Genomic DNA, 115,343 nt, shown 5'->3' on the forward strand with positions numbered 1-115,343 from the left:
CATCTTTTGCTCCTCAAAAGGCATGTAGTCCGGCTTGCCCCAGTTCAGAAAGTCGGTTGGCGGCATGAAAACTCCCACTGCATTGACGGTGCAAGGTTCCTTATCGACCGGGTCCTTGGCGTTCGGGTCGCCCGCATCGCCAATTCCTCCGATCATCAGCGAAAGGTGACCACCAGCGCTACCACCCGAGATTCCAATTCGGTTCGGATCGATGCCAAAGCGAGTGGCGTTGGCGTGAACATAGCGCACGGCCCGCTTGATCATCGGAACGATGTCGTTTAGGTTGTACCGCGGCTGAGCGCCGTGCACCACCTCGACGACGGTCATGCCCTGGTCGTTAAAGGCTTTGGCCAGGATCGGATTGATGTCTTTATGGTCGGAAACCCAGCCACCACTGCAAAGCCAGATGACGCAGGGCGCATTCGGCTTGGCCACCTTGAAGACATCGAGCGTGAACGCGGCCCCGCCGCTCTTCATGTAAATCTGGTCGGTCAGACGTTCCTGGGCGTAGGAGACGATGCTTGCACATGCGAAAAGGATGGCGAGCGCCACGCGTTTCATGTTGCTAGCTTAGCATGTACCGTCTTTCGCACCAGCCAATGATGCTTGCCGATCTGTCGGATTCGTTCGAAGCCTTGGCGTTCGAAGGTGGAAAGGGAAGAGTTGTAGAGGAAGGCCCCCGCCGTCTTTCGTCCTTCGACGTTCTCGGGATAGCTCTCGACCACTCCTCCACCTGCCTCGGCAATGAGATCGAGGGCGCCCGCCAGGGCGACGGCGCTGACGCCTTTGCTTCGGTATTGTTTGTCGACAAAGAAGCAGGTGATGCGCCAGTTGGGAGCATCCATCGGCTCGCTTTCGATTTTCTTCCGGTGCTTGATACGGGGCAGGCTTGCGGCGGGTCCGAACTGGCACCATCCAATCGCAAGATCGCCATCGTACACAAGGGATGCGTGCGTTTTGCCCTCGCGAACCATCGTTTCCTTGATCGAGCGGTTGCCGTCGTAGCTCCCCGTACCTCTTTGATGAAAACCGATGCACCAGCATCCGCCCCACACGCCGTTATGTCGCTCGACCAGTGAGGCGAAGTCGGGCCAAGTAGAGGAATCCAAGGGTTTGACGGTGTATTCTGGCACTGGTGTGGCGACAGGCTACCACAAGGAATCGATGACTTTAGAGTTCGAAGCGGAGGCGATTTGGTGGCGCGGTCCCGCGCCGTTCGTCTTCCTGCCTATACCGGCCAAGGAGTCCGCCGAGATCAAGTCGATCTCCTCGCAGGTGACCTATGGCTGGGGGTGCATTCCTGTCACGGTGACCATCGGTGAGACCGAGTACACAACGTCGCTGTTTCCCAAAGACGGCATCTATCTGGTGCCCGTCAAGGTCGTCGTCCAGAAAGCCGAAGGCGTGAAAGTCGGCGATGTCGTCGTCGCCACTGTCGAGGTGTGAGGTGCTGGAACAGCGTACGCAGGCGGTGTGGCAGTTGGCCAAGGAACTGGTGGGATCGGTCCGAGAGGTGGTGCATCAGCCTTATGGTCACGCGGGTCTGACCTTCGAGGTTCGCGCTGATAGTGGCGACTTCATCCTGAAAACCCGCACGGAGGTTGGCGCTTTCGACCACACGGAGCACCACATCGACGTCCTTCGGGCCTCGGATATCCCGGTTCCGACGGTGCTGAAACGAGGGAGGACCGATGATTTCGACTACCTTCTGCTCGCCAAGATTCCTGGTCGTGATCTGGGGCATGTCTTGGGCGAGATGTCGTCAGAGCAGATGTCGGGGCTTGCCGCTCAGATCGTCGACATCGAAAGGAAAGCGACCTCGTTACCGAACGGTGAAGGATTCGGCTGGACCCCGATGAAGATTCCGGGACTCTTCGCGAGTTGGACGGACGTGATCGAGCGCGACTCGAAGGGCTGTCCAGACTTCGTTCTTGCCGAAGTGGCGCGTTGGAAGCCCTATTTCGACGAAGTCCAGCCAACTTGCTTTCTGGACGACCTGACGGTTAAGAACGTGATCATCGAAGACGGTGAACTGCAAGGAATCGTGGACCTCGACGAGGTCTGCTACGGGGACGCGCTGTACTGGCTGAGCCTGGCCGAGACGACGGTGGTGCTGGACATCGGTCCGCAGGCATCGTTTTACGGGAGTGAACTGCGCCGTCTTTGGGGCTTGAGCGAAGACGAGCATGCCGTCTGCGACCTGTACTGCGTGATCCATTCCTGGAGCTTCATGAATAGGGGGCTTGGCGGTTTCGTACTTGAAGAGTGGGCTAAGGACCGATTTGCCTTGCTGAAGAATTAATACTATACATATGTCTGGTTATTTGTGATAGAATGCCCGCATGGCAAGTGTCGATTTATTGTGGAAAGCGCTGGACTCGGCGATCTGGGAAATGAGTGAAGCCTTCAAAGGGTTGAAGGACGAAGATGTATGGACCCGGCCCGATCCGAGGCTCTTGAGCGTCGGTGAGCTGGCGGCGCATACGGCTTATTGGGAGGCGATGTCCTTCATCGGTAAAGACTTTGAGAGCCCGCTTTCGGTGCAGGTTGCGCGCTACTACACCGCCAACGAACCGGAACCGTTTTCCCTACCGATGAGCGCGGAAGCGGTTTACGAGGAAGTGAAGCGGGTCCATGAGGCTTGCAAAGCGGCGTTTGCCGCCGAGCCACACGAGTTTGACGATCCAAGCCTGCACCGCGAGGGTTGGACTTACGGCTATGTGCTGATCTATCAGGGCTTCCACGTGGCGTACCACACCGGTCAGATGTACTCGGTCAGACACCTCATGGGGCACGAGACGGCGGACAACTAGCGACGGCGGCGAAGCTTTGCATAAAGGCCGATGACGCCGCAGGTGATGGTCACGATCGCACCGGGCTCGGGAACGGTTGTAACGCCCACGCTATAGTCGGCGCCCTGCTGAATCCAGTCGCCAAGCTCCGTGCCGGTGGCAAAAGCGCTACCATCCAAAATTGAATTCTGGGGTGCTGGATTTGGGTCGTTAGCGGGGCCGTTGTCCGCCCCCAGCGTCTTCGCGAGAAACGACGTCCATTGGGCGGGAGGATTGGCGCCTTCGTTGTTTTGGAGCCCCAACCAGTACGTGCCGGGAGCTAGGTCGAAGTCGACGGTGCCGCCGAGTTGGATTTCTCGATAGGCCGTGTTCTGGGTGGATCGGCCGGTGCCAATCTGCTGAAGGTTGGAGACGAATCCACTCTTCAGTAGCGTTCCTCCGTGTCCAGCCGAGACGCCGGTTCGGATTTCGTACCGTAAGCCAAGCGACGAACTGGTGTATTGCTGATAGATGAGGAAGTTGCCCCAAATCGAGGTCACATGTGAGCCTGTGACCTGAATGTCGTCGAAGACCATCATGTCGCTCAGGGTATCGGCTTGGGTAACGTTCGAATCTCCGCCGCGAAAGTCTCCGTTATACGAGACCTGGACTTGTGCGTTCGCGATACCCGTAGTGGAAATGAGAGCGAAGAGAAACAATGTGAGTTTTGGGCCAGTAAAGCGCATGATGGTTCCCCAATTGAAATCAGCGTGACTAGCTGGCATTATGCGCCCACCGCAGTTTATGTGCAAGGACTAAGGTCATATATTGGGACACGCTCTGATTTGTCGGACAGCAATGGGAGAAGCTAGAATGGGGCATGACCTCATCAAGCGGTTTTGACCCGGCCGCCTATAAAGCGACTACCCACAAACAATGGGACAGCGCCGCCGAAGCTTGGCATCGGTGGGGGCCGACGCTTGAGGAATGGCTGGGTGATGCGACTGAGATGATGCTTGACCTAGCGGCGGTCGGTATCGCTAGCCGGGTGCTGGACGTCGCCGCTGGGGCTGGCGGACAGACCATCGCTGCCGCGCAAAGGGTCGGATCGACGGGATCGGTTTTGGCCACCGACATTAGCCTGGAAATCTTGCACTACGCTCAGTCTTCGGCAAGAGAAGTGGGTCTCGATAACGTGGAAATATTCCAAGCGGACGGCGAAACGCTCTCATTTCCGCCAGATTTCGACGCCGCGATTTCGCGGGTTGGACTGATCTATTTTCCCGATCAAGTCAAAGCCCTCTTGGGTATTCGTAGTAGTCTGCGACCGGGAGGCAAGTTTGCCACTGTCACGTATTCGACCGCCGATATGAATGAGTTCTTCTCAGTACCGATTGGTATTGTCCGGCGTCGGGCCAACCTTCCCGCACCTTTGCCCGGCCAACCTGGCCCGTTTAGTCTGGGGCAGGACGGGACGTTGGCAGATGTTCTGAAACGGGCCGGATACTCGAATATCGAAGTGCGCAAAGTTAGTGCGCCGGTACGAATGGCGACGGCCGCCGACTACTTGCGGTTTGCGCGAGAGTCGTTTGGGGCTCTGCACCAGATGCTGGCATCGCTTTCGGAGGCGGAACAGGCTGACACCTGGCAAGAGATCGAGGATGCCATGGAGGTATACGAAGGTCCGGCGGGTTTCGTCGGACCTTGCGAACTGTTGGTGGGTGCGGGAATGAATCCGTAAGCGTTCTATTTACTACCGATCGCGCCGGTCTTCGCGCCGCCATCGCGTTGGTAGTTGGCCATGATTACGCCTTTCGTCGTGACTGTACTCTCGGTTAACACGAAGGAGGCGGGGACTGCACCGTCGGCGAATAGCTTCTTTCCGGACCCCAGGACTTGGGGGTAGAACTTGAGCCAAAGCTCGTCGACCAAGTCGTGGCTGAGGAGGAGCTGGACAAGTTGAGCGCTGCCCCAAACCTGGAGGTCTCTCCCCTCGGTCGCCTTGATTCGCTCGATCTCGGCCACGCTACCGATGAATTCGGTTTTGTTCCAGTCCGAGCTGTCGCGGGTCGAGGAGTAGACGTACTTCGTGCCTTCGTTGATCGCAGGCCAAAAGTCACCGGCGTTGGTCGGCCAGTAGGGCTCCCAAATTTCAAACGTCTTTCGGCCCAAAAGGTAGTCGGCAGGCTGAAGCTGTCGCTTGAGGGCTTCCAATCCGACCTTGTCGCCGAACGGCGCGGCCCATCCACCAAACTCAAAATTGCCAGATTGGTCTTCTTCCGGTCCGCCCGGGGCTTGCATCACCCCGTCCAGTGTGATCATTTCTGCGACGATTATCTTTCTCATTTTCAATTCGTTTCCTTTCAGTTTGCCGGGGTTGGGCTATCCATTCCCGTTCGTTACTTCCTCAACGAACGGGAAGTATGGGAACAGACAAGAAGGGCAATTATTTATGAGTGAATGAGTCTCCACTGGCCTTCGGAGATGACTTCTACCGAGCCATCGACCACCATGAACGCTGTATCGTCATCCACGGTATAGGCCGGACACGATAGCTTGGCGGCCCACTTTTCGGCGTTGGCCATGTGGTTATGTGGCAATCCTGGATTGTCGAGATGGGGGAAGATGGCAAAATCGACGATGCCGAGCGTCGTGTCGTCTTCGTCGCCAGAGGGCGGAGTCCAACCAACGAATTCCTCGCCAATTCTCGGCGCCATGATCATGCTTCCAGCGCTGAGCCCAACCCAAACCGTGTTTTCGAGCGTAGGTAGAAGGTCGGCCATGCCGGACTGCCGCATCCAGTAGTAGAGGTATAGCGGATCGCCGCCGTTGACGAGAATCACGTCGGTCTCGCGCACGGTTGGTACCCAAATGTCTTCTTTCAGACTCGGGAGCGCGGTCAATTCAAGTACTCCCATCGATTTCCAGCCAAGCTCACACATTGGGCATTGGGGTTCGTTGCCACTGATGAAATTCCAAGCCCGCCCGAGTCCGCCTGGGTTGGCATAGCCGGAGGTCGGAATGCAAAGAGCGCTACATTCATCGATGGGCTTTTCCAGCAGGTCCAACAAGGCTCGGTTGATGCTTGGGTTTTTGATACCCGCGGAGGTAAGGAGCATTTTCATGGCGGCTGGCTGGGAGTTTAACCGATCTTCGTCACCGAAGAACGAGCGTTCGTATTCGAACGTAAACGTCGAACGGACTCAATGTTTCGTTGCCGCTAGACTGGGTTGTCCCAAGCAAGCGTCGAGTTGCGGGCAAGATGGTGTATTGCCTGGATCTGTAGATGGCCTCGGTCATGGTGGCCAAGCGATCGGCTTCGTCGGATGAGAAAGCAATGCGAATGGCCGCCACCAGGACTGGAAGGATGCCTAGTTGAGTAGCAAGATTGCGTTCGGCCATGGCACCGTGAACCGCAGATAGAAGAGCCGCTCTTGCTTGGCGAATATCGCTGCTGGCCGAAATAAGGGCGAAGATGCCTTTGCCCATCGAATCGAAGCTGATCATGCCGTTGGCTCCGCAGAACTGAGACCAATCGTCGATGAGTTCCTTGGCTCGTCGATGGTCTCCTGTCATCCACGCAATGAGGGCGTGGTTAGACTTGGCAAAACCAAGACTAAGCAAAGCGTTTGGTTCACTCGCTTCAGTCAAGCCTGTGAGCGCCTCAGTCATTTCGGCGTCGGCTTTGTCTAGCTTCAATTGTCTCATGTGAAGCACGGCGAGATTGGCTTTGGAGACGGCCCCGAAGTAGGGTTGCTTTCCTTCGTCGGCCGCTGAAATGGCCTCTTGGAGATGAGACTCCGCCAGATCTGCGTTTCCCTGCATCTGCTCGGCGATCGCCAAGAAATTCAGTGCCGGAATCCGATCCGATGGTTCGGAATGGTCGAGCAGGTCCCTCGCCAAGTCGATAGAGAGCTGACACTCAAGGTCCTGTGCGTAAATCTGCAAAAGGCGCTTGGCCACTCCGCGACGATCTGGCGACCAACCGTTGGTTTCACGCATCACCCTTTCGATCAGCGTTCGTAGATCGGGTCCCGATGTGGCGATCGACCAATTCAACTTGGAAGTGGAGAGCAGCGGCAGGACTCGTTCGGCGTCCTCCTCGACCAGCATGTCCAGAATCTGCCAGACAAGGTCTTTCTGGGCGGTTGTCGCTTTGGTTCCACGGGCTTGATAGCGCCCGGAAACCACGGTGTCGGCTAACTGTCGCAATCCTGGCGACGGCTTCAATCCGAGCTCAGAAATCATCCGCTTGGAGTATCGGGCGTATTCAATTTGGGCCTCGGAAAGTCGCCCCAATGCACCGAATGCCTGTAACTTCAACCGAACGCCGTCTTCGTCGTAGGGGTCAGCTTCTGAGAGCCTCTGCGCGTGCTCCAGGGCCGAAGTCCAGTCGCCAAGCGTGGCACAGGTTTCGGCTAGCTGGCGCAAAGCCGCCGTCTGTCGTCGACCGTGATAATCGCGGTATCGATCGATCCACTCCGAATTCCACCCACGTAAGAGCGGGTCTCGTAAGGCGTCGTTGAGCGCGTAGAGGGCAATTAACTGGTGGTCCCGCCCCTCGGCGGACTGTGCGCGCCCCTCAAGCATGTCGATATCCTCCCAATCCGATTTCGCGTCGGAACTGAGCGAAATCATCTCGCCTTCCTGCAGGAGGATGTTTGCATCACCGATGGCTTGGCGAGCGTACGAAAGCGCGGGCCGAAGATTGGCAAGTCGCGAGGAACGGTCGGCGTCCGGCCAAATATCGAAAGCAAGTTCCTCGCGCAGCATTCGGCGCGACTCTCGCAGGACTAAAAGAGCGATGACTTCGCTGGCTCGATTGGTGCGAAAACGAGCGGGATCCCCGTCGGCCCGGAAAACGGAAAAGTCGCCTAGAACATTGATGCGGATTGGGCCGGACAATCTTCGACCAGTTTATCCCACACCTTGCTCTCATAGGGTGAAGCCCTGATAACGCGTTGATAACGGCAGGTGGTCACCATTGAGTTGCCCGGCTAACCGACGGGAAGGTACCGAAGAAGATGAAACACACCGCCTCTCGAAAAATGACACGCCGCGACTTCAATTTGAAAGCGATGACGCTCGTAGGCGGGTCGGGGCTCGTGCTGAGCGGTTGCGGCGGTTTCCTCTTTGGAAGCAGCGGATCGGCGAACAATATGGCGACGGTTGCTGGGCAAGTGGCCCTACCGTCGGGGGTCGATCTGACTAGTCTGCAAGTCGTGGGTGGTGGTGGCTTTGGTACCTTGACTGCTTCGTCTTTCTCGGTTAACGTCCAGACTCAGATTCCCAGTTTGACGATGATTTGGGATTCGGTCGGTCAGCGCATCCTGTTGATGGGCATCATCGATTCGGGTTCGGCCAACAAGCGTCTGGATGCGGCGAGCACGGCGGCGGCTTTGATGTTCCTTGGAGTGGGCGGAATTGAGTTGAATACGGACGACCGAAGGTCGCTAATGGAGCGGATACTAGCGAGCCCCGAACTCGCCACTCTTACGACGGTTCTGGAGAACGAACTGGCAAGCGACCCGTTTGCGGTTGCTAACGCTCCTCAAACCTTGAAGGATGCAATCAAGACTGCCGTTGACAGCTTTAGCGGTGGGGCATCCAACTCGGCGGTGCGGGCCGGCGAAAGGAGAGCAGGGAAGCTATCGCAGAGCACTCAGGCAGACACGACCTTGCTACTGCTCCAACCTGGAAGCGAAGTGGATGGGCTGACTTTCGTTCAAACTTCGAGCCCGCTTGGCTATCAAGTGCAGAACACGAAGCGGAGGTTTGGCCGAGTGCTGACCTACGTCACCGGTCACGTCGATGAGAACGACGTGGAGACGGCAGAAACTCCGCCGAGCATCGTGGGTTCGCCACTGGATATTCCACTAACGGTCGGGTTGCTGAATTCCTCCGGCCAGGGATGGTCACAAGTCACGTCGAGTTCCGTTCCGCTCAAGATCATTGGTCAGGACAAGCAGACTAAGTATGAGATGATTGCCCTCAGCCCGGTCTTTGGCGCATCGACGCCGCCGATTTACTCAGACACGAGGTATGCGGGCGAGATCGAGAAGTGGAAGGACGAATGCGGCCAATTGCGACAGTCGGTGATGCTGGGCGGCTTCATGGAGGTTGTGCTTGAGATTCTTGGCTTGGGCGGCGCGGCGATGTCGTATTCCGCCGTTCAAGGGGCGATCGCCGGATTGCTCACCTCCACCCAAGTCATTCGCAGTGCCATGTCTGCCGCCTACCTTGGCAACGTGTTCTATGGTCAGGTCATTGGAGAACTGGCGTCGAAAATGACCTTTGAAGAGATCTTTTACGCCGAGCTTCCGCTGTTGGAAACCTTGACCCTGAAAATCAAAGGCGACCTCGCCGCGAATGCCGTTCGCAACGCATTCTTGGGTCCACGGCTGGTTGTTGCTCGGGCGGCGTTGGTGGCGTTGGTTGCGCTTGGAATTATCGAACTAGCCGATATCCTCGCCATTGCCAAGGACACGACCAGCGGCAACGAAGCAAATCTTTGGACCGGGTTGGTGTTCAAGCCGACGGTGTCGATTTCGGCCACGAGCGACACTTACACGCCGGGTGGGCAGGTCGTTCTCTCGGCTCACGCTCCGTCGACGGGAGCGACTCTTCTCTACCATTGGAAAGGTTCTGGTAGCAATCTCATGGTCTTGGATGACGGAGTCGTTTACGACAAGCTGGAGTTTGATAGCGACAAGAGCGTGGTAACGCTCTCGACGACCCCCTCGACGGTTGGCGACCTGACCGTTCAGTGCGAAGTATTCGATGTGAGCGGCGGCGGACGAGTGTCGCTGGGCAAGGCATCGAAGGTTTTGCCTCTCGATCCAGGAAATCACAACTTCACGCTCGACGTTGTGGAGGCGACGCGAACCTTCGCATCCGGCTATGTCGTGACGTTCAAGTACATCGCCATCGGGATTACCGTGGACGAAACGGGCGCGACTGGCCTGAAGATTTCGCATCCCAACCAAGTTCCGTGGACATTCAAGGGGTCGGCTTTCACTGGCCACTCGGGTGTGCTGGACATTTACAATCCTCAAGTGGACATCAATGGCGATCTGCAGATCAACGGCGTCTACGATCGATTCTTTGGCGAACAGCAAGGGGCCAATCTGGTTCGCATCGGGGCCAATAAGGCTTACTTCCCGGGATACTGGACACCTTACAACTGGAGAGTCGACGGTCAGAGCCAAGCCGAAGTCGATTCCAAGCTGGCGGCTCTTCAGACAGACATCGATGCGCTCGTGGCTCAGTTGCGAAGCGAAATTCAGGTGCAGAACCTGCCTGGCTACTAAGGGTTTGGGTCAGGCACTGGGTGCATCAAGGCCGAATTGAATCGCTGCTTGGAGGACGTCGAGGTCGATGTCCTTGAGCGATTTGAACTTGATGCAGTACCCGGTGACCTTCGCCTTGCCCAAGGCTTCTCCGTAGGTGTTGGCAAGGTACGTCTTGTCTTCGAGACCAAGGATGTAGACCGAGATTCCGGCGGTGTTGGCGCTAAGGCCAATGCGATAGAACTCCTTGCTCGACCCGTCCGCGTACTTGATGGTGTAACAGCCGTATCCGATGTTGGGGTTGGCCACGACCTTTCCGTCGGCGTCCTTTCCGTCTGTAAACCAAAGCTGACGACCGGCGGACAATTTGAGAACCAATTCGTGGAGGGTTCGCAATTCCGTCTGTTTGGGCTCCGGCTGGCTACTGATGTAGCCTTCGATTTGTTCTTCTGTGCTCATTTTCGTGGCATCAGTCGAGTGACTTTGGCCAGGTTACCTTTGTGAGTCCAGGGGCAGAAACCAGGGGCCACATCAAAAGATTTGCAAATCCGTCTCTTATCGAGAAACCGTGGTCAAGGAGCTTGCTTAATCCATGCAGGTGGCCCGGCTTCCCATTTATTATCTGCGATTAGACGCTGGCCACTTCTGTCCGGACGAACCCGATAGACGTCGGCAGAGCATGTCCTTTCCGACGTGAAGGGGCCCCATCTACCTTCTTGAGGCAACAATGGCGAATAGTCGAGGGTAGTTTGGTCAGGTGAGGCCCCTGATACGTTCCATCTCCATTCGCCACAAACTACTGTGAGCGAGATGGACTAGCGTCGACGCTGAACCACATATCGTTCTTCAAGCTCCTGTTGTTCGGTGCCGAACGATGGGGTGCCGTTACTAAAACAGGCATCAAAATAAGCGTCATATTGGTGCGAATACTGCCAATTCGTACAACAGGAATGCGCTTATAATTTCTCGAATGCACTTGGTTCTGTGTGCTTCGGTGACTGATCGCTGTACCCACAAATCAGCATTCTCGATTGCCTTTAGGCCTGAAGTTAATGGACTTACGAATTCGGATATGTCGTCCAGCCTCTTCTTCTTCTGCGATACGAGAAGTGTGAGCCTGCAGTAAATCGCTTCTCGTGATAATGCCAATTACAATATCGGGATGTTGTTGGGAAACAACGGGCAATCTCCCTACGTTACACCTCACCATCAAGTCCGCCGCCTCTCGTAACGTATTGTCATCAAAAGCCCTTATCGGTAGTTGCTTGATAAGAGAGCCCGCAGTTGCCTCATTTGGCACTAAAGGGTCGAAAATCTCCTTTCGAGTGATTACACCGGCAAGCCTCCCCTCGGAGTTGATGACTGGGTAACCGTGGTGTCCTTTTGAACCGTGCGAAAACGATGTTTCCGTTCTTACTTTCCCAATTAAATCCGTGTCATTTATGCAAGTCACAGCCTTAACGCCGCACGAGGCAACAAGCTGTCGGGACAAATAGTCTGCCTCATAATCACTCGGGACGACAACACCCCGTCGAACGATCTTTTCAGTCATGATGGTATTGCGCATCATAGTCAGAGAGACCAGATATGCGATTGTGCAGCTACCGAGCAATGGGAAGATGCCAACGGGCTGTAGCGTAGCTTCAAATGCGAAAATTACAGACGTCAGCATGGCACGTGAAGCGCCTGTGAACATTGCCGCCATCCCTACTAGTGCGCAAAGCCGTATGTCGGTTCCAACGGCTGGAACGTATGTCTGAAACGTTAGCCCTAGCAATGCCCCAATTCCTCCACCAATTGTAAAGAGCGGCGCAAGCGTTCCTCCGGAAGTTCCACTCCCTAGGGCGATGAGCCATGATGCCAATTTGGTAAACGTCAGTAAAACCAGGGCTCCGCCCACGATCTTTCCGCCAAGTAGCGAAACAATGTTGTCATAACCGACGCCTAGGGTTGATGGAGAAGCTAGCCCTATAAGACCCACGGCGACTCCCCCAATTGCTGGCCACCACATCCAATGTATCGGAAGGCGCTCAAAGATATCCTCGATGGCATAGACGAGTTTCGTGACAACCACTGCCACAAGTCCGATAACTGCACCAATTACCAGATAAGCGATTAATGCTTCTTTGCTTGGCACTTGTACGTTCGGCATGGCAAATACTGGACCTGAATGGAAGAGGAGTGACCTTGCCCCAGCTGCAACTGCGCAGGCTAGGGCTATTGGCGCAAGCGACCGTGATCGAAACTCAAAGAGGAGAAGCTCTATAGCCAATACCACAGCCGAAATAGGCGTCCCGAAAATCGCCGTCATGCCGGAAGCAGCACCTGCAGCCAGCAATACTTTTCGTTCTGATCCGGTTGTTCTTAATATTTGGCCCAGTAGTGACCCAAGTGCTCCTCCCGTCGCAATAATCGGACCTTCTGCTCCAAACGGGCCTCCCGTTCCTATGGCGATGGCGGATGACAGGGGCTTGAGGATCGTGACCCGCGGAGGAATGCGACTACAGTTCGTAAGCACTTGCTCCATCGCCTCAGGAATACCATGACCACGGATGGCCGCCGACCCATATCGAGCCAAAAACCCCACGATGAGTCCTCCAAGCGGCGGGGCAAGGACAAACCATAGCGGACTTAGAGCCTGGGAAGGTGTTGCATCGGCAACTGAAAAATGGTGAAGAAATACAAGGTTCGTAACAAAGTTGATGAGGAGCACCAATAGCTTCGCCACAACCACCGTCAATAGGGAAATCAGAACGGCAATTGAACATAGAAAGACGACACGGTCCTGAGAGGTACGGGACTCTTCTTTGGTCACATTGGGTCGAGGATCTTTGTGATCGGGGCTCAGGTCTTTTTGAACGTCCACTCCTTCTAATATATCCTAATGGGATATATTAGAAGGAGTCCTATGCCCCTCGATAAGAATGGCTATGAAACTTTGCTTCAACTCCGGTCTGCAATCCGGAAGTACATCCGCTTCGTCGACGAAGGCGCTCATGCCGTTGGCATTACGCCTCAGCAACACCAACTATTGCTCGCCATCAAGGGGCAACAGAGGAGAGATTGGGCGACGGTATCGGAAATTGCGGACGAACTGCAACTGAAACACAATTCTGCTGTTGGCCTGGCGAATAGATGTCAGACTGCTGGGCTGATCCGAAAAGAAGCTTCAATGCAAGATCGCAGGTATGTCCGGCTATTTCTTACAGCGAGAGGCGAAAGCCTTCTAGAAGAACTGACTTTGCGAAACCTTGAACAACTTCATCTCCTGAAAAATGCCTTTACTTTCGTCATCAAATGAACCTCTCTAGGGCACAAACAACCTCTAGACTTCCGGCTCACAACGAAACCGTTCCAAGTGCTTGCTTAGTCAACCTGAAGACGGTGAGAAAGCTGTGCGACATGATGTACTATTGCATCTGGCTCGCTACGGCTTTGAACCTACGGAATATAGCCTTTTGAGCCAAGTAGGCATGTTGGCTGCTTCACTTTGTTTGCGCTACCTCGCTAGCGAACCCCAAGTACCGGTGCGATTGGCAAGTTCTCACCCAGCGGCTATGCAAAAATGCAAAAGACATCCTTAAGGGATGCCTTTCACATTTTGGTACTCCGGACGGGATTCGAATGCCGATACTCGGCACGTCGCAGGCTCCGCCCGCAGGCAGAGTTCTCACCAGCCCAATCTCCAAACCAAAAACCCCTACGCCAAAGAGCGTAAGGGTTTTCAGTTTGGTACTCCGGACGGGATTCGAACCCGCGATCTTCGCCGTGAGAGGGCGATGTCCTGAACCGCTAGACGACCGGAGCAAGCGAGACATAAAGATACCCGATTCGGTTAGAATTCGGAGATCAATGCTCTTTCGAAAAAGAACCGATCCAAATGTGGTCCTCAAATCTATTCAAGCCCTAAGTCCGCGCGATCAATTCGATCGCAAGGAGCTTTGCGAAAAAGCTCTCAAAGGCTTAGGATTTCAGGTGAACCCACGGCTTCCCGCTATCGAAAGCGAAGGTGAGGTTCGAATCCGATCTAGTGATGAACTCTACAAACGGATGATCGCCTTATTCTTGGTGACTGGAAGTGCCCACCATCCGGATGGGCCATTCTTCAGAGAGTATGTTGATGAACACAGAATTGTCGATTGGTTGTCCAAAAGGGAGCAAGAGTTTTTCTACAACGACGACCGCAAAGAAAGGGACATTGTCAACTTTACTTGGGGGACCGAAGCCTTCATCTTGCTATCGTGGTGTGGTGGACTGATCGACACCCTCACTTTTCCTCAACGGCAGTCCTCGATTGAACCGATTGCAGACCTATTACCGCAAGAGATTGAAGAAGAGGGCGAGTTACAGTCGGCGTTGCGCGTGCGGAGTACAACGGAACTGCTAAACGTGTCCGACTTCTTATACCGTCTTCACTGGGCACTGCGAAGCCCTCCCAAGAAGGGGCAGGCTTTTGCGGATTGGGAAATCGTGATGGAATGGCATAAAGCGATCAACTGGATGACTTGCTACGATAACGAAGACGATTGGGATCAAGTTTCCACCGACACCTAAAGCTTCGTCCGGTACGTAATCGAGATTCGGCGTTTTCGCATCCGCCGCCCGCCGCCCTGCACCACGTCGCTTTGACGTTTGTAAATCTCATGGGTCCATTCAGTTCGGCTTGGACCCGACATCACCGCCACACTTCTTGGCTCTAGCCATTGCTCGAACTTTGCACTCGACTCGATATGGGCAAACTCCATTGGATAGCAGTCGAGAAGAGAAATGGTGACCACCTGACTTTCAGGATCGGGCATCTCGTCTACATGCGCGGCGATGCCTTGCCCTGGCTTGTACTCGTTGATCAGCACGTGGTCGGGCACCACCAGCACCAAGCCGAGATCGAACAGGCGTTGAGCGAAAGCCTTGAGGATCGGCGGCACCTCGCAATAATGCGAAGGATCTCGATACGATTGGCCGTAGAACTGTCGACGCCGTGCATAGCCACGGTCCCATGGCTGAGAATCGATCCACTGAACGACCTCCAATTCCTCAGCCTCGGACATAAAATCTGGCAGATACACCAACCCCTCCGGCGGCGCAACGACTTTTTCGTCAAAAGTGAATAGAGTCATAATGTAGACACTAGTCTACATTATATTAACCCGAATGAGAAGGCTAATCGACCGAAGCGACCACGCCGTGGTAGGTCGTTCCGTCGTTGGTCAGGTCAATGGGCGTATCGGAACTCTTGTCGGGAATGCCGCCAAAGATTGTTACCAAGCCGCCGATCGACGTGCCGGGCGGCGGCGGAACAAAGACGGTGTAGTAGCCGGAAATCGTAAAGGTCCCCGCACCAACGTTTAGTTTGCCAGTCACGGTTGCCCGCGCGATGATGGCCGCTGATGTGGTGCTCACCATCGCGCAATGGCCGGTCACGGTGCCGTCAGCGGCGATTTGAAAGTCGACAATGGTCGAGTTAGTAGAGCTTTGGGCCACCGTTCCGCTGTAGTTGCCGGTCGCGTTCGAGGCGAGCGATCCGCCTCCCCCGCCGCACCCGGCGGTAATGATCAAAGCGCCGACAAGAATCGCAAACCGGGAGACCATGATTACACTTTACGGGAGAATCCTCATCGGTTTGTATCGAAAGTCCCGGGCAAACTCGACTTGGTCGAAAGAATGGGGCCCAGTTGTGGCCACGCCGGGCGTCACCACATTCTCGCCCACCGGCCTGTCGCCAAGTTGGATGATTTGGATATAGGTTCCGCGGTCGCGGTAGAGCACAGGGTCAAGACCCGAACCGGGAGGAACCGGAATCGTCGATGCCACAAAGCCCTTGCCGGGAATGGTGTCCTCGGCTTTTTGGATAGCCGCTTCGATGACCTGCTTGGCCGTTCGTCCATTCAGATAGTTGAACTTTGTTTCACCTCTCAGGGCGCGAGCCATCACGTCCGGCTGGGCCACCAACGCAAAGTTGTCATTGCCAGCGAAGTTTCCGGTTGTCGGCAAGAACAGTTCGTTTCGAAGCGCAGAGATAAAGGCGTTGTAGACCAGCGCATCTTTCGAGCCCGCCATCATCGCGCCGTGGAATGTGTCAAACGCCTTTTCGTCCTGCAGGAACGGGCCAAACGTGTTCCAGGTCGAGCTATGCGTCGCCAAACGGATGACGGCTTGCTCGAGGTCCTGCGTGGTCTTCTTGCCGGATGGGGTTAGGAAGTCGACGAGGACATTGTTGCGAAACGCCTCTCCCCACGCCGGGGTGTCGAGGTTTGGCCACCAGGAAACCGGCTTGTTGTTCCAGTTGCACACCCAGCCGCGCTTGGGGTTCCAAACGTGCGGCATGTCGTCGAACGAGATCATGCCTTGCCATTCGGCATCCTTGGTCGCGGGCAAAGGGAACCGAGGGTCGTAGCCGTCGGCCCGCTTGGGCACCCAGCCGAGGTAGCGCCACCCGATATCGCCCGACTTGAGAGCGATGAAGCAGTTGAAGTTCATCGTCGCCCGCTTGGTGGTTTTGTCGAAATCGCTCTTGGTTTTGGTGTTCCAAAGTCCGGCAACCGCCTCGTAGGACTGAAGCTCGTGACCTTCGTACGCTCGCTTGCGGGCAAAGGCCGTGAACTTGTTCTTGACCTCGTAAACGATCGGCCCGTAGTCGGTGTCTTGGCGCACTACCTTCGAATTCGCTTCGCCTTTGACGGGAAGGTCGTACTCCGTGTTCACGATCTTCTTGTTCTTCCCATCGACGGTGTAACCCTGGTCACTGGTGCGGAGGACGTAGATGTCCTCGGTGTCGGCCACGCCAGTCGTGAGGCCCCAGGCCGCGTCGGGCGTCGCACCGATCAACACTCCCGGAATGCCGGGTACGTCCATACCCACGACGTCGAGGCCCGGTGCATGGATCGAGGTTTCATGGACGATGGACGGGATGGTGAAGCCCATCTGCGGACCGCTCAGCAAAAGCGCATTGCCGGTCGCCGACATCGATTTGTTGACGACGGCGCAGTAGCTGCCGGTTTTGAAGGGTGTTGCCAGCCGCTCCCACTCGCGCTTATTCTCTTCAAGCGACACCACTCGCACGCCAGGCAGAAGCTCGAAAATGCCAAGGTCAGGGAGCTTGGTGAGGTGCTTCAGCGTCTCGACCGCGGTCGGATTCGGGAAGGTCGGCGGCTTCTTGACCGGGTCGTCTTCGGGGTAGCAGGTCGGGATCGCTTTGGGATCGTTCTGCCAGGCGAAATCGTCGAAGACATCGAGAGCTTTCTTGCCGATTTTGGGCTGAAGCTCGAGGTACTTGAACATCGCAAAGTTTCGTAGTTCACCGGCTCCGCCGCGGCCAAAAAGCTGGACGAGGTTGATGGTGATGGCGGCGGAGTCGAGGACCGTCCAAGGCTCAGGCTTCAGGCCATTTTGTGCGTACTCCGGCGGCAGATCACCCTCTTTCAGGTACTTGTTCACGCCGTCCGAGTACGACTGAAACCACTGCTTGATGTTCTTTGGCAGTCGGTCGAACTGCGCTTGAATCTCTTTCGGCGTGTAGAACTGTTGAAACTGCTTCTTATCGGCCTCGAGGTACTGCTTGCCAAATGCCTCGCTGAGGCGGCTCCGAGAGCTACGGCGGCTCATCTCCATCTGCCACATCCGGTCCTGGGCGGTCGCGTAACCGGCCCACATCATCGCCTCGTCGACGGTTTTCGCGTGGATGATGGGGACGCCGTACCGGTCGCGTTCGAGAGGGCTTTGCCAGAGGGTCAGGCACGCGGCGATGGATGCAAGCATGCTGGTAGTTTAACTCAACACCAGGCTTCTGGCTTCAGCTTTCAGGCTTCAGAAACAAGAGAAATTGCCCTAGCGAAGCGAGCCCTTGCCCTAAGACGTGGCGGCCCCTATTCAGCCAGCATCTCTTCGTAAATCTCGATCAGACGTTTGACGTGATTCTCCATCGTCGGAGGATTGGCCCAGAATCGATCGTATGCGGCTCGGCTCATTCGATCCGCCGTCTCATCATCCAGAAGCCGCTTCATTTTGTCAGCAAGGTCATCCACATTGTGAGCTTGAAAGGCGAAGCCAGTTTCTCCTTCGACGATCTCATACTTCGTCGATGTACAGTCCGAGGCGATGACGGGAATCCCCCGTCCAAGAGCCTCGATCGGAGCCAGTGGATTAACTTCATACCAAATCGATGTGATCGCCATGGCGCGGGCGTTTTTCATTTCGGCCAAAACCTGGTCGCCGCTGAGCCATCCAAGGAAAGTGGCCTTGTCGTAACCGATGTCCTTGACTGCCTGCATCAATGGTCCGTCGCCGAGAATCCGCACCTCGGCGCCGATTTTCTTCGCCGCCTCGACAAAAATCCTCGGATCCTTCTCGATGGAAAGCCGTCCAGAGAAGACGATGGCTCGATTCTTGGTTACATCGACGCGAGGCTCATGGACCGCCTGAATCGGATAGTGCATCATGTGCAGCTTCGCTCCCTGAGGCAGGTATTGGCCGAAGGCGTCGACGCTCTTTTGGCTGAACACTCCGAAGTGCCGAACCTTGCCCGGCATGCCCGCTTTGCCTCGCTGCACTCGCCAACGATACACTTCTGCCCACTTCGGTAGGATCGTGCGAGTGTCCGTGCAGTGGGTGCAAAGGCATTTCACACTTCCCGGCGTCAGGGTGCAAATGCGGTTGGTCTGCTTGTTGAAGAACTGCCCTTGCGGACAGGCGACATGGTAATCGTGGAAGGACGATAGGAGGTGGGCTCCGCTATCGAGCGCGGCATTGACGACACTCGGCGAGATACCGGTCTTCCATAGGTGGGTGTGAACGATGGTCTGCTTCGGGTCGCCAAGCTTGATGATCTCGGTCAGCTTGTCGTACGCCTTTTGCAGATACGACATCTCGATCAGTCGCGGAATGTCCATCCGCGTCTTCGTCTCGCCGCAGTTATGGAACTGAATGCCCGGGACACTCGCAAAATAGGGGTCCACCTCGGCAAAGCCGGAGAAGAAGTGGACTTCGTGCCCGAGTTTGGCGAGCCCTTCGGCCTGCAGAAGAGCGCATTTAGTTGCGCCTCCGCTGACCACCGCGTTATCGTTGGCGATAATGATCCGCACTCGTTAGACCCCCAACTCTGCGCGCTTGTTTTCCCAGGTCCACGCGGTGCGTAGGATCGTTTCGAGATCGCTGTACTTCGGCGTCCAATCGAGCAGGGAATTGGCGAGTTCAGGATTGGCGTACAGCGCAGGTGGGTCTCCCGCGCGGCGCTCTTGGTACTGGACGGGGACCTCGCGGCCCGTCACTTTTGCCGCCATATCGATGACTTCCTGAACCGAGTAGCCCTTACCGGAGCCGAGGTTGACCTTCGTGCTTTCGCCCCCGTTGATGAGATATTCCAGAGCTTTGACGTGTCCGCTAGCCAGGTCCTTTACGTGAACATAGTCTCGAATAGCGGTTCCGTCGGGAGTTTCGTAGTCGGTGCCAAAGACGCCGATGTGCGGACGTTTGCCGAGGATGGCTTGAAGAATGATCGGGATAAGGTGGGTCTCAGGATCATGGACCTCACCGATTTCTCCATCGGGGTCGGCACCACTGGCGTTAAAGTAGCGAAGCGCTACATAAGAGAGGTCGTACGCGCCCGAGTACCAGTGAAGGATTCGCTCGCCCATGTACTTCGTGTCGCCATAGGGGGAGATCGGTGCCTGCGGGTGCTTTTCGTCGAGCGGAACATACTGCGGAACGCCGTAGGTGGCGCAACTGCTGGAGAAAATGACCTTCTTGACGCCGCTGTCGATGCACGCACCGAGGAGTTGATCCATGGCCGTTACGTTGTTCTTGATGTACTTTCGGGGATTGGCGACCGACTCGCCGACATAGGCGTTGGCCGCAAAGTGCAGGATGCTTCCGATCGCGTGCTTCTTCAGGACCCCCGACACGAAATCGTAGTCGCCAGCGTCGCCTTGCTCGATGGGGCCGAACTTGACGGCCCAATCGTGGCCTTCGGAGAGGTTGTCGAGGACGACTGGGTTAAATCCCGAGAGTTTAAGTTCTTTGCAGGTGTGGCTTCCGATATATCCTGCGCCGCCAACGACTAAAACGTTCTTGAAATCCATAACCGAGACCACGGTTAAGGTACCGCACATTTCAAGCCAGTGGCTCGACAGTGCGGGAGAACAGTGCAAGAGCAAGTTAAGATTTGGCAATATGGCCTAGAGCAGTGCGAGAAGGATTAGTTTCTCGCACTGCTTTCTAGCACTTGCTCTAAATTACGGAAGCGTCTTTCGCCCACCCATTAGGGGTTTGCCGCCTGCCGCGCGGTAGATCACGTAGCCGATGCCGCCCAGTATTGCGACTGGGATCAGCAAGCTCAGGACCATGTGCGTTGCGATCAGCACAAGCTTGTAGCCGACGTAGATCAAAAGAATGACTCCGATCAGCTTGAGGATATTTCGAGTTCCTTCAGACATTTGGTTTTGTTGCCTCTGCTGTGTATACGGACGATTAAGACGATCCGTTGAGAGCAGGTCTGTGGTCCTAATTAAATGCTATCATTTTATGTTCCCGATGAGCTTGCGAGAAGGTGTGTCCCCATGCGAATAGGCATCGTTGGCACCGGTCTCATCGGTGCGTCCGTCGGCATGGCGCTCAAGACGCAAGGCCACCAGGTCTTCGGCCTCGACACCAATTCTGAGCACATCAGCACCGCGCTTCGCCGCAACGCGATCGACCAAGCGGCCGACCTTGCCGAGATTTCTCAGCTCGATGTGGTGTTTATGTGCATTTCCCCCAGCTTGCTCGTGCCGATCGCCGAGGAGGCATACGCGCAACGGGGCGAATTGACGATTTTCACCGATTGCGGTTCGACTAAAACCGAAGTGGCGGCCTGGGCGAAGGATAAGCCGATGTTCGTTCCCGGTCATCCGATGGCGGGCCACGAGAAAAGCGGTCCGGCCTACGCCACCAACTGGCTTTTCCGGGGGGCAAAGTGGATTCTCACGCCCAACGCTCAGACCGACAAGCACGCGGTCTCCGTCATCAAGGAGTTAGTTAAGGAAATGGAGGCGACTCCCGTCTGCATTCCGCCCGATACCCACGACCAGCAGGTCGGCATCCTCAGCCACCTTCCCCATGTGGTTGCGGCGTTGCTCATCGAGTCGCGCAACAGCGTTCCGAAGGCCGACGTCAGCGGCGGATCATGGAAGGACCTCACGAGAGTTGCCGGCGTCGATCCGGGTTTATGGACGGACATTCTGATGTCGAATCGGCAAGAGCTGGTCAAAGTTTTGGCTGACTTTTCGTCGAACCTGAGCGGCGTCCAAGAAATGCTTGAGCAGGGCGACCGAGAGGCTTTGAATTCCTGGCTGAAGGACATTGTGAAGTGGAAGGCGAAGCAGAATGAATCTTAGTTTCTCAAGGATAGCGGCCATGCAGGGCGAGTTTCGTCCGCCGAGCGATAAGTCGCTAACCCACCGATCCTACATGTTTGCCGCCTTCGCCGATGGTCCGAGCGTCGTGCGTAATCCGCTGAGAGGCGAGGACTGCGAAAACACCCGCAATTGCATGATCGAGTTGGGGCTCCGCCATGAACAGTTGAGCCCAACCGAGTTTCGTCTCATCCCGTGCCGCGAGTGGACCCAACCAAGTCGCCCTCTGGATTGCGGCAATAGTGGAACTACCATTCGCCTTCTTTCTGGTCTTGTCGCCTCCCGCCCGCTGGATGTGACGATGACGGGCGACGCCAGCCTGAATAAGCGCCCGATGAAGCGCATCGCAGAGCCGTTGCGACTGATGGGGGCCAACTTTGAGGGCGACACTCCACCGATCCGAATTCGAGGAGGCAACCTCAAGGCAATCGACTATGTCTCGCCGGTTGCCAGTGCGCAGGTGAAGAGTTGCACCCTTCTGGCTGGACTTCTTGCCGATGGAACGACAAGCGTGACCGAACCGAGCCTCAGCCGCGACCACACCGAGCGGATGCTGGCCGGGATGGGGGTTCAAGTGGTCCGAGATGGACTGAAGGTTTCGGTCAAAGGTGGACAAAATGCCTCCGCCTTTGAGTTCGACGTACCTGGTGACATCAGTAGCGCCGCGTTCTTCTTGGTTGCCGCCGCTCTGCTCAACGGCAGTCAGATCACGGCGACGAGCCTCGGCGTGAACCCGTCTCGCACCGGAATTCTCGACGTCCTCCGGCAAGCAGGCGTGCCGTTCGAGTTGACGAACGAAAGGGAAGAGCTTGGCGAGCCGGTCGCCGATGTGACGGTTGGCACCGCCCCAATTCTGCGACCGTTCAAGATCGAAGGCGACCTCGTCCCGAGGCTGATCGACGAGATTCCGGTCCTTGCCGTCCTGGCCACTCAGTGCGAGGGGACCACGGTCATTCGTGATGCAAAAGAGATGCGCGTGAAGGAAAGCGACCGTATCGAATTGGTCGCCGACAATCTGCGGCGAATGGGCGCGAAGGTCGAGACGTTTGAAGATGGAATGGCAATTTCGGGTCCGACTCCGCTCAAAGGTGTGACGGTCGATTCCAAGCTCGACCATCGAATCGCGATGTCATTCGCCATCGCCGGGTGCATCGCCGATGGCACCACCGAGATCGTCGGGGCCGACAGCATTCGCACCAGCTTCCCCAATTTCGTCGAAGAACTCAATAGGTTGGCAATCTCCTAATGGACACGAGCAAAGTCGTCATCGCCATTGACGGACCGGCCGGAGCCGGAAAATCGACCGTCAGCAAAATTCTCTCAAAGTCGCTGGGCATCCGTTACCTGGACACCGGTGCAATGTACCGCGCCATCGCCTGGAAGGCGCTGCGCAATGGCTTGACAACGGACCAGGGTGAAGCCGCGGCCAAACTGCTCGACGAAACCGACATCGACTTTGGCATCGGCGAGCCCCAGCCGGTCTTTGTGGACGGCACCGATGTCACCGCCGAAATCCGTACCGCCGAAATTGGAGAAGCCGCCAGCGCTATCAGCCAGCACACTCCGGTTCGCCAGCGCATGGTCGAACGTCAAAAGAAGCTGGTCGCCGAAGGTGGAGTGATCCTCGAAGGTCGAGATGTCACCACCGTCGTTGCCCCGAATGCGACTCTCAAGGTTTATTTGACCGCGAGCCTCGAAGAGCGCGCGAAACGACGCCTCGGCGAGTTCAAAGAGAAGGGCATGGATAGCTCGTTCATCGATGTCCGCACCCAGATTCTCATGCGCGACCACCGCGACATCAGTCGGGAAGACAGCCCGCTGACCGTCGCGCCCGACGCCTGCGTGGTGGAGTCGGCTGAACATACGCCGAATGAGGTCGCAGAGATCATCGCCGACCTCCTGAAAAAGAAGCTCTCCGGGTAACCTTTAGGTCGTTGTCTAACCAAGTTTTAGGCACACCCGAGAAACAAAATGGGAAGTTATTTTGCACCCCGAGACTGGGGCACTCTGCTCACCGCGATGATCACGCCTTACAATTCCGATGGGGCCGTGAACTTCAAAGAAGCGCGGCGAATCGCCGCCTTTTTGGTGGACGAGCAGAAAAACGATGGGATCGTTGTGAACGGCACGACCGGCGAGAGTCCAACAACCACCGAAGCAGAAAAACTGAAACTCATCGAAGAACTGCTGGACGAGGTCGGCGACCGAGCCGCCATCGTCGCCGGGTGCGGCACCTATAACACCGCCGAGTCGGTCCATATGACCAAAGAGGCGACGGCGCGCGGCGTTCACGGAATCATGATCGTGAGCCCCTATTACAACAAGCCGGGCCAGCGCGGTCTGTATGCGCACTACAAGGCGTGCGCCGAGGCGACCGAGCTTCCGGTGTTGTTGTACAACATCATTCCTCGAAGTTCGATCAACCTCGACACGCTGACCTTGCTGGAGCTTGCCAAGATTCCCAATATCGTGGCGGTGAAGGAGGCGAGCGGCAATATCTCCCAGATTTCCGATGTGTGCGGGAGCGCGCCGTCCGGTTTCCGAATCTATAGCGGCGACGACGGACTCACAGTCCCAATCCTGAGCGTTGGTGGTCATGGAGTGGTCAGCGTGGCGGGCCACGTGGTCGGCAAGCAGATCAAAGAGATGGTTTCGGCTTTCGCCTCGAATCCGGCGAAAGCGTCGGCGATCCATCACCAAATCATGCCAGTCGTCAAAGCCTGCTTCTGCGCCCCCAATCCGGGTCCGGTCAAGTACATGCTGACCAAGATGGGGTTTGACTGTGAGAGCATGCGGCTGCCGCTAGTCGAACTCGACGACAGCGAAAAGAAGACCTGCGATGCCGCACTAGCGATCATCAAATCGCTAGGTTAGGTTCATCAGTTACGCCGATGGACAATCGCCGTCGGCGTAACGACTCTCTCGGATCGCCATTACTGGCTTACCGGTCTCTCTCGCCAGAGAGACATCTGTTGTTGGTCGTGTATCTCGAACCGGGAGAGTAGACCTTTTAACGCGAACTCTAATTTCTCAGCGGCTTGCCGAATTCCAGCATATGCGTAATTCGCGCCTTCGTCTCTGGCCGCTGGCACAACTGAAGGAACCGCTCGACTTCGAGCCGAGGAAGGTCCTCGTACGACATGCTCTTTGCGAAGATGAAGCGAATATGGTTGCCGACGAAGTCGTCATAGGTTGTCAGCGTTCCATCTTTCAGCTTCTTATTGACTTCCTCCTCGATCATGCCGTTCACGAACGGAGCCAACGATTTGAAGGCGATCTCTTCGCGCGGGGCCGCGGTCATGGCTAGTTCTTTCGCCTTCGTGATGAGCAGGTCGGGATGGAAGCAGACGACGTCGTCTTCCGTCAGGTAGCCGTTTACTTTTGCCTCAACCGCGTTGGAGAAGGTGGTTCCCTCGATGAGATTCAGGGCCGCCTCCTTTGCGATTTGAGGAGAATGCTGACTTCGCAGACGCATCAGCGTGACGCCCCGACCGCCGGGCAGGAGTCCGACTTTTGCTTCGGGCAGACCGATGGTCGCATCCGACAAAGCCACAACGCGGCGGCAGTTCATTGCCAATTCGAAGCCGCCGCCGAGGGCGTAGCCATGAACAGCGGCCACCACTGGCGAGTGTGAAAGCTTTTCACCAAGCCCTTGTAAGCGCTTCAGAGAATTCTCGATGCCGCGCCAGTTGCCGGTTTCGATGGCCTCCAGGAAGAAGTGCAAATCAAAGCCGACGGAAAACGCGCGACCCGAGTTGGACAACACGAATGGTCCTGGTCGACCTTCATCGAGGAATCGGTGAAGATCCTCAACACCGTGCGTTGTCACCACGCCCATTTTGCTTGAGAATTCGATAGAGGACACGCCGTCGCCGAGGTCCCGAAGCAGGAGCGATCCATGCTCTTCTGTCACTGGGTACTCGGACAGGGATCGGTATTCAGGTTGCGACGGCACCGGCTCCAGACCCGACTCGTCCACTCGCAATTGCTCGGAACCAATGTAGAACTGCTTGGGTGCGGGCAGAACGAGGTCGCTTCCGATGGCATCGGTGAGACCAAACGGACCCAGTTCCCAACCGAACCCCCACTGCATCACGTGATCGAAATCGGCGACCGAATAGGAGATTTCCTTCTTCAGATAGTCCGCGTAGCGAAGAGTGGGCAAGAGGTAGAGGCGTAGGAATTCGCCAACCTCGTCTTTGGCGGCCAAGGCGGTGCGGATACGCTCGCCGATCGGCTTGCGGGCGTTCTCAGCCAGAGTTTTGTGCTCCTCCTTGAATTGCGGCCGGTAGGCGTTGGTTTGCAGGTCGAAAACCAATAGCTCCTGCCCAACACGCTGGTAGTAGCCCTTGCCAGCTTTGTTGCCCATGTGCCCCTCGCTGCGCAGGTATTGCATCGACTTCGGAGTCGCCAGGGTGCCGATGTAAGGATCGTTTGGACATCGAGCCATTTGGTTGGAGGCGATATCCTCCATGATGTCGAGGCCGACCATGTCATTGAGCCGAAAAGAGGCCGACTTGGGTCTTCCGAGAAATGGTCCAGTAATTTCGTCAACCAATTCGATGGAAAGCTGTAGCTTTTCGGCGATGTGAATCGCATGGAACATGCTCCACATTCCAAATCGGTTGGCGATGAAGCCCGGTGTATCCTTGGCCCGAACCACTCGCTTGCCCACCCGCTTTTCGAGGAATTCCGTTACGACGGGAAGAAGGGCGGGATCGGTGGCGGGAGTATCGATCAGTTCAAGAAGTTTGAGGTACCGCGGCGGATTGAAGAAATGGGTGCCGAAGAAGCGGCTTTTGAACGAATCCGAGCGGTCCTCGAGCAGGAGTCCAAGCTCTAGTCCGCTGGTGTTGGTTGAGATGAGGGCATCGGGTGCCAGCAAAGGATCGAGCCTGGCGAAGAGGGCCTTTTTAAGATCCAATTTTTCGACAATCGCTTCGCAAACCCAGTCGGCTTCGCTCACCCATTCGAGATTCTTCTCGATGGAGCCCAGGCGAATGTTTTCGGCTGTTTGACGGATAAAAAAGTGGGGCGGGCGAACATTTTTTGCTTTTGAAAAAGCCTCGCGAACAGCCTCATCGGAGACGTCGAGAAGGCTCACCTGAAATCCCAGATTCGCCAAGTGCGCCGCGATGCCGCTTCCCATCGTTCCGGCCCCGATCACGCACACTTTTTTCCCGTCGGTCAGACGTCGCGACATTCCCATTTCATTCATACTGACTCCGAAAAGGATACCTATGGTAAATCAACCCTCAAATGCTAGGTATAAATACCGAAAATAATGGAGCATCCGCTACAATAGAGAAGAATATGAGAGAGGTAAGCGCCCATAGCTGGCTTTAGAGGTCGTCGACCGGTTCGCCAGGAACCGAGTCCTGAAATCAACGGAAGACTGCTCAGATTTCCAGAGCTCCGAGTAATCGGCTCTGATGGCTCCCAATTAGGTGTCATCTCATCCCGAGATGCCCTTAATCAGGCTCGCGAAGAAGGGATGGACCTGATTCTTGTGGCCGCCCAAGCCGCCCCGCCCGTCGCAAAAATTGCGGACTACGGCAAGCACAAATACTTAGAAGGCAAACAAGGTCGCGACAAAAAGCCCAAAGGACAGGAAACAAAGGGTATAAAGATAAGTCCACGTATCGCAGAGCACGATATGGAGTTTCTGTCGCGTAACGCGCGGAAGTTCCTGGAACACGGAGACAAGGTCAAAGTGACGTGCATGTTCCGGCAACGTGAGTTGACTCACCCCGAAAACGGGAAGAAGCGACTTGACGCGTTTGCCGCCGGACTAGAAGACTGCGCCATCGTGGAACGACAACCGCAATTGGACGGGCGACAGATGATCATGATTCTGAACCCCAAACCAGGAGCAAGGGTTAAAGATGCCAAAAATTCGAACGTACAAGACGGCAGCGAAGAGGTTTAAGGTCACCGGTACCGGCAAGATCACTCGTCGACGCTCCCACAATAACCACCAGTTCCTCTGCAAGCGCAAGAGCACTCGCCGCGCTTTGGAAGCCGAACCGGTACTGTTCAAGGGCGAGAACAAGCGCATTAAGCGCCTTCTCGTGATGTAATTTTTTGGCGGTTCCATTCAGCGAGCCGCCCCCGACCCCTTTACCGCTACCGCTCGAAAGAAGCTGGGAACCGGTGGAAATTTAAGAACAAGGAAACAAAATGGCAAGAATTAAGCGTGGCTTGATGCGCCACAAGCGCCACAAGAAGATCATCGGAAAGGCCAAGGGCTATTTCGGACGTAAGAAGAACGTCTTTAAGCGAGCCCACGAGCAGGTCATGAAGTCGGGGCAGTATGCCTTCCGTGACCGACGAGCCAAGAAGCGAGACTTTCGACGCCTTTGGATCGCCCGTATCACCGCGGCGTGCAGCCAGAGCGACATCAAGTACAGCCAGCTCATCCACGGCCTCAACTCGCAAGGCATCCAAATCAATCGAAAGATGCTCAGCGAACTGGCGATCTCGGATATCAACGCCTTCAAGGCGGTTGTTGAAGAAGCCCGCAAGGGACTCTAAGCAAAGTCAGACATTGAAAAGGGTGTGATCCACGAGGGTTGCACCCTTTTGTCGTTTTCCTTACTATGACGTTCCTGTCCAGCCTATTAGCCGCCATTTCCGTTCGCGCTCAGCAACCCGCCAAGGCGCCCGTGCATGTGGGTTGGCACGACGAGTTTGATCGGCCATACGAATGGAAGCATCTTGGCGTCGCCAATAAGCCGAATTTAGATTGGTCGAAGCCAGGATTGCTCGGCTTAGCGCTCACCCGCGTCCCGTTTGATTGGCCCTACCAATATCAATGGTCGGGAGTGACGAAGACGTCCACCATCGAGGTCCTTCATCACCCGGTGCTTGTCGCGAACGTCACCAGGCTGAGTGGATACGCTCACCTCGATGTCGATGTGCTCGATGAGAAAGATAAGCTCCTCGTTCAATTGAGGTCGAATACTCTGCAAGCACCTGGAGTTTGTTCGATCAACTTAGGAGAGCACATGTTCTCCGGCACTTACACTTTCCGAATTCGATTGATTGTCGGCGGTCCGAACAGCGGCTGTAACGCAACCTACGACTGGATACGAGTGACTTCCGTCGAGGACCGAGATCGGCTAACGGCCGATCCCAACCTACCTTTCATAACTGAACCTTCGAGCCTGTAGTCGGCTAGGGCAAGACTCACAGACCCCAAATCTGTCAAAATCAGGGTTCTGCTTCCACCCAACGTTGCGTAGAAGCGATTAGTCACCGAGGATTAAATCAAGAATATGCTTTTCCAGCTCAGCCCCGAAGAAACCGCATTCATCGAGACCGTCAAGAAGTTCGTTGCCGATGAGGTTCTCCCCAACACTCGCGAGTGGGAGAAAAACACCGCATTCCCGGACGAAATCTGGCCGCGATTGGGTTCGCTTGGGCTCCTGAGTATGACGATGCCGAAAGAAAAGGGTGGCTCGGGCCTCAGTTGCTCGGCCTTCACGCAGGTCTGCAAAGAGATCGCCAAGGGCGATCCCGCTCTGGCGATGAACGTTTCTGCCATCAACGCGCTGTGCATCGCCCACTTTGACCGTTTCGCCACGCAAGGGCAGTGCGATAAGTACCTCGCGGGTGTAATGTCCGGCCAAATCAAGTTGGCTTGGGGTCTGACCGAGCCCGACGCAGGCTCCGACGCTCGCCGCGTCAAAACCAAGGCTGAGCCCTCCGACAAAGAAGGCTTTTACAAGATCAATGGTCGCAAAATGTTCATTACGAACGGCGGCAAAGCCGACCTGATCGTCCTCATCGCCCGCACATCGGATACCGAGCTTTCGGCCTTCTTCGTCGAAACGAATCAGCCTGGATTCAAACTCGAAAAGCGAATCCACACCGTTGGCGTTTCGGCGTCGAACACGGTTCAGTTTGCCCTCAACGACGCCATCGGATGGCACACACCTTGTACCTTCGAACAGGCTATCGGTCTGCTGTACCGTGGACGCCTTGCCATCGGCGCGATGGCGCTCGGTATTGCCGAAAAGGCATTCGAACTGACCGTCGAGTACAGCAAGCAGAGAGAGCAGTTCAACCGCCGCCTTGCCGACATGCAGTCCGTGCAGAACATGATCGCCGACAGCGCGATGGAAATCGAAGCCGCCACGCTTTTGCTTCAGAAAGGTGCCGCTGTATTCGATGCAGGACAGCCTGCGATCAAGGAGAGTTCTTACGCCAAACTCTATGCCAGCGAGACGGCTAATCGGGTCACCAACCGTGCGATTCAGATTCACGGCGGACGAGGCATGACCCACGAATTCTTGGTCGAAAAGCTTTGGCGCGATGCAAAACTGACGGAGATCGGCGAAGGATGCTCAGAAATTCAAAGATTAGTCATCGCCAAGCAGGTTCTGAAGTAATAATAAAATAATGTCGTCCATTTTGGCTCTCGCCGTTTTGTTGCACGGGCCTGCCGTGCAGGCACAGCCTGTCGAACTCACCCGCAAATTCAGCGAAGGTGAGAAGCTGAGTTATTTTGCCCGCGCCCAATTCACCGACGAACAGCGTCAGGGAATTCTGCAGACCTTCATCCCGCACGATCAAGAGATCAGCTACCACTATTCGATGTCGGTCCAAAAGGTGAAGGCGGGCATCGCTGAGATTCTGTATCAGCGACCCAACATGAGCATCACAATGGGCGATACGGCCGAGTCAGCGGCAAAGACCATGACCGAGAAGCTCGACATCAAAATGCTGTTGGGCATCAGTTCGATCAACAAGATCGTTTCGCAGAAGGATTTGAACCCGAAGAAGGACGACGATGACGATGGCGGCGGTCTGAACCGAAAGGTTGTCAGCAAGGTCATGCGTCAAGGTTCGCAAGCCGACCAGGTTGCTATTGGCCTTCTCATCAACTACCTTGGCGACATCGAGCGACTGGCGTTCTTCGTTGGCCCCGTCGATTCTGGCTTGGATATCGCCCCCGAATTGCCGATCGACGAAGTGAAGGTTGGCGACACTTGGAAGGCGACCGTTGGCTATTCGCCGCAAAAGCTGAAGGGCTCGGAAGGCAAGCTGGCTGTCCAGCGCATCGACTATACCTACACGTATCTCGGCCCGATGAAGGATAGCGAAGGCAAAGATATTCAGCGAGTCGAAGCCAAGGTGAAGCTCGACACGGACCTCACCGACTACGCTCAGCAGATCGTTGGGGGTTCGAAGGCCAGTTCGTACCTCAAGTCGGTCCCGCTCACCTTCGAAGGGACGATCCGTTTCGACCTCGACCCAAAAACTTTGCACATGATCAAGGCTTTTGCCGAATCGAAGGGAAGCTACTCGGTCAACGCAAAGGGTGCCGAGCAGGGCCTTCTCGAAGGTCGATTCCATGGCCGCACGACGGTCAAGATGGACGGCCACAGCATGGGCGGCGCGACCACGGTGCCAGAGAAGAAGGGAAAGGGCGGCAAAGGCGGGCGATAACCGCCAAGGGAGAATCCATTTTGGATTCTCTTGCGTCCTAAGTTAAGTGGGATTGCCTCCACAAACGAAGCCGCTTGCGCGCCACGAGGGGTTCTCCGAGAGAAGCCTCGAAGTCGCGTTGGCGATTACCCTGACGATCATCCTCATGACCGGGGCGAATCTCGCTACCGGAACGATTGCTTGGGTCGGCCTATCCGGCATTTTCTGCTTCGTTTGCTTCATGCAAGGGCGACTCCTGACACGGTCGTTTGTAGTTCAAATTCCGTTCCTGATCGTCTGCGCCGTTAAGCAGCCGTGGTTAGGCGTGGCTTACTTCGCCGTTTACAGCATCTTCACGGTCATTGCGGCGCATGTGAACGTCCGGCGTCTAGCCGTGATTCTCGCTTCGGAGCTTATCGCCTATTCGGTCGTGGCCCTGCTGTTGCCGCGTGTCACGCCCGACCTGTGGCTCCTTGCAGGTTTCGCCTACTTGTCGGTTCGCACCGCCTTCTCGATGCTTATTGCCGCCCGCACCGGCCTCCCGCTCGACACGGGCGCGATCTCGGGAACGTGGGCGTTCGTTTCGACCCTGGTGTTCGTCTCCACTGCAACTGCCGTTTTCTACTTCGAAAAGACTGAAGTGACCCAGATCCTGTGGCTGACCTTAAGCCTGGTTTCGATCTTCTGGACCTTTACGCTCTACCTGTACCAGCGCGCCCAGGACGAGTATGGCAAAGGCGTGGTCGCCCTCAGCAACCTCCTGAACTACTCGCATGTCTACACGGGCAGCCACTCGCGCAGAGTCGCCTACCTGGCCCGCGAAACTGGTCGTCGGCTCCGTATTCCCGAGTGGAAGCTCGACTATCTCGTTCATGCGGCGCTCTTGCACGACATCGGCAAGATCGCCATTAGCGAAAAAATTCTTGAGAAACCAGGGCGGCTGACGGACGACGAATTTGCCCAAATCAAGCGGCACCCAGCCACGGGGGAGAAAATAGTTTCAAACCTCACCGACCTAAAAGTCATCGGTGAATGGATTCGGCACCATCACGAGCGTTACGATGGAACCGGATACCCGGATCGCTTGGATCACAAGAAGATTCCTATCGAGAGCCACGTCATTAGCGTGATCGACGCGTACGACGCGATGACGGGCCATAGCGCCGACGGCCATCGCCGCCTCTATCGCGATCCAGTTAGCTCAGAAGAAGCCCTGGGCGAGTTGAAGCGCTGTAGCGGAACTCAGTTCGATCCTCGAATTGTGAAGCACTTTACGCGCGTGATCCGCGAGCGGAAGGAGAAATTGCGATGATCGCCCTCAGCATCAGTCTCGGCTTCTGCCTGCTGTGCGTCCTGTTTGCCATTTTCCATCTGCCGACCGTCCGCCGGTCAAGAATGGACCAGATCGGACGGGCCATCGCTTCCGCCGTCGAGTGTCGAAGTCCATTCCTCGAGGGCATGTTCGACGAGATCGGCGATCTGTCCGAACAGCTATCGCTCCAGATGGGCCTCGACCGGCAAACGGCCAGAAACGCCAAAGTCGCGGCCCTGCTCTGCGATATTGGCCTCTGCAGTGTTCCCAGCGCAATTCTTCAGAAAACCGAGGAGTGGACTCCAGAAGAACAGGCGCTTTTTGACCGCCACACAGAAATTGGCGCCTCGATCGTGCGACAATCTGCCATCCTTCGGAAATACTCAACGGTTGTGCAGCACCACCACACAAAGTTCGAGGTCGAACCCCGAACGCCGATCACGTCCCGTATCATCGGGGTAGCCGCCGACTACGTGCGCTATAAGCGGGTGTACGGCGACAGCCGCGCGCTGACTGTGATCGACCGGCAGTCGGGAATTCAGTACGACCCCAAAGTGGTGAACTCGCTTAAGGAGCTCGTTTCCCTTCAGTGAAAGAGAAGTTCTATAAGCTTCCGATCTTCTGGATCTTTGTCGGCGCGCTCCTGGTGCGGGTGCTCGGCGTTCGATGGGGCTTGCCGAACGAAATACGCAACTACAGCCTGCACCCAGACGAGCAGGTTAACCTGCTGTATGCGCGGCAGATCATCCCAACTCAGCTTCACTTCACGCCTGGCGCCTACAACTACGGAACGCTGTACCTCTCGCTCCTGCGCATTCTCTCCGATATCGTGCTGACCTACGCGGGTGGGATGGATCAGGCGGGGAATATCGCCCCGGCGGCAATGGGTCAGATTCACTTGGCGGGCCGCCTGGTCAACTGCCTATTCGGAGCGGGTTTGGCGTCTCTCACTTTTGCAATCGGCAGTCGGACCATCGGCAAGACCGGAGCATGGATTTCAGCCGGAATCGTTGGCATTGCTCCGGCCCTGCTGGTCCATTCGCGATTCCAGACTGTCGATATGCTGGCGACGCTTCTCGCCATTGCCGCCGTTTATGCGGCAGTGCGAATGATCGAACCTGAAGCGGCCGTGACCAAGTGGGCCATTTGGGGCGGCGCCTTTGCCGGTCTCAGTGCGGGCACCAAATATGTTGGCTTGGTGGCGGTCGGGGCAGTGGTGGTGGCGGCGTTCATTGTTAAACAGCCGAAGACGATCCTATTTGCCATCCTCGCCTCCGTAGCGGCCTTTGTCATTTCAACGCCAGGGTGCGTTCTCGATCGAGAAGCCTTCATGCGCGACTTTCTCTTCGAGTTGAACCACTCGAAAGAAGGGCATGGCGTCGTGTTCATGGCGACGCCGCCCGCGTTCCTCTATCACATCGGCAACCTCAGTTCGGGGGCCAGCATCCTCACCGTTCTGCTTGGCTTTGCTGGACTAGTTTGGGCCGTAGTCAAGAAGCAGCCGTGGGCGATGATCGTGGGAGCCTTCTTCCTGGTCTACTACGTGGCTGTTGCGGGTGGGCAGATCAAGTTCATGCGTTACATCCTGCCGCTGATTCCAATCCTCGCGCTTGGGGTTGGCTACATCGTTGAGCGCATCAAAGAATCGGGCAAAGAAAAAGCGGGAATCGCCCTGGGACTCCTGGTCATTGGCGGCATCGACCGCGGCGGCCTGGTTCAGGCTGGCTCGCTCACGGTGCAGATGATGCTTCCCGATCCACGCGACATCGCGGGCAAATATTTGATCGATAATGGCAATGTGACGGTCGGTCTCGTCGACGATCCATGGTTTTGGAGTCCAACTGTGAATCCTGACGCGGACGTCACCCGTATGATCGGCCCAAGGCGTCTTATCGAGCTTTGGACCAGTTGGGAGAAGCCAAAGGTTCTGCGATACCTGCCCGAGGACCCGCGCGAGCGGTACGAATGGGACGTTCGCTTGCTCACCGAAATGAAGCCCGACTACGTTTCCTTCACATCGTTCGAGTACGTTCCTTTCATGCGAATGGCGCAGGTTCAGAACAAGACCGACCTCGAGAGCCTCTACGCCTCCCGCTACACTGAATTCATGACCGAACTGACCAAGGACTACGACAAGGTCCTGGACAATGACCCCTTCCATGCCCCCATGGTCGAGGATATGGAATACGTTCGCCCCCACGTGCTTGTATGGAAACGAAAGACCACCTCCGCGAGTCCGTAGAGTGGTTCTTGGACTATCTGAAGGTTGAGAAAGGCGCGTCGCCGAACACGCTGGAAGCCTATTCGCGCGACCTCGACGAGGTCATCGAAATTCTTTGGGAGAGCCTCTATGACTGGGCAGAGCTGACCTACGCTCACCTCCAGCGCTTCGATCTCTTCCTCGCCAAGGTCCCTTCGAAGCGATCTGCCCAGCGGAAAGCCAGTTCGTTCCGTAGCTTCCTCAAATTCCTGAAAAGGAACGGAGTTGAATTCCGCGTCGATCTGCCTTCGACGGGCGGTTTCAAGGTCGGAAAGCGACTCCCCAAAGCCATCGAATCGACTGCCGTCGGCCATCTTCTTGAGATCGAACACGATGGCAATGTCCATTTGCGGAACCTAGCCATTCTCGAACTGCTTTATGGAGCAGGTCTGCGAGTTTCAGAACTGCTTAATCTTGATATGAGTCAAATTGATTTTGCTTCGAGTGCGATTCGGGTTACAGGAAAAAGAAACAAAACGAGGCTTGTTCCGCTTCCCGAGCAAACCCGGGAAGCCCTCAAGAGGTACGTCGGGGAGGTCCGCGCTACATTTGTGAAAGCACCGACTGGTCTGGTTTTTCTGTCGTCGCGAGGGCGAGCATTATCGCGCCAGGCGGTCTATTCTCTGGTTTCAAAACTTGCCGCGGAGGCAGGAATCAAGGGTCCCATCGGGCCGCATACGCTGAGGCACACCTACGCAGTGCACTTGTTGAAAGGCGGTGCGGACCTGCGCGCCGTCCAGGAATTGCTAGGGCACGAATCCGTCGCCACGACCCAAGTCTATACTGAGTTGCAGAACGATGAGGTGAAGAACCGGTACCGAAACGCTCACCCGAGGGGCTAGGTAGCTTGTCTGGTCAGATGACCCACGGCGCAACGCCGTTCGGAACGTCGATCAGTTCCCATGAGCCGCAGTCTCGGTCCTGCCAATTCGACACTTCGCCTTCGTTTCGAGAAGCAAACAGTGCGTCGATATCCAGGCCCGCCACGATCACGTCGTCCTCGTTCAGCTTAGATTCCGCCAGCACGGCTTCCATTGGAAAAGGGGCAATGCTAGGCGCAATGATCGCCGACGTACCATAGCTCTCCGGCACCGGTTCCTTGCCGATGTCGCCGACTAGCGAGGAGTGGACGACGAATATCTGATTCTCCACGGCTCGAGCGAGGCAACTCCACCGTACGCGCTGAAATCCTCGCCGCGTCTCGGTCCAGGCCGGCACCGCATGCATCAGCATTCCATTCTCAGCTAGTACACGAACCCCTTCGGGAAACTCGCAGTCGTAGCAGACGCTGACGCCCAACCTACCGGGCAGAGGCGTCACGCCGTATCCAGCCAAAATCGACCAGTCCGACCGTTCGTAAACCGTCAGCTTGTTCTTCTCCTGCAGGTAGACGTGCCCGTCAGGGAAGGCAATCGGGCAGATGTTCTTGAATCCGTCCTCTGCCTCAAAGAAATGAGAGCCACCCACGATGGCCATCCCGCTGTTTTGGGCCATCCGGCTCAACCAATTCACGATGTCCTCCCAATACTGCACCAGGTACTTCGGGCTGTCATGTTCGTACAGATGTGGCTCGATAGACAAAAGCTCTAGGGAAAAAAGCTCAGGCAGGACGACCAACTGAGCGCCGTGATCGTCGGCTTGCTCCAAGAACTCGTAGGCGTGGTTCCAGAACTCTCCGTCCGACCGAATCGCACGGAGCTTCCAATTCACCGCCGCAACGCGGACCGTCAAGGTCTCCACTCCAAGAGGGCGGCCGCGTTTCCAGATTCAGGGTCATCCATATAGTTTTGTAAAACGTCGGTTAAGATCAGATCATAGCGCAAAAGCGGCGTTAGGGTTCGATCGGTAAGTCGTCCGTCCGCTACGAGTTGGCAGTATTCTGCCGGAGTGCCCACTCCACTCGACTGAAAATCCGGTAGGCGACAGGCGGTGGCGTAGAGCACACCTAGCGACTCGGCAAGAGCCTTGCGTGCATCGTAAAATGCTCGTCCAATGCCGACGCGGCGGAAAGAGGGGTGGACGCTGATGTCCGCGCCGTAGATGACCTCGCCACAAGGATCGAATGTCTCGAACGAGAAACCACCAACCGTCTCATCCCACGAAAGATGCTTCTCATAATGCGCTCTCGAAATGCGAGTGTTGCTACAAGACCCGGCGAACTGGCCATCGGCCAAGGCGACAAACTGCCCTTCGGGAAACTTGCGAAGATGGTCGGCTAGGTTTTCTTCGCGCCACAACAGATTCTCGTCGAACGGAGGCGGAAAAGCCAACCGCTGAAGCTCGATGGCTACCCGAAAGTGCTTCGGCTGGAGAGGAACAATCTCAACCGTCAAAGTTCGACACCGAAGATATCGAGGATTTTCTGCAGGTCGTCGTCCGAGAACACCGTGATCTCGACCGTGCCCTGATCTCCCTTGCGATTGATCTTCGACGGCAGACCGAGCCGTTCACTGATTGCGCTTTCAAGTTGGCGCGTGTGAACATCTTTTTCGACACGGGTGACGGTTGGCTTGGGCTTGTCTTCTTTCTGGGTGGCGCTCAGCTTTTCGACGTCGCGCACCGAAAGACCGTCCTTCAAAATCTGTTCGAAAACCGCAAGTTGCTTTTGTTCGGAGCCAAGGGCGAGCAGAGCCCGCGCATGCCCTTCGGAAATAAGTCCTTCCTGCAGGCCCAGCAGAATCTGCTCCGGCAATCGCAACAGGCGAAGCGTGTTCGAGATGCCCGTCCGCGTCTTGCCCACTCGGAGAGCGACGTCTTCCTGCGTCAGGCCGAACTCATCGACCAACTGTTTGTAGGCCATCGCCGCTTCGTAGGCAGAGATGTCTTCGCGCTGGACATTTTCGATGATCGCTAATTCCAGGGATTCTTGACCCGCGACCGAGCGAATGGTGACCGGCACATTCTTGAGGCCCGCGAGCTTGGCCGACCGCCATCGCCGCTCTCCGGCGATGATTTCAAACTTTCCGGCTGAAAGCGGCCGCACCAAGATAGGCGACAAAATGCCGTGAACTCGAATCGATTCGGCCAGTTCTTCTAGCGCATCAGGCTCGAAATGCCGCCGTGGCTGACGTTTATTCGGGATGATGTCGTCGATGCCGACCTCGCGCGACACCGCGTCGCGCTCTGGGCCCAGCAGTTGCCCGATGCCCCTTCCCGATGCTTTTCTCACTGCTTAACTATTATGACTCTGGCCTTTCGCCTGATTCCATAAGTCGTCCCACTCCTCGAAGCTGAGCTCGTGGAGGGGCTTGCGGGCGTGGGCCTCCATGTACTGGAAGCGGCTTTGGAATCGGTCGAGCATCATGCGCAGGGCGTCCTCGGCGTCGACCTTCTGCCAACGCGCCACATTGACGAGGGTGAACATCAGGTCGCCGAGTTCGGCCTTGATATGGGCTGAATCTCCTTCTTGTATTGCTTCTTCAAGCTCCCCAATCTCCTCGCGGACTTTGTCGAGAACACCACCAAAATCGGGCCATTCGAACCCAGCACGAACGGCCCGTTTGCTGATTTCATGGGCTCGTGCTAGCGCGGGCATCGACTTCGGTACGCCTTCCAGGATCGACCGATCTTCGGATTTCTCCTTCTTTTTGATCGCGTCCCAGTTTCGAAGCACTTCGTTGGCATCCTCCACTACGACTTCGCCGAACACGTGAGGGTGGCGCCGCAAGAGCTTGTCGCAGATATGCCGCAAAGGAGCATCGAACGGAAACTCGCCGTCGCGTTCGGCCAGACGGGCATGAAAAACCGGTTGCAAGGTCAAGTCGCCCAACTCCTCGGCCAACGCATCAAAATCCTTCCGATCAACTGCATCCAGGGTCTCGTACGCCTCTTCCAAAAGGTACTTCTTCAACGTCTCATGCGACTGCTCCCGGTCCCACGGACACCCAAAGGGGCCAAGCAAGAGGTCCATGATGACGCTCAGCTTGGTGTACGGTTCACTAACTGGAACCAGGATCACCGCATTCTGCTCGACCTTGGCCGAACCCGGATAAGGCTGAGCGTCGCCGTAGAGCGTAAAAGTCGAGCACAGGGGATTCGCGTGATAGCAAGGCAGACCCATATTGGCCGCCTTCAGGGCCACTACGTCGGTATCGGGGCCAATATCGAGGACGATCATTGGCCGCCGGACTTCGAGGGCTTTTCTAGACTGATGAAGTCCTTGTAAGCCTTTGCGATCTCTGGCGACTTGATCGAAATATTGGCTTTCTGACGAGCGTCTTGGATCAGCTTCGCGATGTCGTTTTTCTGCGCTCCGGCTCGAAGCATCATCTCTCGCCGCAAGTCTTCCTTCACCGAGGCGTCCAGCGGAACGATCGCTTCGGGAAGAAGCTCTTCGACTTGAAACTTCGCAAAAACGTTATCAGAAGACAGCCACGACGTTCGGTCTCCCTTCTTCAGGGGTTTGATGGCGTTCTTCACCTGGTCGCCCAATAGGTCGATCGGTACCACGCCAAAGTCTCCGCCGATCGTCTTGCTGGCGTCCGAGCTGTACTGCTTGGCCATATCCTCGAAAGACTTGCCCGACTGCAGGCCGTCGTCCACCCTCTTCTTCGTCGCCTCGTCGCGAACCGTGATCACTCGCAGCTTCACCCGCGCCGGAACGGTGTACCGAGACGACTTGGCCGCCTCGTAGTTCTTCTGAATCTCGGCATCAGTCACGACAATGCCGTCGGTTTGGAGCTTGAAGTGTGCCCGCTCGACCTTGATTTGTTGGCGGAGCTCGGGCATCGTGCGACCGGTCGCCTGCCAATCCTTCACGAAGTTGGGATTGCTCCGAAGCCGATAGGAAATCTCGGCGTCAATTTCGGTTTCAGTCGGCGTCAAATTCTTGGTCTTCGCAAGCTGAAGAATCAGCGTTTCCGTCACGAGCGTATCGAGGGTCGCGATTGCGGGCATGACTTCCACAAACTGACCGGTCACCGACATGCGCCCTAGACCCGGTAGGAACTCCATTCGCCGGTAGTAGTACTGGCTAGAGATGGCCTCTCCGTTGATGGTGGCCACGGGTTCGGCCCCTTGGGCCGCAAGCGCAAAAGAACAAAGGGCGAAGGCGGTGATACTCATAACTAACTCTGACGGTTCAGACGAATGGATGGGTCTGCTAATTCTATTGTTTTAGTAGTCCCTGAAGTTCCGGTAGGACCTGATATAGATCGCCAACGATTCCCAAGTCGGCAGCGTCGAAGATCGGGGCGTTGGCATCGGTATTGATGGCGACGATGACCTTTGAATCCTTGATGCCCGCCATGTGCTGGGTGGATCCGCTGATTCCGGCGGCGATATAGAGGTCGGGGGCGACGACTTTACCCGTCTGGCCAACCTGAAGTTCGTTCGGCGCAATGCCGGAGTCGACGGCGGCTCGGGTCGCACCAACGGCCGCGCCGAGAGAATCGGCGAAGCCTCCGATGACCGACTCGAACATCTCTGCCGTCTTGAGCGGACGTCCGCCGGAAACGACGATCTTTGCCTGACTGAGGTCTGGCCTCGAAGTCCCACGACTAGATTCCGAGAGGATGATTGCGGTTCCCTCGATGTTGAGAGAAACTGAGGTTTCCGATCCGTTCGCGCCACCTTCGACTTTGCCAAAGTTGCTCGGTCGGAAAGTGATGACCAACGGATCGCTATCGGTCTTGACGGTTGCCGTCATGGCCCCGGCGTAGATCGGTCGTTTGAACTCGGTGGGAGAAACGACGGCAATCGCATCGGTCACCATTCCGGCGTCCAAGAGACCGGCAAGGTAAGCCAGCACGTCCTTGCTTCGCATGCTCGAAGGCGATGCAATGTGCGAGTAACCGCCCACCACATCCACAAGGGCCTTGGCCAGACCGTCGGCGGCGGGGATGCTTCCGAGGTTCACGCGCATCATTTGCTCGGCACCAGCCGGAACAAAGTCACCGCTTAACAAAATGACATCGTAGGGAAGTCCGAGAGCTTTGGCGAAACCCGCGCTCGACTGTGCGTCGGCTTCGTCGAAAGCGATCACAAGGAGCTTGGCCATTTACAGCACCCCTCGCTCTTTGATCGCGGAGGCGAGTTCGGCCACCGAGCCGACCTTTCTCCCCGACGGTCTGGCCGGAGGAAGTTCGACGCCAACCAATCGGGTTTTGGGAGACTGTACGGACGAAGCGGCTCGCTTCTCGAGCGGCTTGCTTCGGGCCTTGATGATGCCGGGTAGGGCTACGTAGCGAGGCTCGTTCAATCGCAAATCGGTGGTGACGAGGCAGGGCATTGGAAGAGAAAGAATCTGCTCCCCGGAGTCGGTCTCACGCGTGACATGGAGGTCGCTCCCGTGAACCTCGATCTTCGCCGCGAAGGTCGCCTGGGGCCAATCCAGCTTAGCGGCCAGCATCTGTCCGGCTTGGTTGCAGTCGTCGTCCGTCGCCTGCTTGCCCATCAGCACTAGGCTCGGATTCTCCGATGCTACGACTTCGCGGAGCAGGGAAGCGACGGCGGGCGAGTCGAGAACCGCGTCGGTTTCCACCAAGATCGCTCGATCGGCACCGATCGCCAGTGCCTTTCGGAGTTGGTCTTCACATTCGGCTTTGCCGATGCTCACCACTACCACTTCGGTGGCCGCGCCCTTTTCCTTCAATCGTACGGCCTCCTCGACCGCGATTTCGTCAAAGGGATTGATTTCGAATTTTGCGCCGGTCGTATCGACTCCGCTTCCGTCGGCAAGGGGTCGGACCTTCGCATAGGGGTCCACGACCCGCTTGATGGGAACAAGCACTTTCATAGGGTTTGCGCGAAAGTTTACCGACTCACCGAAGGACCCAGTGCCCAAAAGGCATGAACGCTTCGTTGGCGATGAGGTAACTAATGGCAAAGTGTCTCGTCTAGAGAGGCAGAGGATGTTATGTTAGCCCCCTTAATCGCACTCGCCGCCGCGCTCGCCCCCGGCACGACCGAAATCACGGTTTACAACCAGGGTCTTGGCTTCGTGAAGGACGTTCGCACCGTCAGCCTGAAGAAAGGCGTTCAGGACGTCGTCGTCGAAGACGTCGCCCAATTGATCGACGCCACCAGCGTGGGGTTCAAGTGCCTCAATAACCCGGGTTCAATCTCGGTGCTGGAGCAGAACTACCAGTACGATTTGATTTCACCACAGGCCATTTTGGAGAAGTCGGTCGGCAAACGCGTTCGCTTTACCCGAACGATGGGCACCAGCAAAGAGGTCGTCGAGGGGACTCTTTTGAGTTCGCCGACCTCGGTAGTGAACACCGGCAACGGGCCGCAGTACAGCTACAACGGCTTGGTCATCAAAGCCGACGACGGACGGATCATCTTGTCGCCGCAAGGCGAAATCGACGTCATGGAAATGCCGGAGGGCCTGATCTCCAAGCCGTCTCTGCTTTGGCAGATCGACAGCGATAAGGCGCAGGACGCCAAGATGGAGCTGAGCTACCTGACTCAGGGCATCAGTTGGACGGCCAATTACGTTTTCACCCTCGATCCGAAGGGAACCGGCGATATGCAAGGATGGGTGACCCTCACCAATCAGTCGGGCCTCAGCTTTGCCGACGCAAGCCTTAAGCTCTTGGCTGGTGACGTCAACGTGGTGCGCAACCAGGCTCGATATGGAGCGGCCGACGCAGTCAAGGCAGCCGGTGGCCGTGGCGGATTTCAGGAGGAAGGATTGTTCGAATACCACCTGTACACGTTGGACCGCCCGGCCACGGTTCGAAACAAGGAAACCAAGCAACTCAGCCTTTTGGAAGGCTCGGATATTCCCTACAAGAAGCAGATCGTCTTCGATTCGATGGGCGGCTACAACAACTACTACCCCAGCGAGGGTGAAGTAGGCGTGGGCGATCTAAGCCCGCTGGTGAAGATCAAGTTCACCAACAACACCGCCTCGCACCTGGGTATGCCGATGCCCGCCGGAAAGGTTCGCCTGTATCAACGCGACAGCAAGGGCTCGCTCCAGTTCATCGGCGAAGACCAGATCAACCACACGCCACACGATGAGCAGGTTACGCTCAACGTTGGACGATCGTTCGATGTTCGAGGAAGCCGAAAGCGAACCGACTTCAAGCGCCTGGGCGACCGACAGATTCGCGAAACCTTCCAGATCGAGGTTCGGAACCGTAAGGAAGAGTCCACACCGGTGTACGTCTACGAACGGCATTGGGGCGATTGGAAGGTGACCCAGAAGTCGGACAACTTCACGAAGGAAGACGCGAACACGATGGTCTTCGAGGTGAACCTGAAGCCAAACGAAGTCAAAACGATCACTTACACGGTCGATACGACCTGGTAACCCACTCCAAGTCAAAGCCATGAGCCAAATAGCTCCTGGCTTTGACTTTTTTGTTGAACCGTGCCAATCCTTTCGTACACTGACTAGGTGGGTACGCCCAATGGCGGGCGTGATAGGGAAAGGATGATTACCGCATTATTCGCGATCGGGGCGATACTCGTGCCCGGTTCTACCGAAGTCACCGTTTACAGCCAAGGTCTCGGATTCATCAAGGATATTCGAACCGTCAACCTCACCAAAGGCACGCAGGACGTCATGATCGAGGACGTCGCCCAACTGATCGATGCCACCAGTGTTGGATTCAAGTGCCTCAACAATCCGGGTTCGGTTTCGATTTTGGAGCAGAACTATCGGTACGACCTCATTTCGCCCGAGGCGATTCTGCAAAAGTCGGTCGGCAAGCGTGTTCGCTTCACCCGCACAATGGGAAACAAAAAGGAGACGCTGGAAGGCGTCCTCGTCAGCTCTCCGACCTCGGTTGTCAACACTGGTAACGGTGGCGAGTATCGCTACAACGGTCTCGTGATCCGGGCCGACGATGGCCGCATCGTCCTCTCTCCCGAAGGCGAGATCGAGGTGACGGAAATTCCCGAAGGATTGATCTCCAAGCCATCGCTGCTTTGGCAAGTCGATAGCGACCGGGCTCAGCAGGCGAAGATGGAACTGAGCTACCTGACCCAGGGTATGAAATGGACCGCCAACTATGTCCTAACGATGGATAGTGAGGCTTCAGGCGACCTCCAGGGTTGGGTCACGCTCGACAACAAGTCAGGCGTCTCGTTTCAGGATGCGACCCTCAAACTTCTGGCCGGAGATGTGAATGTTTTTTTGACCCGAGCGACCGGTGATCCTAAACCTCGCTACGCGTATGGAGCGGCGATGCGAAATCACCCAACTCTCAAGGAAGAAAACCTATTCGAATATCACCTCTACACCCTTGAGCGCCCGGCGACGGTCAACAACAATGAGTCCAAGCAACTCAGCCTCCTCGAAGGGTTCAATATTCCGCTTCAGAAGGTTATCGCCTTCAGTTCCTACGTCGATGACGATGGTCCGCAAACCCACGACATCGATTCAGAAGTCCGCATCAAGTTCGTTAATGACAAGAAGTCGCACCTAGGCATGCCCCTGCCCGCGGGCAAGATTCGGCTCTATCAGCGCGATAGCAAAGGATCGGTGCAGTTCCTGGGCGAGGACACCATCAACCACACGCCGAAAGACGAGAAGGTCTCGTTGACCGTGGGTAAATCGTTCGACATCAAAGCGACCCATAAGCGGGCGAGTTGGAAGAAGATTTCGAAGAACGTGGTGCGAATGGACATCGAGGTCGAGGTGCGAAACCGCAAAACCGAACCGCAGACGGTCTACATCTACGAGAACCTCGACGGAGAGTGGAAGATTCTGTCCCACTCCGAACCGTTCGTAAAGGACGATGCTGGGACGGCCGTGTTTGAAGTCAAACTCGCCGCCGACCAGGTCAAGACCCTGAAGTACACGGTGGAGATCAAGCGGTGAAGAAGTTAGCAGTCGGCAGTTTGCAGTCGACAGTGAAGGAGGCATTAAGATGATTTCGCTGTTGCTTGCGTCCCATGCCGTCCTTCAAGCCAACTCAACCGAGGTCACCGTCTACAACGGCGGCTACGGTTTCGTGAAGGACGTGCGCGAACTCGATCTCAAGGCGGGCGTTCAACCCGTGGTCATCGACGATGTGGCCGAGAAAATCGACGCGACAAGCGTCGGATTCAAATGCCTCAGCGATCCTGGCTCATTTTCGGTGTTGGAGCAGAACTACCGCTACGACTTGGTTTCACCGGAAGCCATCCTGCAGAAGTCGTTGGGTAAGCGCATCCGGTTTACACGCACCGTTGGCGGCAAGAAGGAATCGGTCGAGGGAGTGCTTCTCAGTTCACCTACGGCAGTGGTCAACAACGGCGACGGTGCCAGCTATCAGTACAACGGGTTGGTCATCCGCACCGACGATGGGCGAATTCTCCTCTCGCCCAACGGCGAGATCGACGTCCTCCAAATGCCCGAAGGTCTGATCTCCAAGCCATCGCTTTTGTGGCAGGTGGACAGCGCCAAGGACCAGCGTGCTAAGGTCGAGTTGAGCTACCTCACGGAAGGCATCAAGTGGTCTGCCAGCTATGTGATGACCCTTGGCAAAAGCAATGTGGGTGACCTTCAAGGCTGGGTGACGCTCGATAACCAGTCGGGCTACAACTTCCGAGACGCGACGCTAAAGCTTTTGGCGGGTGACGTTCATCGAACTGAGAGACGTTACACCCGAGGGACAGTCTTCAGCGGTAGATCTGGAATCAACACGATTAATGGTTCGCCGATGGTCGAGGAGGGCCTGTTCGAGTACCACCTTTACACTCTCCAGCGACCGGCAACCGTCCTCAACAATCAGACCAAACAGCTTGGCCTCCTTGAAGCCACCGACATCCCCATGCAAAAAGTCATCCGGGTCGATTCATATGAAAACGACCCGCGAGCCAATGTGACTGGCGAAACACAGGATTTCGCCGGATCGGTACACCTGCTCTTTACCAACGACAAAAAGTCGCACCTGGGAATGCCGATGCCTGCCGGGAAGATTCGATTCTTCCAGCGAGATCAGAAAGGCTCTCTGCAATTCATCGGCGAAGATGCGATCAAGCACACGCCCCGCGATGAGAAGCTCGACCTCACAGTCGGAAACGCCTTCGACGTTCGGGCCAGCCGCAAGAAGATTGGCTACACAAAGCTGTCATCGCGATCGGCCCGCATCGACTACGTGATGGAAGTGCGCAATCGCAAAGACTCGACGGCAAACATTCACCTGTACGAGCACGCCATGCCCTTTAGCTACACGGATTGGAAGATTTCGAAAGCCAGCGATAAGTTCGCTAAAGTCGATGCCCGCTCCGTCCTTTTCGCCCTCGACCTCAAGCCCAACGAGGTCAAAGAAGTTCGCTTTTCGGTGGAAGCCAAGTGGTAGCCGCCAACCCTTAGGAACACAAACATGATTGGAACTCTCCTTGCCATTCACGCCCTTCTTCAGCCGGGCTCAACCGAAGTCACGGTCTATAACCAGGGCCTCGGCTTTATCAAAGACGTTCGAACCCTTAAGCTCCGAAAGGGGACGCAGAACATCGTCGTCGAAGATGTCGCCCAGATGATCGACGCGACGAGCGTCGGGTTCAAATGTTTGAACAACCCTGGCTCGGTCTCGATACTGGAACAGAACTACCAGTACGATCTGATCTCGCCCGAAGCGATCCTCCAGAAATCGGTCGGCAAACGCATTCGCTTCACACGGACAATGGGAACCCAAAAGGAATCCGTCGAAGGCGTGCTCCTGAATTCGCCAACGTCCGTTGTGAACAATGGCGATGGCCCGACGATGCAGTACAACGGTCTCGTTATCCGCACCGACGACGGGCGAATTCTGCTCTCGCCGGAAGGGGAGATCGACGTTCTCGAAATGCCTGAAGGGTTGATCTCGAAACCGTCCCTGTTGTGGCAGGTCGACAGCGACCGCGATCAGGACGCGAAGATGGAGTTGAGCTATTTGACGCAAGGGATGAAGTGGAGCGCTAACTACGTTCTGACCATGGGCGACAGTGGGTCCGCCGACCTGCAAGGCTGGGTGACATTGGATAACCAGTCGGGTGTGTCGTTTGACAATGCAACGCTGAAACTTTTGGCGGGAGATGTGAATGTGGTTCAAAATGCACTCCCTCTTGCCGCAGATGGCATTGCCATCAAGGCCGCACCAGCGGCCAAAGCCCCGATGTCAGAAGAGAGTCTCTTCGAGTACCACCTTTACACCCTGGACCGCCCGGCGACGGTGAAGAACAAGGAGACCAAACAACTGAGCCTGCTGGAGGGATTCAACATTCCGGTGCAAAAGGTCCTGTATTACGAAGGCTATGCGAACATGGGCGGCAACGAGGATGAATCCAAGAATGAGGCGGCTCAGGTTCGCATCAAGTTCATCAACGACAAGAAGAGCAACCTTGGAATGCCGATGCCGGCGGGCAAGATGCGGCTGTACCAACGCGACAGCAAGGGCTCGGTGCAGTTCCTCGGCGAGGACATGATCAACCACACGCCGAAGGACGAGAAGATTTCGTTGGAGGTCGGAACCGCTTTCGACGTCCGTATCGATCGAAAGCCGACCAATTACGTGAAGCTGGGACGGGACTCGAAGAACAACACCAATGCCGCCCGCATCTCGTACGAGCTGGAGGTTCGCAACCACAAGGAAGAGCCAGTGACGGTGTACCTATACGAGCACGAATCAGGCGATTGGCGTGTGGTCGAAAAGTCGCAGGACTATATTAAGGATGACGCGAGTACGATCGTTTTCGAGGTTCGCCTTGCCGCAGGTGAGACGAAGAAAGTGACGTATTCGGTTGAATCCAAATGGTGAAATCAAAATGGCAGTGGGGGTTGTATTTCTCCCCCACCCTGGCTTTCATGGTCTGCCTAGCCTTGTCTATGACAACACGACATGGAAATGACCGGGGCATTGCGATGTTGCCATTACTTTGCATCGTTGCAGCACTCCCGATGTTCGCGTTGGTAACTCTTCTTATGTGGCTATCTCAGCGAAGTCGTGAGTACTTGATGTTGTTCTTCCTTGCTTTTCTGCAATTCGTGTTCTGTCTAGCACTCGGTTTCGTCCAGATCGTTTTGAACGCATAAGAAGTCTTAGACATTCGTGAACAATCCGAACCTGTTTCGGTAACCCATAGGTACGATGGGCGGTAGTGCCATGAAGACCCTCTCCCTGGTCGGTGTCGCGTGCTTTTCCGCCCTGTCGTTTGCCCAAGCGAAGCACACTTTTACGTTTGGTGGGCCGAACAACAGCGAATTCCTTCTGGATGGTAAGCCGTTTCAGATTCGGTCTGGTGAGATCGACCCCGGGCGGATTCCCGCCGAATACTGGCGGCATCGAATCCAGATGGCGAAGGCGATGGGTCTGAATACCATCGCGCCGTACATTTTCTGGAACGATCACGAGCAGACGGAAGGGAAGTTCGACTTCAAATCCGGCTCACGAAACATCGGCCGGTTCATCGATATCTGCCGTGAGGAAGGGATGTGGGTGCTCTTGCGCCCGGGCCCATATGTCTGCGGCGAGTGGGATGGCGGTGGGCTGCCCTGGTTCCTTTGGAAGGACCCCAAGCTCAAGATTCGGTCGAACGACGATCCGAAGTACATGGACGCCGTCGCAAAGTACCTGCACGAACTCGCAAAGGTCGTCAAACCGAGGATGATCGACCGAGGTGGGCCAATCGTGATGGTCCAGATCGAAAACGAATACGGCAGCTACCCTCGGCACGACCGAAGCCATATGGCGTGGCTAGAGGCAACGTGGAAAAAGGAAGGCGTCAACGGTCCGTTTTCAACCTCGGATGGCCCGGCTGAGTATAACCTGAAGGATTCTAGCCTGCCCGGCGCAGCCGTCGGACTCGATAGTGGTTTGAGCGAGGCCGACTGGACGCTCGCTCGGCGCATCAATCCAGGTGTGCCCGTCTTCTCCGGTGAGACCTACCCGGGCTGGTTGCGGCACTGGGGGGAGAAAAATTGGGAGCCATCCAACGTGTCCAAAGAGCTGAAGTTCTACATGGACACCAAGAAGTCGTTCAACCTATACCTGGTGCACGGGGGTACCAACTTCGGCTTCACAACCGGTGCGAATAGCGGTGGGAAGGGGTTCGAGCCCGACCTGACCAGCTACGACTATGGATGTCCGATCAACGAGCAAGGGAACCCGACGAAGGAGTATTTCGAGTATCGAAATCTTATTGCAAGCTACCTACCGAGCGAGCTTGTTCCGGCGGTGCCGAAGCCGATCCCCGCGATGGAGATTCCGGCAATCGACATGATGCCGATCTCGGATATTTGGCACGTTTTGGCACGAAAGCAGACGTCGGTTGAACCTAAAACCTTTGCCGAGCTTGGGCAGAACCAGGGCTTGGTCGTGTATGAGACGAAGATAAAGAGAGGTGATATATCTAGTCTCTCTTTTGATAAAGTATGCGACTACGGTTTGGTTTTTGTGAACAGACGGTACGTCGGCAGCCTGGACCGACGCCTTGGCCAGAAAGAGATGGAGTTACCGGCAAGCGATCATGACCAGACATTGGAAATTGTGGTCGAAGGAATGGGTCGCATCAACTTCTCGGCGGCGATGGAGACGGATCGAAAGGGCATTTTTTCGCCGAAGTTGAACGGCCAACCGTTAACTGACTGGACGATGTATCCGATCCCGCTGGACTCGCGGATGATTGATCGACTGGGATCGACCCGAGGAACGACTTCGGGCAAGGGGCAGTTTTTCCGTGGAACCTTCGAGTTGCCGTCAACCGCCGATACCTATCTGGATATGCGGGAATACGGCAAAGGGGTAGTTTGGGTGAATGGGCACAACCTTGGCCGATACTGGAGCATCGGTCCGCAGTTCCGTCTCTTTTGCCCCGGTGTCTGGCTGAGGAAGGGAAGAAATACGATTACGGTTTTGGATTTGGAGGGGACCGAGGGTCATGAGATTAGGGGTTTTAAGGTTCCGTAAATTTGTCCTGCTACGGCAAGCAGTTCTCTACCTCACCAGTTGCCCCCGATTCACTTCGTTCATTGCCCTTTGGCGGGGTCCAACGACAAGCTCCTGACGTCGCGGCAACATCCTCTCCTGGGAGAGCCTGTCGCACAGCAGTTTTTCTAAACTTTTGACGCCTCATTTGTCGCCGCCATAATGGCGGGGTCGTCCCGAATGTCGGGACTCCTCGGACCATTTCAGGTTAGAAGTCGTCCGGGGGTCTACGCTCGTACCTCGCTCCGACCGCCCGGCTACCATCTGTGATCCCTCCGGGATCAGGTTTTCGCTTGCGATGCGACAGGCTCTAAAAGGGGAGGAAATCTAGCCCAAGAGCACGGCCCCGTTTCCTGACTCAAGTCAAGGACACTTACCCGTGCTGGAACTGCCTTCAAAGCAGGAATCGTGGTTAAGCGTTACGAATTTTCATGATGGATTTTCCCCTCCCGTCACCTGACATGAGTCAGATGACACCCTTCCACGTTGGAACCGCCTTTGTGGCAGTTCAAACTGCGGACCCTCCAGATATCCCATGGAGAATCTGGAGAGGGAAGTGAGCCTCCCGTTGTTTGCTACATCGTTCCGTAAAGGCGATCGCCGAAGTCGCCGAGGCCGGGGACGATGTACTTTTTGTCATTCAGTCGCTCATCGACTGATGCCGTGAAGATTGGGACCTCGGGGTGCTGGGACTGGAGGAATTCGATGCCTTCGGGGGCAGAGATCACGGAAACCATCACTACTTCCTTCGCTCCAGCGACCTTGAGTTGGCCGATAGCTTGAGCGGCTGAGCCGCCGGTGGCAAGCATGGGGTCGAGGCACAGGGTAAATCGTCCTTCGAGCGAAGGGAGTTTCATGTAGTAGCTTCGTGCGATGGCGGTATCCTCGTGCCGCTCCAGGCCGACGTAACCCACCTTCACATCCGGGAAGAGTTGGAGCACCGGCTCCAGCATCGAAAGTCCGGCGCGGAGGATCGGCACGGCGGCGATGCCTTCGCCCAAAACCTTGGTCTCGCATTGCGTGAGCGGGGTGGTGACCGTCGCACAGGTTTGGGCCAGGCCTTTGGTCGCCTCGATGACCAAGAGCGTAGTCAAATGGTTGGCCACCCGGCGGAAGCGCTCGGGCTGGGTTTCTTGATCCCGCAACTGCGAAAGATAGTGTTGAGCGAGCGGGTGGTCGACGACGGTAACCGGCATATTTCTATTGTCCCGCGTCGAATAGACAAGTTTCAACTTGTCATGAGGGCTCAAAAAGGTTCAGAATTACATTTCTCTTAACGTAATGAGCAAACGCAGAGTCACCGGATTGATCTTAGCGGCTGGAAAAGGCACGCGCATGAAGTCCGATCTTCCGAAGTGTCTGCACCAGGTTTGCGGCGTTCCGATGGTCAAATTGGTGGCCGATTCACTCCAAGCCGCGGGCGCGGACGAAATCGTGATCGTGGTTGGACACGGCGGAGAAGAGATCGTCAAGAGCCTTGGCACCGGCTATCAGTACGCTTGGCAACGCGAACAGCACGGCACCGGTCACGCGGTTCAATGCGCTCTAGCCGAAGTTGGACCGATCGACGGAACGGTTATGATCGTCTGCGGCGACACACCGCTCATTTCTTCCGAATACTTCCGCGAGTTTCTGTGTGGGCACATCAACTCCGAACGGGTTTGTTCGCTTTCGGTGGCGAAGCTGCCGGATGCTCACGGCTATGGACGGGTTGAGATTTCGGGCGGCGATGCAAAGCGGATCATCGAGCAAAAGGACGCCAATGACGCCGAGAAGCAAATCAGCACGGCCAATGCGGGGATGTACTGCGTAGAAGGCCCGGCTTTGTCCGAAGCGCTGGCGACCCTAAAGAACGACAATGCCCAGGGCGAGTACTACCTGACCGATATTGTCGCCTACTTTGACGCGACCAACCGACCCGTCAATGCTTTTATTTCTAAGGACCCGGCGATCCTGATGGGGGTTAATGACCGGAAGCAGCTCGCGGAAGCCAACGGCATCCTTCGCAAATCGATCCTTGAAAAGCATATGCTGGCGGGAGTCACGATCGTCGATCCGAATAACACGTACATTGGCCCCTACGTTCAGATCGAGCAGGATACGATCATCGAGCCGGGAACGCATCTGATCGGCGATACGAAGATTGGCTCGAAGACAACCATCGGCCCTAACACTCGCCTGGTGAATGTTCAGGTCGGCAGTGGGACATTGATCTTTTTGAGCAACGCCGACACCGCCGTGATCGGGTCGGATGTGAAGATCGGTCCCTACGCGAACATCCGTCCGAAGAGTACACTGGAGGACGGCGTGCGAATCGGCAACTTCGTCGAAATCAATCGCTCCACCCTCCACGAGGGCGTCAAAGCTAGCCACCTTACGTACATCGGCGACGCCGAAATTGGTGCGGAAACCAATATCGGCGCGGGAACGATCACGTGCAATTTTGACGGATTCATCAAGAGTCGAACCCAAATCGGGTCCGACGCGTTCATTGGTTCGAACTCGACCCTGGTTGCCCCGGTTGTAATCGGGGACGGAGTCATTGTTGCCGCCGGCAGCGTCATCACCCAAGACGTTCCGGCTGGGAGCGGAGCGTTCGGTAGAGCGCGCCAGGAGAATAAGGAAGGGTGGGCCGCAAGGTGGCGGGAGAAAAAAAGGAATGGTTGAACAAGCGCTAATGACTACTTCCAGCGAAACATTTACGAACGGGTTGAAGCTCTTTGCCGGGAACGCAAACCCGACGCTGGCCGCCCGGGTTGCCGCCGAACTCGGAGTCGAACTCGGAAATCTCCGGGCCTCCAAGTTCGCCGACGGTGAGATTCGAATCGAGATTCAGGAGTCCGCCCGTGGCGCCGACGTCTTTATTCTCCAACCCACCTGTGCACCCACGAACGACAACTTGATGGAGTTGTTCATCCTCCTTGATGCCTTCCGCCGAGCCTCGGCCAAGCGCATCACGGTCGTGATGCCGTACTACGGCTACGCTCGGCAGGACAAGAAGATTAAGCCGCGTGAGCCGATCACGGCCCGCTTGGTGGCAGACATGGTGGAAATGTGCGGCGCGAATCGCGTGGTCACGCTCGATCTTCACGCCGACCAGATTCAGGGTTTCTTCAACATTCCAGTCGATCACCTGTACGGCGGTCCGATCCTCGGCGAATACTTCATCCAGAACGGCCTGAAAGGACGCCCCGACGTCTGCGTTGTGGCACCCGACGTCGGCGGTGTTGGCCGAGCCAAGAAACTGGCCGACATGCTTGAGTGTCCGTTCATCGTTATCGCCAAGCGGCGTCCGGCTCCGAACACGGTCGAAGTCGTGGAGATTGTGGGTGATTTCACGGGTAAGCGCTGCGTGATGATCGATGACATGATCGACACCGGCGGTTCCATTGCCAGCGGCGCGCAGGCTCTGCTGGACCGGGGGGCAAAAGAGATCATCGCCTGCTGTACCCACGCGATTCTGAGCGATCCGGCCTGCGAGCGACTGCAGAATAGCTGTATCAGCGAAGTGGTGGTGCTCGACACGGTGTACTTGCCCAAAGACAAAGAATTTCCCAAACTGACCGTTTTGAGCGCGGCCCCGCTCATCGCCAGCGCGATCAAGCGCATCCACAACGATGAGTCGGTCAGCGAGCTATTCGGTCCTTGGGGATAACGACAACGGATTAAGACACGTGAGCGATGGGGAGGGGAAACAAGCCGAAATGACTTGGGTGCTGAAGCGTTCTGTAACGGACCCGGATAAGTTCGACAAGCTCAAGATGATCTATGGCTTGGCGATTCTTTTTGCAATTATCGCGGCTTTTGCAACAAAAAACCTGGTCTTGCCCGTCGTCTGTTTGGTGGTGCTGGTCGCTTCTACATATGAGTTTTTCGGGGGTCGTAAGTTTGCCCTCACTCAGACTGTCGCCAAGTCGGGTCCCAACGAGATCGCTTGGGGTGCCGTTCGCTCGGTTCACGTCCGAAGCGAAGAGATTTACCTTTCCCCTTTTAGCAAGGAATCGAAGCTCGATGCATTTCGAGGGGTCAAATTAAGCATTCAGAACGTCTCAAAGGAAAACGTTTTGGAATTCATACGGGAGCACGTCGGTCAAGATGTTCAATTTTTGGGAGAATGATCTGACCGCCGAAGAGACGGACAAGCTGCTGGGCAAGTGCGCGGCAGAGATTCGTCGTCGCAAATTGGAGGCTCCTGCTATCGCTTTCCTGGAGATGCACAAGCCCATCGCGAATGTCTTCGCGCACGCCGGTCTGGCCACTGCTCCCTTCCTGGTGCCCCTCTTCGGCTTCGATTTCATTAATGACTATAGCAATTTGCTTCAAAAGCGGGATAATGTCGAACGGCTTATCTGCATGCTGGAGGAGCCGCCGGATCCAGAGACGCCGGAGGCGTCTGAGTCCGGCAAAACAACGGAGGAGGAATTATGCCAGACAAAATATGGAGCAACGCAAGCACCGCCCTAGGCGCCCAGAACTGGGACACGGGTTGGTTTGCTCAGCTGTTCACGCTCATTTTCATGGTGTTCATTGTGGTGAACATCGTGCGGGCAAGGTCGAAGAAGGAACTCTTTATACGAAGAATTCCCGGCCTGAACGCGATCGACGAAGCGGTGGGACGCGCCACGGAAATGGGCCGACCTATCTTGATGGTGCCCGGTCTTTCGGATCCGGTCAACGCCATCGCGGTGCAGGCGATCAACATCTGCGCCTACGTCACGCGGACCGCGGCAAAATTTTCGAACCCGATTCTGATGTGCGCCTACTCGGCGTCGATGTACACCCTCGCTCAGGAGGTTATCCGCGACGTCTACCAAGAGGAGGGCGTGCCAGAGCGATACGATCCAGACTCCGTGCGATTCATCTCTGACCGCCAGTTCGCTTTTGCTGCCGGCGTTTCGGGCATTATCCACCGCGAGCAGACGGCAGCCGCCTTCTTCCTCGGCGAATTCTACGCCGAGTCGCTCATTTTTGCCGAAACCGCCAACTCGATCGGCGCGATTCAGGTTGCCTCCTCCACCGAAGCCACCCAGACGCCGTTCTTCATCGCCGCTTGCGACTATGTTCTCATCGGCGACGAGTTCTACGCTGCATCGGCCTACCTGACCCGCGAACCGGTGCTGGTGGGAAGTCTGATCGGCCAGGACTGGGCAAAGGTCTTCGCTATCGGCTGTATCCTCTGCGGCGCTCTCTCGCAGTCGATCGTCTCTTGCGGACATGCCAAGAACGTCGAAAACGCAGTCGCTCAGGCGGCTGGCTCGGAAGACGCCAAGAAAGCGAACCTGGCCAAGGTCAAAGAGGACGAGAAAAAGGTCTTTGCCTTCTCCAAGCTCTTCCGACCTGACGACGTGCCCGACGACGTGAAGGAAGAGGTCAAGAAGTCGCGCACCGCTAATCCGGACGCCCCGGCTCCGACCCCCGCTCCTGCTGCAGGAGGTAGCAATTAATGGATCCTAAAAAGCTCTCCTTCTGGAGCATCGACCCGACCCAAGGGAAGCTGACCATGATGGTCTTGCTGACCGTTTTGATCGGATTCGGTATCGTCTTCGCTCTCTCTAAGCTCCCCACGCAGGGTCGCAAGCCGATCACGTGGATTCTGACTTTCATTTCGGGCGGCGTGTTCGTCCTCTTCCAATACTGGCCGCAGCCGATCAGCTTCGACAAGGCCACTCAGCTTCCCTCGAATATGGTTGAGAGCGTTGGAAGCGGATTAAACGACGCGACAAGCGTCTTTGGAACGATTTCTCAGGTTCTAGCAGCATTCATGCTCGGTCTGGGAATCTTTAGTATCCTCCGCATCCACGGTACCAAGATCGCCAAACAGCAAAAGGACTGGGGATTCAGCCTAGTGCTGCTGACAGCCATGGTCCTCATGATCGTGTTCGGCTTTTGGGACTTCCACATTCGCACGAACCTGCGAACCACGGACTTCGATAACCCGTCGAATTGGGGCGGCGTGAACATGATGCGGGACTTCCTTTTCGAAGGCCTGCTTCAGCAGATGGACGCGGCGATGTTCTCGATCATCGCGTTCTTTATCCTCTCGGCCGCTTACCGAGCGTTCCGAGCGAGGTCGATCGAAGCGACGATCCTCCTCGGTACCGCGCTCCTGGTCATCATCAGCTTGATGGGAGCCGTTGCCGCCGGATGGGATGATTCGGTGGCTGCTATCGCCGGTAAGGGCCCAGCCAGCAACTTCCTGTTGAACTTTAAGGTCACGGAGATTGCGAACTGGATCAAGAACACTTTCCAAACACCCTCGATTACCGGCATTAAGTTCGGTATCGGTCTCGGAACGCTGAGTATGGCGCTCCGAATCTGGCTCGGTCTTGAGCGAGGAGGCAAGTCGTGAAAGCCACGGGAATTCCAAAACATATCGTCTATCTTCTGCTCATCGTTTGCGCCACGGTGCCGTTGTTCTTCAACATCAAGGTGCCGGGCAAACCGACCGACAGTTCGGCCGACTTCTTTAAGCACATCATGTCGCTGAACGAAGGCGACACGATCTTGCTGGGATCGGACTGGACCGGTTCGACGCGCGGCGAGAGTAAAGCTCAAATGATCGCAGTGTTGAAGATTCTCATGCGAAAGCATGTGAAGATCGCTCTTTGGTCGACTGCCGACCCGCAGGCGCCTCGTGTCGCTCAGGACACCATTGCTGAGGTCAACGAGATGATCAAGAAGGAAGGCGGCACACCCTACGTTCGTTGGCAGGACTGGGTGCAGTGTGGCTTCTATCCGAGTTCGGACGTGGCGATCAATAACGTCGCCAACGACGTTCGGAAGGCCTTTGCCGGGAAGCGCGACACGGATACTTCCGGTCAGCTTCGACCCGTATTCGAATCGCCTGTCTTGCAAAACATCACAAAGGTCGAGGACTTTAAGTTGGTGCTAGATATGACAGCCAGCAAGACGTCGGATTATCACGTGCAGTTCGTATCGGGCAAGCACGTCCCGCTCATGTTTGCGGTGACCGGTGTTATGGTTCCCGAGACACAGGTGTACTACAACTCCGGGCAGATCGCTGGATTCCTGGGTGGACTGAAGGGCGTGTTTGACCTGGAGTCGATGATGGACAACGGCCTGAACGTCCCCGACGCCAACGGCAAGATCGCCAATCCTTCGGTGAAGGTGTCAGATAAGATCGAGGGATTCCCCGATCCTCAGCATACGGGTAAGAACGTCGGCAACGGTACGAAGTACTACCCAACCCTTCACGCGACGCTGATCCTCATGATCGTGCTGATCGTGATTGGCAACTTCGAGATGATCAAGGCTCGAAAGGTGGCAGGTAAGTAATGGATCTCGGACTCTTTCAAACACTCGAAAAAGGCGCCGGGGTCATCGTTACCATCGGTCTCTTCAGCGTTCTGTACAAGGAGAACAAGTTCTTCCGCTTCTGCGAGCACCTCTTCCTTGGCCTTGCTGCCGGATGGGCGCTAGTGGCCATCTGGACGGAAACGCTTTCCAGCGTTTGGTGGGACAAGATGATGGGCACCATCGACGAGACCTCCAAGCAAGGGGCGACGGCGGGCTTGTGGATCTATGCGATCCTGCTGCCCATCGGCTTCATGAGCTACACGGTGTTCAGCAAGAAGCACAACTGGATGAGCCGCATCCCGCTGGGAATTATTCTCGGCATTTGGTCGGGTCAGCAGATTCAGTCGTACTTCGACACCTACGGACCGCAGGTTCGCGCGGGGATGAAACCGATCTTCCCGACAACGGGCCAGTTCTTGGTGCCGGCGCCGGACAGCGGAATCGATCCCTCCATCGTCGGAGCGCACGTCTATATCTCGACGGCGATCTCGAACTTCCTGTTCATGTTCACCTTGGTCAGCGTCCTGAGCTACTTCCTGTTCAGCTTCGACGTGAAGAACAAGGCGATCCTCAAGGTCAACATGATGGGCCGCTACCTGCTGATGATCGGTTTCGGCGCGATCTTTGGTACGACGGTTATGATGCGCTTCACGCTCGTCATCGACCGCATGTACTTCATCTGGATCGAGTTCTTCCAAAAGATCATCCTGCGGCAGTAGGGTCGTAGAAAGAGCGTATGGAAACGACAGTCGAAGCCATCGTGCTCCGACGACGAGACAGTGGTGAGTCGGATCGGCGACTCACCATCTTCTCTCGGGAGTTGGGAAAAATCGACGTCGTTGCCAAGGGCGCTCGGAAGCCAACTTCACGCCTGCGCGGCGTTTCTGAGCCGTTGAACGTCGGAATCTTCACGTATGCCGACGGTAAGAAGCAACGCTTTGTGACCTCGGCTCAGCCTCGGAGCGCTTTTCCGGGCTTACGGCTGGACTTTGACCGGCTGAACCTCGGCCTCAGCTGGGGGGAGATACTCGGACAGATATTGCCCTACGAAGACCCGTTTGAGGAGGCGTTCGAACTTTGCTTGGATACGCTGGGCCACCTCGAGTCGTCGCCTTCGCCGATGGCGGCTCTCGCTTGGGGCGAAGTGAAGCTATTGGAACTCAGCGGCTTCTTGCCGTCGTTTAACCGATGTGTCGTCACCGGGAGCCGAATTTTGGAGTCCTACGGGTTCTTTTCTCCGTCTTCGGGAGGATACGTGGTGAGCGAGCATGCGGCGGGCCTCACCGACCGGTACCAGGTGCGGGCAGAAGTGCTGTACGGACTCGCCGCATTGGTCGATCTCGACCGTCCGCCGACTAACTTAAAGTTTTGCTTTGAATGCCTCGTTGCCTTACAATCGTTTTGGGAATACGTTTGCGAGGTGCCCCTTCCGGCGCGCCAACACCTACTTGCTTCCCTGCGAACCGAATCTTAATGTAAAATCTTGGAGAAATCATGCGTATTGGACCAGTTTTAGCCATCGGAGCGGCGTTGCTCACCCTCATCGGATGCTCGGGCGGCAGCGGAGGCTTCTCAAGTCGTAAGGCCGACGCCAAGGCTGGAGTCTTCCGATATCCGCTTCCTACCACTCCCACCTCCCTCGACCCTTCGAAGGTGCAGGACGGCGACACCATCGATGTCGTTCAGCAAGTCTTCGAAGGACTCATGAAATGGGACGAGAACAACCGCGCCGTTCCCAACCTTGCCGAAAGCTATGACCTGAGCGCGGATAAGAAGACCTACACGTTCCACCTGAAGCATGGCATCAAGTTCAGCAATGGCCGGGAAGTGAAGGCCGAAGACTTCAAGTGGTGCTGGGAGCGCACGACCAATCCGAAGTTCACGAGTCCCACTGCCGGCACCTACATGGCCGACATTATGGGCGTGAACGACCGCCTGAATTTTAAGGGCGACGGCGACGCCCCCGCGCTTTCGGGCGTGACGGCGAAGGACGACTATACGCTGGAAGTCACCATCGACAAGCCGCGTCCGTACTTCCTGGACAAGCTCACATACGCCTGTACCTACGTTTTCGCCAAGGAAGCACTTCCTGATCCACTGAAGGACATGGCCACGCCGGAACAGATGATTGGCACGGGCCCCTTCAAGATGGATACGGTTATCCCCGAGCAGATCGTGACGCTGGTGGCCAACAAGGACTATCACGACGGCGCGCCGAAGCTTGAGCGGATCGAGCGACCGATCATCAAGGATGCGCAGAGCCGCCTGAATAAGTACAAGACGGGCGAGATCGATCTTTGCCCGCTAGAGCGCGAAGACCTTCCGGCGATTCAGAAAGACCCCGTCCTCAGTAAACAGCTCAAGTTCTTTGATCGACCCGCGATGTACTACCTCGGCATGAACTGTTCGACGGTTCCGGCCCTGAAGGATCGACGCGTTCGACAGGCCATCGCCATGGCTCTGGATCGAGATAAGATTGTCAACGAGGTGCTGGGCGGCATCAACCGCCGGGCGGATTCGATCATTCCTCCCGGTGTGAAGTACTACCGTGAAAAGACGGCCATGCTGCCGTTCGACATCACGAAAGCAAAGACACTGCTGGCTCAGGCTGGCTTCCCGGACGGCAAAGGCTTCCCGGACCTTGACTTCTGCTACCGAGACGGCCGACCGGACGTCGAAATCGTCGCGCAGGCCATTCAGCAGCAACTTCGCCAGAACCTGGGCATCAACCTGCACCCGAAGAAGATCGAATGGGGTGCGTACCTGCAAAAGTACAACACGAAGACGATGCCGATCTACCACATGCGATGGGCGGCTGACTATCTGGACCCCGAGAACTTCCTCTCGCTCCTGCTGGCTAGCTATGGCAACGAAAACAAGCTGAACTATCATAACCCGGCGTATGACGCCCTTTGCCGCGAAGCGGATACGAGCTTCGACGACGCCAAGCGCGCCGAGCTTTACGCCAAGGCCGAGGACATGGTGCTTCAGGACGCTCCGTTCGTGCCGATCTACTTCCAGAAGGATGCCGAACTGATCAGCGATCGCGTGTCCGGTATTCGAGAGTCCGCTTTCGGACACCTTCCGCATACGACTACTAGCGTCCAATGATGGATCCCGACAGCGGTTCGGAACTGATACTGGCTAAATTCCCTCGGGCTGGAGTCCCGAGGGATATGCATCTTCGACCTCTTTCGATCCCGTTTGGTAGCGATACCGGCTGGCAGAGCCAGGGAGGGGCGACCGACAAGCACCCTTGCCGCGGACTTCCGTCGTCGCTGACGATCGCGGTCCCAAAGGATCGATTCGTTACCAAGATTCACTTTCTTGGGGTCTTCGCTCTTTTCTCGAACGGCGACCCTAAAGGCGGTCGGGGCGCCGTCATCCAGTTTTTCAAAGGCAGCACGGCTGTCCATACGATCGAGTTGATCCGCAACCGACATTATCGTGACGCTCACGAATCCGAGCTACTGGAGAACTTTTTTGGGGACGGAAGTTCGATTGAGACGGTGGGATGTGTGTTTTTGGACTCTACGCGGGTGAGGCTGGATATTTTGACCGTCGAAGCTCCGCCGGAAATTTCGTTCGACCAGATCGTGTTTAAGGACCTTGGGTTGGCGTCGTCGTTCGTCATTTACGACGTCGCGTTCGAGTGTCCGAGAGCCAATAAGTGCCCGTTCCATTCCTCCAGCCACGGCATTCCCTTGTCTGAGCTTGGTGCCATCGTGCGATTGCGTGATCGAGTGCGGTTTCAGAAGGCGATGCAGCAGGTGCATGCGGCTTTCGAGAAGTCGGCGGACTTGGATGAAGTGCGGAGCGAGGCGTTGACGTTTTTAGCCATCGTGACGGCGGGAATGCTGGAGGCCGGCGGGTCCAGGTCGCTCCACAAGATTCAATTGGAAGCCGCCCGAGGATTTGACAAGTGCCAGTCGGTCGAGGAGATCGAAGCAATGTCAACCGAAATGATCCACCGGATCGTCGGCGATTGGTTGAACACGGACGAGGTTCAGCCGAGGATTGTGGAGAAGGCGCTGTCGGTGGTGGATCGTCACTTCGCAGCGAATATCTCGGACGACGTGGTGGCTAACCAGGTTGGCCTCAGCACTTCGCACTTCCGCTATCTGTTTAAGCAGGCGGTGGGCAAGCCGTTCCATCAATACCTGATCGCGACGCGTTTGGAGAAGGCGAAGGTGATGCTCGAGAGTGGGCAGGGAAGCGTCTCCGAGATTGCTAACGCCGTTGGGTTTTCCGGCCTGGCTAGCTTTAGCCGGGCGTTTACGCAACGCTTTGGCACCAGCCCGTCAGAGTTCAAAAAGGTCCGCGGTCTATGATCGAAGTCAAGGACCTGTCGCACTCGTTCGGTAAGACTCAGGTCCTGAAGGACATCTCGCTGTTTGTTGCCGAGGGCGAAATCCTCGGTGTGATGGGAAGTAGCGGCGGCGGCAAGACGACGCTCTTGCGATGCATTTCTGGGCTGATCAATCCCACTCAAGGGAAGATCACGGTGGATGGCGTCGACGTAAAGGCGAATCCCGAAGAAGCCCGGTTGCGGATGGGCATGGTCTTTCAGGGTGCGGCGCTGTTCGACTACCTTAACGTCGAGCAGAATGTGTTGTTCGGAGTTCGACGTCATTTGCGGCTTTCGAAGACCGAAGAAGCTAGCTTGCTCAAAGACACGCTGAATCGTGTTGGCCTTGTGGGAAGCGAGAACCTGGAGCCGTCCGAGCTGAGCGGAGGGATGCGCAAGCGAGTAGGTATGGCGCGGGCCATCGCGCTCAATCCCAAGGTCCTGCTGTACGACGAGCCGACGACCGGCCTCGACCCGATTACGACTTATCAGATCGACGAACTCGTCGCCGAACTTCGGCAGACGCTCGGCATGACCAGTGTCCTCGTCAGCCACGACCTTATCAGTGTCCAGCGGACCGTCGATCGAGTTGCGTTCCTGCACAAGGGCGAAATCGTCTTCTTGGGCACCCCAGAAGAGTTCCTTGAATCCGATCATCCGGCCATTCGCGAAGTAGTCGAAAAGTCCCAAGCAAAAACCCTCACCAAATTCTAGTGAACTTGGTACTATACGAGTCGTTTAGACCTTCTACTGACAGTTGGAACGCAAATCGAACATGAAGAACGTACTTAAACTTTTAATCGCCACTGCAGCCATGAGTGTGATGGCTGTTTCCGCTTTTGCCCAAGGCGCCGGCCCTGCCGGTGGCGCTAAGGGAGGCCAGCGTGCTGGCGGACCCGGTGGCCCTGGCGGTCCCGGCGGAATGCGCCGAGGTGGCATCCTCAACTTCGACCAACCGATCCTCGACAAGCTGAAGCTGACGGCCGATCAGCAGAAGAAGGTCAAGGCTCTGAAGGCCGAAACCCAGAAGAAGGGTGAAGAGCTCCGAAAGAGCATGGCTGCCGCCAACAAGGGTGAAGCTCCTAAGCCGGGCGAGCGACCGAAGATGTCTCCCGAAATGCGAGAGAAGTTCAAGGCTATCACCGAGGGCTACCAAGCTGGTCTGAAGAAGATTCTGACGCCGACGCAGTTCGCGGACTACGAGAAGGGCATCAAGGAAATGCGAGCCAAGATGCGAGGCGGCGCAGGCGGTCCTGGCGCTGGCGCAGCTGGTAAGGGCAAAGGCAACAAGAAGGGCGGTACGCCTCCTCCTCAAGCCTAAGCCTCGGCTTCGGTAAAAGAAATTACGATCCCCGCCTATGGCGGGGATTTTCTTTTGCGATTGGGAAAGTATTGCCGGGTCGTCCTCGTCATCTTGATTTGGTGGTACAGACTCACCCGGCGCATATAGTCGGCGAGTCCTAGTCTTTCGGGAAGAAAAAGGTGGCTTCCGTCGGTTAGGTGGAGGATGACGGTGTTGTCGACTCCTTCGCCGAGCGTGAGTTCGAACATTTCGTCCATGTCCTTGATCGGGATACGTCGCTTCAGGAAGCGAAATCTCAGGTTGATCGCTTCGTCATCGACAAAGACTCCCTCGTCGGCGACATAAAACCAAGCTGAGAAGGCTAGGGCGAACAAGGTCGTAATTGCAGAGACGACCGCGCCAAAACCGTAGTCCGTGACCGTAAAGGCGATGAACGCCGTTACCCCTAGCAGCGTAATCGGAATCCAGAAGGCGGCGTAGCAACCCTTGGGAACTCGGTATTCGGCGATCTCGTCGCGCGTTGGGCGTTGGATGACGATTGAGTCTAGTGTACGCCTATAGGTTCAAGACCATGCCCCATTCTGGGCTTTGATCTGGATCGTGGCACAGTCGCTCACCAATTCTTTGGGCACCGGTCTTTTCATACAATCGATGGGCTTCTTCTAGGCGCTTATCCGACCAGATTTCCATGCGCTTGCACCATCTAGCCTTAGCTGCGTCGATGACCGTGCGCCAGAGCCCCGAGCCAACGCCTTTACCGCGCGTTTCGGCGAGGACGTAGAGCCTCTCGATCGAGCAGTCGCACCCAGCGCCGCGCACAAAGCCGTCTACCATAACGGTCGCATCGCCATTGGGAAAGGCAGAGAAGACCTCCAGGGCTGCCGTGCCGACGACCTTACCATCGAGTTCCGCCACCCAGAACTGACCACCGTGGTCAAAGTAGTAGGTTTGGATGTCGTAGAGGTCCTTGTGATAGTCCTCGGGGTCCCACGGCCACCCGTACTCCTCGTAAACGGTGCGAATCACGTGCTGAATTCCGGGCTCGTCGGCGCGGGTAGCAAGGCGGATCGTGAGTGTGGTCGTCACCTAGATATTATGGCTGAGCTACAGCATGAGCTGGTAGAACACCGTGTCCAGCCACTGGCCAAATTTGTAGCCGATTTCTCGGTAGTGGGCGACCTTCTCGAATCCAAATGACTCGTGGAGCCGGATGCTGGCGATTTGGGACGCTTCCATGCCGCCGAGCATTGTGTGGTGGCCATGCTCCTTGGCCAGGCGAATAAGCTCGGCCAAAAGAGCTTTGCCAATCCCGCGTCCATGAAAGCGATGGTCGATGTAGACCGACGTTTCGACGGTGTTACCGTACGCCGGGCGAGGGCGGTGGACGGATAGGGAAGCCCAACCGACTACCTTGTTATCGACTTCGTAGACGAGCACGGGATGCTTCTCCGAATGGCCGTTCAACCACTCAACGCGTTCTTCTCGGGTCACCGGTTCGAGGTGGAACGTGCAGGTTGAATGGTGCACGTAATAGTTGTACACATCGTTGATGGCATCGGCGTCGGCCTCGGTTGCCAGGCGAATCGGAGAATCCACCTCCTCATTTTGCTTCGAATCGGCCATCCCTTGCAATTTCAGGGTCGGATCAGAAATAATCTAAGTCCTGGATCGTTAGCTCAGTTGGTAGAGCAGCTGACTCTTAATCAGCGGGTCGTAGGTTCGAGCCCTACACGGTCCACCATTAGAAATAAGTTCAATTAGCCCTCGAAAGAGGGCTATTTTATTTCCAGTATAGTGAAGTTGACACCACTTTTGACACCAAAGAGATTCGACAAATGAATGATTTGGAATGTGTCTGTTATGATTCGTGGGACTTAAATTTGTTGGCTTGTCCTCGAATACCGCTAGATTGGAATGAATCTAAGCACTGGATGCAGTTTCTTTAGCGGTGAATGAATGCGATTGCAGGAGCGCGTGTCTTTCCTCCCAATCTGGCATATAGCTTTTGAGAAATGCCTTGAATATTCGACCATGGTTAGGGGCAAGCTGATGAACGAGCTCATGAACAATCACATACTCGCCAAGCTCCTTAGGTAAATCTAGAAGCTCCGAATTCAAGGTCATCCATCCTCGTCTGCTCATTGATCCCCATTTCTTCTTCAGGGGCAGTATTCTAATGCCCGATACTTCTAAACCCATCTTTGTCGCCCAATTACGAGCGGTCCACCGAAGTTCTGCTGGGCTCAGCCAATGATTTATCATGAGCTAGACTCCCTAACAAACGTCTTAGCATCGCCCTCTGATAGCCGCCTTGTTTCAAATGGAATCGTGGAAATATAGAAATTTGTAGTATCTCCTGCAAGTCTCCTAGGATAAGTTTCGTAAGCACTTTCCCTAAATAATGAGTCGGATTGAAATTTCAGTTCGTGCATCCAAGCGAGATTTTCTAGATCAATTGACTCGTGGTTTGGTTCGTCATTCGATTCATTGGGAACCTTGATATCACCTGGTAGTCTGCCGGATGTATTGGTTCGCGTAACCGGGAGGTCATGGGACAAAACAGGTACGGTATCACTGAATGTACTACCTAATGTTTGTTCCACTCCATTGGTGGTATGTTGGACCTCTGCCCATCCGATCGACGAGGCATGGAGCGGTTTTGTAACTGTATATAATCGCTTCCGCTTCTTTGACTCTCTGCATCCAAATATTGACGCAGCTAGCTCTTGCGCGGCAGTGGCTCCCGACAGCGAGTGAAGGCCGAACGACACGTTAACCCAACTTTCTGTGAATTCATTTATGGTTTCAACTATCGCGGCCTCTACAATCGAAACAAAGAGGCCAATCCTCACAAGTTGTTTTGAAGCAATCAAAATACTGAATGCGTCATACCCCCATCTCTGGACAGTGATAACTTTGTGACAATACTGCGGAATAGTTTTTTGAAGTCGAGACTCGATAACTTTAGACGCACGCTCCAAAGCTCGATCGAGCATTATTGGTGAGTCGATCCTGTTCAAGATGTTTGAAGTGCCATCGATGTCGACGAATGCTAGCAAAGTCATGTCGTCTTGCTGTGAATGGTCGCTTCTTTTATTGGTCTGGCTCTCGATACTGGCAAGCATCTTCTCCCTGGCAACTTTGCATTGTTCAGATTCACCATAGATCAGTTCAGTTTCATCTCCAATCATGCAGAGCCACCTTTTGTATTCTTTAATCCATCCGTAGCTGCTCGAGAACGAGTCAAGGTTATTTCTGGCAGCCTTAAGTCTCTCCACCCTCTCAAGTCCGAGGCGTGTCACGCTGTCACTATATGGCCCATTGATTACATCACAGTAATGTTGCCCTCCTTCAAAAAAAATATCTAATTGTGACTGCCTGACCCACTTACCTGGCCCAAAGTATTGCCTCATCAGTTCTCCAGTTCTCTGAGCTAACTTGGCGACTCCATTTTCGTTAATCCCAATTGTCCTCGAAAAAAATGCACGCTCAAGAAACCTTCTATCCGCCTTGCCTTTTGCCAGCATGGCCAAAATCAAAGCACCTGGTGCCGTCGTAAGTGGCGGAGCTTCTTTAAGCTTGAGGCATTCTCCATCATGAATTCCAAGCTTTATCGGAAATTCGCTAAGGAGGTAAATGTAAGTTTTTCTCATGTCAGAGGTTTGTCAGTCATTAGTGAGTGAGTTGTCAGAGACGATCAGGCTTGAATATTCTCGTTATGCTAGTTAAAAGATGGTTCGACCGAGCCACATTGATCTCAGCCGTTGCCCATGTTAACGAGGTGTTCCTCAAAGAGGTGCTTGAAGAAGCGCTGGAATTTAATGATAACGAATCCGCGGCGAATCTTCGGGTGCCGATCTGGCTAAGTCCAGACGAAGAGGTAAGGCTGATCGATACAATCACAACCGCACCAATCCCATGATCTTGTTGACCAGCTCGACCATCTTTGATCCGACCCATGGCCGTACTAACTTGTAAAGCTCGTTGCGAAGGCTCCGTTGCTGATCCAGGTCCCAACCAAACTCAGGATGTCGTTCAACAACGTCGTCGATTTGCTTGGCCTGTTCTGGAGTTATGCCATCTGTGTATTGGCGCACCACTATAAAAACGCCGTACGCGTTTTCTGTTAGTCCGAGCTCTTGTCGTTCCTCATCAGCCCTGACATAATCTTCGGCCAGTTGCTCAAATTCGACTAGGGCTTGCTGAGTCGTGATCTTACGATCTTCAAGGGCTTGCCGGGCAGACTCTGCACGCTCAGCAATCGAAATGAGGAAGGGCTTGCTATCTCCATCTAGATCTGCTGCCTGAACGATCAACTTATTCAGATTCAATACTTTCGATATGTCGGAAGTATCTCCCCGTCGCAGGGCCAATAGCTGATCAGCCCCTAGCGTATGAACTTTGGTTGGCTCTTCAATTTTATACAGTGATGTCGTTTCTCGGACCAGGCGTTTCGTTTTGTCGGTCAATTCTCGATCAACGTAGATCCTCGGCGAATATGCTTCTCGAATCAAAGCGTAAAGTGCAGTGAGAGCTTGGAAACTGACAATGTATGGCCGGAGGAATGCGTCGGGAGAGAGGATATCGTACAGTGTTTGCAGCTCCTTGTAAAACTCGAAAAATTGGACCCTCGATTCTTTATCTTCGAAGGCTGCTATCGCTCGTTCCTTATCTTTGTCAGTCCAACCTTTGGTGTGGCCAAGATAGCCAGAAGCGTCCTCATCCATTAACTTCTCGAACCTCTGCCTCAAAACATCAAGGTTCTGAATGACCGAAGCGACCACATCAGAATCGAACGACAATGCGCGTTCGAGTTTCTCGAAGATGCCCACGAAATCAAGAACAAATCCTAGAGGTTTAACCAAACCGTCAGCATCTTCGTAGGGCCGATTAACTCTCGCAATCGTCTGCAACAGCACGTGATCACGCATTGGCTTATCAAGGTAAAGACAGTACAGAATCGGAGCGTCAAACCCGGTGAGCAGTTTTTCAGTAACAATAAGAATCTGAGGATCACCCGACTTGGCGATGAACGACTTCCGGATTGCCTTCTCTTGATCTTCAAGAAGGTGGAATTCCTTCAGATGTTCCGGATCGTTATGCCCGGCGGACATGACCACAGCCGATGCCTCCGGTGGTAGATGCTTGTCAAGTGCCTTCTTGTAGAAAGCACATGCTTCGCGGTCCACGGCTACCAAGAACGCCTTGAAACCCATTGGCTGAACGTTGGTTGTGAAGTGGTTAGCCACATAGGCTGCGACAGCCTCGACGCGCTCAGGGGACTTCATGAGTTCCTTGAGCTCAACAGCTTTATCGAGAAGAGCGTTGAGCTCCTCGACGTCTGCCACCCCCTCAGCCTCGGTCAATGAAAGGAACTGCTTTTCGAGAGTTTCCCTATCAACCAGGAGTTCCGAAGGGGAAAGGGCATAGTGGAGCGGAAGAGTCGTGCCGTCTCTAATCGATTCGGCGATATTGTACTTATCCAGGTATCCACGTTCGTCATCGATACCGAATATCTTGAATGTGCCTTTCCCTCTACTCAATCGATCAATGGGAGTGCCAGTGAAACCTATTAACGTTGCATTAGGCAAAGCCGCGAAGAGATAGTTTCCTAAATCTCCACCTGTTGAGCGATGTGCTTCGTCAGCCAATACTATAATCGCTTCTCGAGTGTTGATGTCCGCGGGTATGTCGTCGAACTTGTGGATCATTGTCACGATCAGACCGCGGAAGTCCTCCTTCAAGAGACGTCGCAAGTGATCCTTGCTTTGCGTGACTTGGAATGACCCAATTCCATAAGCACTCACATTCGAAAAGAGCTGAGATTCAAGCTCGTTCCGGTCGACCAACATGATCACGGTCGGCTTCTCCTTTCCGGTCTCACGCAGCAACCGAGCCGCGATCGTGATCATCGTGAGGGTCTTCCCTGACCCTTGCGTGTGCCAAACCAAACCGCGTTGCTTGTGTGGTTCGCGTACTCGCTCAACGACTTTCTCGACTGCACGAGTTTGATGTTGTCTTAATATCAGCTTGCTGACCTGGTCGTCCTTTTCGAGAAAGACGATATAGTCGCGCAATACTCTGAGGAATCGAGTCGGATCAAAGAATGCCTTAACTTTGATCTCGAAGTTGCCGTCTTGCTCATCCTTCCAGTTAAAGACGTTTTTCCGGCTTGTCGCCCATGTGGCACCGTAATAGAAATCGAGAAGTTGTGTGACTTCAAACACTTGAGGGGCGACAAGCATCTCGGGCGTTTCGCGATGATATCTTCTGAGCTGCTCAATTCCTTCGCCAAGACCATCGGGCTTCCCGGCGTTCTTTGCCTCTGCAATCGCAACCGGGATGCCGTTGATGAGGAACACCACATCAGCGCGATTGGTGTACACCGTCGCCTTATGTCGCCATTCGATCGTGGAATGGAATCGGTTGGTCGCAACGTTCTCGAAGTCGATAACCCGGACGTTTCGCTCTCGGCTCTCAGCGGGCACGAAGATGCTCATTTCGCCGCGCATCCAACGCAACAGCTCTCTGTTCCCCTGGATACTTGGATGTGCGAGCCGTAACCTTCGTAACACCTCAAAAGCCAGCTCTCGTGTCATAAAGGTCGCGTTGAAAGCAATCAGTCGCTCGATCAGAGTCTCCGTAAAGAAAAGTCCGGACACGTCGCCTCTCAGAGCGATCGCATCTTCGGGGCCGATCTTCTCCCAGCCAACTTCGTCGGCATAATTCCACAGGGGCATTTGGACGGCAGAGAGCTCACTCATTTGGTTATGATCCTAAACCCGAGTGGCTGACCACGTTGATTTTAATGCAGAAAATGCGCTCGGGCAATTCGCGACTACCGCTTAACATCAGCCTTTATTGGCCTCGCCAATTTCTGTGTTATGGTCCGGCGATTCAAACAGGCTGGCATCTTCCGGCTTCTTCTTTCGTGACTTTTTCGCCTTTTCAGGAACAGATATCGCCAGTTCACTTTGCAAGGGCTGAGGATCAACAATTCCGTCCAACAATGCGGCCTGCGTTAATTCATTCAAAAATGCTTCTGGGCAATCTCGAAGAACAGTTAAGATTTCTTCAGTCGGGCGCAATGGGTTGCCTAACAATCGCCGAAGTGTCAGCGTAGTTTGCGAAGTTTCTGGAATGTCTTCAATTGGCCGTTCCGAACGAATCAATTTCTGCGGCTGGTGCGCAAAGGACATGTCTATCCTAATTGCTCCACGTTCTACGAGTTCCCGATCTGCTCGAGCACCTTTGAGGACGTAAACAGTCTTTCCTTCTTTCAAGGCTTCTAAGGCTCCGGCCCACGTTCCTCCTCGTTTCGGTTCACATTCAACAACCAATGCAGCGTCAGCGCAGGCATAGGCAAGGCGGTTTCGTGCCATTGCATTACCAACGTCAAATCTCGCCTCTGGATGAACCTCAGACATTAGGCACATCCGGCCCTCTCGAATGGCATCTCGATAAGGTTTTTTCCCGGATTCTTTGAGTAAAGAATCAGCAAGCACTCCTACGACGGTTCCGCTTCCTACAATGCCAGCTAACATGGCATAGGAATCCACACCGCGGGCTCCACCAGAAACAACTGTGATTTGATTGTCCGAACAGGCTCTTCCAATTTCTGCGGCACTATTCAGGCGCGCATCGCTAGCATTTCTAGAGCCGACAATAGCCAAGGCACGCTCGCTAAAAGCGTTTGGACTGCCATAGCCGAAAAGTAGGGCTGGAGCTCGGTGTTTGAGTTGTTTGAACCGAGATGGATAATCTGGATCTGCCCAGGACACTATCCAAATGCCAGCAGACAGCCATTTATCTACTGACTGAAATACTCCCAATCCACGATTAAGTAAGCCTGAGAGTCGATGGTGATCGAGTGGAATGAGGGAAAGGTCAAACCGACCTTCTAGGAGTGCTTCGATACCACCTGGAGCAGAGTTTAGAGTTCTTCGAAGATCGAGCAACTCAGCATTAGACAGCGGCTTCGAGCCGTTGACAGCCCATCGGCCGGTTAAAAGGATAACTAACTGCGTGAACGGGGTCAGGCTACTCATCGTCTCCCCGATGTGTAGCCGAGGTTAGTGCGAATGGAATCACTGCTTCGACACCAGCCTGTCGAAGCAGAGCACCCACAATCGTAAATGTCCAGCGCGAATCAACCATGTCGTCAACCAACAGTACAGTACCCTCAAGAACCTCGCTGATAGCAAAAGCTCCATCCAAGTTTGAGGATTGATGGTGTGAATTCCGTTGACTCTTCTGAGGAGGTGTCTCCTTGATTTTTTCAACCGCTTGGAGATACGGCACACCTAGTTTAGCAGCTAAACGTTGTGAGAAGTCTGGGACGGTCGGGCTTCTTAGTGAAGGTACCGACGTAATCCACGCAACTCGACTCGCAACACCTGTTCTTTCAAGTCCTTCAATCGCCGCAATCACGAGGTCGTCACGAAACTTGCCAGCATGCTTATCCTCTCTAGTCCAGGTTCCGATTCCTGGATCGCCGAAGTATGAAAGGCATAAACCTTGTTCGCATCGAAACTCTGGCTTGATGTTGCCTGAGAAACCATATTGTGATAGTGCTCCGGATTCCCAGCGTTTCCTAGGTTCAAACAAGAACTCGGACTCATTTAGGAACCGCTGAGCCTCGATCAGTGAGGCATCCGTATAGCCAGTCGGAATGACTTCTCCACCGATACAATTGGAACACTGTCCACATGGCTCGGCTGTTTCGTCATTGAGCTCAAAGCGGACTTGCTCCATGAAGCAATCGGAGCTTGAAGCAAAAGCAACGAACCTTGCCCGCTCTTCCTCACGTCTTTCTTTGAGTTGCCGATCACGCTCTTTGTCGTAAGTGAATGCCTGAGGGGTTCTCGACCAAGTTGACCCTAGCTTCAAAATAGGAGACGGCTCGAGAATAACCAGGCATTTGAGGACCTTGTCCACTTCGCCCTTCCTTAAGTCCACTGCAGCCATGATATTGGGAACGCTCAATCCGCTTTCAGATTCATCAAGTGTAGTCAGGATTAGATCAATTTCTTCCGCCGAGGGGGCCGCCCGCTCTATGAAGTATTCGTGAATGGACTCGTCTTCTTGTCCAAGGAAAAGTACCGCTGTCGCAGAATCTATTGCGCGACCCGCCCTCCCGATTTGCTGGTAATACGCGACAAGGTTGCCGGGGCTCTGGTAGTGAACTACAAAGCCCAAATCGGGCTTGTCAAATCCCATTCCAAGAGCTACAGTCGAGACGAGTGCCTTAACATCATTGTTGAGCAACATAGCCTCACGTTCGATTCGAAGCTTATTAGACTCTTCCGGATCGGGGCCAAGATCTGCATGATATGCCTCGACCCGATGCCCCCTCACTTGAAGCCATTTTGTTACTCGATCCGCATCACGCTTGGTGAGGGTGTAAATTATGCCACTTCCGTCAAGGTCATCAAGATGATCACTCAACCAGGCTAGTCTTTCCGCCGCATTGAAGCCGTTGATAACCTGTATTTTCAAGCTTCGCCGTGCAAGGGAGCCTCGAATGAGTGGAGTCGAATTTCCAATTTGTCGAAGAACGTCTTCGACAACTCGATCGTTTGCAGTGGCTGTAGTTGCCAGAACGGAAGTTGTGGGAGGCAGATTGCGAATGAGCCGCCCAAGTCGCTGATAGTCTGGCCGGAAGTCGTGCCCCCAGTCAGAGATACAATGGGCCTCGTCAATAACCAAGAGTCCAACTTTTGCAAGGCTCGATGAAGCCACAAATTGCTGAAAATCTTCATTGGCGAACCGTTCCGGACTGATGAGGAGAAGGTCAATCTCGTTTGCAAGTAGCTTTTGCTCGATCGATTCCCACTTTTCGGGGTTCGAGCTAGTGTAGTGCTCTGCCCTGATGCCAAGATTCTGCGCTGCTACGACTTGGTTCCGCATCAAGGAAAGCAATGGAGAGACTACAAGGGTTGGACCTCGACCGGCGTCTCTCAGAACGCGCGTTGCAATGAAATAAACCATGCTTTTGCCCCACCCTGTTGCCTGAACGACAAGTGCACGATACGGTGGCTCAATCACAGCCCTTATGGCTTCTTCCTGGCCCGAGTGAAAACTTGCGTTTGCATTCTTGAGCCCCTCCCGTAACAGCTCTAGTAGGTTTGCGCTCATTCGGATGCCTCCTGGATGGACTTCAAAGTCCTGCCTTTCTCGTCAACCCATTCCGTGCGGCCATTAGCATTACGACCCAACACCACCGAAGCGGCGGTTGAGGGTGAAGAGAAAGCGTAGTCTTGCGCGAAGACAAGATGATCCCCTTCGACCAACAGCACCTTTGAGTCGACAAGGGATTGACGTCGTTGCTTGTGACCACTTGGAAATGAAGATGCTTCTTTCTGGCTAGCCTGTGAACCTTTCTTAACAACAAATTCGCTTCCTGCTTCGTAGCCATGCGAGGTCAGCCCTTTGGCAACAATCTTGAGGAGAGAACCAGAAACGGCTTTCTTAATTGGAGGAGGCGTTTCAAAGTAGTCAAGTCCAACCAGCGGGAAGCAAAGTCGCATTTCATCCAGAAAACCTTCAGCTTCGGCAATGTCCGCCTCGGACAGGCTCGGCTGGCTTCCTGCGTTGCCATTGTGAAGTTTTGCTCGATTGGCTTTTGTCGACAGATCGATAAGTCTCCATTCCAAATATCTTCCGTGAGCCTTGTTGAGATTGTTATCTTTGCTAACAAAGAACACCACTTGTTGCCAATCAAACTTCGATTCCTTGCCATGCGAATTTAGGCGGGTTCGAATTTCGTCAGCTTCGCCTATGTAAAGATCTGGCACGACCCCATCACCCTCACCAACAAGCAAATAGACGCCGGTTCGCTCAAACTCAGGGCGATTTCTCTTGGCACCGAACAGTGAACGCGGACACACAACCCCGAGACCGCTCCAATTAGTTTTTTCGATCAGTTTCAACCCTTCCGGCTCGCCATCCGGAAGAAAAAGTCGAATTGAATAACCCCTAGCCATTTTGTATCTTCTTACTCCTTGTGGGTTTTGGCCCGAATGATGTTCCTCGATGCAGTCCAAGAATTGTTTCGACTTGTCCCGCTGCTCTCACCACATTGTACAAATCCAGTGATCCGACGATTTCTCGATCCTTCACATAGTTACTAAGGTATTTCTCCGATTTCGACTCGATTCCGGTTCGCGATGCGACCAAATAAGCCACCGACTCCGCCTCAAGTTCAATTTGCGCATGCGATAAGCCAGTTCGGTTTGGCACCTTTAGTTCTGAATCATTCCCCAGGTGTCCTAGGAATAAATGGCCCAATTCATGTGCGATCGTTACAAGCTGCGTCGCTGGCGCGTGATTCCGGTTAACCATCATTCTGTAAAAGCCACGTGGCTTTGGCTTTTCCTCTCGGCCGGTGACTTGAATACTTCCAGCCGAATTGTCTCCACCGTCAAAAAACGCGACTCTGATGCTCTTATGTGTAAGGTTCAGCGACATTTTCGCAATTTCGGCAGCAGTAATTTCTCCTCTTGCCCAAAATGCCGTTACGTCAGACGGTAGATCCGAGCCTTCAGTATCTTGAACATCGTACACGAAGGCAACCGGGCCAAATGGCCAGAGGATCATCAACGGCCGAGCCCCGGGTTTAGGATGTCGACCGAATTTAAACTTCCAATCGTAAGCCGATGCGGCAAACGACAGTCCAGGTTTTTGCATGTGAAGCAACATGGCATTAAATGGTGCAAAGCTCTTTAGCTTCGAAGTGAAACTAAGAAGCTCCATATACGACTGTGTGGTCGTGTAAAGCCTGGAATCGTCAAGAAGCTGATCAATTAGTGATCGAGCTTCCGCTTCCTCAAACAATGAAACTTGGTCAATGATAGTCATTCCAGCATCTCCTTTATGACATTCGCGACCAGAGCCGTATCGGCTTCAATTTGATGGTTGTCGCCTTTGCCTGAGAGTGCGAGACATCGGAACGGAACACTTGGATAAAGCCGCTCAGCAAGGCACTCGCACATTTCCACGGTGTTCTTCGCGTTACCCACATAGGCAGGCAATAGAATGATTAGTTTAAGAGGAGCTGGGTGCCAGAAAACATCGAGGACGGCACCACGAACCTGCTTCGGCGTCCGGCTCTCGATTTCGACGGCGATTTTTCCCGCAACAACTGCATCGATCGAGCAGTTCATTCTTGACGTGATCGGGTGCCCCGTTCCGTATTCCTGGAAGGAAACACCAACATGGGCTGCCGCAGTGCGCACCACGGACTTTCCGTAGGCGTCATGCCCCACGTTGCTCAATCGACTTCACCCTTAAAATAGCTTGATGCCGCTCGAAGGCAACGAAAGAAAACACATCCAATCAAGGGGTGGACCTCCTTGTAAGGTTTAAGACCACAGGATCTTTCAAGTCGGAGTACCATATCCGGAGTTCTCCCTCAGGGGGATCAGTATGGCCGTCGTGAGGATCAGCGGAATCAATCGACAGCTGCTTCTCAAGCGCAAGAACGCGATTCAAGGAATCCGCCAATACAGACAATCCTGATTCTCCTCCCGCCCATGCACTCCTAAATGCACCGACTGCCACCTGAAAGTTCTCTACGTGGTTCAGGCTTAAGCCTACGAAAAGCTTTTCGACTATTCTCTTGTTCGGTTCATCAGAATAGCCAACAACGGGACCTATCCACTCGGGCGTACTTATCCACGATTCTCCACTCCCCATCGCATGACATGCCCCAAACAGGACGATAAGGCCATGCCCGGCTCCATTGCCGATATCTTCCGCAACTGCGTTAAAAGTTCTTCCCTCGGCAACAACAGGATTTACAATCGCCGGGCCGGGGCACTGCCAAAGCCGCTGACAGGTTTCAGAAATGGTTTCCCAAAGCTCTAAGTAGGTAACGTGCTGCTCCGCTGCGACCGTCTGCATCAACCCTTCTCGATCACCATGAGCCATAACTAAAAGGACTTGTAGGTCACGTCCGTGCTTTGCGACAAATCCTGCTAGCTGTGTCAGGAACAGGTCAGCACAGGACTCAAAGACGACTTCAGCAACTGGCGGTTCTACCGCTGAGAACCTGAGACCTTGAGTCTGATTCCAAAGGTCGAAAATGTAATCTGCACTGGACAACAAGGCAGGGTAACGGGTATCGCGCCATTCGAAAATGCCGAATGCACTCATACCACCACCTCACCAAAAAGCGGGGAGACGGATAGGCGGCCTGACATCAGCTCTTCGAGCATGGCACGAAAGAGTTCTTCGAAGAGGTTTGCTTCGGCCTCGAGAGCTTTTAGTTTGCGCTCCGTTCCGTATACTGCATCGCATATATCGTCTTGCTCGTCGGCTGGAGGCAACCCTACCGGAGTCGTACCAATAACGTTCTGGTTAAGGTTAGGCATCGTGACTCCGATTGCGTTTTTTGCCAGGTGGACCTGGCAAAACTCGGTTGATATCCACAAGGCTAAGAACCTGGGCCTGACAAGCTCTTTCTTGACTCGGATTCGGAAACAGCCCGTTCCGCAAAGCCAATCCTTGTGCCTTTCAGTGGCCATACAAAACTTTCCAAAGTCTCCTCGACGTGCGATCAAAATATCTCCCTCTTGAAGTGCATGTCGAGCCAGCTCTTGAGCCTTTTCAGGTGTAACCTTTGGCAACTTATCTTCAAAGATCGTGTTAAACCCCATGTGTGTCGGGTTAACCACAGGAATTCCAACTTCCACGTAGTCATAAGTGTGCAACTGACTTCCGAATGGGCCCGTCTGAATGCCTCCCTTTCCTGGTGCTAACTCGCCAATCTCAGATACTTCCCAACTTTCGGGCAAGGGGCCGATGGAGGTATCGCGGCGGGGTTCATTTTGGGTGCCGTAGGTGAAAAGGTGAGCCATGAGGGCGGCCTTCCGCTCTCGCTCCAACTCAATCTCCTTCAGCCGCGACAGTCGCGCGATCTGGATGGCTTCGAGTGTTGAGACGATCCCACGTTGGAACTCCTCGGAATGAAGAGGGATTAACAGATCCTGAAGGTCACCACGCGATACCCCTTGGATGGTTGCTCCGCGCATCCGGCCACGAAAGTGCGCCTGAGCTGACTCAATCTTCAATGCGAAGGCTGCAAAAATCGGGTCAATGGTCGGCTTAAGTCGGACCGCAGTAATGTCTTGGCTTATTGCTATCGGAATACGATTCACCGCAGCCTTTCCAACCCCAACTCTTGTGCCTACCAGAAGTGCGTTTGGTTCGACGACTCTCGTTGAGCAACTCTCAACACCAAGTTTTGTGATTGTTCTTGGTGATGATGAGACTTCGATTTGGTCCTCTGCAATCCAGGCCGTCGAGATGAAACCAATATCTCCATTCCAGCATTCAGGTTTTGAACTCGGCGGGGTCCCGCCATTGGCGTACGACAGGGCTAAGTCGCCGAATCTGACATACGTGAGAGCATTGCCTCGATCCTGTGGTTCGTGCTTCACTTATCGCCAACTTCCATGAATCACCCATTCATCCAAAAGAATGATGTTTCCATCGTCAAGCTTTAGAATTCCAAGATCAATAAGGGTATTCAATGCTTCATTGATCTGGGGACCTGTTGGCGGAAGTACGCGAGAATCTTTAGCGACTATTTGCACTTTCTCAGCAAGGTCACTTTCTGGCAAAAGCTTGTGCTCATTCCGATGTGTATAAACGGCAGTGAAAACTGCTGCTTCAGCATTAGTTAATTTAACGCCGCTTTCTTTGAGAAAATTATAGAGAAAAATTGCCACGCCAAGGAAGCCGAGCCAACCGAGGGAAAAGGATCCGACAGCTGCAGCAGCTTTCGCAACAGTCGGAATAGCTTTTGCCCAGTTAACCTTTATCGTATGTCTTTCTAATCTGTATGCCGTGATATCTCTGGTCAAATCATTGACCGTCATCATCTTGATGACGGCGGTATCTGACTGCTCATAAAAAATTCGACTTTCGACGTCAGACTCAATAACTTCTGCAGCAGCTTGTCGAATATTATCCAGATAAGTCGTACCTACGGGAGCACGGGGCCATCCAGTCTTTTCGAAGTGCATTTGATCATCGTTTGATCCAGATGTAATTACAAAAACCCTCAGGTCTTCGGAATAATCAAGTTTTTCGGGATTGTTCATATTTCTTACCTTTGAAAGCCAACTAGCAAGAACAAATCATTCCTCGTATTTGGAGGAACGAGGTCGCATCTCCAATATGGAAATTGTAGGGATTTAATTACCATGACGACCTTTCGACAAGTAAGGTCCGGACAACTCTTAGGGAGCAAGGTAACGGTCTTTCCAATTTGGTAATCCTCAATTGCATTAGTCAAGAGAGAATACTTTCTCATGAACTCCATGCTGTAGACGTTTCTGAGGAGGCTATTCAAAAAGCTCCTCCTGATTTCTCAAAGCACGTGTGACACTGCTTAACTATTCGATACTCGGGAGGCGTTAATCTTCGACACTGGGGGCACCTGCGAAAGGACGATCTTCTTGCTATTTTTGCCATTCGGATCAGACGTCCGAGTTTGCCTACACTTAATTCAGATCCATTGATCTCACCGACGATTCGCCCAAAGTCGAACACAACTTTGGGAACCTGCCCAAACCATTTCACAGAGATTGGAGCAACCTTGATGAGCGATGCAGAGATGAGCAAGAGAGAATGTTCTCCAATCTGAACCATATTTGCTTCACAAAAACCCAAGCAGCGCATTGCATCTTCGACTGACTCGAATCGTTGCCCAATAAACTCAACTTCGTTAGCTTGGATTTGTCGGCGACCTGTCGGTTTCGAGTGGTCGCTACATTTCTCACTAATCTCAACTAAATTCATTGCTTGCAGCTTCTCCGGATGTCCTCGTTGATCTGATCCAAATATGCTCGAGAAACATCTCTGATTTGCTGACGAATTTCTGAAAACATAGAATCAACTGCCCGGTCGGCAATGAAGCTCGCGGGCGTATTGAACTGGGACATGATATTGCGAACTTGTGTCATGAAATCATCGTTCAAGTCCCGTTTGGCTCTTGCGACCGAGTCGCCTTGGCCAGTTGAGTTAGGTGGCGAGGAGAGCCATCCGGAAGAACAATGCTTTAAGGCTTCGAACACTGAATCACGATAGATAATGCTCTTCTTTTCCACCAGGGACCAAACTCGCTCCTTGTCTAGAGTCTGAAGTTCATGAGCGAGGTGGTCGCGAATTTCGAAGAGTTGCTCCCAATCGGCTTCAGTCAGTCCGACCTTTGAAACATCAGGATTAGCTTGTTCAATCCTTCTTGTTCCACGAGGACGCTTTGCCGTCAGATTCTCGTCGCAGAATTGTTTGGCAGATTCACCAGCGCAAAGCAGACGGTACATAATCGCAGCTTGGTTTTCACGAGAAGTTAAGAAATGGTCTTTTCCTGCTCGTGAATACTCAATCGCCTCAGCGAGACCGTCGTAAATCCCGGCTAGATGAGGAAGACTATTGGCGGTGGGCATCAATTTTTGGAGGTCACTCAGCAGCATGAAGTCCTCCGAGTCCCAACTTATTCAGAATAGATTCAAGTTCCCGATCCGCATTTTCTCGTGCTAGACGAGCTTCTCCTAGATCGACGAGAATGTCGGCCAGGTCTCGATGCGTAGCCTTATCGCCGACTTGGATGTAGGCCGATGGAGATAAGTTGTAGTCATTGCCACAAATTTCTTCGCTAGAGAGAATGCGACTAAACTTCTCCCGCTCTTCCCACGCATGGTAGACCTCGGCTACCGCCGATACGCCCTCGTCAGTGAAGATGTTTTTCGGACGCCCCTTCACGAACAGCGTGCTGGCGTTGATCACCAGAACCTGGTTCCTTCTTGTTTCTGGTTTGCCTCTCCGGAAGACCATCACCAGACCAGCAGCCGTGGTGTTGTAAAACAGGTTCTCTGGCAGAAGGATGACCGCTTCAATCAGATCCTTCTCGATGAAAGCAGCTCGAACAGTCTTTTCTTTATTGTTGCTATCACCACCAGAGCCTCGAGAGGCCGCTCCAGTATCGATAACCATGGCCGCAATACCTGTGTCGTTTAAGCTCGCCACCATGTGCTGAGCCCATGCCCAGTCCGCACTGCTACTTGGCGGATATCCGAGCTTAAACCGCTGGTACGAGTCGTTCTCGAAAAACTCCTCTGGATAGCCCTTCTGATTCCACATTGGATTAGCAATGACCCGGTCGAACTGCATGAGGCCTCCGCCCGCCGTCGAGTGCCGCGGATTTCGGAAAGTGTCCCCTGTAAGGAACCGTTGACCCTCATAACCGTGGAGGATGGCGTTCATCATGGCCATAGCCCAAGTGGTCGGATTAAGTTCCTGGCCGTTGAGCCGAGGGAGCCCCTTTGATCCATGTTTTTCTTTATAAGCATCTACCGCCTTGATCAGAAGACCTGCCGAACCCATCGTTGGATCATAAATTGTGCTCTGGGGTTTAGGGTCTAAGATCAAACCCATCATGTGGCCCACTTCCATGGGTGTGAAGAACTCGCCTGCGCTTTGCCCTTGACCTTCCGCAAATTTTCTAAGTAAATATTCGTACGCATGGCCAAGAACATCTGGGCTCGTCTCATCGAGTCCGATCGCATGGCGACTCAGAACTTCAATGAGAGCCTCGAGGCGGTGATCGTCCAGAATTCGATGGCCGGCTTGTGTGGCGGCGTAGTCAACCACGTTCAACACGCCATCAAGAGGAGCATTGAGACGAGCGACCTCGCGCATGCAATCGGTCACAAACTGGCCAAGCGTTCCATCGGCTGCATGATTACGAAGATGCCTCCAAGTGCAGTGAGAGGGAATGTAAAAGCGAACGAGTGGAGCTCGGCCCGATTTCAGGGCATCGGAATGGTCTTCCTCAACTACTTTGTACGCTTCTTCTTCTCCCCAGATCTCTCGTTGCTCTTGGAACTCGTCGTCGAAAACATCGCTGAGTCTCTTGTAGAAGACCAGGGGCAAAATGAAATCTTTGAACTTTGGCGCGTCGGTGCCGCCTCGTATAGCGCACGCAGCGTCCCAAAGCCATTGCTCCATTTGGGGGACGGTTAAATGCTCTTTCATGTTTGCCTGCGCCATGGTTTTTAGTCTCTACGGTCGGGCGAGCCAATTGCGTTTCGGGAGAGCTCGGACGAATACAAGCTTCCCTGCACGACCGCGGATATTCTACACTTGGCCAAAGAAAAATTAAGAGATAACGGTCGCTGAAAGTGATAAAAGAAGTTGACACAGCTAGTGAGATCTTTTTGCCAGACTTACTAGGGTGCGGCCAAGGCCGAACAGAATCAAAAGTAGTCCCGGGGTGAAGAGTAGCTGCATGGGCCCAACATTGGCGGAAGTCGGGAAGAGACGCTCCGGGTAAATCGACATGCCGCGAGAATTCGAATCAGCGATTAGCAAAAATATTGCTGCACCGCACATGAGAATTCCAAGTCCAAACATTGTGAGTCCACTACGAAGTCGATTTCGAGACTCATGGACTTGATTCGGATGTCCACACTTGGGACATTTGACCGCGGCTTCAGAGATTTGGCTTCCGCACGAACTGCAAACCATCAGCATTACACTCTCATTGTATCTAAAATGATCACGATATGTGATCATCCCAATATTCATTCTTGTAGTCAGTGGCAGGGCAGCATCGAAAGCAACCTTTGACCGAGGAAGAGAATCGCCTCCGGCTTGGCATAGCAAAAATTCGAGAGGAAAGTCGAGTCTCCCAGCGTCAATTATCCGAGCTTCTGGGCCTTCATCCGATGACTATTGGAAAGATCGAAAGAGGTGAACGAGCCATATCCGTTATCGAGCTGATAAGAATTGCTGAGGTCTTGCAAAAGTCGCCTGCCGACCTTATAAGACTTGCTGTCTTCGAAGGCTAATTTACGGTAACTTTGTCGACGTGGACAATATTGAGCGTGAAGAATGCCTTTCGAATCATCCTAAGCGTAGCTCGGATGATCAAAGGCCTTCTATCAAGTTAACACCAGACCAACAAAATGTAGTGGACTTCTTCGTTCTGCTTGCATCCATTGAGCCGAAGACCAAAGTCGATGAATCCTCCAAATAGTTGCACCTCGGTTCCGCAGAATCGCAGTGGCTGGCTAAGTTTGCTCAAATCGGGTCAATCTTTCCAACGTATAGCGTACGGCTCGACCATATGAGCTCGTCGAATTAAAGCTTGGCCCACCACTTTCACGCAGTTTTTTGATGGCATCTTTCGGTGGAAGAAATTGTCCCTCTGACACGTGAAATGCAAACGTGGCCAAGTTGCGCTCAGAAACATTTCGATGTCGCCCATTGAAGAATTTCTTCTTGGCTGACGCAAAGCACTGTGCCACTTGCTTGGGGGTCATGGTAGGGTCAAGTGTCATGGATATTCGGCCGAGGCAAGCATATTTTGATCGTGGTATTAGTTGGAAAGTACAAGAGTGAACTGTTGGAATCTCGTCACCGATGATCCACGCTACCACCTCGTAGTGCCACGTGAATTGGTAGCGTGCCATGAGCCGTGATGCCAGTTGAGATATTCCGTCAGCTAGAGCGTTGGGAATTTTGTATTCCAAAATCAAAACGTCTTGCCAGTCGATATATTTGACTGCGAGTGAGCCGCTTTCTTGTTCTTGAAGATAAGGATCTATATCCGACTTCAATCCAATGTTCTCAAACCATGATTTCGCTTGATCTGCGGTGATGGGAAATGTTTCAATTTCTCGTCGCATCGCAATTACATCATCGTCCTTCGATGCCATGTTGCAAGCCAGCAAAGCAATCGCTCGATCTCGAACTTCGGAGTTTGAGCCTTGAGCAAACTTGGGCGATGCAAATGGCCGTGTAAACGTCGCCCTCGCAGAGGATATTAGCTCTGTCAATTCCACCATATCCTCAAGATCTGAACTATCAAGTAGATAACCTTGATTGAACAAGAATTGATACTCCTCGTAAGTCAGCTTCGGCTGCAGTTCTCCTAAACTGCCCCTGATCTTGTCGTACCCGTCCATTGATGCATTTTACGATTCCGATCGTGACACCAGATGTAAAACAACCGACGATGAACGAAATCGAATCTCCACAACTCGACGTGATCCCAGCCAAAGCTCTGCTTTCTGTCCCTGAAGTGGCAACTGTTCTGGGGCTGGGACGAACTGTCACTTACCGCCTTGTCTTGGAGGGCACGATTCCTTCGTGCAAAGTTCCAGGCACGCGATGTCGGCGTATACCTCGCGAGGGTTTGATTGCATGGATAAAGACCTTGGGATGAAAATGAATTCTCGCCCGTTTGCCAACTCCGAAACAGCTCAGCTTGCCCGTTTCCGAGCTTCTTATCCGCATCTTGCACTGGATCCACAGCTTGGAAGCTTGTTTGTCGAAGTTCATGGACTTGCTGAAAACAAAGTTGCGGAAATTAGGAGTTCCGGCTTAGGCGGAAAGGAACACTTGATCATTTTTGACCTGGTGAGACTTTTGAAGGCACGCTTGGGGGAGCAAGCAGATGTGAGGTCTTGGTTGCCTTTGGTCCATGTTTATCGAGATCATCTTGAGCAAGAGGGAATTATCGAATTGTGTCAAATGGAGCATTGGTTTGATGACAACGCTCTCGAGATGGAAGTTATAACTTCATGGCAGGTCGCAATATTCGCCTTAAACGAGCAACCATTGGGTTGGGCATTCCGAATGGCCAATGCCTATCCAGTGCGCCTAGATCCATCAATCACGATTCCCGGCGACACCATCCTGGTCTTGTCAGTATGTTGGTACCTTGCTTCGCTGAGCCCTCGAAGGAACTTCTTTCTAAGCACATCCGATTGTTCTGCAATCATTTTTGGATGGAAGGGCAGAAGACTTTACCAAGCTCTTCAGTACCTGATTGATGCGAAGTTTATTCGTGTCGTAGCTGAAGGTGAGCCCCGATCCAAGGCGAGAACACTGTATATGCCTGTCCGTTCAAGGAAGTTTATGCCACCCGTTTGCAAACTTAGGTTCAATCGAACCTCCAGTAAGAAGACTAAGTAGTTTATGCCTTATAGGAAGGGAATGTGAAAAAGGAAGACCAAGCGTCGCGAACACGTAAACTTTCTGTAAACAGTTGCGAAAGTTTACTTGTTCAAAAAAGGGGAAGACCGAAAGGAAGCAGTCAGCTTTCCAATCAACTTGTTCAAAAAATTGCCCAGCTATTAGAAATTGGAGTGAGGTTTCCGATTGCAGCGGAATCACTGGGAATTCCACGGCGGACAGCTTATTCATGGCGTCAGCGAGGTGAACGGATCTCTGTCGAGTTTCTCGACGACATTAAGCAAGTCCCAAGAGAAGAGTGGATTTTTCTGCATTTTCTGCACGAAATTGAGCGTGCTAAGTCTCAAGCGATCGTCGACGTGCTTAAAATTGCTCGACGAAAGATTCGTTCGACATCTGACGCACTGAAGCTCCTGGAGTACATTGCTCCCGAAGAATTTGGGCCTAGAGTCAGGAAAGCGCGTGCTAACCCATCTGAATACTCGCTCAACGAGGAGTTGTGTAGGATCGTAAAGGAATCAAATGAAGCACAAGCGAGACTTGCCGAGCATATGTTGAACGGTACCACTGAGCATTCAAGCGTAAACTTTGAAAAATTTACAAGTCAGCAGAGTTTACAAAAGTTGACAGGGCCGCCCGACGAACTCACTCAACCCCTTCGTTGATGGCCCTTTTGAGTCGACTTGATGCGCGGCGTTGAGCCTCTCTCATGACGCCACCGTACGTGTTCACCGTCAAAGCGATTTGACTGTGCCCCAAGAAGTTCATAACCTCGGACGCTTCTTCTCCGGCTGATAGCATAAGCGTGGCCGCCGTATGCCGGAAGCTATGGAAGCTCAGCTGCCGTATTTCCGCCTTTTCGCAAAGGTCCTTGAGGTGTTTGTTTGCAAGCTTTGGATCTAGAGGATGACCTTTCGAACTTACAAAGACCAGGTCCATCTTGTTTTCGAATCCATTGATCGAGAAGATCATTTTTTGGTCCGCAAGGAGCTTCATAACATCCTCATCGAGGGGCAAGATTCTTTTGCTTGACTTGCTCTTTGGGGGAAGCAACACCGGCTTTCCATCCACCCATTGGAGTTGATTGCGCACGGTGATGGTATTTGCTTTGAAGTCGACATCTGTCCACCTGAGTCCTGTGAGTTCACCTATCCGCATGCCCGTGTATGGAGCCAACAGGATTAGATTTCGTAGGTGATGACCTTCGGTGATCGCAAACAGTTTGCGCAATTCTGGCTGTGTGAAGAAGGTTTCCGACCGAGTCTCGACTCTTGGAGGCTTCGTAAACTTTGCAACGTTGTCTGCAACTAACCGCTCTCGCTGAGCCTGAGAAAGGGAAGCGCGCAGAACTCGATGAATCCCATTTACTGATGTACTCGAGAGGCCTTCGTGAAGCTTGGTCGTCATGAACTTCTGAACTTCCTGCCCCGTTAGCTTGCGGAGAGTGATCCGGCCAAGTCCAGGCTTAAGGTGGTTGTTGACTTGCTCCTTATACGATTTCACTGTCTTGGGGGCGAGAGGTGGAGTTGTCACAAAGACTTCGAGCCACTTATCCAGCCATTCTCCAACCGTGCAATCTTTGGAGACAGGCGCAAAGCCTCCCTTTTTGAAAGCGTGGAGGAAGTCTTGTGCAAGGGAAACAGCTTCGGCTCTGGTCTTTGCATAGAAGCTCTTCCGAGCTAGCTTTCCATCAACATAGCCCATCGAAACTCGAGCCATCCATCGGCCGTCGGATCGTTGGGAGACGCTGTATCCGTCCGCTCTTCTCTTACTTGCCATTATTCACCCCACCGAGAAGCCCAAATGCATTCATTGTTGAACCTAAAATGGGCCGAAAAGTTGACACCACTTTTGACACCAAAGAACACGAACATTGGCATTGTTTTGCGATCATTCACGAACTATCATACACTAGAAATAGGTTCAAATGAACAGTTGCGAACAATAGCGAAAGGCCCTAGAACTAACTTTTAATCAGCGGGTCGTAGGTTCGAGCCCTACACGGTCCACCATTAGAAATAAGTTCAATTAGCCCTCGGAAGAGGGCTTCTTTGTTTCAACGGGCTTTGTTCGATTCAGAAGCGCTACGAACCAGTTCGAATAACAATCCCAGGGTGATCTGGCCAGTTTTGGCCGTCTCTATAAATGCCTGAAACCAACATTTCGCCATAGGCTTTTTCTCTCGTTCTGTTACTTATTTTTGCCAGAATCGTTTATATTTTGTGCTTGACAAGATGCCGCTAATGGCGGCCATACGGGGCTCTTGGTGTATCCTCTCGCAAACCCGGGTGGACGGTGAACCTTTGCGTCAAGGACTGAGTCAAAACGGGTACTCGATCCATGAGCGATACGTCTAATCAAAGTCCGCGGCTTCGTCAGCGCAAAGAGCCGGCGATCGTTCATGAATTACCTGGCGCACCTAAGTTTGTGGGGCGTACCGAGGAGCTAGAGCAGCTTCGTGAGTTTCGAAAGACTCCGGGTGGCGTTTTCTCCCTTGTAGGTATCGGCGGCGCGGGCAAGACGGCGGTTTTGAAGAGGTTCCTCGACGAGACGCTCGAATCCAATACCTATGACGGCATCCTGGTTTGGAGCTTTTACGACGACCCAGACACGAACGCATTCCTTCGGGCCGCCGTCGAGTACGTTTCGGGCCAGGTTTCGCTGGACGCCAGTGGAAGCGGGTGGTTTCACGCGCTCAAGCAATCCCTTGAAGATGGGGCTCGCTATTTGTTCGTTCTAGACGGGCTGGAAAGAGTTCAGCGATCGTTTACGGATGCGCAGGGCATTTACGGCGAGTTGGAAGACGCGCTGTTACGCGGGTTCTTGCTCCGCCTGCTTTCGAGTTCTAGCCAAAGCCAAGCAATCTTGACCAGTCGATTCCCGGTGTCGGACCTGGATCGATGGAATCGACGCGGATACGATTCGCTGGACATCGACCAGCTCGACTCCAGCGCGGCGTTTCATATACTGCGAACGGTTCACGGCGTATCCGCCGACGATCAGGTCCTTCAACAGATCACCAGTCAATTTGGGCGGCATGCCCTGACGATCGACCTACTTGGAGCCGCGATCTCTCACTTTTTCAATGGTGATCCGACTCAGGTTTTGGCGATGAAGATCGAGGATTCGACGGATACCTCGGTCGCGAGACTTGCAGGGGTCTTGAATCTATACCAGAGCCTCTTGTCGCAAAGAGAGCTCGACCTCATGAGTCGGCTCTGCGTTTTCCGCTTTGGGGTCACACTTGAGAGCCTTGAGGACATCTTCCTCACGAATGTGGCGGCTGCTGGCAGCCTCGCGGAGTGTTCCCATTCGGAACTTGAGCAGGTTGTCATGGTGCTGACGAGGGTCCACTTATGCAGCCGAGAACCTAGCGGAAAGTTCAGCGTCCACCCGGCCGTCCGCGACCACTTCTACCGGCTTTTTCGAGACACCACGGAAATTCACGGCGCTATCAGCGACCATCTGCTTTCGTTGTCGACTCGGCCCGGTATTGGTCTGCCGACAGAGAAAGAGTCGCTCGACCTGCTGGAAGAGCTTATTCACCATGCGATTCGAGCCAATCGCATGGCGGACGCACTGGAAATCTATCGCTACCGAATGGGTGGAAACGAGCATCTCAACGTCAACTTGGGCGAATATACGCGCACCTTTCGAATCCTCTCCGCCTTTGAGACGTGCCCCGACCCCAGCGGGATGTACTATTGCCTGCGGGCCTTTGGGGACTTTGAGGAGGCACTGAAATGGCGGCCCCAAAATCGCTACATTCGCATCGCCAATGGACACCTTGAAGCCCTGCGTGACGATGCGAACGAAACGACACGCCGCGCGGCTCGGTATTTGTTGGGCGAATCGGGGCGAGTGCCGGATCGAATGGCAGATTTTCCGATATCGGCGGCTCATCTACACCTTTTGGCGAATAGCCTCGACGACGCCGAGGCCGCGGCGAACAACGAGGCCAAAGTCGCACTTTATCAAGACGACAAGTCGAGAGCCGAACTGGCTTTGGCCGAGATCGACCGGAGGCGAAGCCATTTGTCGGATGCTCGCAGAAGGCTCGACCGAGCGGCAGAGTGGGTGCTCCGATCCGGCTCTCACGAGCATCTTTGTCTTCTGTTCTTGTTTCGTGGCCGGATGGACCTGGATTTAGGAGACCACAAGTCGGCCCTCTCCACTTTGCAGGAAGCCCAGACGATTACGTTGGAATCGCAATTCCGCCTTGTGGGCGTCGAAGTTGCGGCCGAAATGTGTCGGGCTTTGACAGCAGGGGGACGGTTGGAGGAGGCTCAATCTTTGGCCGAAAGCGCCGGGCAGGCGGCGGCCAAAATGCGATACGTGTATGGAGAAATGATGGTGATCAAGGCGGCGGTCGATCTTGCCACCATCACGGAGAATAAGGATGCTGTGCGGCAATCGCTTATGCGGCTGCTCGAGCTTCAAAAACTCGTCAACGATCCTCTCGCTTCCCGAACCGAATTGGCCCTGAAGCAGGTGCAGAATTGAAACTTCTAACATGGGGCTTTCGTCAAAATAGAACTTGGAACGAATTGGTACGTTCTGTGCTTATTAATTGCGTGTGGGAACTGAGTTGAATAAGGTGTCGGCTTGATACTTAATGAATCTCTGAATCGGAGACGGATTCTTGGCAGACTCGGCGAGCGTCTGCTAGCCGAAGGCGCGATCGCGGACGAGACTCTGCGGCAGGCTTTGGAACTTCAGCAGAGCAGTGGCGGCTTTCTCGGCGAACTGCTGGTTTCGCTTGGCGCCATCACTCCCAGCCAACTTCGCGGACACCTGGAAGAGATCACCGGTTTTCCTTTCGTGGACATCTCGGAGGTCGATATCGACCGAGACCTTTCCACCCAGCTTCCCGAGCATTTTGTGGTTTCGAACCTCGTCCTTCCATTTCGAGAAAAGAATGGCAGTATTCACGTAGCGATGGCCGATCCGCTCAACCTTTCGCTGGTTGACGAGATTCGAGCGTCCTTGGGACGACCAGTCGTGCCATATTTGGCACTTACGCAAGACCTCGAGTTTGCGATCAAGCGGGCGTTCGACGTCCGACAAAAGACGCGATCGGTCCTCGACGAAATCCAAATCGACCGCGGAGTCCAAACGAGCCAAATCGACGAATTGATCGATCAGGTGGAGGAAGCTCCCCTAGTCCGCTTGGTTTCGAGCGTTCTGCTAGCCGCTTCTAGTGCGGGCGCTAGCGACATCCATGTCGAGCCTCAGGAAGGCAATGTCCGGGTGCGGTTTCGAGTCGATGGTGTTCTTTACGACCAGATGACGATCCCCACAAGTCACCTGGCGGCCTTTGTTTCGCGACTGAAGGTCATGTCCGGGCTGAACATCGCCGAGAGACGACGACCTCAGGACGGAAGATTTACCATCAAGGATGACTTGGACAATCGGTTCGATGTTCGCCTTAGCATTATGCCTACCGTTTACGGCGAGAAGGCGTGTATGCGGTTGCTGGAAAAGTCGAACTCCATCGCCAAGATGGACAAGCTCGGCTTTATGTCGGACCAAAAGGCCAAGTTTGAGCAGTTCGTTCGTCGGCCACATGGCCTCGTGCTGGTTACCGGGCCGACGGGATCGGGTAAATCGACCACGCTTTATACGGCGCTGCAGAGCATCAACGATTCCAGCAAGAACATCAACACGATCGAGGATCCGGTCGAATACAAAATTGCCGGAATCAACCAGATGCAGGTGGACGTCAAGACGGGCGTCACCTTTGCGACTGGCTTGCGAACGCTGGTGCGCCAAGACCCCGACGTGATTCTGGTTGGAGAAATCCGCGACCGTGACACAGCGGAGATCGCTATCCAAGCGGCCCTAACGGGACACCTGGTGCTGAGCACTCTGCACACGAATGACGCGCCCAGCGCGCTCGTTCGCCTTCAGAACATGGGGATCGAGCCGTTCCTCATCAGTTCGGCGGTAATCGGCGTAGTGGGCCAACGCCTGTTGAGAGTTTTGTGTCCCTATTGCCGAGAGACCTACACGCCTACCATCGACGAAATGATGTCGGCTCAGCTTCCGATTGGATCGGGAGAATCGATGCCTCATTTGGCGAACCCAGTCGGGTGCCGTCGGTGCGATAACCGTGGTAGTCGAGGCCGAACCGCAGCAATGGAAATCTTTGGAATGACCGATGAGATGCGAAAGTTAGTTCTTAAGGAAGCATCGGCAAATGAGCTATACGATCTGGCGCGTCGAGAAGGTATGGTAACGATGCGAGAAGCCGCGATCAATAAGGCACTTGACTTGCAAGTGTCGCTGTCGGAACTTCATCGCGTGTTTTCACAAGAGGATTAATCCATGCCGACCTTCAAATACGCGGCTCGCGATGCGAGTGGGAAGTCCGTTACGGGAGTAATGGACGTCGAAAGCGAAACTGAACTGCGTAAGGCGCTAAGGATGAACGACTTGTTTTTGGTCAAGTCGTCAAACCACTTAAAAGGTGCGACCCAGTCGGTTTCGTCGGCGGGACGCGGAGGGCATTCACCTAGTATTTTCGACCGAAAGCCTAGCCTTCAAGATTTGGTGATCGCTATGCGGCAGCTTGGAACGACGGTCCGGGCAGGCCTGCCGTTGGTTCAGGCGCTAGAACTCGTCGGTTCTCAAACTAATAAGCCGGCTTTGGCAAGCGCGTTTGTCGATCTCGAACGGGCTGTATCAGAAGGAAACATGCTCTCAACCGGGATGCGTAGCCACCCGAAGCTCTTTACTCCCTTAATGGTTTCATTGGTCGAGGCTGGAGAACTCGCGGGAACCCTCGATCAGACCTTAGAAATTGCCGCCATGCAATTGGAAAGGGAAGCCGACCTTCGACGAAAAGTTCGCGCGGCAACGGTTTACCCTAAGCTCGTAGTGGCCGCTTGTATTGGTACGATTGCGGTCATGCTGACTGTCGTTGTCCCCGTCTTTGCCGAGGTTTACCAGTCCCTCCACGCGCAGTTGCCGACGGCAACCACTACGCTCATCAAGGTTAGCGAAGTCTTTGTGCACTATTGGTGGGCCGCCGTTCTGATCGTCGGAGTGCTCTCCTACGGGTTCAAGCGATACCGGACAACGCAGAACGGAAAGATTGTCGTCGATGTTGCGCTGATGAAGATTCCGGTTTTAGGTGTAGTACTGCGCAAGATTTCCATAGCGCGGTTCGTTCAGACCCTGGCGGGTGCGCTCAAAGGCGGCGTTCCGGTTCTCCAAAGTTTGACTATTGCCGGTTCGACGGCGGGTAACGCCGTCATCGAACGGGCCGTAAATGACTCGGCCAAGAATGTGCGAGATGGATCGACGATTTCGGAAGAACTCCAGAAATCCGGCGAGTTTCCTTTGATGGTTACCCGCCTTGTGGCAGCAGGCGAAGCCACTGGCAACCTAGATACCATGCTCGAAGAGATAAATAAGTTTTACGAGCAAGATGTCGAGTATGCGGTGAACAACTTTACTCGGATGATCGAGCCGGTTATGACTATTTTAGTTGGTGGCATTGTTCTGGTCGTACTCTTGGCTCTCTACATGCCAATCTTTAGTCTCGGAAAAGCCGTTCAAAATTCGGCGCTAAAGTAACTTGTCGAGTCGGAAGCCTGGGTTGGCCCGCCCACACTGCCAAAACCTCCGATTCAAGACTCCCTGTAACGGAAAGTAGGTATTGCTTTGTGGCTACAACTTTCTGACTAAGATTTACCGTGGCCCCTATATTTGGATGTAGGCGCGATGTACGGATATATCACTGCGCGAAATTCTCGGAATAGTGATAATATTTATTTGAATATTGTCGACAATAGAAGAGTAATGTCGGTTGTCTTTGTCAGCCACTATGAACAGACTTTGGCAACATCGTAAGGTTGCCAGTGTATAGAGAAAGTTATCGAAATTTTTGCGCACATATACTTCTCTATATTGAAATTGGCATATAATGTGCAACGGTCTTCATTGGCCATACATAACCTGCGCGTTCGTCGTCTGCCGAACAAGCGGGCTCTGCATTGGAGAGATACAAAACAAATGAAAAAGTCTATTAAGAAGGGGTTCACGCTTATTGAGCTTCTGGTCGTCGTTTTAATCCTGGGTATCATCACCGCGGTCGCTTTGCCGGCCTACATGAGCTCCATCAAGGATGCTCGAACGAAGACTGCCGTCACCAACGCTCGGATCATCGCAACTGCGGCTCAGCAGATTGCTGTTCGAACCGGCGCTTACCCGGCTGACTTCACGGACGCTACGTTCCTTGCCGATCTTGGTGGAGCCATTCCTACCAATCCGTGCACGGGAACTGCACTTGCCGCTGACTGGGGCTACGTTCCGACCGCAACGTCGGCTACGATCACTCCGGTTGCGACCAACTGCAACGCGATCACCGCAATCACCGTCAAGATCAATCCTTAATCAGGATCTCGTCTACACTCTCAAACAGATGGTTTGACCGGGTAATTGCCCGGTCAAACCATGAATTATTTTTCGGGTTTAACTCCTGCGGTCTGGAAATATGCGGAGAAGCAAGCGCAATTTTGGCGGTGTTCTGGTCACGGTCTTGGTGATCGTCATCGTTTCGTCGATGATTGTCGCGGCCACGCTGATGCTTTCAGCCCAACACTACTCGCTTGGATTTTCGGAGGCCCGTTCAGAGTCAGCGCTTCTCTTGGCAGAAGGCGGCATCAACGACGAACTGACGTTCATTTCAAAGAACATCGGCAACTCCAGCATCACATCGATTTCATCGCAACCGGTGGCGGCAAACGGCGAAACGGCCATCTATCCCGGAGAAGGTTCCATCATCAAAGGCCGCAAAGGCTCGATCAGCGGAACCGACGGAAACTTTTGGGTCTACACCAGCCAAGACCAGGCGGGCACGACCGGATGGGACGGCAAAACTTCGGGATTTTGGATTACAGCAAGGTCTTACGTGCGTGGGTCGTGGCGCAAGGTTCAGGCTCAAGTCACGAATTCTTCGATCTTCAGCCTGTACGCCGTTTTCGCCCTTGCGAACTATGGCAACAGTTCCCCGGCGATCTCGCTTCAAAGCTCCGATGTCATCGTCGTCGGGACCGCAGGTACCAACGGCATCATTTCGAATAACTCGAGTTACCCTTCTTTCAAGCTCGACAACGGAATCAACGCGAATCGAAGCGTCCAGACCGGAACCGGCTTTTCCAACACCAACCTTACCGACGCGAACGCGGGCGCCATATACGTTCAGAACACACCGGTCACCTATCCGTTAACTTCTAGTGTTCTCAGCCGTACCTTTGGGCTTAGCACCGGCACCGATCCGTGGACGTACATCTCAGGTCACTCCAGCAATGCCACGGGTGTCTATACGTTTCGCTCAAATGCGACGGGGTCGCCGCCGGCGATCAATACGTCCAACTGCCAGGCGATGTCGGGTGGGGTCAGCACAACCCTTTCCAATTCGGGCGGAAATTTGGGCAGTTGGGCCAACGCTGGCACGTCGCGAAAGTCCTCCTTCACGATCACGAATGTTTCGAAAGCATCAGGGAGCAGTCTGATCGAAATTACCCTTCAATCGAATCAGGGGACCGGACTCTTCCCGACCGGTCGAACCGTGACGATTTCTGGCGTTTCTGGTACGAACGGGATCGACACCGCGGCCAACGGTACATGGGCGATTACGCTCACCAACGATGGAACGGGAAATGGCGCTAATAACAAGATTCACTTTACGCTGACCGGTTCGACGTTCCCTAACGGAGCCTCGTATTCCAATAACTCCGGTTCGGTTTCCATCGGTGTTCGCACGCTCATCTTTGAACCAGGCGACTACTACTTTAATAACATTAGCCTGCCGTATAACTCGCAGACGGACCTCTATATTGACCCGAACGCCTTGGCGAGCGGCGGAACTCCGGGACAGGTGCGCTTTTGGATCAACGACACATCGGGCGGCGCACAAAACGACAATATTCAGTTGCAGGTGAACGTTGCGGGTGGATTGACCGACCCTAGTCTTTTCCGAATTTACGTCGGGAAGAAAGGGAAGACCTTCCAATTCTCTCGACCATCGAATCCAGTGGACTACCTCGGAACCGCGCTGACCGGGGACTTCAACGTCTACGGAGGTGTTTACGCGGTCTGCAACGCCCCAGGCGATGCGTCAAGCGGATCGACGATCATCTTCGACGGCCCCACTGCGACTGGCAGTCCGCGGATTGTCCTCACCGGATCGCTTCTGGCCGACTCGGTCAATTTCAACGGCAATTGTAAGATCGTCTACAATCCTGCGTCTAATCCTTCCGATCCAGTTGGAGCGGGAATCATTTCGGGTGGCTACAACGATGGCGGGTAGTCGGCGCAGAACGCGGCTTGGATTCACGATCATCGAAGGGATTGTCGCGGCGCTGATCATGGCGCTCGCCATTGCCGGAATGTTTGCCGGTTGGAACGCCATCGACTGGCGATACTACTCGACCCGGGAGGCAGTGCAGGCCGCCCAAATCGGTCGGGGTGAGTTGGAGCGGGCCAAAGTCTATGGCGCCGATAACCTCCCCGTAGGATCCTACGATACCAATACCCAACTTGGGACATGGACGGGGTCCTACATCTCGTCGTCCGGAGCCTGGAGCTCGGGTGGAACCGCTTACTACGATTTAACCGGTACGCCGGTGGCCAGTTCGACCGCGGCGGGCGTCAAGTTTTCGGCTCAGATGACGATCACCGACTCGGACGTGCGGCCGAATCTAGCCAACACGTCTTACGCCTTTACCGTCACTAGCAAGCGGGCTGCCGTTATCACGGTTCGTCGGATATCCGACAGCCAGATTCTCTTTACACAGGGCACCAATCTGGTTCGAGGGGGAATATGAGTCGAAGAGGAACGTCGCTGATCCAGGTTTTGGCCGCGGTTGTCATCATGTCGGTTCTATCCGCAGGTGTCTTCCAGGCCGTGGTAAACCTGGTCAAGGAAAGGGAATTCAGCGCCAAGAATCCGACGATTCAGGAAGATGCTCGGCAGATGGCCAATCTTTTGGCGGGTGCATTCCGCCGTTCGTCGCTGTGCACTTCGACCGACTCTGGCTGTACGTTGAACTCGGCCGTATCGAGCTTTTCGGCAAGTGGCGTCACGATCTACACGCGTCCGTCTTCCACGCTAGTCCAGACGGCTTACGGCATTACGAACGGTTCTTTCACGAAAACTGTCGGAGGGACCTCTACGACCCTCTACACGGACGCAAGTCTGAACATTACGTACTATTCGTCGAACTCTTACAATGCGACTTCGATGACGGCAACAGCGCCTGGATCGTTGTCAGGACCGAACCTTGTGGCGGTCAAAATCCAGGCTACGATTACGAGGAGCGGATTCGTGGGAACGTATTCGACGATTGTTCGGCTGAGGAACAGTCCAAAACGTCTCTAGAGTCTTGGATTTGTGTTAAAAACGGGTAAATTTGCTAGGCTAAATTTCAATGGCGCGCGAAACGGAACACATAGGAATCGACATAAGTGAGCACGAGATTCGTGCCGTCCAGCTTCGCACCCGAAACGGCAAACCGGCAGTGGTTAAGGCGGCTTGGGTGCCAATTCCTGAGAACGCCTTTCAGGATGGTCGAGTCAAGCACATCGGAGCGCTTTCTTTGGCCCTTAAGCGCCTCTTGGAGTCGTCCGGTTTTGGGCGCGCGACTTCTCGAGCGGTGCTGAGTGTCAGCAGTGACCGACTTGCGATTCGAAACATTGCGATTCCGCCGGTTCCAGATTCAGAGCTAGCCGCAGTCGTCGCCGGAGAGGTCGAGCATTTTGGACTGTTGCAGAGCAGGGGCGGCGCTTTTGGCTTTATTCGGCTTCTGCCGCCCAACCGGACCGCCTCTACCGGATCCCAACAGGTGACCGTGATGGCGGTGGATGACGAGTTGACGTCCCAACTTCGCGAAGTCGCCGAGCGGGCCAACGTTGAAGTCGTTGCGCTCGAACCAAGCGCACTTTCCATGCTTCGGACCGTAGCGGCGGCGACGCCAGCCAGCGGAACGGCCTTTACGCTGATCGTCGGCCGGGAATTTACGGACGCGATCTTTTGGATCGACGGAGGGTTGGCCGCTTATCGGCGGTTGGACGTGGGCTCGATCATGATGATGCCGGTCGTGCGGCATCGTGAGGTAGTGGTGGCCGATTCTGCCGCTACGGCCGTCTCCGACCCCCTAGAAGGGCTCCATGAGGGGGCGGTAGATCGCTTGGCCCTGGAAACTCGACGAACCATCGAATATCTTCAGCGAGAGTTTGCTGATTTCGCTGTGTTGGATCGAATTCAGCTCATCACCGATTTTCAGCCGATGGAGCCGCTCGCGAGAGTTCTCTCACGACAATTCGGAATCGAAACCTCGCTCGTCATGGTTCCGACATCACCGCAAGATTCTTCGACCGCGCAGGCCGAAATGTCCGGGGTGGGCGGAATTCGATATTCAACCGCCTATGGCCTGGCTTTGTACAACGCGATGATGCCGGGAAGCAAAGTTCCGAAGTTGGACTTGTTCTCGACTCAGCGGACCGCCCAGGTCTACGAGGCGACGAAACGTAACTTCGCGGGTTCCATCGTCGTTTCGGCTCTGGGCATCGCGCTCGGAGTACTCGGCTTTGTGATGTACAACATGCAGATTTCTCGCGTGGAGGGCGTGATTGGCTCGACCAACGCCCAGACGGCGGCGATCGAGGCGCAGATCGACCAAACGATGGAAGAACGGGCGCTCCACACAAGGCAGTACCGAGCCTTGCGAAAGGAAGGAGTGCCGATCGGCGCAATGATGGACTACATCGTTGGGAGTCTGCAAAGTGGAGTCGGCCTTAAGTCGGTAACCGTGGGCTCCGACCTCAAAGTGGTTATTTCTGGTGAAGCTGTCGACGAGGCGTCGGTCATCAAGACTACTCAGAATCTACAAAGGAGTCCGGTCCTCAAGGGACTGATGATCAATTCCTTCTCTCGTATCGAGAACCAAGTCGGCAACGGTATCCAATTTCAGTTAAGCGGGCAGACGGTCTCGATGGACCGAATCAAGATGCCGAAGGAGGCCAACTGATGAGACCCGAGCCGTATCGAATTCTTGGATGGATCGTGCCAGCGATCTGCTTCGCGATTGCGACTTTCATCATCTTTTCGAAGCATGCGGCGTTCACCGCCAAGCAGAGCGAACTAGATTCCGCCAGTCTAAAGCTTCAGTCGGCGCGGACTCGCAAGACCGAGTTGGACCAGAAGCTGCCTGACCAATGGTATGCGTCGGTTCCGGCAAACTCCAACGAGGAGACGCAATTCTTGAACGACTTGCGGGAGCGGATGCACTCGACGGGTGTCGTGCTCATGCAGTGGACCTCGAAGGTGCAGAGCTACGGAGTGAACGCCAATGGCCAACCCGATCTGGCGGGAGGCGAGAACGCCGCCCTTCTGAAGGGAATCACCCGAGTCGACTGCGACCTCACCGTTGGCGGAGAGTACTCAGCCCTTCGACAGTTCATTGCCGGCCTGACTAGTTCAGACCGACTGTTTGCCCTGCATAACATCAACTGGAATCGGTCGGACAAGAGCGCCAACCAGTTGACCTTCTCGCTTTCGCGGTATGTCGCTCCCGAAGCACGGGCGGCACAAACTCCCAAGACTCAAACCGAGGCATCTATGCCATGAAATCAAAGCTAACATCCTTACTTGCTGTGGCTGCGGCCCTTTCTGGGGCCCAAACGCAATCTTCCGACTCCATTTCGATGGTGTTCTCCAATACCGAGGTCGGGGTCGTTCTGAAGGCACTTGGACTGCGTACCGGAGCCAATATCATCTATGTGGCCGGGAAGGACAAGGTCACGGTTTCCTTGTCCGTCAAGGTCAAGACGACGGAAGAAGCTATCCAGAGCGTGGCTTCCTCGGCGGGACTTGCCTACCGAAAGGTCGGAACGATGTTCGTGGTTGCTTCGCCGTCGAACATGCGCCAGGCGTTAGAGCCTTATTGCGAGACCGCCCTGTATACGCTCAAAGTAGGGAAGGCCGCGGACATTTCTCCCAAGCTTCAGGATCATCTTCCATTTGCGACGGTAACCCTCAAGGGAGCCAAGATCCAGGTCAAGGGGCTTCCCGAAGACCTGTCGCAAGCTCGAAGCGAGATCGACGAGTACCAAGCTGATATCATCGCCCGTCAAGAAGTCACCGATGTCGTGCTGCTCGACAATATGAGTGCCACGGAGATGCAACCCCTGTTGGAAGGCTTGTATCCCGACGTGAAGTTTTCGGCGACGAAGTCGGATAAGGAAGCGGGCGCGCTGGGCCTCTCCGGTCCGAAGGGCATGGTCGATATGGCCAAGCAGACGATCACCAAGCTCGATGCTGGCCGGTCGGCAGGACCGAATGCGGTCGTCTATCGAGTTTATGAACTGAAATACACCAGTGGACCTTCGATTTCAGAATTCCTGAAGGCGGCGATGCCGGACGTCGAAGTGTTTACCGGTCCTGAGTCGTATATTCCGCGCCGGGCGGTCTTTAATCCAATCTCGGCTCTTTTGAATAGCGGTTCGAGCACGAGCCTAATCGGGGGCAACAGCGGAAACCAGCAGGGAAGCCAACAAAGCAGTCAACAGAATGGCGGGAATAACCCGAATGAGTTGCCGATCAAGGTCGGCGACCGTGCGAAAAGCATCGTCTTGAAGGGGCGTGCGTCATCGGTCGAAGACAGCCTGAAGCTCATCGCCGAGTTGGACAAGAAGCCAAAGCAGATTGTGGTCGAGGTCAACGTAATCGAGACGACGCCTGAGACGAATCAGGACACCGGAATGCTGTATAACTGGTCGCCCTTCGATTTTGTCGAAGTACCGCCGGGTACGACGTTACTTCATGACCCAGGTGGCCAAGCACCTGTCGATTCAGTTACCACGAGACCCGCCGGTTTCGGGCAATTCAGCCGAGTACCTTCGAGCTTCCGGGCCATCCTCAGCGCGATGGTGACGAATAAGACAGCGAAGATTCTGGCTCGCCCCAAGATCGATGTCGTCGATAACGGCAACGGCTCGGTATTCATTGGAGACACGATCCGGGCGCTGGTGACCACGCAAGGACAGTTGGGTGCCCAGAACGTACAGATTCAGGAGTTTCCGGTCGGAATCATTCTCCTGATCGCTCCTCGCGTCAACTCGGACGGCAATATCACCCTTCACGTCAATCCGATCGTGAGCGCCGTGACGTCCATTGGCGACAATAACGTTCCGCAGACCAGCGTTCGCGAGGCGGACACGACCGTCATCGTGAAAAGTGGTGAGACAATCGTCTTGGGCGGCCTGATTCGGGATTCCGATGTCAAGACGATCCAAGAGGTTCCGTTCCTGTCGAAACTGCCGATCATCGGCGAACTTTTCAAGCGACGAACGAGCAGCCATAGCCGAACCGATATCATTGTTAGCATTACGCCCCACATGGTCTCGGACGACCCCAAATCCCCGGATAAGTAGCCATGAACACCGATGATCGCAAGAAACTAGTCGGCCTCGTGGTAGGCATTGTGCTCGTCTTTGCCTTCGTGTTTTGGCGCGTTTCTGGAATCTTGGCCCCGACGACCGCGATCGCGCCTGCTCCGATCGATCTAACGGCAAATGCGGCTCCGCTGGTCGCGACGGCGAGCAACGAACCGGTCGAGGCGGACCCCCAGATCGACCTAAACGATCGCATCATCCCACCCGCGGCCGATCCCTTCCAGTCGGTTGTCTCAAATACGCCAAAGCCAATAGTTACGCCGTCTGCACCGGTGAATACGGTGACGCCGAAGCAGAGCGAGATTCCGCCGCTGCCCTTAGGCGATACGCCAATACAGGCCGAACAGCCGGAGACCCTCCTCCTCAGCGGGCTTGTGGGTGGACCGAAGCCGCTGGCCATTGTGCAGATTGGCTCTCAGTCCTATGTGGTCCGCGTGGGCCAGACTTTCGGCAACGGCTACATTGTGAACGCGATCACGAGGGACAGCGTGGTGCTGAAGCGCGAAAAGACGATCATTAAGCTGTTCATTGGCCAGCAAGGCGACAGCGGCATCAAACTTCAAGCCCGAAAGCAAACCATGTCCAAGAATGTCCGGGCCAAGAAGTCGAATGACGACGTGCTGATGGCGATGGCAGGGCCAGACGAGTCGGAGGAGTTTGCCGATATCGAGCCTGCGGTCTTGTTTGCCCAAAGCGATGTCGACCCGTTCCGCGAAGTCATTCCCAAAGCCACAAAGGCCGTGGTAAAAGCAAAATCGAAGCCGGCCAAAAAGGTCCGAACTAGGCGGCGAACACCGGTCGAACCAGACGAATTGCCACCGGCCGACCCAGGTCAGTACTTGCCGATGCAGGGCACGCTGCCGAATCCGGCCGAGGAGCAAACGCCTGCGCCCTCCATTTCGGTCAGCGGGATTATCTCTGGCACGAATGCCGTGGCTATCGTCCACATCGGCGCTAAGACATTTGTGGTTGGGAAGAATGAGCTATTCGACGACGGCTATCGAGTCGTGGAATTCGGTCAGTACTTCGTGAAAATCAGGCACGGCAAAGATGTGCTTCGCCTGATGGTCAGCGACGATCCGACCCCGCCAGAAAACTAGGTTCGCCCTCTTGTTCCGGCGAGTCACGCCGAAAATCTTCATAGGGCTAACGCAAGCCTTATGAAGAGAAAATGGCGACAAATTCCGGTGCAATAAGTCCCAAAGGCTTTTATTTCCGTCTCTTCCATCATATGCTGTGTTCGGGACGGCAAATGGTTGCGAGGCTACTGAAGCAAAAAGTTCTGGCTGAGACGGTGATCCTGACCTTGCTTTGCGCGTTCGATACCTATTGGACGCTCATCCTCGTCCGAATGGGAATTGGGCGGGAAACCAATCCTGTTTTAGCCAAAAGCATTGAGATTTCCAACTGGGCATTCCTCGCTCTCAAACTCAGTTCATTCCTCGTCCCCATCGTGATCCTCGAATTCTTGCGCCAAAAGCACCCGAACCTGATTCTCAAGGCCATGCGCATCGGCACCATCGGGTACATCGCCGTCTATCTCATTGGATCGATCAAGGTTAACGGTCTCTTCTAAGCGCGTGAGCTCTCAAACCTGGACGGATGCAGAGGCCCGCTCTGCAAGAAATCATAACAACCTCTCTATCGTGCTTGGCTTTGTCGGCCTGTACATTGCCGGCTCGCTGACAGCCGCCCACTACCTCCATGGGCTTTTGCCTTGCGGAGCGTCTAACGGATGCGAAAAGGTGGCCGCTGATCCCTCGTCGGAGTGGATGGGCGTTCCCGTTTCGGCTTTTGGTCTGGTCGGCTACGCTATTCTGACTCTGCTGGCGGTCCTTCGGTCGATGGGAATTGCGGTAAGGCGATCGACTCAGCTTGGGTTCTTCACATCGCTCATCGGTCTGGTCGTAAGTGTCGGTCTTACGCGCCATTCGGTGGTGGACATCGGCGCCCTCTGCACCTGGTGCCTGGCATCGGCGGCGACGATGGCCATCCTCTTCGTCTGCCACATGGCCTTGTTGCGTCGAAAGGTCGTGTCTCTTGCGCCCGGCAAGATGACAGTCCTTCTTCCGGCTTTGAGTTTGGTTCTCGTCATTCTTGGCCTTTTCGCCACCACCCGGACACTCGCCAAGCCGACGCCGGTCAGCATTGATCTGGCCGCTTTGCGGGCGATTCCTCAGGCGGACCTCGTTGCGAGCGATGATCGCGTGATGGGTTTGCCGACCGCAAGCATCACGCTGGTTGAGTTTGCCGATCTGTCGTGCGAGTCCTGCAAGGAAATGCATGCGAAGCTCGTGGAATTGGTCCAGCGGTACCCATCCGTGCGGCTGGTGTTCCATCATTTGCCGTTGACCTTCCTACCTGGCCACCAGCTTTCCGAGCAGTTGGCCGTGATTTCGGAAGGAAGCAAGTCGGACCAGGAATTTTGGACCTTCGTTTCGAACATTTACGGTTCCACGAAGGACCACCCGTTTGAAGCCAACGCGATTCACGACAAGGCTTTGCTGGCCAAAGCAACCGCCAAGGTTCAGCGCGACATCGCGCTTGCGAAGCGGCTCAAGATCGACGAGACTCCGACGTACATCATCCTGACCAAGGACGGCTCCCGCACCCCGGCGCGCGTCAACGAGCTGTTCTCAAAACTGCAGGCGCTTTTGACTCCTGGCGGTTCGTAGATTGGTCAACCCGGTCTGCTTGTGATCTCAGTTGCTTCAAAATCATCCCTTGGCGACTTCCCAATCGCCTTTTCTTGGTCCCGGTACAAGTTTCCATCCTGGGTTTAGGGTCAGTTTCCAGGTCATTCCTTTGGAAGGATCGGTTCCTGTGGCGGCTTGGACCCACGAATTCTTGTATTGGCTGTCGACCAAGACTGGTCCAGTCGTTTCGAGTACGCCCCACTCTTCGGACAGTTTGCTGCCGAGATAGACGGTTCCGGTCGGAGGCATTGGGTACACAGCATTCGGATCGAAGGTGAAGTTGCCCGTAGAAGGGAGATGTAGGCGTGGCCCCTCGATTAGGGTCTGCCGAAACTCCTTTAGCTGCTTGGTCCGTTCTTCGTCTCGCTTTGTCTCTTGCTTGATCAGGGAGTTGCCGTCATAAGCTTGGGCCCTCTTTATTGCCTCAGCGTGGTCTACTTTGCCAACCGCGATATGAGCGGCGGAAGCAAGCAGTTCCGATAGACTAGATTTTGGGTTTAGACCCTTTCGCCAGTGTTCGTCGTATTGATCCAACAGGAGGCCGTAAGCAGGTCCCGTTTCGTAGGCAAATGCGTAGGTCAGCGAAGGCTTGAGGGAATTGAGTTTGAGTCGTCCGGCCATGTAGTACCTTCCTTCCGAATTGGTTCGGCCCGAGCAACAGATGCCGGTGTATTCGGCCATTCCCTCGTGCACTTCCATCCGGTCCTCATTTTCTGCCGCGCTAGGAAACAGCGAGCGACGATATGTTCGGAAGGTTAGAGCATCGGAAAGGGCAGTCTTCCGTTCGTCTCCCCAAGCCGGGAGAGCTTTCGCTAGTGCTCGGTACTCCATCAGCAGCCAGATTCGACCTTCCTTTGAGTCAAGGTGTTCGTTGTGGGTGATGGCTGGAGGCAGACCGATGTCTGACTGAATGCGGTGCCAGGACTCGTGCATGATAAGTCGGGACCGGTCAACTGGACGCTCTGGTAGTGGCCACATGATGACCGACCACTTGACGCCATTCCAGTCCATCGCCGTATTCGCAGCCGCAAAACTGAGGGGAACCTTGCCCACGAATACAGTCCCGGCAGATGTAAGTGCGCCCTTCTGGTCGGCCTGGTTCGCGACAATATCGCCGGTTTGGGGATCAACAAAGAGAGTTGGTCCATACAGTTTTGCTCCCCACAAAGCTCCTGCGTCATCCTGGGATGCCCACGATGCCTCCTGAAAGTAACGGACAGCAAGGTTTAGGTCGATTGAGAAGACCGACCGGAGGAAGATTGTGGCGGCAAGAATCACGACATCAGTCTGTCACTAGGAACTCGACTGAACATTGAATATCGTTGATGTTTTGTATCTAATTTGCCTGGCTCCGATAGGCTCGAGGCGAAAGCCCGTAAGCCTGCCTAAACGTCCGCGAAAGATGTGCCTGATCGGCAAAACCTGTCTCAGCGGCTATCAACGCAATGCTGTCAGTGGATTGGCTTAAGCGTTCGGCGGCGGCGCATAACCGGCGGCGTCGCACATAGTCGCCGATCGTCATCCCTTTGTTACGGTGAAACGCTCGACAAAGGTGGGCGATTGAGACTCCGGCCAGGCTAGCCAACTCCGACAATGATTGGTTTTGACTCAAGTCCTCCTCTAGTCGATTGCAGACCATGGCAAGCCACGTGGGGCCGTCGCTCGGTCGAGTGTCGCTTCTCAAAACGGCGAGAATAACCTGCATAGCCGCGCAGTGAATTTCGAAGGACGAAGAGGGAGCGGAAGTTAGAAAGTGGCGCTTAAGATTTGCAATAGCGGCGGACAGGTCCGAACTACGTAGGACGCGTGGGTGGGTCAATAAGTCTGATTCACTAGACAGAAACCGTTCTAGGCTTCGAGATATTTCGATGCTGAGGCTGTGGGTGCCGTCGGGACCCATGATGTCGCAGTGGCTTTGGTCCTGGGGTACGAGCAACACCGATCCCGCATTGCACACAAACTTGTGCTCGCCGTACTGTTCGACGAACCCGCCCTTTAGAACGATGGTGAAGTGGGGATAGATATGGGAGTGTTGACCAATGCGAAGGTTGGAAGGGAACCGATTTTCGGTCAGAAGTAGGTTCTGGATTCGCAGACGACGGACGGTCTTTCCGCTGTACTCACCCAACTCCATTTGCCGGACCGGATTCCGAGACATGAAGGGAGTGTACTCACCGGGTAAAACCACTCTGTGAAGCAGTGCCGAATCGTTCGAAAACAAGAGTCCTTTCACGGCAAGCAGGGACTCGATTATTTCGCGGGAGTCTCGGCTGAATCCACCGGATCTGAAGCGATCTGCATGCACATGCTTGTGATGCCGCCGGGGGCGAGCGCCAAACCACACTACCACGAGAGCCATGAGACGGCCATCTATCTGCTTTCGGGTGTGACGGAATTCAAGCACGGTCCGAACCTCGAATTTTGTGACCGCGTGGAAGCAGGCGAATATGTGTATATTCCGGCCGGAGTGCCGCACCAGCCGTACAACCCCGGCACGGAGCCGGCGGTCGCTATTATCGCGCGTACCGACCCAAACGAGCAGGAAAGCGTCGTGCTGATCGACGGCTAGTCGATATCCGCAGTCGGGCTGTGGGTCAGGAGTTCGAGGTCGTGCAGAGCCTTCTTCGAGGTCGATACAACCGATATCTTCATGTGCTCGCGCAGGACGGTGTTGCCATTCGGGATGTACTCGCGACTGCCGTTGCTGCACAGCACCACTAGCACGCCTTTCGGCAAGTGGGCGTCCTTTAGCTTGAGGCCAACCAGCGTTGAGTCCGGACGAATCTCGGTCTCCACGAAGCGACGCTCATCATCCTCGACCTCGAATCCGCGCATCGAGGCCAATCGCTGGAGCAAGGCTTCGTAGATCGGGATGTCGCGCATGTTTTCGGCTACCGCGTACGCCGCGAACGCGGTTACCAAGAGAGGCAGGAGCAGGTCGTAGCTTCCCGTCATTTCGCCGATGAGGATGACGCCCGTCAGCGGTGCGCGGACTACGCCGGAGAACATGCCGCACATGCCAGCCACCGCACAGGCGGCCACGGTGACGCCGCCCTGCAAACCGATCATGACGGCCAGTTCGTGCGAAACTAGGCCAATGAGCGCACCTAGAGACAGCAGGGGGGCAAAGATGCCACCCGGAACGCCGGTGGCATAGCAAACGTGGATCAGCACGAAACGGAGCATGAAGAAGCCGATCGCGAGAAGGAGGGGAATTTCGCCCTTGATGGCCAGTTCGCTAAGGCCGTGCCCACCACCGATCAGGTCTTTCGACGCCACAAATGCGATCGCCAGCAGGATGCCGGTGATGAGCGCTACTTTGATCGGCGACTTGACGCGAATGCCATCAAAGGCCGACTGCGTGCCTAATAGCGCTCGATTGAACAAGACGCCCAAGAATCCGCCGAGCAAACCAACCACAGCAAAGAGCGGTAAAGCGGCCAGCGACGGAGCCTCGATATGCGGGACCTCGAACACCGGAAACTGGCCAGACGCCAAGCGCGAAATGACGGTGGCCACCGCCGCACACAAGAGGGCAGCGACAAAGACGATCGGCTGGAAGTCGCGCTGAAGCTCTTCCAATACAAATGTCACACCGGCTAGCGGAGCATTGAATGCCGCCGCCAAGCCAGCCCCAGAGCCCGCCGCGCTGAGCGCGCGACGCTCTCGATTGTTGGCGTTGGTGAGAGTCGCCAAGCCCTGCCCGACGGCGCCACCCATTTGAACGGTTGGGCCTTCACGACCCATGGCCAAGCCCGAACCGAGGGCAGCCAATGCGCCGAGGAACTTGACCCACAAAATGCGGAGCCAATCCATCTTCATATGGCCTTCCAGGACCGCCTTCATTTGCGGAATTCCCGAGCCACTCGCATCGGGCTCCAGGCGACCGATGAGGAGGGCGACATAGGTGCCGATGGTGCCGATTACGGCAATGACGAGAAAAGAGATCCATGGTGAACTCGGCAGAATCGCAAGCACATGCTCGCGGGCATTTTCACACAACTGAAGGCCGATTCGGAAGGCTACCGCCACTAGGCCAGAACCAAGACCAACCAAGACGGCGCGGGGAAGGAGACGCTTTCGGACGACTCGGGCCTGAAGAAACTCCTGAACCTCAAGTTGGCGGGCGGTTTGGGTCGATCCCTCAGACATCTTCAGGCATTTCCGTAGCGTCCGGGACTCCACGCAGACCATGGACGATACAGAATTCCTCGGCAGTGTCGACCATTTTTGCCACCCGAGGACCACGTACTTCGTAGATGCGGCTGGTGCCGCTTCGGGTGACCTTGATGAGGCCCACCCGTTCTAAAACCGCAAGGTGCTGAGAGGCGCTGGATTGTCCAATTTGGAGCCGCTCCGTTACGGCCGTAACATTAAGAGGTTCTTTGATGATCTCCCGAACAATGAGAATACGCGTCGGGTTCGAGAGGGCACCGAATAGAGACGCTACTCGTTCTACAGTCTCTGTATTCATCAATACTTCATTATATAATGATATATTGTTGAATATCTATAGGAAGAGTACGAAATCTCGTATTTTTAGAGTGTATAGCAAGTTGGCCGTTTAGACGGTGAAAAGGTTCGATTTCCTAGCATAAATCATAGACCCGGACTGAGTGGGTAGCATGGGCTAACGGTCAAAGGAGCCCATGTCGAACAACCTCTCTCGTCGCGATTTCATTGCCACCACCACTGCCGCTGCCGTTGTCGGTCCGCTTGCCGCCTCCGCTCCCGCTCAGCAGGAGCCTATGCGATTAAAGGCGAAGAATCCGAAGCTCCGGTCGAGAACCGAGCCGGAGGTGTATACCGGTGCGGACCTCAAGTACATCGGCATGCCGATCGGCGGGCTCTTTGCCGGCACGGTGTACCTTGGTGGTGACGGCCAGTTGTGGAACTGGGACGTGTTTAACCAGAAGAAGGAGGGCGCAGTCGAACGGACCAACACAACCTTCATGGGCGAGACGCTCTCGCAGGGCACGGGTGCTAACTACGTCGATCCCGTGCACCAGCAGTCGCCGTTCACCCAGCGGTTTGAATTGATTCTGCTTGGAAAGCCGGAAAAGCGCGTTCACTTCGGCACCATCAAATTTCGCGGCGAGTATCCAGTCGGAAAGGTGTCGTACTCTCAGGCCGACGCCGACGTGGAAATGACTCTCGTCGCCTTCTCACCGTTTGTTCCCCTTGAGGTTGAGAGTTCTTCTTTCCCGGCCACTACGCTCACGTTCGCGATCAAGAACACGGGAGCGGCTTCGGCCAGCTATCGTCTGCAGTATTTTACGGACAACCCAGTCCTTTCGCACAGCCGGACAACGCGGAGCGACTTCAGACTCATGTCGGCTAAGACCGACTCGGGAGGCGTGCTCTTTTCGGCCCAACCGACGGCTAACGAAGCGCGTCGGCGGCGGCCCGTCATTTTCGAAAACTGGTCGTCCGGCACTTACGGCAAATGGGTCACCACGGGTACCGCCTTCGGCCCTGGACCCCGAAAGGTCACCGACCTGCCGTCGTACATGGGCCCTGTCCACGCGGGCACCGAATACGTAGTCAACACCCACAACAATCGCAATGGCGAAGACGTGGTTCAGGCCGACCAGCATGTCGGCACCCTCACCTCGCCCGAGTTCACCATTGACCGTGATTACATCAACATGCGCGTCGGGGGCGGTAGCCACAAGGGGCAGACTTGCGTGAACCTGCTGATCGATGGCCGAGTGGTGCGGAGCATCACCGGGCACGACAGTAATGAGATGGCGTGGACGGCGCTCGATGTTCGCAGCTTCAATGGCCAGATCGCTGTCATCCAGGTCGTCGATAGCTTCACCGGCGGTTGGGGGCAGATTTCGCTGGGCGAAGTCGAGTTTAGCGACACTCCGCGTAACCAGACTCCCCTCGTCGAGGCGCCCGACTTCGGCACGTTTTGCGTGGAATTTGTTGGTGGGAGCGATGTCGCTAATGACATTGCGAGCAGAACGGTCGAACTTCAGCCAGGGGAGACCAAAGAGGTTACGCTCGTGGTGGCTTGGCACTTTCCCAATGTCGACCGCTCGCTCCCGGGCAAACAAAATTGGTACGCCACCAAGTGGAAGGATGCCGCCGCAGTTGCCGCCGACCTCATTGCGAATTGGACGACCCTCCGCGACAAGACGCTGGCTTGGAACCGCACGTGGTACGACTCCACGTTGCCGCATTGGTTCCTCGATCGAACATTTGTCAACACCAGCATCCTCGCGACGACGACATGCCATCGGTTTGAGGATGGACGATTCTACTTTTGGGAGGGCATCGGGTGCTGTGCGGGAACCTGCACGCACGTGTGGGGCTACGCTCAGGCGATCGGCAGGGTGTTTCCCGAAGTCGAACGATATCTACGCTCCAAGATTGACTTCGACTTCGCCTTTCATAAGGACTCGGGCGCGATCGATTATCGCGCCGAATACCACCGAATCGTGGCCCACGACGGACAGTGTGGGTGCATTCTGCGCGCGTATCGCGAGCACCAGATGTCGGCGGATAAGGCTTTCCTGACCGGCATTTGGCCCAACGTGAAGCAGGCGATGCAGTACCTGATCAACCAGGACCAGGGCCACGATGGCATCCTGGACGGGGCGCAGTACAACACGCTCGACACCGCTTGGTACGGCGAGATCGCCTGGATTTCTTCGTTGTATGTGGCGGCGCTGCGCGCGAGCGAAGCCATGGCTAAAGACATGGACGACTCTGAATTTGCCGACCAATGTCGCTCCATCGCCGAATCAGGCTCTCAACGATTGGTGTCGCAATTGTTCAACGGTGAGTACTTCATCCATAAGATCGACCCGAACCATCCCGAATCGAACAACACCAACAACGGGTGTCATATCGACCAGTTGTATGGCCAATCGTGGGCGCACCAGGTCGGCCTGCCGCGGATTGTGCCGAAGAAGGAAGCGCTCTCGGCTCTGGGAGCACTATTCAAGTACAGCTTTTACGATGATGTGTGGGAATATCGGCGCAAGGTGCGCGGGATTCCCGGGGGACGTTGGTACGCCATACCAGGTGATCCGGGCTTAGTGATGTGCAGTTTTCCGCATGGCGGGGCCGCCGAGTCGGTGGGCAAGGGCGGCGACGCCTGGGCGACCGGTTACTTCAATGAGTGCATGAGTGGCTTTGAGTATCAGGTTGCCGCCCATATGATCGCCGAGGACATGGTGGACGAAGGGCTTGCGCTCGTATACGCCATTCACCACCGCTATCGCCCTTCGATGCGCAACCCTTACAACGAAATCGAATGTAGTGATCACTATGGTCGGGCGATGGCCTCGTACGGAGCCTTCGTCAGCATGTGCGGCTTCCAGGTCGATGGTCCGAAGCACAAGATGTCCTTTGCTCCAAAAGCGAAGGGAGCATTTCGTTGCGCGTTCATCAATGAACAGGGTTGGGGGACATATAGCCGAACCGGAGCAGGGAAGGAGTCGGTCGAGTATGCCCACAGGACCTAACTCTTACGTCATACAGGCGAAATAATAGTAGTTCTCGCCTTCATCTACGGCGTTCCCAACCAGTTCGAGTCCGTTTTCTTGAAGGCACGCTTCATATGCCTCTTGACCGAGCGAACGGGATTCGTGGCCGGTCATTCCATCCAACCAGGTGCAGACGTCGCGTGGCGAGGTGAAGAGAAAGTGACCTCCCGGGTTTAACGCGCGTGCGACTTTGCCGATCAGCTCCCGCTGAGCATCGGCAGTTAGGAGAAACATCAGACCCCACGAGACCATGGCATCGAACTTTCGGTCGAAAAAGCTCGAGTCTTCGACGGTACTGCATTCGACCATTTGCGATGGGAAGCGTTGGCGAAACTCCTGCACCAATGTTTCTGAAGCATCCACGCCGAAGACGTTAAAGCCGTCCTCGATGAGAACCTGAGAGATCGGCACTCCGCTTCCGCAGCCAATGTCGAGGATGGTGGCACCGGGCGCAAGAATGCGAGCCCACTCGCGGACCTTTGTCGCCCCAATCGAGTTCGAGCGTGCTTCCGCAATGGTGTGTGCGATCGCCTCGTAACCATTTGATCGGTCAATCTGCACGTCATCATTCTACATCCTTTATAGCACCCTTAAAAAAGTCTTCACAATCTGCAAAACCCGTGTTACAATGCCATATCAACCGTTTCATATGAACCGATTCATATAAGTATGCGAACGCGATTGAAGGATGTAGCAGAGCGGCTGAATCTTTCTCCCTCCCTGGTTTCCGGGGTCCTCAATGGGAAGGAAAAGGTCTGGGCTTCCGAGGAGACTCGAACGAGGATCTTCGAGGCTGCGCGTAAGCTCAACTACCAACCCAACACTGCGGCCCAAGCCCTTAGCAGCGGCAAAACCAATACTATTGCCCTTGTCTACCGCCGCTTGGAAGGCATGAACTACCGCTTGGCGTACACCGGCCTCGTCGATGTCTTTTCGGAGGAACTCCAAAAGCGCGGCTACGACCTTCGCGTCGCTAACTTCGGTACCCGCGAGGAAGTTCTCGACAACCTGCGCAAGCTCGCCAGTTCGCGAGCCTGCGACGCTATGATCTTGTGGGGTAGGGAAGCCGACACGGAGGAACAGGCCCTGCTCTTGGAGAGCCTCGGCATCCCCTTCATCGTCAAAGGACGCCACGAGGTGAAGCACCCCAACTGGCGACAGATCGACTTCGACCATGAATGGACAATGTCCAACGCTCTTCAGACCGTGGTTGAGCAGGGGCATCAGCGAATCGCCTATCTTGGGTTCGACAGCGACGATGGCTTCGTCCACTCTCTTCGTCGTGGCTACGTCGAGGCGCACCAACGGCTCCTCGGACGCGCTCCCGACCACCGTTTCTTCGCGGAGTTCGACGACGAACTTGTCCCCAACGAGAAGCGGATCACCGAGTGGTTGGCATTGCCAGAAGACCAACGTCCGACCGGCTTCGTCATTGGCTCGGGCAACTTCGCCTGGCATGCCCTCGAAGGTTGCCTCGCCCGCATCGGCAAGACCCTCGGCGAAGATTACGCCGCTGCCGGCATCACGTCCTGCTTCTTCACCCTTATGTTCGGCGAAGCGATGGCCTACCAAGGCATTGAAGTCGACAACCTCGCCCGCTTCGGCTCGCCGGAACTGCTCGACTTCCTGATCTCCGGCAAAGAGAGCGAGCAGACCATTATTCGCTTCCGACCCGAGCTGTCGCCGGCTCCTACCCTGAGGCTCAAGCCGTGACCTGTTTTCCTGCCCATTCGTCCCTGCCGCGCCCCTCGCGCTCGACCATGCCTGACAATGTCGTTCAGGATGCTTTTAGAGGAAAAATACTGTGAAATTCAACCCATCGAAGCGTGCATTCACACTCATAGAACTTCTCGTCGTCATCGCGATTATTGCCATTCTTGCCGCCATTCTTTTCCCCGTTTTCGCCCAAGCCAAGGAGGCCGCCAAGAAGACCACTTGTCTGTCCAACCAGAAGCAGGTCGGTCTTGGGGTGATCATGTATCAGGGCGATAACGACGACACTTTCCCCATGGACCAGTACTGGGACTACAGCAACCCTTCCGCCGCCCAAATTCGTTGGTTCGACAGCGTCTATCCCTACATCAAGAACGGCGACAAATTCACCTTCAATGGCCGTGCGAGCGGCAAGGGCGGACTCTTCCACTGCGCGTCCACATTTGACCAGGAAGCCGTGTATGGCGTCCATAACTGGCTCTTCCCAGATGGCGGTAACGTGCCGTGGATCAACTCGGCGACCACCGCTACAGTTACCTCGACCGCCGTCGATGAGCCCGCCATCAAGGTCTTCCTCACCGAAAAAGGCTTGAACAAAGGCAATTCGAACTGGCTCCAGTTCATCGCCGACGAATGGGGATGGGTCGATACCGTGGGTAACCCCCCGGGAACGGTCGATGGTCACCACTGGGACATCGACCACAGCATCAACCGCGACTGCGACTTCGGCGCTTCGGATAGCTTTGACCCGACCCAGTGGGACACGTACGCTCAATGCGGAAGCTTCCCACGCTATCGTCATGCCGACAGTGCCAACATGGTGTTTGCCGATGGCCACGCGAAGGGCATGAAGCGCGGAAGCGTCATGTGGTACCGCAACATCTATATCTCGGGCATCATGCCGGCACCGTACTAAGGATGGGAACGATGATTCGAACATCGCTACTTTTCGCCGGATTGGCTCTGGTTTTGACGGGATGCGGTTCGTCGGTGTCGGAGGCGGTTCAGTCTCCGGCCGACGCATCCGCGGCCCAAATCAAGGCGCTCGACAACAATCCCAACATGCCGGAAGCCCAAAAACAGGCCCTCAAGGCAAGGTTGGAGCAACAGAAGGCGGCAGGCCAAGCTTACGCCAATTCGCCCAAGAAGTAGCTTCGTTCGGCTCCGAATCGGCACGTCGCTTGCGGCGTGCCTTACAATCATTATGATGATATCGCTCTGCCTCGCCCTGGCTCTGCCGAAGGTGATCATGGCGCACTACATGCCGTGGTACCAAGCCAAGCCGTTCCACTCGGATTGGGGATGGCATTGGACGATGAACCACTTTAACCCGGACGCAGGGACGATCGCATCGCAATTCCACCCGGTTATCGGTCCGTACGATTCTCAAGACTCGGACGTCATCGAGTATCAACTCCTCACTATGAAGCTAGCTGGGATCGACGGGGTGTTCATCGATTGGTACGGCATCGACGATCTTTGGGACTATCCGTTCATTCACAAGGCGTCGCAGATGGTCTTTGAGGAAACCAAGAAGCTGGGCATGAAGTTCGGCGTGGTGTACGAGGACCAAACGTTAAAGTACTTGATCGAGAACAAGGTGGTGAAGACCGAGGACGCGGTTGCCGATGGCCGACGAGCAATGCGTTGGCTGGAGACCAACTGGTTTTCAGGGAAGAACTACTTGCGGATCGACGGAAAACCCGCCCTCCTGGTATTCGGCCCCCAGTACTACCAAGACGGCGACTGGTCGAAAATGCTATCCGGCATCGATGTGTCGTTCTTCACTCTACACCATCGTCGCGCCAACGCGATCGGCGGCTACGATTGGCCATTGCCGCAAGGCGGAAACGAAGGATGCGAGAAGGAAAGACTTGCGTTTCTGGACCGGACCAAGTCCTGGCCGGTTTATATCGCCGGTGCCTATCCCCGCTTCATAGATATCTATAAGGAGGCGGGGGTTCATGGCTCTTGGGGAACCGTCACCGACGATGATGGTAAGACCTATCGACACACGCTGTCGGAGGCGTTGCAGGGTTCGGCTCCGGTAGTCCAGATCGCAACTTGGAACGACTGGGGAGAGGGAACCGTGATTGAACCGTCAAAAGAGTTCGGTTATCGCGATCTCGAAGCCACCCAATCACTCCGCAAGCAATATGTCGAACCAACGTTTCGCTTTACGCCGGACGACCTCCGACTGCCAGAAAAGCTCTTCCGCCGACGCAAAGAGGCCAAGGCAGATAGGGAGACCTTGGATCGTGTTGCTGCCTTGCTTGCCCAGGGCCAATGCGAGAGGGCCCAGAAATTGCTGGACATCAGCATCGGTACATAGCCCAACCTGTTGCGACAATATGAGCAGTCAATTTTTGGGAAAAGCTTCGCCGAGATAACAATGGCCCAGCCACTCTTAACACGACCGTGATACGATCACAACAAATGACGCGTCGCGAACTCCTCGTCGCCGGTGGATGCCTGGCCCTTAGTCGCCTCGAAATTCCTCTCGCCTTGGCTACTCGGCCGAAGAAGGCTTTCCGCATGGCCGTCATCACCGACATCCACCACGGCCTCGCGCCCGATGCAGAGACTCGATTCGACGCCTTCTATGAAGCCGTCCATCCTCGCAAGGACATCGACCTCATCCTCCAACTGGGTGATTTCTGTTATTCCGATCCCGGCTCGGTCGAGTTCGTCAAGAAGTTCCAATCGCTCAAGCCCCCCAAGATTCAGGTCCTGGGTAACCACGACATGGACAAGTGCGACAAGACAGCCGCCATGAAGTTCTGGAGCATGAAGTCGCGGTACGGTACCCACGACACTCGCGGCTTCCTGTTCGTCTGGCTAGACCTCAACCACTTCAAAAAGAACGGCGAGTTGGTCTCCTACGCCAACGGCAACTACTTTACCGACAATGCCACCTACAACTGGGCCGATCCAGAACAGCTTGCCTGGCTGGAGCAGACTCTGCTCAAAGCCAAAAAGCCGGTGATCCTCCTTTCTCACCAGCCGCTGGGCTTCGCGGAGCCCAACCAGAGCCTCCCGCCCGAGCAACAGCAGATCGTCGACCTGCTTGCCAAGTGTGCAAAGGCGAATCCTAAGGGGGCGGTTGCGGTCTCGATGTTCGGTCACCTCCACGTCGACCGCCTAGAGCACGTCGAAAACATCCCGTTCTATTGCGTCAACTCAGCCAGCTACTTCTGGTCGAGCGGCATGTGGCCTTATACCAAGCCACTTTTCGCTTTCATGGAGTTCACCACCGACGGCAAACTTGTTGTTGAAGGCGTGCAAGGCGAATTTGTCAAAACGCCACCCAAGGCCTCGGATAGCGTCGTTGGCCGCTCGGCTTCTATTGATGATCGAGCCGTCGTCTTGAGCAAAGCGTAAGACCCCCAAGTCTGGATGCAAGGGGGCCGGGGTATTCGCATGAACGTGCGAAATCGATCTAGCCTTTTCGGCCTTTTAGTTTTCCTTTCTTCGAGCCATTGGCGGTGCCTGACTTGGTCTTGGTATTGCCATTTGAGCCGGTACCGCTGACTGTGTAGTCATAGCCCGAACCGGTGTTTGTTACCGTTCCCGAGCCCGACGCCGTCTTCCCGTTCGGACCAGTAGCCGTTCCGGATCCACTTACGGTTCCGTTGCCGTACGTGGCTTGACCGGAAGCCGATGCCGACTTGCCCTTTGGTCCTGTAACCGTACCGCTCGCCGAGGCTTTGCCTTTGCCATAGGTCACATTGCCGTTACCGCTAACGGTCTTGCCGTTCTTGCTTGTCGCGGTTCCACTTCCCGAAACCGACCCGGGCTTCGAGGTTACAGTTCCGCTGGCGGTTCCGCCCCGCTTGGTTTGGCCCGATTTGCTCTTTGTGCCATGCGATGGCTTCTTTTGGGCGGGGCTGGCGGCGGCCAGGCAGAGGACGAAGAAAAGTGCGAGAGAAAGTGTCTTCATTCGAAATCCTTAGGGGTTCTTCTTTGGCAGGTCGTTGATGATGGTGAATATGTCGTCCTTGATCAGCATCACGTCGTTTTGGGTGATATTGCTAGCCTGCGCGATCACCTTCGCCGCCGACATCACGGCCTGAACCTGAGCGGGTGTCACATTGGCGCTATTGAGCACCGCCATTCCAGCCTGGTAGATCTGCGCCTTTTCCGCGTTCGTGATAGTCCCGTCTGACTTCGCGTTCTTCACCGTGGTCTGCAGGTTGGAGACCAATGCCGGGTCGGGCTTGTTGCCGGTCGTGACGATCGAGTTCACTGCCGATCGCAGAGCCTGTAGTTCGTCCTGCGTCACATCCGATCCAGCCGAGATCGTCTTGACGTCCGTCATCAATTTTTCGACGTCGGCCTTCAGTTGCGCACCGTTGCCGCCTCCTCGAGTCTGAGCCAGAGCGCCGAATGGCAGGGCGAGGACAACGATGGCGGCGAGTGTTTTCAGTTTCATCTGTGTTTCTCCTCTAGGTCGTGAACCTATGGAAGGATTATTCGTCGTTAACTCCAAAAGGTTGGTCGGCGTCGTGTCGGGCGAATGTATAGAAGTGTAAAGAACCTTCAGGCTCAGGTTCACCTAGCGTAATCTAAATTCAAATCCTATAATGGTGATGCCCGTTTTATGAGTCCGTCTGCCTTCAGCCAGCTCCCGATTCTCATCGTGGACGACGACGTGGCGCTCTGCGAACTTTTTTACGAAATCCTCGATCAGGAGGGCTTCGCGGTGGAGACCTGTCACACGGGCGTC

General features: G+C 54.8%; 113 protein-coding genes, 2 tRNA genes and 1 pseudogene (2 of these 116 running past the window's edge). 65 read left to right on the forward strand and 51 right to left on the reverse strand.

From position 1 onward, the window contains the following. Both GC165_12440 and GC165_12445 read right to left on the reverse strand, forming a co-directional pair. Positions 1 to 561, reverse strand: the 5' portion of a protein-coding gene (locus tag GC165_12440) for an alpha/beta hydrolase fold domain-containing protein (protein ID MBI1333675.1). Its footprint begins 303 nt before the window's first position; the window shows 561 of its 864 coding nt (coding positions 1-561); it begins with the start codon at positions 559 to 561; its stop codon lies beyond the left edge, outside the window. Then, positions 558 to 1,133 (reverse strand): GNAT family N-acetyltransferase, encoded by a 576-nt coding sequence (locus tag GC165_12445; GenBank protein ID MBI1333676.1) that lies wholly within the window; start codon positions 1,131 to 1,133, stop codon positions 558 to 560. Before GC165_12445 ends, GC165_12440 begins: the two co-directional genes overlap by 4 nt. 31 nt (positions 1,134 to 1,164) lie before the next feature. Between GC165_12445 and GC165_12450 the strand changes: the two genes are divergently transcribed. Genes GC165_12450 through GC165_12460 form a run of 3 tightly spaced genes read left to right on the forward strand, consistent with a single transcriptional unit; the run spans position 1,165 to position 2,813 of the window. Further along, positions 1,165 to 1,446, forward strand: a complete 282-nt coding sequence (locus tag GC165_12450) for a DUF1905 domain-containing protein (GenBank protein MBI1333677.1) — start codon at positions 1,165 to 1,167, stop codon at positions 1,444 to 1,446. Beyond that, positions 1,418 to 2,302, forward strand: coding sequence for a phosphotransferase (locus GC165_12455; protein MBI1333678.1), 885 nt, complete (start codon positions 1,418 to 1,420; stop codon positions 2,300 to 2,302). Before GC165_12450 ends, GC165_12455 begins: the two co-directional genes overlap by 29 nt. A gap of 40 nt (positions 2,303 to 2,342) precedes the next feature. After that, the gene (locus GC165_12460) at positions 2,343 to 2,813 is read left to right on the forward strand and encodes a DUF664 domain-containing protein (protein MBI1333679.1); all 471 of its coding nucleotides are present in this window, start codon (positions 2,343 to 2,345) and stop codon (positions 2,811 to 2,813) included. Here GC165_12460 and GC165_12465 read toward each other — a convergent pair. After that, complete coding sequence (locus GC165_12465) at positions 2,810 to 3,556, reverse strand: hypothetical protein (GenBank protein ID MBI1333680.1); 747 nt, start codon at positions 3,554 to 3,556, stop codon at positions 2,810 to 2,812. The genes GC165_12460 and GC165_12465 overlap by 4 nt on opposite strands. A 95-nt stretch (positions 3,557 to 3,651) precedes the next feature. On the opposite strand from GC165_12465, the gene GC165_12470 reads away from it, so the two are divergent. Further along, on the forward strand, positions 3,652 to 4,512 hold the full coding sequence (locus GC165_12470; GenBank protein MBI1333681.1) for a methyltransferase domain-containing protein: 861 nt from the start codon (positions 3,652 to 3,654) through the stop codon (positions 4,510 to 4,512). A 5-nt stretch (positions 4,513 to 4,517) separates the two neighbouring features. On the opposite strand, the gene GC165_12475 is transcribed toward GC165_12470, so the two are convergent. The 3 genes from GC165_12475 to GC165_12485 all read right to left on the reverse strand — a co-directional run bounded on the left by GC165_12475 (position 4,518) and on the right by GC165_12485 (position 7,676). Further along, on the reverse strand, positions 4,518 to 5,117 hold the full coding sequence (locus GC165_12475) for a dihydrofolate reductase (protein ID MBI1333682.1): 600 nt from the start codon (positions 5,115 to 5,117) through the stop codon (positions 4,518 to 4,520). 104 nt (positions 5,118 to 5,221) lie between these two features. After that, positions 5,222 to 5,896, reverse strand: a complete 675-nt coding sequence (locus GC165_12480) for a peptidase E (protein ID MBI1333683.1) — start codon at positions 5,894 to 5,896, stop codon at positions 5,222 to 5,224. A gap of 31 nt (positions 5,897 to 5,927) precedes the next feature. After that, positions 5,928 to 7,676, reverse strand: a complete 1,749-nt coding sequence (locus GC165_12485) for a hypothetical protein (GenBank protein ID MBI1333684.1) — start codon at positions 7,674 to 7,676, stop codon at positions 5,928 to 5,930. A gap of 119 nt (positions 7,677 to 7,795) precedes the next feature. Here GC165_12485 and GC165_12490 point away from each other — a divergent pair, with 119 nt between their 5' ends. Further along, entirely contained in the window at positions 7,796 to 10,081 is a 2,286-nt protein-coding gene (locus tag GC165_12490) for a hypothetical protein (GenBank protein MBI1333685.1), read from the forward strand. Positions 10,082 to 10,090: 9 nt separating this feature from the next. Here GC165_12490 and GC165_12495 read toward each other — a convergent pair whose 3' ends face one another. After that, complete coding sequence (locus tag GC165_12495) at positions 10,091 to 10,519, reverse strand: DUF1801 domain-containing protein (GenBank protein ID MBI1333686.1); 429 nt, start codon at positions 10,517 to 10,519, stop codon at positions 10,091 to 10,093. Between the two features lie 559 nt (positions 10,520 to 11,078). Continuing rightward, positions 11,079 to 12,875 (reverse strand): CBS domain-containing protein, encoded by a 1,797-nt coding sequence (locus GC165_12500; protein ID MBI1333687.1) that lies wholly within the window; start codon positions 12,873 to 12,875, stop codon positions 11,079 to 11,081. Positions 12,876 to 12,944: 69 nt separating this feature from the next. On the opposite strand from GC165_12500, the gene GC165_12505 reads away from it, so the two are divergent. Beyond that, positions 12,945 to 13,361 carry a MarR family transcriptional regulator gene (locus GC165_12505; GenBank protein ID MBI1333688.1) on the forward strand — a complete coding sequence of 139 codons (417 nt, stop codon included), beginning with the start codon at positions 12,945 to 12,947 and terminating at the stop codon, positions 13,359 to 13,361. 429 nt (positions 13,362 to 13,790) lie between these two features. Here GC165_12505 and GC165_12510 read toward each other — a convergent pair. Then, a tRNA-Glu gene (locus GC165_12510) sits at positions 13,791 to 13,867 on the reverse strand. Between the two features lie 45 nt (positions 13,868 to 13,912). Between GC165_12510 and GC165_12515 the strand changes: the two genes are divergently transcribed. Further along, entirely contained in the window at positions 13,913 to 14,614 is a 702-nt protein-coding gene (locus GC165_12515) for a DUF4272 domain-containing protein (protein MBI1333689.1), read from the forward strand. Here GC165_12515 and GC165_12520 read toward each other — a convergent pair. The 6 genes from GC165_12520 to GC165_12545 all read right to left on the reverse strand — a co-directional run bounded on the left by GC165_12520 (position 14,611) and on the right by GC165_12545 (position 20,487). Next, positions 14,611 to 15,177 carry a hypothetical protein gene (locus GC165_12520; GenBank protein ID MBI1333690.1) on the reverse strand — a complete coding sequence of 189 codons (567 nt, stop codon included), beginning with the start codon at positions 15,175 to 15,177 and terminating at the stop codon, positions 14,611 to 14,613. The two genes, GC165_12515 and GC165_12520, sit on opposite strands and share 4 nt — an antisense overlap. A 43-nt stretch (positions 15,178 to 15,220) precedes the next feature. Continuing rightward, the gene (locus GC165_12525) at positions 15,221 to 15,649 is read right to left on the reverse strand and encodes a hypothetical protein (GenBank protein ID MBI1333691.1); all 429 of its coding nucleotides are present in this window, start codon (positions 15,647 to 15,649) and stop codon (positions 15,221 to 15,223) included. A gap of 9 nt (positions 15,650 to 15,658) precedes the next feature. Continuing rightward, a complete protein-coding gene (locus tag GC165_12530) occupies positions 15,659 to 17,815 on the reverse strand; it encodes a hypothetical protein (GenBank protein MBI1333692.1) in 2,157 nt (718 codons plus the stop codon). A 107-nt stretch (positions 17,816 to 17,922) separates the two neighbouring features. Then, positions 17,923 to 19,137 carry a glycosyltransferase gene (locus GC165_12535; GenBank protein ID MBI1333693.1) on the reverse strand — a complete coding sequence of 405 codons (1,215 nt, stop codon included), beginning with the start codon at positions 19,135 to 19,137 and terminating at the stop codon, positions 17,923 to 17,925. 3 nt (positions 19,138 to 19,140) lie between these two features. Continuing rightward, on the reverse strand, positions 19,141 to 20,133 hold the full coding sequence (gene galE / locus GC165_12540; GenBank protein ID MBI1333694.1) for a UDP-glucose 4-epimerase GalE: 993 nt from the start codon (positions 20,131 to 20,133) through the stop codon (positions 19,141 to 19,143). A gap of 153 nt (positions 20,134 to 20,286) precedes the next feature. Further along, positions 20,287 to 20,487 (reverse strand): hypothetical protein, encoded by a 201-nt coding sequence (locus tag GC165_12545; GenBank protein MBI1333695.1) that lies wholly within the window; start codon positions 20,485 to 20,487, stop codon positions 20,287 to 20,289. A gap of 75 nt (positions 20,488 to 20,562) precedes the next feature. Between GC165_12545 and GC165_12550 the strand changes: the two genes are divergently transcribed. The 4 genes from GC165_12550 to dapA are packed head-to-tail and all read left to right on the forward strand — an operon-like array spanning position 20,563 to position 24,318. Continuing rightward, positions 20,563 to 21,426 (forward strand): prephenate dehydrogenase/arogenate dehydrogenase family protein, encoded by an 864-nt coding sequence (locus GC165_12550; protein MBI1333696.1) that lies wholly within the window; start codon positions 20,563 to 20,565, stop codon positions 21,424 to 21,426. Then, the gene (gene aroA / locus GC165_12555) at positions 21,416 to 22,690 is read left to right on the forward strand and encodes a 3-phosphoshikimate 1-carboxyvinyltransferase (protein ID MBI1333697.1); all 1,275 of its coding nucleotides are present in this window, start codon (positions 21,416 to 21,418) and stop codon (positions 22,688 to 22,690) included. The genes GC165_12550 and aroA overlap by 11 nt, the downstream gene beginning before the upstream one ends. Then, positions 22,690 to 23,367 carry a (d)CMP kinase gene (locus GC165_12560; GenBank protein MBI1333698.1) on the forward strand — a complete coding sequence of 226 codons (678 nt, stop codon included), beginning with the start codon at positions 22,690 to 22,692 and terminating at the stop codon, positions 23,365 to 23,367. The genes aroA and GC165_12560 overlap by 1 nt, the downstream gene beginning before the upstream one ends. A 48-nt stretch (positions 23,368 to 23,415) precedes the next feature. Next, entirely contained in the window at positions 23,416 to 24,318 is a 903-nt protein-coding gene (dapA, locus tag GC165_12565; GenBank protein MBI1333699.1) for a 4-hydroxy-tetrahydrodipicolinate synthase, read from the forward strand. A gap of 148 nt (positions 24,319 to 24,466) precedes the next feature. Here the strand turns inward: dapA and GC165_12570 are convergent, their stop codons facing one another. Continuing rightward, positions 24,467 to 26,662: a hypothetical protein gene (locus GC165_12570; GenBank protein MBI1333700.1), complete on the reverse strand. Its 2,196-nt coding sequence runs from the start codon at positions 26,660 to 26,662 to the stop codon at positions 24,467 to 24,469. 165 nt (positions 26,663 to 26,827) lie between these two features. Here GC165_12570 and GC165_12575 point away from each other — a divergent pair, with 165 nt between their 5' ends. The 10 genes from GC165_12575 (at position 26,828) to GC165_12620 (ending at position 35,290) form a co-directional block, all read left to right on the forward strand. Beyond that, entirely contained in the window at positions 26,828 to 27,373 is a 546-nt protein-coding gene (locus GC165_12575) for a translation initiation factor IF-3 (protein MBI1333701.1), read from the forward strand. After that, positions 27,330 to 27,524, forward strand: coding sequence for a 50S ribosomal protein L35 (gene rpmI, locus GC165_12580; GenBank protein MBI1333702.1), 195 nt, complete (start codon positions 27,330 to 27,332; stop codon positions 27,522 to 27,524). The genes GC165_12575 and rpmI overlap by 44 nt, the downstream gene beginning before the upstream one ends. Positions 27,525 to 27,624: 100 nt before the next feature. After that, the gene (gene rplT, locus GC165_12585; GenBank protein MBI1333703.1) at positions 27,625 to 27,978 is read left to right on the forward strand and encodes a 50S ribosomal protein L20; all 354 of its coding nucleotides are present in this window, start codon (positions 27,625 to 27,627) and stop codon (positions 27,976 to 27,978) included. A gap of 65 nt (positions 27,979 to 28,043) precedes the next feature. After that, the gene (locus GC165_12590) at positions 28,044 to 28,616 is read left to right on the forward strand and encodes a hypothetical protein (protein MBI1333704.1); all 573 of its coding nucleotides are present in this window, start codon (positions 28,044 to 28,046) and stop codon (positions 28,614 to 28,616) included. Positions 28,617 to 28,721: 105 nt separating this feature from the next. After that, positions 28,722 to 29,837, forward strand: coding sequence for an acyl-CoA dehydrogenase (locus tag GC165_12595; protein MBI1333705.1), 1,116 nt, complete (start codon positions 28,722 to 28,724; stop codon positions 29,835 to 29,837). 10 nt (positions 29,838 to 29,847) lie between these two features. Continuing rightward, positions 29,848 to 30,897 carry a hypothetical protein gene (locus tag GC165_12600; GenBank protein MBI1333706.1) on the forward strand — a complete coding sequence of 350 codons (1,050 nt, stop codon included), beginning with the start codon at positions 29,848 to 29,850 and terminating at the stop codon, positions 30,895 to 30,897. A 52-nt stretch (positions 30,898 to 30,949) separates the two neighbouring features. Continuing rightward, on the forward strand, positions 30,950 to 32,188 hold the full coding sequence (locus tag GC165_12605; protein ID MBI1333707.1) for an HD domain-containing protein: 1,239 nt from the start codon (positions 30,950 to 30,952) through the stop codon (positions 32,186 to 32,188). Next, positions 32,185 to 32,781 (forward strand): HD domain-containing protein, encoded by a 597-nt coding sequence (locus GC165_12610; protein ID MBI1333708.1) that lies wholly within the window; start codon positions 32,185 to 32,187, stop codon positions 32,779 to 32,781. The genes GC165_12605 and GC165_12610 overlap by 4 nt, the downstream gene beginning before the upstream one ends. After that, positions 32,778 to 34,430, forward strand: coding sequence for a phospholipid carrier-dependent glycosyltransferase (locus GC165_12615; GenBank protein ID MBI1333709.1), 1,653 nt, complete (start codon positions 32,778 to 32,780; stop codon positions 34,428 to 34,430). Before GC165_12610 ends, GC165_12615 begins: the two co-directional genes overlap by 4 nt. After that, positions 34,397 to 35,290, forward strand: a complete 894-nt coding sequence (locus GC165_12620; protein ID MBI1333710.1) for a tyrosine-type recombinase/integrase — start codon at positions 34,397 to 34,399, stop codon at positions 35,288 to 35,290. The genes GC165_12615 and GC165_12620 overlap by 34 nt, the downstream gene beginning before the upstream one ends. A 13-nt stretch (positions 35,291 to 35,303) precedes the next feature. Here GC165_12620 and GC165_12625 read toward each other — a convergent pair whose 3' ends face one another. From GC165_12625 to GC165_12655, 7 genes are read right to left on the reverse strand one after another with little or no spacing between them, the layout of a single operon-like run. Then, the gene (locus GC165_12625) at positions 35,304 to 36,215 is read right to left on the reverse strand and encodes a hypothetical protein (protein MBI1333711.1); all 912 of its coding nucleotides are present in this window, start codon (positions 36,213 to 36,215) and stop codon (positions 35,304 to 35,306) included. Continuing rightward, complete coding sequence (locus GC165_12630) at positions 36,176 to 36,781, reverse strand: GNAT family N-acetyltransferase (GenBank protein MBI1333712.1); 606 nt, start codon at positions 36,779 to 36,781, stop codon at positions 36,176 to 36,178. The genes GC165_12625 and GC165_12630 overlap by 40 nt, the downstream gene beginning before the upstream one ends. Further along, entirely contained in the window at positions 36,778 to 37,617 is an 840-nt protein-coding gene (locus GC165_12635) for a ParB/RepB/Spo0J family partition protein (protein MBI1333713.1), read from the reverse strand. Before GC165_12635 ends, GC165_12630 begins: the two co-directional genes overlap by 4 nt. A 3-nt stretch (positions 37,618 to 37,620) precedes the next feature. After that, positions 37,621 to 38,565 (reverse strand): nucleoside triphosphate pyrophosphohydrolase, encoded by a 945-nt coding sequence (gene mazG / locus GC165_12640; GenBank protein ID MBI1333714.1) that lies wholly within the window; start codon positions 38,563 to 38,565, stop codon positions 37,621 to 37,623. Further along, a complete protein-coding gene (locus GC165_12645; GenBank protein ID MBI1333715.1) occupies positions 38,562 to 39,512 on the reverse strand; it encodes a hypothetical protein in 951 nt (316 codons plus the stop codon). Before GC165_12645 ends, mazG begins: the two co-directional genes overlap by 4 nt. Before the next feature lie 43 nt (positions 39,513 to 39,555). Then, complete coding sequence (locus tag GC165_12650) at positions 39,556 to 40,446, reverse strand: electron transfer flavoprotein subunit alpha/FixB family protein (GenBank protein MBI1333716.1); 891 nt, start codon at positions 40,444 to 40,446, stop codon at positions 39,556 to 39,558. Next, a complete protein-coding gene (locus GC165_12655; GenBank protein ID MBI1333717.1) occupies positions 40,447 to 41,184 on the reverse strand; it encodes an electron transfer flavoprotein subunit beta/FixA family protein in 738 nt (245 codons plus the stop codon). A gap of 120 nt (positions 41,185 to 41,304) precedes the next feature. Between GC165_12655 and GC165_12660 the strand changes: the two genes are divergently transcribed. The 5 genes from GC165_12660 (at position 41,305) to GC165_12680 (ending at position 49,273) form a co-directional block, all read left to right on the forward strand. Further along, complete coding sequence (locus tag GC165_12660; GenBank protein ID MBI1333718.1) at positions 41,305 to 42,708, forward strand: hypothetical protein; 1,404 nt, start codon at positions 41,305 to 41,307, stop codon at positions 42,706 to 42,708. A gap of 123 nt (positions 42,709 to 42,831) precedes the next feature. Further along, on the forward strand, positions 42,832 to 44,223 hold the full coding sequence (locus GC165_12665; GenBank protein MBI1333719.1) for a hypothetical protein: 1,392 nt from the start codon (positions 42,832 to 42,834) through the stop codon (positions 44,221 to 44,223). A 49-nt stretch (positions 44,224 to 44,272) separates the two neighbouring features. Beyond that, the gene (locus GC165_12670; protein ID MBI1333720.1) at positions 44,273 to 45,688 is read left to right on the forward strand and encodes a DUF4139 domain-containing protein; all 1,416 of its coding nucleotides are present in this window, start codon (positions 44,273 to 44,275) and stop codon (positions 45,686 to 45,688) included. A 24-nt stretch (positions 45,689 to 45,712) separates the two neighbouring features. After that, positions 45,713 to 47,125 carry a DUF4139 domain-containing protein gene (locus GC165_12675; protein MBI1333721.1) on the forward strand — a complete coding sequence of 471 codons (1,413 nt, stop codon included), beginning with the start codon at positions 45,713 to 45,715 and terminating at the stop codon, positions 47,123 to 47,125. Between the two features lie 345 nt (positions 47,126 to 47,470). Beyond that, a complete protein-coding gene (locus tag GC165_12680) occupies positions 47,471 to 49,273 on the forward strand; it encodes a beta-galactosidase (protein MBI1333722.1) in 1,803 nt (600 codons plus the stop codon). A 593-nt stretch (positions 49,274 to 49,866) separates the two neighbouring features. Here the strand turns inward: GC165_12680 and GC165_12685 are convergent. After that, positions 49,867 to 50,487, reverse strand: a complete 621-nt coding sequence (locus tag GC165_12685; protein ID MBI1333723.1) for a uracil phosphoribosyltransferase — start codon at positions 50,485 to 50,487, stop codon at positions 49,867 to 49,869. 85 nt (positions 50,488 to 50,572) lie between these two features. Between GC165_12685 and glmU the strand changes: the two genes are divergently transcribed. Genes glmU through GC165_12745 form a run of 12 tightly spaced genes read left to right on the forward strand, consistent with a single transcriptional unit; the run spans position 50,573 to position 61,670 of the window. Further along, positions 50,573 to 51,958 (forward strand): UDP-N-acetylglucosamine diphosphorylase/glucosamine-1-phosphate N-acetyltransferase, encoded by a 1,386-nt coding sequence (gene glmU / locus GC165_12690; GenBank protein ID MBI1333724.1) that lies wholly within the window; start codon positions 50,573 to 50,575, stop codon positions 51,956 to 51,958. 10 nt (positions 51,959 to 51,968) lie between these two features. Continuing rightward, complete coding sequence (gene prs / locus GC165_12695) at positions 51,969 to 52,946, forward strand: ribose-phosphate diphosphokinase (protein ID MBI1333725.1); 978 nt, start codon at positions 51,969 to 51,971, stop codon at positions 52,944 to 52,946. 58 nt (positions 52,947 to 53,004) lie between these two features. Then, positions 53,005 to 53,409: a hypothetical protein gene (locus tag GC165_12700; protein MBI1333726.1), complete on the forward strand. Its 405-nt coding sequence runs from the start codon at positions 53,005 to 53,007 to the stop codon at positions 53,407 to 53,409. Beyond that, on the forward strand, positions 53,387 to 53,755 hold the full coding sequence (locus tag GC165_12705; protein MBI1333727.1) for a hypothetical protein: 369 nt from the start codon (positions 53,387 to 53,389) through the stop codon (positions 53,753 to 53,755). The genes GC165_12700 and GC165_12705 overlap by 23 nt, the downstream gene beginning before the upstream one ends. Next, positions 53,716 to 54,735 carry a hypothetical protein gene (locus tag GC165_12710; protein ID MBI1333728.1) on the forward strand — a complete coding sequence of 340 codons (1,020 nt, stop codon included), beginning with the start codon at positions 53,716 to 53,718 and terminating at the stop codon, positions 54,733 to 54,735. Before GC165_12705 ends, GC165_12710 begins: the two co-directional genes overlap by 40 nt. Beyond that, positions 54,735 to 55,640, forward strand: a complete 906-nt coding sequence (locus tag GC165_12715; protein ID MBI1333729.1) for a hypothetical protein — start codon at positions 54,735 to 54,737, stop codon at positions 55,638 to 55,640. The genes GC165_12710 and GC165_12715 overlap by 1 nt, the downstream gene beginning before the upstream one ends. Next, a complete protein-coding gene (locus GC165_12720) occupies positions 55,637 to 56,587 on the forward strand; it encodes a hypothetical protein (GenBank protein MBI1333730.1) in 951 nt (316 codons plus the stop codon). Before GC165_12715 ends, GC165_12720 begins: the two co-directional genes overlap by 4 nt. Next, positions 56,587 to 57,327 (forward strand): hypothetical protein, encoded by a 741-nt coding sequence (locus GC165_12725; GenBank protein ID MBI1333731.1) that lies wholly within the window; start codon positions 56,587 to 56,589, stop codon positions 57,325 to 57,327. The genes GC165_12720 and GC165_12725 overlap by 1 nt, the downstream gene beginning before the upstream one ends. Before the next feature lie 17 nt (positions 57,328 to 57,344). Then, positions 57,345 to 58,082 (forward strand): DNA repair protein RecO, encoded by a 738-nt coding sequence (gene recO, locus GC165_12730; GenBank protein MBI1333732.1) that lies wholly within the window; start codon positions 57,345 to 57,347, stop codon positions 58,080 to 58,082. Positions 58,083 to 58,102: 20 nt separating this feature from the next. After that, positions 58,103 to 59,719: a hypothetical protein gene (locus tag GC165_12735; protein MBI1333733.1), complete on the forward strand. Its 1,617-nt coding sequence runs from the start codon at positions 58,103 to 58,105 to the stop codon at positions 59,717 to 59,719. Continuing rightward, positions 59,716 to 60,939, forward strand: coding sequence for a helix-turn-helix domain-containing protein (locus GC165_12740; GenBank protein ID MBI1333734.1), 1,224 nt, complete (start codon positions 59,716 to 59,718; stop codon positions 60,937 to 60,939). Before GC165_12735 ends, GC165_12740 begins: the two co-directional genes overlap by 4 nt. Then, entirely contained in the window at positions 60,936 to 61,670 is a 735-nt protein-coding gene (locus GC165_12745; GenBank protein MBI1333735.1) for an ATP-binding cassette domain-containing protein, read from the forward strand. Before GC165_12740 ends, GC165_12745 begins: the two co-directional genes overlap by 4 nt. A 132-nt stretch (positions 61,671 to 61,802) precedes the next feature. On the opposite strand, the pseudogene GC165_12750 reads toward GC165_12745, so the two are convergent. After that, positions 61,803 to 61,880, reverse strand: a pseudogene (locus tag GC165_12750) (DUF4390 domain-containing protein). Here GC165_12750 and GC165_12755 point away from each other — a divergent pair. Then, positions 61,879 to 62,277: a hypothetical protein gene (locus GC165_12755; GenBank protein MBI1333736.1), complete on the forward strand. Its 399-nt coding sequence runs from the start codon at positions 61,879 to 61,881 to the stop codon at positions 62,275 to 62,277. The pseudogene GC165_12750 and the gene GC165_12755 overlap by 2 nt on opposite strands. 35 nt (positions 62,278 to 62,312) lie before the next feature. On the opposite strand, the gene GC165_12760 is transcribed toward GC165_12755, so the two are convergent. From GC165_12760 to GC165_12770, 3 genes are all read right to left on the reverse strand, one after another. Beyond that, entirely contained in the window at positions 62,313 to 62,633 is a 321-nt protein-coding gene (locus GC165_12760; GenBank protein ID MBI1333737.1) for a hypothetical protein, read from the reverse strand. A gap of 181 nt (positions 62,634 to 62,814) precedes the next feature. Beyond that, on the reverse strand, positions 62,815 to 63,345 hold the full coding sequence (locus GC165_12765) for a GNAT family N-acetyltransferase (GenBank protein ID MBI1333738.1): 531 nt from the start codon (positions 63,343 to 63,345) through the stop codon (positions 62,815 to 62,817). A gap of 18 nt (positions 63,346 to 63,363) precedes the next feature. Continuing rightward, a complete protein-coding gene (locus tag GC165_12770) occupies positions 63,364 to 63,855 on the reverse strand; it encodes a GNAT family N-acetyltransferase (protein MBI1333739.1) in 492 nt (163 codons plus the stop codon). Positions 63,856 to 63,924: 69 nt separating this feature from the next. Between GC165_12770 and GC165_12775 the strand changes: the two genes are divergently transcribed. After that, positions 63,925 to 64,000, forward strand: a tRNA-Lys gene (locus GC165_12775). A 179-nt stretch (positions 64,001 to 64,179) separates the two neighbouring features. Here GC165_12775 and GC165_12780 read toward each other — a convergent pair. The 14 genes from GC165_12780 to GC165_12845 all read right to left on the reverse strand — a co-directional run bounded on the left by GC165_12780 (position 64,180) and on the right by GC165_12845 (position 80,853). After that, positions 64,180 to 64,521, reverse strand: coding sequence for a DUF45 domain-containing protein (locus GC165_12780; protein ID MBI1333740.1), 342 nt, complete (start codon positions 64,519 to 64,521; stop codon positions 64,180 to 64,182). After that, positions 64,518 to 65,912 carry a hypothetical protein gene (locus tag GC165_12785; protein ID MBI1333741.1) on the reverse strand — a complete coding sequence of 465 codons (1,395 nt, stop codon included), beginning with the start codon at positions 65,910 to 65,912 and terminating at the stop codon, positions 64,518 to 64,520. Before GC165_12785 ends, GC165_12780 begins: the two co-directional genes overlap by 4 nt. Before the next feature lie 246 nt (positions 65,913 to 66,158). Next, entirely contained in the window at positions 66,159 to 69,023 is a 2,865-nt protein-coding gene (locus tag GC165_12790) for an HsdR family type I site-specific deoxyribonuclease (protein MBI1333742.1), read from the reverse strand. A gap of 87 nt (positions 69,024 to 69,110) precedes the next feature. Beyond that, a complete protein-coding gene (locus GC165_12795) occupies positions 69,111 to 70,307 on the reverse strand; it encodes a hypothetical protein (GenBank protein MBI1333743.1) in 1,197 nt (398 codons plus the stop codon). Further along, positions 70,300 to 72,396, reverse strand: a complete 2,097-nt coding sequence (locus tag GC165_12800; protein MBI1333744.1) for a RecQ family ATP-dependent DNA helicase — start codon at positions 72,394 to 72,396, stop codon at positions 70,300 to 70,302. Before GC165_12800 ends, GC165_12795 begins: the two co-directional genes overlap by 8 nt. After that, on the reverse strand, positions 72,393 to 73,244 hold the full coding sequence (locus GC165_12805; protein ID MBI1333745.1) for a DUF4357 domain-containing protein: 852 nt from the start codon (positions 73,242 to 73,244) through the stop codon (positions 72,393 to 72,395). The genes GC165_12800 and GC165_12805 overlap by 4 nt, the downstream gene beginning before the upstream one ends. After that, positions 73,237 to 74,118 (reverse strand): ImmA/IrrE family metallo-endopeptidase, encoded by an 882-nt coding sequence (locus GC165_12810; GenBank protein MBI1333746.1) that lies wholly within the window; start codon positions 74,116 to 74,118, stop codon positions 73,237 to 73,239. Before GC165_12810 ends, GC165_12805 begins: the two co-directional genes overlap by 8 nt. Then, complete coding sequence (locus GC165_12815) at positions 74,115 to 74,534, reverse strand: hypothetical protein (protein MBI1333747.1); 420 nt, start codon at positions 74,532 to 74,534, stop codon at positions 74,115 to 74,117. Before GC165_12815 ends, GC165_12810 begins: the two co-directional genes overlap by 4 nt. A gap of 61 nt (positions 74,535 to 74,595) precedes the next feature. Further along, positions 74,596 to 75,414: a hypothetical protein gene (locus tag GC165_12820; protein MBI1333748.1), complete on the reverse strand. Its 819-nt coding sequence runs from the start codon at positions 75,412 to 75,414 to the stop codon at positions 74,596 to 74,598. Then, on the reverse strand, positions 75,411 to 76,700 hold the full coding sequence (locus tag GC165_12825) for a hypothetical protein (GenBank protein ID MBI1333749.1): 1,290 nt from the start codon (positions 76,698 to 76,700) through the stop codon (positions 75,411 to 75,413). The genes GC165_12820 and GC165_12825 overlap by 4 nt, the downstream gene beginning before the upstream one ends. Continuing rightward, positions 76,701 to 77,366 carry a hypothetical protein gene (locus GC165_12830; protein ID MBI1333750.1) on the reverse strand — a complete coding sequence of 222 codons (666 nt, stop codon included), beginning with the start codon at positions 77,364 to 77,366 and terminating at the stop codon, positions 76,701 to 76,703. A 696-nt stretch (positions 77,367 to 78,062) separates the two neighbouring features. Continuing rightward, entirely contained in the window at positions 78,063 to 78,740 is a 678-nt protein-coding gene (locus GC165_12835) for a DUF86 domain-containing protein (GenBank protein MBI1333751.1), read from the reverse strand. Beyond that, positions 78,727 to 80,301 carry an N-6 DNA methylase gene (locus tag GC165_12840; GenBank protein ID MBI1333752.1) on the reverse strand — a complete coding sequence of 525 codons (1,575 nt, stop codon included), beginning with the start codon at positions 80,299 to 80,301 and terminating at the stop codon, positions 78,727 to 78,729. Before GC165_12840 ends, GC165_12835 begins: the two co-directional genes overlap by 14 nt. Before the next feature lie 168 nt (positions 80,302 to 80,469). Then, positions 80,470 to 80,853 carry a zinc-ribbon domain-containing protein gene (locus tag GC165_12845; GenBank protein ID MBI1333753.1) on the reverse strand — a complete coding sequence of 128 codons (384 nt, stop codon included), beginning with the start codon at positions 80,851 to 80,853 and terminating at the stop codon, positions 80,470 to 80,472. A 38-nt stretch (positions 80,854 to 80,891) separates the two neighbouring features. Between GC165_12845 and GC165_12850 the strand changes: the two genes are divergently transcribed. Continuing rightward, positions 80,892 to 81,116: a helix-turn-helix domain-containing protein gene (locus tag GC165_12850; protein ID MBI1333754.1), complete on the forward strand. Its 225-nt coding sequence runs from the start codon at positions 80,892 to 80,894 to the stop codon at positions 81,114 to 81,116. Between the two features lie 222 nt (positions 81,117 to 81,338). Here GC165_12850 and GC165_12855 read toward each other — a convergent pair whose 3' ends face one another. After that, on the reverse strand, positions 81,339 to 82,235 hold the full coding sequence (locus GC165_12855; protein MBI1333755.1) for a hypothetical protein: 897 nt from the start codon (positions 82,233 to 82,235) through the stop codon (positions 81,339 to 81,341). 50 nt (positions 82,236 to 82,285) lie between these two features. Here GC165_12855 and GC165_12860 point away from each other — a divergent pair, with 50 nt between their 5' ends. The 3 genes from GC165_12860 to GC165_12870 are packed head-to-tail and all read left to right on the forward strand — an operon-like array spanning position 82,286 to position 83,912. Beyond that, positions 82,286 to 82,495 carry a helix-turn-helix domain-containing protein gene (locus GC165_12860; GenBank protein MBI1333756.1) on the forward strand — a complete coding sequence of 70 codons (210 nt, stop codon included), beginning with the start codon at positions 82,286 to 82,288 and terminating at the stop codon, positions 82,493 to 82,495. Further along, positions 82,474 to 83,247, forward strand: a complete 774-nt coding sequence (locus GC165_12865) for a hypothetical protein (protein MBI1333757.1) — start codon at positions 82,474 to 82,476, stop codon at positions 83,245 to 83,247. Before GC165_12860 ends, GC165_12865 begins: the two co-directional genes overlap by 22 nt. A 23-nt stretch (positions 83,248 to 83,270) precedes the next feature. Then, positions 83,271 to 83,912 carry a hypothetical protein gene (locus tag GC165_12870; GenBank protein ID MBI1333758.1) on the forward strand — a complete coding sequence of 214 codons (642 nt, stop codon included), beginning with the start codon at positions 83,271 to 83,273 and terminating at the stop codon, positions 83,910 to 83,912. Here GC165_12870 and GC165_12875 read toward each other — a convergent pair. After that, positions 83,893 to 85,026, reverse strand: coding sequence for a tyrosine-type recombinase/integrase (locus GC165_12875; protein MBI1333759.1), 1,134 nt, complete (start codon positions 85,024 to 85,026; stop codon positions 83,893 to 83,895). The two genes, GC165_12870 and GC165_12875, sit on opposite strands and share 20 nt — an antisense overlap. Positions 85,027 to 85,587: 561 nt before the next feature. Here GC165_12875 and GC165_12880 point away from each other — a divergent pair. The 13 genes from GC165_12880 to GC165_12940 all read left to right on the forward strand — a co-directional run bounded on the left by GC165_12880 (position 85,588) and on the right by GC165_12940 (position 101,384). After that, complete coding sequence (locus GC165_12880; protein ID MBI1333760.1) at positions 85,588 to 87,750, forward strand: hypothetical protein; 2,163 nt, start codon at positions 85,588 to 85,590, stop codon at positions 87,748 to 87,750. Between the two features lie 102 nt (positions 87,751 to 87,852). Then, positions 87,853 to 89,571, forward strand: a complete 1,719-nt coding sequence (locus GC165_12885) for a type II secretion system protein GspE (protein ID MBI1333761.1) — start codon at positions 87,853 to 87,855, stop codon at positions 89,569 to 89,571. A gap of 3 nt (positions 89,572 to 89,574) precedes the next feature. Beyond that, positions 89,575 to 90,828, forward strand: a complete 1,254-nt coding sequence (locus GC165_12890; GenBank protein MBI1333762.1) for a hypothetical protein — start codon at positions 89,575 to 89,577, stop codon at positions 90,826 to 90,828. A gap of 438 nt (positions 90,829 to 91,266) precedes the next feature. After that, positions 91,267 to 91,647 (forward strand): prepilin-type N-terminal cleavage/methylation domain-containing protein, encoded by a 381-nt coding sequence (locus tag GC165_12895; protein ID MBI1333763.1) that lies wholly within the window; start codon positions 91,267 to 91,269, stop codon positions 91,645 to 91,647. Positions 91,648 to 91,747: 100 nt separating this feature from the next. After that, on the forward strand, positions 91,748 to 93,565 hold the full coding sequence (locus GC165_12900) for a hypothetical protein (protein ID MBI1333764.1): 1,818 nt from the start codon (positions 91,748 to 91,750) through the stop codon (positions 93,563 to 93,565). Next, the gene (locus GC165_12905; GenBank protein ID MBI1333765.1) at positions 93,555 to 94,082 is read left to right on the forward strand and encodes a hypothetical protein; all 528 of its coding nucleotides are present in this window, start codon (positions 93,555 to 93,557) and stop codon (positions 94,080 to 94,082) included. Before GC165_12900 ends, GC165_12905 begins: the two co-directional genes overlap by 11 nt. Further along, positions 94,079 to 94,636: a hypothetical protein gene (locus GC165_12910; GenBank protein MBI1333766.1), complete on the forward strand. Its 558-nt coding sequence runs from the start codon at positions 94,079 to 94,081 to the stop codon at positions 94,634 to 94,636. Before GC165_12905 ends, GC165_12910 begins: the two co-directional genes overlap by 4 nt. Before the next feature lie 49 nt (positions 94,637 to 94,685). Then, the gene (locus tag GC165_12915) at positions 94,686 to 96,284 is read left to right on the forward strand and encodes a hypothetical protein (GenBank protein ID MBI1333767.1); all 1,599 of its coding nucleotides are present in this window, start codon (positions 94,686 to 94,688) and stop codon (positions 96,282 to 96,284) included. Further along, a complete protein-coding gene (locus GC165_12920; protein ID MBI1333768.1) occupies positions 96,284 to 96,883 on the forward strand; it encodes a hypothetical protein in 600 nt (199 codons plus the stop codon). The genes GC165_12915 and GC165_12920 overlap by 1 nt, the downstream gene beginning before the upstream one ends. Next, complete coding sequence (locus GC165_12925; protein ID MBI1333769.1) at positions 96,880 to 98,688, forward strand: hypothetical protein; 1,809 nt, start codon at positions 96,880 to 96,882, stop codon at positions 98,686 to 98,688. The genes GC165_12920 and GC165_12925 overlap by 4 nt, the downstream gene beginning before the upstream one ends. Positions 98,689 to 98,690: 2 nt before the next feature. After that, complete coding sequence (locus tag GC165_12930) at positions 98,691 to 99,809, forward strand: hypothetical protein (protein ID MBI1333770.1); 1,119 nt, start codon at positions 98,691 to 98,693, stop codon at positions 99,807 to 99,809. A gap of 152 nt (positions 99,810 to 99,961) precedes the next feature. After that, entirely contained in the window at positions 99,962 to 100,285 is a 324-nt protein-coding gene (locus GC165_12935; protein ID MBI1333771.1) for a hypothetical protein, read from the forward strand. Between the two features lie 70 nt (positions 100,286 to 100,355). Beyond that, a complete protein-coding gene (locus GC165_12940) occupies positions 100,356 to 101,384 on the forward strand; it encodes a thioredoxin domain-containing protein (protein MBI1333772.1) in 1,029 nt (342 codons plus the stop codon). 42 nt (positions 101,385 to 101,426) lie between these two features. Here GC165_12940 and GC165_12945 read toward each other — a convergent pair whose 3' ends face one another. Then, on the reverse strand, positions 101,427 to 102,683 hold the full coding sequence (locus tag GC165_12945; GenBank protein ID MBI1333773.1) for a hypothetical protein: 1,257 nt from the start codon (positions 102,681 to 102,683) through the stop codon (positions 101,427 to 101,429). A 58-nt stretch (positions 102,684 to 102,741) separates the two neighbouring features. Continuing rightward, positions 102,742 to 103,563, reverse strand: coding sequence for a helix-turn-helix domain-containing protein (locus GC165_12950; protein ID MBI1333774.1), 822 nt, complete (start codon positions 103,561 to 103,563; stop codon positions 102,742 to 102,744). Between the two features lie 33 nt (positions 103,564 to 103,596). Here GC165_12950 and GC165_12955 point away from each other — a divergent pair, with 33 nt between their 5' ends. After that, positions 103,597 to 103,974 carry a cupin domain-containing protein gene (locus GC165_12955; protein ID MBI1333775.1) on the forward strand — a complete coding sequence of 126 codons (378 nt, stop codon included), beginning with the start codon at positions 103,597 to 103,599 and terminating at the stop codon, positions 103,972 to 103,974. Here the strand turns inward: GC165_12955 and clcA are convergent. Continuing rightward, complete coding sequence (gene clcA / locus GC165_12960) at positions 103,971 to 105,599, reverse strand: H(+)/Cl(-) exchange transporter ClcA (GenBank protein MBI1333776.1); 1,629 nt, start codon at positions 105,597 to 105,599, stop codon at positions 103,971 to 103,973. The genes GC165_12955 and clcA overlap by 4 nt on opposite strands. Next, on the reverse strand, positions 105,550 to 105,879 hold the full coding sequence (locus GC165_12965; protein MBI1333777.1) for a metalloregulator ArsR/SmtB family transcription factor: 330 nt from the start codon (positions 105,877 to 105,879) through the stop codon (positions 105,550 to 105,552). The genes clcA and GC165_12965 overlap by 50 nt, the downstream gene beginning before the upstream one ends. A 175-nt stretch (positions 105,880 to 106,054) precedes the next feature. Here GC165_12965 and GC165_12970 point away from each other — a divergent pair, with 175 nt between their 5' ends. Further along, positions 106,055 to 108,883, forward strand: a complete 2,829-nt coding sequence (locus GC165_12970; GenBank protein ID MBI1333778.1) for a twin-arginine translocation signal domain-containing protein — start codon at positions 106,055 to 106,057, stop codon at positions 108,881 to 108,883. 3 nt (positions 108,884 to 108,886) lie between these two features. On the opposite strand, the gene GC165_12975 is transcribed toward GC165_12970, so the two are convergent. After that, entirely contained in the window at positions 108,887 to 109,459 is a 573-nt protein-coding gene (locus GC165_12975) for a methyltransferase domain-containing protein (GenBank protein MBI1333779.1), read from the reverse strand. Between the two features lie 114 nt (positions 109,460 to 109,573). Here GC165_12975 and GC165_12980 point away from each other — a divergent pair, with 114 nt between their 5' ends. The 5 genes from GC165_12980 to GC165_13000 all read left to right on the forward strand — a co-directional run bounded on the left by GC165_12980 (position 109,574) and on the right by GC165_13000 (position 113,998). Continuing rightward, positions 109,574 to 110,617, forward strand: coding sequence for a LacI family DNA-binding transcriptional regulator (locus GC165_12980; GenBank protein MBI1333780.1), 1,044 nt, complete (start codon positions 109,574 to 109,576; stop codon positions 110,615 to 110,617). 91 nt (positions 110,618 to 110,708) lie between these two features. Then, positions 110,709 to 111,533 (forward strand): prepilin-type N-terminal cleavage/methylation domain-containing protein, encoded by an 825-nt coding sequence (locus GC165_12985; protein MBI1333781.1) that lies wholly within the window; start codon positions 110,709 to 110,711, stop codon positions 111,531 to 111,533. 11 nt (positions 111,534 to 111,544) lie between these two features. Beyond that, positions 111,545 to 111,769, forward strand: a complete 225-nt coding sequence (locus GC165_12990; protein MBI1333782.1) for a hypothetical protein — start codon at positions 111,545 to 111,547, stop codon at positions 111,767 to 111,769. A 52-nt stretch (positions 111,770 to 111,821) separates the two neighbouring features. After that, on the forward strand, positions 111,822 to 112,949 hold the full coding sequence (locus tag GC165_12995; GenBank protein MBI1333783.1) for a hypothetical protein: 1,128 nt from the start codon (positions 111,822 to 111,824) through the stop codon (positions 112,947 to 112,949). Between the two features lie 104 nt (positions 112,950 to 113,053). Further along, positions 113,054 to 113,998, forward strand: coding sequence for a hypothetical protein (locus tag GC165_13000; GenBank protein MBI1333784.1), 945 nt, complete (start codon positions 113,054 to 113,056; stop codon positions 113,996 to 113,998). Between the two features lie 58 nt (positions 113,999 to 114,056). Here GC165_13000 and GC165_13005 read toward each other — a convergent pair whose 3' ends face one another. Both GC165_13005 and GC165_13010 read right to left on the reverse strand, forming a co-directional pair. Further along, a complete protein-coding gene (locus tag GC165_13005; protein ID MBI1333785.1) occupies positions 114,057 to 114,557 on the reverse strand; it encodes a hypothetical protein in 501 nt (166 codons plus the stop codon). A 9-nt stretch (positions 114,558 to 114,566) separates the two neighbouring features. Then, on the reverse strand, positions 114,567 to 115,049 hold the full coding sequence (locus GC165_13010; GenBank protein ID MBI1333786.1) for a hypothetical protein: 483 nt from the start codon (positions 115,047 to 115,049) through the stop codon (positions 114,567 to 114,569). Between the two features lie 168 nt (positions 115,050 to 115,217). On the opposite strand from GC165_13010, the gene GC165_13015 reads away from it, so the two are divergent. Continuing rightward, a protein-coding gene (locus GC165_13015) for a response regulator (GenBank protein ID MBI1333787.1) crosses the window boundary here: on the forward strand, positions 115,218 to 115,343 show its 5' portion. It continues 588 nt past the right edge of the window; the window shows 126 of its 714 coding nt (coding positions 1-126); its start codon is at positions 115,218 to 115,220; its stop codon lies beyond the right edge, outside the window.

This window comes from Armatimonadota bacterium (genome assembly GCA_016125185.1).
Taxonomy (GTDB): Bacteria; Armatimonadota; Fimbriimonadia; order Fimbriimonadales; family Fimbriimonadaceae; genus Fimbriimonas.

Bases quoted from the DNA above. Each gene is read 5' to 3' on its own strand.
- GC165_12450 (MBI1333677.1), top strand. From the start codon at position 1,165: ATGACTTTAGAGTTCGAAGCGGAGGCGATTTGGTGGCGCGGTCCCGCG.
- GC165_12455 (MBI1333678.1), top strand. From the start codon at position 1,418: ATGTCGTCGTCGCCACTGTCGAGGTGTGAGGTGCTGGAACAGCGTACG.
- GC165_12460 (MBI1333679.1), top strand. From the start codon at position 2,343: ATGGCAAGTGTCGATTTATTGTGGAAAGCGCTGGACTCGGCGATCTGG.
- GC165_12465 (MBI1333680.1), bottom strand. From the start codon at position 3,556: ATGCCAGCTAGTCACGCTGATTTCAATTGGGGAACCATCATGCGCTTT.
- GC165_12470 (MBI1333681.1), top strand. From the start codon at position 3,652: ATGACCTCATCAAGCGGTTTTGACCCGGCCGCCTATAAAGCGACTACC.
- GC165_12475 (MBI1333682.1), bottom strand. From the start codon at position 5,117: ATGAGAAAGATAATCGTCGCAGAAATGATCACACTGGACGGGGTGATG.
- GC165_12480 (MBI1333683.1), bottom strand. From the start codon at position 5,896: ATGAAAATGCTCCTTACCTCCGCGGGTATCAAAAACCCAAGCATCAAC.
- GC165_12490 (MBI1333685.1), top strand. From the start codon at position 7,796: ATGAAACACACCGCCTCTCGAAAAATGACACGCCGCGACTTCAATTTG.
- GC165_12495 (MBI1333686.1), bottom strand. From the start codon at position 10,519: ATGAGCACAGAAGAACAAATCGAAGGCTACATCAGTAGCCAGCCGGAG.
- GC165_12505 (MBI1333688.1), top strand. From the start codon at position 12,945: ATGGGATATATTAGAAGGAGTCCTATGCCCCTCGATAAGAATGGCTAT.
- GC165_12515 (MBI1333689.1), top strand. From the start codon at position 13,913: ATGCTCTTTCGAAAAAGAACCGATCCAAATGTGGTCCTCAAATCTATT.
- GC165_12520 (MBI1333690.1), bottom strand. From the start codon at position 15,177: ATGACTCTATTCACTTTTGACGAAAAAGTCGTTGCGCCGCCGGAGGGG.
- GC165_12525 (MBI1333691.1), bottom strand. From the start codon at position 15,649: ATGGTCTCCCGGTTTGCGATTCTTGTCGGCGCTTTGATCATTACCGCC.
- GC165_12530 (MBI1333692.1), bottom strand. From the start codon at position 17,815: ATGCTTGCATCCATCGCCGCGTGCCTGACCCTCTGGCAAAGCCCTCTC.
- galE (MBI1333694.1), bottom strand. From the start codon at position 20,133: ATGGATTTCAAGAACGTTTTAGTCGTTGGCGGCGCAGGATATATCGGA.
- GC165_12545 (MBI1333695.1), bottom strand. From the start codon at position 20,487: ATGTCTGAAGGAACTCGAAATATCCTCAAGCTGATCGGAGTCATTCTT.
- GC165_12550 (MBI1333696.1), top strand. From the start codon at position 20,563: ATGCTATCATTTTATGTTCCCGATGAGCTTGCGAGAAGGTGTGTCCCC.
- aroA (MBI1333697.1), top strand. From the start codon at position 21,416: ATGAATCTTAGTTTCTCAAGGATAGCGGCCATGCAGGGCGAGTTTCGT.
- GC165_12560 (MBI1333698.1), top strand. From the start codon at position 22,690: ATGGACACGAGCAAAGTCGTCATCGCCATTGACGGACCGGCCGGAGCC.
- dapA (MBI1333699.1), top strand. From the start codon at position 23,416: ATGGGAAGTTATTTTGCACCCCGAGACTGGGGCACTCTGCTCACCGCG.
- GC165_12570 (MBI1333700.1), bottom strand. From the start codon at position 26,662: ATGAATGAAATGGGAATGTCGCGACGTCTGACCGACGGGAAAAAAGTG.
- rpmI (MBI1333702.1), top strand. From the start codon at position 27,330: ATGCCAAAAATTCGAACGTACAAGACGGCAGCGAAGAGGTTTAAGGTC.
- rplT (MBI1333703.1), top strand. From the start codon at position 27,625: ATGGCAAGAATTAAGCGTGGCTTGATGCGCCACAAGCGCCACAAGAAG.
- GC165_12590 (MBI1333704.1), top strand. From the start codon at position 28,044: ATGACGTTCCTGTCCAGCCTATTAGCCGCCATTTCCGTTCGCGCTCAG.
- GC165_12595 (MBI1333705.1), top strand. From the start codon at position 28,722: ATGCTTTTCCAGCTCAGCCCCGAAGAAACCGCATTCATCGAGACCGTC.
- GC165_12600 (MBI1333706.1), top strand. From the start codon at position 29,848: ATGTCGTCCATTTTGGCTCTCGCCGTTTTGTTGCACGGGCCTGCCGTG.
- GC165_12610 (MBI1333708.1), top strand. From the start codon at position 32,185: ATGATCGCCCTCAGCATCAGTCTCGGCTTCTGCCTGCTGTGCGTCCTG.
- GC165_12620 (MBI1333710.1), top strand. From the start codon at position 34,397: ATGGAAACGAAAGACCACCTCCGCGAGTCCGTAGAGTGGTTCTTGGAC.
- mazG (MBI1333714.1), bottom strand. From the start codon at position 38,565: ATGATCGTCCTCGATATTGGCCCCGATACCGACGTAGTGGCCCTGAAG.
- GC165_12645 (MBI1333715.1), bottom strand. From the start codon at position 39,512: ATGAGTATCACCGCCTTCGCCCTTTGTTCTTTTGCGCTTGCGGCCCAA.
- GC165_12650 (MBI1333716.1), bottom strand. From the start codon at position 40,446: ATGGCCAAGCTCCTTGTGATCGCTTTCGACGAAGCCGACGCACAGTCG.
- GC165_12655 (MBI1333717.1), bottom strand. From the start codon at position 41,184: ATGAAAGTGCTTGTTCCCATCAAGCGGGTCGTGGACCCCTATGCGAAG.
- GC165_12660 (MBI1333718.1), top strand. From the start codon at position 41,305: ATGTTAGCCCCCTTAATCGCACTCGCCGCCGCGCTCGCCCCCGGCACG.
- GC165_12665 (MBI1333719.1), top strand. From the start codon at position 42,832: ATGATTACCGCATTATTCGCGATCGGGGCGATACTCGTGCCCGGTTCT.
- GC165_12670 (MBI1333720.1), top strand. From the start codon at position 44,273: ATGATTTCGCTGTTGCTTGCGTCCCATGCCGTCCTTCAAGCCAACTCA.
- GC165_12675 (MBI1333721.1), top strand. From the start codon at position 45,713: ATGATTGGAACTCTCCTTGCCATTCACGCCCTTCTTCAGCCGGGCTCA.
- GC165_12680 (MBI1333722.1), top strand. From the start codon at position 47,471: ATGAAGACCCTCTCCCTGGTCGGTGTCGCGTGCTTTTCCGCCCTGTCG.
- GC165_12685 (MBI1333723.1), bottom strand. From the start codon at position 50,487: ATGCCGGTTACCGTCGTCGACCACCCGCTCGCTCAACACTATCTTTCG.
- glmU (MBI1333724.1), top strand. From the start codon at position 50,573: ATGAGCAAACGCAGAGTCACCGGATTGATCTTAGCGGCTGGAAAAGGC.
- prs (MBI1333725.1), top strand. From the start codon at position 51,969: ATGACTACTTCCAGCGAAACATTTACGAACGGGTTGAAGCTCTTTGCC.
- GC165_12705 (MBI1333727.1), top strand. From the start codon at position 53,387: ATGTTCAATTTTTGGGAGAATGATCTGACCGCCGAAGAGACGGACAAG.
- GC165_12710 (MBI1333728.1), top strand. From the start codon at position 53,716: ATGCCAGACAAAATATGGAGCAACGCAAGCACCGCCCTAGGCGCCCAG.
- GC165_12715 (MBI1333729.1), top strand. From the start codon at position 54,735: ATGGATCCTAAAAAGCTCTCCTTCTGGAGCATCGACCCGACCCAAGGG.
- GC165_12725 (MBI1333731.1), top strand. From the start codon at position 56,587: ATGGATCTCGGACTCTTTCAAACACTCGAAAAAGGCGCCGGGGTCATC.
- recO (MBI1333732.1), top strand. From the start codon at position 57,345: ATGGAAACGACAGTCGAAGCCATCGTGCTCCGACGACGAGACAGTGGT.
- GC165_12735 (MBI1333733.1), top strand. From the start codon at position 58,103: ATGCGTATTGGACCAGTTTTAGCCATCGGAGCGGCGTTGCTCACCCTC.
- GC165_12740 (MBI1333734.1), top strand. From the start codon at position 59,716: ATGATGGATCCCGACAGCGGTTCGGAACTGATACTGGCTAAATTCCCT.
- GC165_12745 (MBI1333735.1), top strand. From the start codon at position 60,936: ATGATCGAAGTCAAGGACCTGTCGCACTCGTTCGGTAAGACTCAGGTC.
- GC165_12755 (MBI1333736.1), top strand. From the start codon at position 61,879: ATGCGCCGAGGTGGCATCCTCAACTTCGACCAACCGATCCTCGACAAG.
- GC165_12780 (MBI1333740.1), bottom strand. From the start codon at position 64,521: ATGATAAATCATTGGCTGAGCCCAGCAGAACTTCGGTGGACCGCTCGT.
- GC165_12785 (MBI1333741.1), bottom strand. From the start codon at position 65,912: ATGAGAAAAACTTACATTTACCTCCTTAGCGAATTTCCGATAAAGCTT.
- GC165_12790 (MBI1333742.1), bottom strand. From the start codon at position 69,023: ATGAGTGAGCTCTCTGCCGTCCAAATGCCCCTGTGGAATTATGCCGAC.
- GC165_12795 (MBI1333743.1), bottom strand. From the start codon at position 70,307: ATGAGTAGCCTGACCCCGTTCACGCAGTTAGTTATCCTTTTAACCGGC.
- GC165_12800 (MBI1333744.1), bottom strand. From the start codon at position 72,396: ATGAGCGCAAACCTACTAGAGCTGTTACGGGAGGGGCTCAAGAATGCA.
- GC165_12805 (MBI1333745.1), bottom strand. From the start codon at position 73,244: ATGGCTAGGGGTTATTCAATTCGACTTTTTCTTCCGGATGGCGAGCCG.
- GC165_12810 (MBI1333746.1), bottom strand. From the start codon at position 74,118: ATGACTATCATTGACCAAGTTTCATTGTTTGAGGAAGCGGAAGCTCGA.
- GC165_12820 (MBI1333748.1), bottom strand. From the start codon at position 75,414: ATGAGTGCATTCGGCATTTTCGAATGGCGCGATACCCGTTACCCTGCC.
- GC165_12830 (MBI1333750.1), bottom strand. From the start codon at position 77,366: ATGAACAATCCCGAAAAACTTGATTATTCCGAAGACCTGAGGGTTTTT.
- GC165_12835 (MBI1333751.1), bottom strand. From the start codon at position 78,740: ATGCTGCTGAGTGACCTCCAAAAATTGATGCCCACCGCCAATAGTCTT.
- GC165_12840 (MBI1333752.1), bottom strand. From the start codon at position 80,301: ATGAAAGAGCATTTAACCGTCCCCCAAATGGAGCAATGGCTTTGGGAC.
- GC165_12845 (MBI1333753.1), bottom strand. From the start codon at position 80,853: ATGAATATTGGGATGATCACATATCGTGATCATTTTAGATACAATGAG.
- GC165_12855 (MBI1333755.1), bottom strand. From the start codon at position 82,235: ATGGACGGGTACGACAAGATCAGGGGCAGTTTAGGAGAACTGCAGCCG.
- GC165_12860 (MBI1333756.1), top strand. From the start codon at position 82,286: ATGAACGAAATCGAATCTCCACAACTCGACGTGATCCCAGCCAAAGCT.
- GC165_12865 (MBI1333757.1), top strand. From the start codon at position 82,474: ATGGATAAAGACCTTGGGATGAAAATGAATTCTCGCCCGTTTGCCAAC.
- GC165_12875 (MBI1333759.1), bottom strand. From the start codon at position 85,026: ATGGCAAGTAAGAGAAGAGCGGACGGATACAGCGTCTCCCAACGATCC.
- GC165_12880 (MBI1333760.1), top strand. From the start codon at position 85,588: ATGAGCGATACGTCTAATCAAAGTCCGCGGCTTCGTCAGCGCAAAGAG.
- GC165_12890 (MBI1333762.1), top strand. From the start codon at position 89,575: ATGCCGACCTTCAAATACGCGGCTCGCGATGCGAGTGGGAAGTCCGTT.
- GC165_12895 (MBI1333763.1), top strand. From the start codon at position 91,267: ATGAAAAAGTCTATTAAGAAGGGGTTCACGCTTATTGAGCTTCTGGTC.
- GC165_12900 (MBI1333764.1), top strand. From the start codon at position 91,748: ATGCGGAGAAGCAAGCGCAATTTTGGCGGTGTTCTGGTCACGGTCTTG.
- GC165_12905 (MBI1333765.1), top strand. From the start codon at position 93,555: ATGGCGGGTAGTCGGCGCAGAACGCGGCTTGGATTCACGATCATCGAA.
- GC165_12910 (MBI1333766.1), top strand. From the start codon at position 94,079: ATGAGTCGAAGAGGAACGTCGCTGATCCAGGTTTTGGCCGCGGTTGTC.
- GC165_12915 (MBI1333767.1), top strand. From the start codon at position 94,686: ATGGCGCGCGAAACGGAACACATAGGAATCGACATAAGTGAGCACGAG.
- GC165_12920 (MBI1333768.1), top strand. From the start codon at position 96,284: ATGAGACCCGAGCCGTATCGAATTCTTGGATGGATCGTGCCAGCGATC.
- GC165_12925 (MBI1333769.1), top strand. From the start codon at position 96,880: ATGAAATCAAAGCTAACATCCTTACTTGCTGTGGCTGCGGCCCTTTCT.
- GC165_12930 (MBI1333770.1), top strand. From the start codon at position 98,691: ATGAACACCGATGATCGCAAGAAACTAGTCGGCCTCGTGGTAGGCATT.
- GC165_12935 (MBI1333771.1), top strand. From the start codon at position 99,962: ATGGTTGCGAGGCTACTGAAGCAAAAAGTTCTGGCTGAGACGGTGATC.
- GC165_12950 (MBI1333774.1), bottom strand. From the start codon at position 103,563: ATGTCTCGGAATCCGGTCCGGCAAATGGAGTTGGGTGAGTACAGCGGA.
- clcA (MBI1333776.1), bottom strand. From the start codon at position 105,599: ATGGTCTGCGTGGAGTCCCGGACGCTACGGAAATGCCTGAAGATGTCT.
- GC165_12965 (MBI1333777.1), bottom strand. From the start codon at position 105,879: ATGAATACAGAGACTGTAGAACGAGTAGCGTCTCTATTCGGTGCCCTC.
- GC165_12970 (MBI1333778.1), top strand. From the start codon at position 106,055: ATGTCGAACAACCTCTCTCGTCGCGATTTCATTGCCACCACCACTGCC.
- GC165_12980 (MBI1333780.1), top strand. From the start codon at position 109,574: ATGCGAACGCGATTGAAGGATGTAGCAGAGCGGCTGAATCTTTCTCCC.
- GC165_12990 (MBI1333782.1), top strand. From the start codon at position 111,545: ATGATTCGAACATCGCTACTTTTCGCCGGATTGGCTCTGGTTTTGACG.
- GC165_12995 (MBI1333783.1), top strand. From the start codon at position 111,822: ATGATGATATCGCTCTGCCTCGCCCTGGCTCTGCCGAAGGTGATCATG.
- GC165_13000 (MBI1333784.1), top strand. From the start codon at position 113,054: ATGACGCGTCGCGAACTCCTCGTCGCCGGTGGATGCCTGGCCCTTAGT.
- GC165_13005 (MBI1333785.1), bottom strand. From the start codon at position 114,557: ATGAAGACACTTTCTCTCGCACTTTTCTTCGTCCTCTGCCTGGCCGCC.
- GC165_13010 (MBI1333786.1), bottom strand. From the start codon at position 115,049: ATGAAACTGAAAACACTCGCCGCCATCGTTGTCCTCGCCCTGCCATTC.